The 114,168-nt window shown below is 52.6% G+C and carries 113 protein-coding genes, 1 tRNA gene, 1 rRNA gene and 1 riboswitch (1 of these 116 only partly in view); of the genes, 77 read left to right on the forward strand and 38 right to left on the reverse strand.

The annotated features are described in order from the left end of the window. The first annotated feature begins 13 nt into the window (after window positions 1-13). The 3 genes from GTPT_RS04210 (at window position 14) to metA (ending at window position 1,509) form a co-directional block, all read left to right on the forward strand. Window positions 14-89 (forward strand) — tRNA-Thr (locus GTPT_RS04210). A gap of 26 nt (window positions 90-115) precedes the next feature. Next, a 5S ribosomal RNA gene (rrf, locus tag GTPT_RS04215) occupies window positions 116-231 on the forward strand. Window positions 232-579: 348 nt separating this feature from the next. Beyond that, on the forward strand, window positions 580-1,509 hold the full coding sequence (gene metA / locus GTPT_RS04220) for a homoserine O-acetyltransferase MetA (protein WP_025900930.1): 930 nt from the start codon (window positions 580-582) through the stop codon (window positions 1,507-1,509). Between the two features lie 188 nt (window positions 1,510-1,697). Here the strand turns inward: metA and citG are convergent, their stop codons facing one another. From citG to GTPT_RS04260, 8 genes are read right to left on the reverse strand one after another with little or no spacing between them, the layout of a single operon-like run. Next, a complete protein-coding gene (gene citG, locus GTPT_RS04225; RefSeq protein WP_025900931.1) occupies window positions 1,698-2,585 on the reverse strand; it encodes a triphosphoribosyl-dephospho-CoA synthase CitG in 888 nt (295 codons plus the stop codon). After that, on the reverse strand, window positions 2,563-3,102 hold the full coding sequence (gene citX / locus GTPT_RS04230; RefSeq protein WP_025900932.1) for a citrate lyase holo-[acyl-carrier protein] synthase: 540 nt from the start codon (window positions 3,100-3,102) through the stop codon (window positions 2,563-2,565). Before citX ends, citG begins: the two co-directional genes overlap by 23 nt. A gap of 2 nt (window positions 3,103-3,104) precedes the next feature. After that, window positions 3,105-4,616, reverse strand: coding sequence for a citrate lyase subunit alpha (citF, locus tag GTPT_RS04235; RefSeq protein ID WP_029989675.1), 1,512 nt, complete (start codon window positions 4,614-4,616; stop codon window positions 3,105-3,107). 10 nt (window positions 4,617-4,626) lie between these two features. Continuing rightward, window positions 4,627-5,502 carry a citrate (pro-3S)-lyase subunit beta gene (citE, locus tag GTPT_RS04240; RefSeq protein WP_025900934.1) on the reverse strand — a complete coding sequence of 292 codons (876 nt, stop codon included), beginning with the start codon at window positions 5,500-5,502 and terminating at the stop codon, window positions 4,627-4,629. After that, window positions 5,499-5,792 (reverse strand): citrate lyase acyl carrier protein, encoded by a 294-nt coding sequence (gene citD, locus GTPT_RS04245; protein ID WP_025900935.1) that lies wholly within the window; start codon window positions 5,790-5,792, stop codon window positions 5,499-5,501. The genes citE and citD overlap by 4 nt, the downstream gene beginning before the upstream one ends. 18 nt (window positions 5,793-5,810) lie before the next feature. Further along, a complete protein-coding gene (citC, locus tag GTPT_RS04250) occupies window positions 5,811-6,839 on the reverse strand; it encodes a [citrate (pro-3S)-lyase] ligase (protein WP_025900936.1) in 1,029 nt (342 codons plus the stop codon). Between the two features lie 5 nt (window positions 6,840-6,844). Further along, the gene (locus GTPT_RS04255) at window positions 6,845-7,720 is read right to left on the reverse strand and encodes a fumarylacetoacetate hydrolase family protein (RefSeq protein WP_025900937.1); all 876 of its coding nucleotides are present in this window, start codon (window positions 7,718-7,720) and stop codon (window positions 6,845-6,847) included. A 21-nt stretch (window positions 7,721-7,741) separates the two neighbouring features. Continuing rightward, window positions 7,742-9,100: a 2-hydroxycarboxylate transporter family protein gene (locus GTPT_RS04260; protein WP_051170701.1), complete on the reverse strand. Its 1,359-nt coding sequence runs from the start codon at window positions 9,098-9,100 to the stop codon at window positions 7,742-7,744. 355 nt (window positions 9,101-9,455) lie between these two features. Between GTPT_RS04260 and GTPT_RS04265 the strand changes: the two genes are divergently transcribed. Together GTPT_RS04265 and GTPT_RS04270 are read left to right on the forward strand one after the other, a co-directional pair. Then, window positions 9,456-11,063, forward strand: a complete 1,608-nt coding sequence (locus GTPT_RS04265; RefSeq protein ID WP_025900939.1) for an ATP-binding protein — start codon at window positions 9,456-9,458, stop codon at window positions 11,061-11,063. Between the two features lie 34 nt (window positions 11,064-11,097). Further along, complete coding sequence (locus tag GTPT_RS04270) at window positions 11,098-11,796, forward strand: response regulator (protein WP_025900940.1); 699 nt, start codon at window positions 11,098-11,100, stop codon at window positions 11,794-11,796. Window positions 11,797-11,820: 24 nt separating this feature from the next. Here GTPT_RS04270 and GTPT_RS04275 read toward each other — a convergent pair whose 3' ends face one another. Next, window positions 11,821-12,498 (reverse strand): UTRA domain-containing protein, encoded by a 678-nt coding sequence (locus tag GTPT_RS04275; RefSeq protein ID WP_029989681.1) that lies wholly within the window; start codon window positions 12,496-12,498, stop codon window positions 11,821-11,823. Between the two features lie 250 nt (window positions 12,499-12,748). On the opposite strand from GTPT_RS04275, the gene GTPT_RS04280 reads away from it, so the two are divergent. From GTPT_RS04280 to GTPT_RS04305, 6 genes are all read left to right on the forward strand, one after another. After that, window positions 12,749-13,810: an ABC transporter substrate-binding protein gene (locus tag GTPT_RS04280; RefSeq protein WP_029989683.1), complete on the forward strand. Its 1,062-nt coding sequence runs from the start codon at window positions 12,749-12,751 to the stop codon at window positions 13,808-13,810. Window positions 13,811-13,831: 21 nt separating this feature from the next. Beyond that, the gene (locus tag GTPT_RS04285) at window positions 13,832-14,653 is read left to right on the forward strand and encodes an alkaline phosphatase family protein (RefSeq protein ID WP_029989685.1); all 822 of its coding nucleotides are present in this window, start codon (window positions 13,832-13,834) and stop codon (window positions 14,651-14,653) included. Further along, window positions 14,650-15,495, forward strand: a complete 846-nt coding sequence (locus tag GTPT_RS04290; protein WP_025900944.1) for an ABC transporter permease — start codon at window positions 14,650-14,652, stop codon at window positions 15,493-15,495. Before GTPT_RS04285 ends, GTPT_RS04290 begins: the two co-directional genes overlap by 4 nt. An 11-nt stretch (window positions 15,496-15,506) precedes the next feature. Next, complete coding sequence (locus GTPT_RS04295) at window positions 15,507-16,286, forward strand: ABC transporter permease (protein ID WP_029989686.1); 780 nt, start codon at window positions 15,507-15,509, stop codon at window positions 16,284-16,286. Between the two features lie 8 nt (window positions 16,287-16,294). Next, window positions 16,295-17,287 (forward strand): ABC transporter ATP-binding protein, encoded by a 993-nt coding sequence (locus GTPT_RS04300; RefSeq protein ID WP_029989688.1) that lies wholly within the window; start codon window positions 16,295-16,297, stop codon window positions 17,285-17,287. Between the two features lie 126 nt (window positions 17,288-17,413). Beyond that, window positions 17,414-19,039 (forward strand): Na/Pi cotransporter family protein, encoded by a 1,626-nt coding sequence (locus GTPT_RS04305; RefSeq protein ID WP_025900947.1) that lies wholly within the window; start codon window positions 17,414-17,416, stop codon window positions 19,037-19,039. 32 nt (window positions 19,040-19,071) lie between these two features. Here the strand turns inward: GTPT_RS04305 and panS are convergent, their stop codons facing one another. From panS to GTPT_RS04320, 3 genes are all read right to left on the reverse strand, one after another. Then, the gene (panS, locus tag GTPT_RS04310; RefSeq protein ID WP_025900948.1) at window positions 19,072-19,992 is read right to left on the reverse strand and encodes a ketopantoate/pantoate/pantothenate transporter PanS; all 921 of its coding nucleotides are present in this window, start codon (window positions 19,990-19,992) and stop codon (window positions 19,072-19,074) included. 264 nt (window positions 19,993-20,256) lie between these two features. Continuing rightward, a complete protein-coding gene (lysC, locus tag GTPT_RS04315; protein WP_025900949.1) occupies window positions 20,257-21,612 on the reverse strand; it encodes a lysine-sensitive aspartokinase 3 in 1,356 nt (451 codons plus the stop codon). A gap of 89 nt (window positions 21,613-21,701) precedes the next feature. After that, window positions 21,702-21,899: riboswitch (Lysine riboswitch) on the reverse strand. Between the two features lie 51 nt (window positions 21,900-21,950). Next, window positions 21,951-23,762, reverse strand: a complete 1,812-nt coding sequence (locus GTPT_RS04320) for a cation:proton antiporter (protein ID WP_025900950.1) — start codon at window positions 23,760-23,762, stop codon at window positions 21,951-21,953. 199 nt (window positions 23,763-23,961) lie between these two features. On the opposite strand from GTPT_RS04320, the gene pgi reads away from it, so the two are divergent. From pgi to ubiA, 4 genes are all read left to right on the forward strand, one after another. Then, window positions 23,962-25,608, forward strand: coding sequence for a glucose-6-phosphate isomerase (gene pgi, locus GTPT_RS04325; protein WP_025900951.1), 1,647 nt, complete (start codon window positions 23,962-23,964; stop codon window positions 25,606-25,608). Between the two features lie 139 nt (window positions 25,609-25,747). Continuing rightward, window positions 25,748-26,173: a phosphate-starvation-inducible protein PsiE gene (psiE, locus tag GTPT_RS04330; RefSeq protein WP_025900953.1), complete on the forward strand. Its 426-nt coding sequence runs from the start codon at window positions 25,748-25,750 to the stop codon at window positions 26,171-26,173. A 157-nt stretch (window positions 26,174-26,330) separates the two neighbouring features. After that, the gene (ubiC, locus tag GTPT_RS04335; RefSeq protein ID WP_025900954.1) at window positions 26,331-26,858 is read left to right on the forward strand and encodes a chorismate lyase; all 528 of its coding nucleotides are present in this window, start codon (window positions 26,331-26,333) and stop codon (window positions 26,856-26,858) included. 8 nt (window positions 26,859-26,866) lie between these two features. Then, window positions 26,867-27,751, forward strand: coding sequence for a 4-hydroxybenzoate octaprenyltransferase (gene ubiA, locus GTPT_RS04340; RefSeq protein WP_025900955.1), 885 nt, complete (start codon window positions 26,867-26,869; stop codon window positions 27,749-27,751). A gap of 65 nt (window positions 27,752-27,816) precedes the next feature. Here the strand turns inward: ubiA and plsB are convergent, their stop codons facing one another. Next, the gene (gene plsB, locus GTPT_RS04345; protein ID WP_029989690.1) at window positions 27,817-30,255 is read right to left on the reverse strand and encodes a glycerol-3-phosphate 1-O-acyltransferase PlsB; all 2,439 of its coding nucleotides are present in this window, start codon (window positions 30,253-30,255) and stop codon (window positions 27,817-27,819) included. A gap of 109 nt (window positions 30,256-30,364) precedes the next feature. Between plsB and GTPT_RS04350 the strand changes: the two genes are divergently transcribed. From GTPT_RS04350 to dinF, 3 genes are all read left to right on the forward strand, one after another. Continuing rightward, on the forward strand, window positions 30,365-30,742 hold the full coding sequence (locus GTPT_RS04350; protein WP_025900957.1) for a diacylglycerol kinase: 378 nt from the start codon (window positions 30,365-30,367) through the stop codon (window positions 30,740-30,742). 96 nt (window positions 30,743-30,838) lie between these two features. Then, window positions 30,839-31,453 (forward strand): transcriptional repressor LexA, encoded by a 615-nt coding sequence (gene lexA, locus GTPT_RS04355; protein ID WP_025900958.1) that lies wholly within the window; start codon window positions 30,839-30,841, stop codon window positions 31,451-31,453. A 171-nt stretch (window positions 31,454-31,624) separates the two neighbouring features. Further along, window positions 31,625-32,947: an MATE family efflux transporter DinF gene (dinF, locus tag GTPT_RS04360; RefSeq protein WP_025900959.1), complete on the forward strand. Its 1,323-nt coding sequence runs from the start codon at window positions 31,625-31,627 to the stop codon at window positions 32,945-32,947. 23 nt (window positions 32,948-32,970) lie between these two features. On the opposite strand, the gene zur is transcribed toward dinF, so the two are convergent. After that, window positions 32,971-33,489 carry a zinc uptake transcriptional repressor Zur gene (gene zur / locus GTPT_RS04365; RefSeq protein WP_029989692.1) on the reverse strand — a complete coding sequence of 173 codons (519 nt, stop codon included), beginning with the start codon at window positions 33,487-33,489 and terminating at the stop codon, window positions 32,971-32,973. Between the two features lie 46 nt (window positions 33,490-33,535). Here zur and GTPT_RS04370 point away from each other — a divergent pair, with 46 nt between their 5' ends. The 3 genes from GTPT_RS04370 (at window position 33,536) to pspG (ending at window position 35,265) form a co-directional block, all read left to right on the forward strand. Beyond that, entirely contained in the window at window positions 33,536-33,772 is a 237-nt protein-coding gene (locus GTPT_RS04370) for a hypothetical protein (RefSeq protein ID WP_156022677.1), read from the forward strand. Next, window positions 33,759-34,793 (forward strand): tRNA dihydrouridine(20/20a) synthase DusA, encoded by a 1,035-nt coding sequence (dusA, locus tag GTPT_RS04375; protein WP_029989694.1) that lies wholly within the window; start codon window positions 33,759-33,761, stop codon window positions 34,791-34,793. The genes GTPT_RS04370 and dusA overlap by 14 nt, the downstream gene beginning before the upstream one ends. Before the next feature lie 199 nt (window positions 34,794-34,992). Beyond that, the gene (pspG, locus tag GTPT_RS04380) at window positions 34,993-35,265 is read left to right on the forward strand and encodes an envelope stress response protein PspG (RefSeq protein WP_025900963.1); all 273 of its coding nucleotides are present in this window, start codon (window positions 34,993-34,995) and stop codon (window positions 35,263-35,265) included. A 195-nt stretch (window positions 35,266-35,460) separates the two neighbouring features. On the opposite strand, the gene GTPT_RS04385 is transcribed toward pspG, so the two are convergent. Beyond that, window positions 35,461-36,444 carry a quinone oxidoreductase gene (locus tag GTPT_RS04385; protein WP_025900964.1) on the reverse strand — a complete coding sequence of 328 codons (984 nt, stop codon included), beginning with the start codon at window positions 36,442-36,444 and terminating at the stop codon, window positions 35,461-35,463. Between the two features lie 105 nt (window positions 36,445-36,549). Here GTPT_RS04385 and dnaB point away from each other — a divergent pair, with 105 nt between their 5' ends. The 6 genes from dnaB (at window position 36,550) to GTPT_RS04415 (ending at window position 42,252) form a co-directional block, all read left to right on the forward strand. After that, window positions 36,550-37,956, forward strand: coding sequence for a replicative DNA helicase (gene dnaB, locus GTPT_RS04390; RefSeq protein WP_025900965.1), 1,407 nt, complete (start codon window positions 36,550-36,552; stop codon window positions 37,954-37,956). Between the two features lie 83 nt (window positions 37,957-38,039). After that, window positions 38,040-38,519, forward strand: coding sequence for an Lrp/AsnC family transcriptional regulator (locus GTPT_RS04395; protein WP_029989696.1), 480 nt, complete (start codon window positions 38,040-38,042; stop codon window positions 38,517-38,519). A 229-nt stretch (window positions 38,520-38,748) separates the two neighbouring features. Continuing rightward, entirely contained in the window at window positions 38,749-39,360 is a 612-nt protein-coding gene (locus tag GTPT_RS04400) for a YitT family protein (RefSeq protein WP_025900967.1), read from the forward strand. A 46-nt stretch (window positions 39,361-39,406) separates the two neighbouring features. After that, complete coding sequence (locus GTPT_RS04405) at window positions 39,407-40,597, forward strand: amino acid aminotransferase (RefSeq protein ID WP_029989698.1); 1,191 nt, start codon at window positions 39,407-39,409, stop codon at window positions 40,595-40,597. A 200-nt stretch (window positions 40,598-40,797) separates the two neighbouring features. Beyond that, complete coding sequence (locus GTPT_RS04410; RefSeq protein ID WP_029990497.1) at window positions 40,798-41,922, forward strand: alkene reductase; 1,125 nt, start codon at window positions 40,798-40,800, stop codon at window positions 41,920-41,922. A gap of 15 nt (window positions 41,923-41,937) precedes the next feature. Next, the gene (locus GTPT_RS04415; RefSeq protein WP_025900970.1) at window positions 41,938-42,252 is read left to right on the forward strand and encodes an ArsR/SmtB family transcription factor; all 315 of its coding nucleotides are present in this window, start codon (window positions 41,938-41,940) and stop codon (window positions 42,250-42,252) included. A 39-nt stretch (window positions 42,253-42,291) separates the two neighbouring features. Here the strand turns inward: GTPT_RS04415 and GTPT_RS04420 are convergent, their stop codons facing one another. Next, on the reverse strand, window positions 42,292-42,681 hold the full coding sequence (locus GTPT_RS04420) for a tautomerase family protein (RefSeq protein ID WP_025900971.1): 390 nt from the start codon (window positions 42,679-42,681) through the stop codon (window positions 42,292-42,294). A gap of 102 nt (window positions 42,682-42,783) precedes the next feature. On the opposite strand from GTPT_RS04420, the gene GTPT_RS04425 reads away from it, so the two are divergent. Continuing rightward, a complete protein-coding gene (locus GTPT_RS04425) occupies window positions 42,784-43,719 on the forward strand; it encodes a LysR family transcriptional regulator (RefSeq protein WP_029990500.1) in 936 nt (311 codons plus the stop codon). Window positions 43,720-43,882: 163 nt separating this feature from the next. After that, entirely contained in the window at window positions 43,883-44,701 is an 819-nt protein-coding gene (locus tag GTPT_RS04430) for a DUF4225 domain-containing protein (protein WP_029990501.1), read from the forward strand. Here GTPT_RS04430 and GTPT_RS04435 read toward each other — a convergent pair. The 4 genes from GTPT_RS04435 to uvrA all read right to left on the reverse strand — a co-directional run bounded on the left by GTPT_RS04435 (window position 44,698) and on the right by uvrA (window position 49,934). After that, window positions 44,698-45,012, reverse strand: coding sequence for a hypothetical protein (locus GTPT_RS04435; protein ID WP_029990503.1), 315 nt, complete (start codon window positions 45,010-45,012; stop codon window positions 44,698-44,700). The genes GTPT_RS04430 and GTPT_RS04435 overlap by 4 nt on opposite strands. A 334-nt stretch (window positions 45,013-45,346) precedes the next feature. After that, complete coding sequence (locus tag GTPT_RS04440) at window positions 45,347-45,625, reverse strand: hypothetical protein (protein ID WP_241964857.1); 279 nt, start codon at window positions 45,623-45,625, stop codon at window positions 45,347-45,349. A 234-nt stretch (window positions 45,626-45,859) separates the two neighbouring features. After that, window positions 45,860-46,924: an NAD(P)-dependent alcohol dehydrogenase gene (locus tag GTPT_RS04445; protein WP_029990505.1), complete on the reverse strand. Its 1,065-nt coding sequence runs from the start codon at window positions 46,922-46,924 to the stop codon at window positions 45,860-45,862. A 178-nt stretch (window positions 46,925-47,102) separates the two neighbouring features. Next, the gene (uvrA, locus tag GTPT_RS04450; protein ID WP_025900976.1) at window positions 47,103-49,934 is read right to left on the reverse strand and encodes an excinuclease ABC subunit UvrA; all 2,832 of its coding nucleotides are present in this window, start codon (window positions 49,932-49,934) and stop codon (window positions 47,103-47,105) included. 452 nt (window positions 49,935-50,386) lie between these two features. On the opposite strand from uvrA, the gene ssb1 reads away from it, so the two are divergent. Both ssb1 and GTPT_RS04460 read left to right on the forward strand, forming a co-directional pair. After that, complete coding sequence (ssb1, locus tag GTPT_RS04455) at window positions 50,387-50,932, forward strand: single-stranded DNA-binding protein SSB1 (RefSeq protein WP_029990506.1); 546 nt, start codon at window positions 50,387-50,389, stop codon at window positions 50,930-50,932. Window positions 50,933-51,104: 172 nt separating this feature from the next. Next, window positions 51,105-51,464 (forward strand): ASCH domain-containing protein, encoded by a 360-nt coding sequence (locus GTPT_RS04460; protein WP_029990508.1) that lies wholly within the window; start codon window positions 51,105-51,107, stop codon window positions 51,462-51,464. A 134-nt stretch (window positions 51,465-51,598) separates the two neighbouring features. Here the strand turns inward: GTPT_RS04460 and GTPT_RS04465 are convergent, their stop codons facing one another. Genes GTPT_RS04465 through GTPT_RS04495 form a run of 7 tightly spaced genes read right to left on the reverse strand, consistent with a single transcriptional unit; the run spans window position 51,599 to window position 57,825 of the window. After that, window positions 51,599-53,671, reverse strand: coding sequence for a flagellar biosynthesis protein FlhA (locus GTPT_RS04465; protein WP_051170781.1), 2,073 nt, complete (start codon window positions 53,669-53,671; stop codon window positions 51,599-51,601). A gap of 1 nt (window position 53,672) precedes the next feature. Then, window positions 53,673-54,797 (reverse strand): flagellar type III secretion system protein FlhB, encoded by a 1,125-nt coding sequence (flhB, locus tag GTPT_RS04470; protein ID WP_025900984.1) that lies wholly within the window; start codon window positions 54,795-54,797, stop codon window positions 53,673-53,675. Further along, window positions 54,781-55,563 (reverse strand): flagellar biosynthetic protein FliR, encoded by a 783-nt coding sequence (fliR, locus tag GTPT_RS04475; protein ID WP_029990511.1) that lies wholly within the window; start codon window positions 55,561-55,563, stop codon window positions 54,781-54,783. Before fliR ends, flhB begins: the two co-directional genes overlap by 17 nt. Window positions 55,564-55,568: 5 nt before the next feature. After that, the gene (fliQ, locus tag GTPT_RS04480) at window positions 55,569-55,841 is read right to left on the reverse strand and encodes a flagellar biosynthesis protein FliQ (RefSeq protein ID WP_025900986.1); all 273 of its coding nucleotides are present in this window, start codon (window positions 55,839-55,841) and stop codon (window positions 55,569-55,571) included. Window positions 55,842-55,843: 2 nt separating this feature from the next. Further along, on the reverse strand, window positions 55,844-56,593 hold the full coding sequence (gene fliP / locus GTPT_RS04485; RefSeq protein WP_029990513.1) for a flagellar type III secretion system pore protein FliP: 750 nt from the start codon (window positions 56,591-56,593) through the stop codon (window positions 55,844-55,846). Next, window positions 56,590-56,970 (reverse strand): FliM/FliN family flagellar motor switch protein, encoded by a 381-nt coding sequence (locus tag GTPT_RS04490; protein WP_025900988.1) that lies wholly within the window; start codon window positions 56,968-56,970, stop codon window positions 56,590-56,592. The genes fliP and GTPT_RS04490 overlap by 4 nt, the downstream gene beginning before the upstream one ends. Window positions 56,971-56,973: 3 nt before the next feature. Beyond that, the gene (locus GTPT_RS04495) at window positions 56,974-57,825 is read right to left on the reverse strand and encodes a FliM/FliN family flagellar motor switch protein (RefSeq protein WP_029990516.1); all 852 of its coding nucleotides are present in this window, start codon (window positions 57,823-57,825) and stop codon (window positions 56,974-56,976) included. 351 nt (window positions 57,826-58,176) lie between these two features. Between GTPT_RS04495 and GTPT_RS04500 the strand changes: the two genes are divergently transcribed. From GTPT_RS04500 to GTPT_RS04530, 7 genes are read left to right on the forward strand one after another with little or no spacing between them, the layout of a single operon-like run. Continuing rightward, a complete protein-coding gene (locus tag GTPT_RS04500; RefSeq protein ID WP_051170771.1) occupies window positions 58,177-59,166 on the forward strand; it encodes a sigma-54 interaction domain-containing protein in 990 nt (329 codons plus the stop codon). A gap of 20 nt (window positions 59,167-59,186) precedes the next feature. After that, complete coding sequence (gene fliE / locus GTPT_RS04505) at window positions 59,187-59,522, forward strand: flagellar hook-basal body complex protein FliE (protein WP_025900991.1); 336 nt, start codon at window positions 59,187-59,189, stop codon at window positions 59,520-59,522. Window positions 59,523-59,534: 12 nt separating this feature from the next. Next, window positions 59,535-61,109: a flagellar basal-body MS-ring/collar protein FliF gene (gene fliF / locus GTPT_RS04510; protein WP_029990519.1), complete on the forward strand. Its 1,575-nt coding sequence runs from the start codon at window positions 59,535-59,537 to the stop codon at window positions 61,107-61,109. Next, the gene (locus tag GTPT_RS04515; RefSeq protein ID WP_025900993.1) at window positions 61,084-62,115 is read left to right on the forward strand and encodes a FliG C-terminal domain-containing protein; all 1,032 of its coding nucleotides are present in this window, start codon (window positions 61,084-61,086) and stop codon (window positions 62,113-62,115) included. Before fliF ends, GTPT_RS04515 begins: the two co-directional genes overlap by 26 nt. 12 nt (window positions 62,116-62,127) lie before the next feature. Continuing rightward, window positions 62,128-62,805 (forward strand): FliH/SctL family protein, encoded by a 678-nt coding sequence (locus GTPT_RS04520; RefSeq protein WP_051170774.1) that lies wholly within the window; start codon window positions 62,128-62,130, stop codon window positions 62,803-62,805. Then, window positions 62,802-64,124, forward strand: coding sequence for a FliI/YscN family ATPase (locus GTPT_RS04525; RefSeq protein WP_029990521.1), 1,323 nt, complete (start codon window positions 62,802-62,804; stop codon window positions 64,122-64,124). The genes GTPT_RS04520 and GTPT_RS04525 overlap by 4 nt, the downstream gene beginning before the upstream one ends. Next, window positions 64,121-64,540 (forward strand): flagellar FliJ family protein, encoded by a 420-nt coding sequence (locus GTPT_RS04530; protein ID WP_025900996.1) that lies wholly within the window; start codon window positions 64,121-64,123, stop codon window positions 64,538-64,540. Before GTPT_RS04525 ends, GTPT_RS04530 begins: the two co-directional genes overlap by 4 nt. Here GTPT_RS04530 and GTPT_RS04535 read toward each other — a convergent pair. From GTPT_RS04535 to flgA, 3 genes are all read right to left on the reverse strand, one after another. After that, the gene (locus tag GTPT_RS04535) at window positions 64,537-64,983 is read right to left on the reverse strand and encodes a flagellar protein FlgN (protein WP_029990522.1); all 447 of its coding nucleotides are present in this window, start codon (window positions 64,981-64,983) and stop codon (window positions 64,537-64,539) included. The genes GTPT_RS04530 and GTPT_RS04535 overlap by 4 nt on opposite strands. Next, a complete protein-coding gene (flgM, locus tag GTPT_RS04540) occupies window positions 64,980-65,258 on the reverse strand; it encodes a flagellar biosynthesis anti-sigma factor FlgM (protein WP_025900998.1) in 279 nt (92 codons plus the stop codon). Before flgM ends, GTPT_RS04535 begins: the two co-directional genes overlap by 4 nt. A gap of 65 nt (window positions 65,259-65,323) precedes the next feature. After that, window positions 65,324-66,019, reverse strand: a complete 696-nt coding sequence (gene flgA / locus GTPT_RS04545) for a flagellar basal body P-ring formation chaperone FlgA (protein ID WP_029990523.1) — start codon at window positions 66,017-66,019, stop codon at window positions 65,324-65,326. 166 nt (window positions 66,020-66,185) lie between these two features. On the opposite strand from flgA, the gene flgB reads away from it, so the two are divergent. The 24 genes from flgB to GTPT_RS04665 all read left to right on the forward strand — a co-directional run bounded on the left by flgB (window position 66,186) and on the right by GTPT_RS04665 (window position 86,986). Beyond that, window positions 66,186-66,533, forward strand: a complete 348-nt coding sequence (flgB, locus tag GTPT_RS04550; RefSeq protein WP_025901000.1) for a flagellar basal body rod protein FlgB — start codon at window positions 66,186-66,188, stop codon at window positions 66,531-66,533. Between the two features lie 18 nt (window positions 66,534-66,551). Next, window positions 66,552-66,974, forward strand: coding sequence for a flagellar basal body rod protein FlgC (gene flgC / locus GTPT_RS04555; protein WP_025901001.1), 423 nt, complete (start codon window positions 66,552-66,554; stop codon window positions 66,972-66,974). Further along, window positions 66,971-67,627 carry a flagellar hook capping FlgD N-terminal domain-containing protein gene (locus GTPT_RS04560; protein WP_025901002.1) on the forward strand — a complete coding sequence of 219 codons (657 nt, stop codon included), beginning with the start codon at window positions 66,971-66,973 and terminating at the stop codon, window positions 67,625-67,627. The genes flgC and GTPT_RS04560 overlap by 4 nt, the downstream gene beginning before the upstream one ends. A 33-nt stretch (window positions 67,628-67,660) precedes the next feature. Then, window positions 67,661-68,431, forward strand: a complete 771-nt coding sequence (locus tag GTPT_RS04565) for a flagellar hook basal-body protein (RefSeq protein WP_029990524.1) — start codon at window positions 67,661-67,663, stop codon at window positions 68,429-68,431. After that, window positions 68,431-69,162 carry a flagellar basal-body rod protein FlgF gene (gene flgF, locus GTPT_RS04570; RefSeq protein ID WP_025901004.1) on the forward strand — a complete coding sequence of 244 codons (732 nt, stop codon included), beginning with the start codon at window positions 68,431-68,433 and terminating at the stop codon, window positions 69,160-69,162. Before GTPT_RS04565 ends, flgF begins: the two co-directional genes overlap by 1 nt. Window positions 69,163-69,189: 27 nt before the next feature. Continuing rightward, the gene (gene flgG, locus GTPT_RS04575; protein ID WP_025901005.1) at window positions 69,190-69,975 is read left to right on the forward strand and encodes a flagellar basal-body rod protein FlgG; all 786 of its coding nucleotides are present in this window, start codon (window positions 69,190-69,192) and stop codon (window positions 69,973-69,975) included. A 9-nt stretch (window positions 69,976-69,984) separates the two neighbouring features. Next, complete coding sequence (gene flgH / locus GTPT_RS04580; RefSeq protein ID WP_025901006.1) at window positions 69,985-70,653, forward strand: flagellar basal body L-ring protein FlgH; 669 nt, start codon at window positions 69,985-69,987, stop codon at window positions 70,651-70,653. Between the two features lie 30 nt (window positions 70,654-70,683). Next, window positions 70,684-71,757 (forward strand): flagellar basal body P-ring protein FlgI, encoded by a 1,074-nt coding sequence (locus GTPT_RS04585; RefSeq protein WP_029990526.1) that lies wholly within the window; start codon window positions 70,684-70,686, stop codon window positions 71,755-71,757. Next, window positions 71,754-72,128 carry a rod-binding protein gene (locus tag GTPT_RS04590; protein ID WP_071780116.1) on the forward strand — a complete coding sequence of 125 codons (375 nt, stop codon included), beginning with the start codon at window positions 71,754-71,756 and terminating at the stop codon, window positions 72,126-72,128. The genes GTPT_RS04585 and GTPT_RS04590 overlap by 4 nt, the downstream gene beginning before the upstream one ends. After that, window positions 72,128-73,477 (forward strand): flagellar hook-associated protein FlgK, encoded by a 1,350-nt coding sequence (flgK, locus tag GTPT_RS04595; protein ID WP_029990528.1) that lies wholly within the window; start codon window positions 72,128-72,130, stop codon window positions 73,475-73,477. The genes GTPT_RS04590 and flgK overlap by 1 nt, the downstream gene beginning before the upstream one ends. A gap of 14 nt (window positions 73,478-73,491) precedes the next feature. Further along, a complete protein-coding gene (locus GTPT_RS04600; RefSeq protein WP_029990529.1) occupies window positions 73,492-74,403 on the forward strand; it encodes a flagellin N-terminal helical domain-containing protein in 912 nt (303 codons plus the stop codon). 2 nt (window positions 74,404-74,405) lie between these two features. Next, on the forward strand, window positions 74,406-75,428 hold the full coding sequence (locus GTPT_RS04605) for a hypothetical protein (protein WP_025901011.1): 1,023 nt from the start codon (window positions 74,406-74,408) through the stop codon (window positions 75,426-75,428). Between the two features lie 93 nt (window positions 75,429-75,521). After that, entirely contained in the window at window positions 75,522-76,385 is an 864-nt protein-coding gene (locus GTPT_RS04610; protein WP_025901012.1) for a flagellin N-terminal helical domain-containing protein, read from the forward strand. A gap of 180 nt (window positions 76,386-76,565) precedes the next feature. After that, window positions 76,566-77,840, forward strand: coding sequence for a flagellar filament capping protein FliD (fliD, locus tag GTPT_RS04615; protein WP_029990530.1), 1,275 nt, complete (start codon window positions 76,566-76,568; stop codon window positions 77,838-77,840). 12 nt (window positions 77,841-77,852) lie between these two features. Further along, on the forward strand, window positions 77,853-78,239 hold the full coding sequence (gene fliS / locus GTPT_RS04620; protein ID WP_025901014.1) for a flagellar export chaperone FliS: 387 nt from the start codon (window positions 77,853-77,855) through the stop codon (window positions 78,237-78,239). Between the two features lies 1 nt (window position 78,240). Beyond that, window positions 78,241-78,543, forward strand: coding sequence for a hypothetical protein (locus GTPT_RS04625; RefSeq protein ID WP_029990531.1), 303 nt, complete (start codon window positions 78,241-78,243; stop codon window positions 78,541-78,543). 4 nt (window positions 78,544-78,547) lie between these two features. Beyond that, window positions 78,548-79,804: a flagellar hook-length control protein FliK gene (locus GTPT_RS04630; protein WP_029990532.1), complete on the forward strand. Its 1,257-nt coding sequence runs from the start codon at window positions 78,548-78,550 to the stop codon at window positions 79,802-79,804. A 22-nt stretch (window positions 79,805-79,826) separates the two neighbouring features. After that, complete coding sequence (locus GTPT_RS04635; protein ID WP_160318950.1) at window positions 79,827-80,270, forward strand: flagellar basal body-associated FliL family protein; 444 nt, start codon at window positions 79,827-79,829, stop codon at window positions 80,268-80,270. A 9-nt stretch (window positions 80,271-80,279) separates the two neighbouring features. Continuing rightward, window positions 80,280-80,999 carry a FliA/WhiG family RNA polymerase sigma factor gene (locus GTPT_RS04640; RefSeq protein ID WP_025901018.1) on the forward strand — a complete coding sequence of 240 codons (720 nt, stop codon included), beginning with the start codon at window positions 80,280-80,282 and terminating at the stop codon, window positions 80,997-80,999. Beyond that, window positions 80,993-81,862, forward strand: coding sequence for a flagellar motor stator protein MotA (gene motA / locus GTPT_RS04645; protein WP_025901019.1), 870 nt, complete (start codon window positions 80,993-80,995; stop codon window positions 81,860-81,862). Before GTPT_RS04640 ends, motA begins: the two co-directional genes overlap by 7 nt. Next, on the forward strand, window positions 81,859-82,779 hold the full coding sequence (locus GTPT_RS04650) for a flagellar motor protein MotB (protein WP_051170776.1): 921 nt from the start codon (window positions 81,859-81,861) through the stop codon (window positions 82,777-82,779). Before motA ends, GTPT_RS04650 begins: the two co-directional genes overlap by 4 nt. Then, window positions 82,779-83,525 (forward strand): C40 family peptidase, encoded by a 747-nt coding sequence (locus tag GTPT_RS04655; RefSeq protein ID WP_029990536.1) that lies wholly within the window; start codon window positions 82,779-82,781, stop codon window positions 83,523-83,525. The genes GTPT_RS04650 and GTPT_RS04655 overlap by 1 nt, the downstream gene beginning before the upstream one ends. A 601-nt stretch (window positions 83,526-84,126) precedes the next feature. Continuing rightward, on the forward strand, window positions 84,127-86,508 hold the full coding sequence (locus tag GTPT_RS04660) for a glucose/quinate/shikimate family membrane-bound PQQ-dependent dehydrogenase (RefSeq protein ID WP_029990537.1): 2,382 nt from the start codon (window positions 84,127-84,129) through the stop codon (window positions 86,506-86,508). Between the two features lie 148 nt (window positions 86,509-86,656). Then, on the forward strand, window positions 86,657-86,986 hold the full coding sequence (locus tag GTPT_RS04665) for a hypothetical protein (protein ID WP_029990539.1): 330 nt from the start codon (window positions 86,657-86,659) through the stop codon (window positions 86,984-86,986). 24 nt (window positions 86,987-87,010) lie between these two features. Here GTPT_RS04665 and soxS read toward each other — a convergent pair whose 3' ends face one another. Next, on the reverse strand, window positions 87,011-87,421 hold the full coding sequence (soxS, locus tag GTPT_RS04670; RefSeq protein ID WP_081671465.1) for a superoxide response transcriptional regulator SoxS: 411 nt from the start codon (window positions 87,419-87,421) through the stop codon (window positions 87,011-87,013). Between the two features lie 100 nt (window positions 87,422-87,521). On the opposite strand from soxS, the gene soxR reads away from it, so the two are divergent. The 3 genes from soxR (at window position 87,522) to GTPT_RS04685 (ending at window position 91,361) form a co-directional block, all read left to right on the forward strand. Next, a complete protein-coding gene (gene soxR, locus GTPT_RS04675) occupies window positions 87,522-88,052 on the forward strand; it encodes a redox-sensitive transcriptional activator SoxR (protein ID WP_025901025.1) in 531 nt (176 codons plus the stop codon). A gap of 155 nt (window positions 88,053-88,207) precedes the next feature. Continuing rightward, window positions 88,208-89,557 carry an NCS2 family permease gene (locus tag GTPT_RS04680; protein ID WP_029990543.1) on the forward strand — a complete coding sequence of 450 codons (1,350 nt, stop codon included), beginning with the start codon at window positions 88,208-88,210 and terminating at the stop codon, window positions 89,555-89,557. A gap of 154 nt (window positions 89,558-89,711) precedes the next feature. Then, a complete protein-coding gene (locus GTPT_RS04685; protein WP_025901027.1) occupies window positions 89,712-91,361 on the forward strand; it encodes a Na+/H+ antiporter in 1,650 nt (549 codons plus the stop codon). A gap of 37 nt (window positions 91,362-91,398) precedes the next feature. Here the strand turns inward: GTPT_RS04685 and GTPT_RS04690 are convergent, their stop codons facing one another. Next, window positions 91,399-92,301: a LysR family transcriptional regulator gene (locus GTPT_RS04690; RefSeq protein WP_025901028.1), complete on the reverse strand. Its 903-nt coding sequence runs from the start codon at window positions 92,299-92,301 to the stop codon at window positions 91,399-91,401. Window positions 92,302-92,403: 102 nt separating this feature from the next. On the opposite strand from GTPT_RS04690, the gene GTPT_RS04695 reads away from it, so the two are divergent. The 3 genes from GTPT_RS04695 (at window position 92,404) to GTPT_RS04705 (ending at window position 94,187) form a co-directional block, all read left to right on the forward strand. After that, the gene (locus tag GTPT_RS04695) at window positions 92,404-92,832 is read left to right on the forward strand and encodes a CidA/LrgA family protein (RefSeq protein ID WP_025901029.1); all 429 of its coding nucleotides are present in this window, start codon (window positions 92,404-92,406) and stop codon (window positions 92,830-92,832) included. Beyond that, complete coding sequence (locus GTPT_RS04700) at window positions 92,825-93,526, forward strand: LrgB family protein (RefSeq protein WP_025901030.1); 702 nt, start codon at window positions 92,825-92,827, stop codon at window positions 93,524-93,526. Before GTPT_RS04695 ends, GTPT_RS04700 begins: the two co-directional genes overlap by 8 nt. Window positions 93,527-93,644: 118 nt before the next feature. After that, complete coding sequence (locus tag GTPT_RS04705; RefSeq protein WP_025901031.1) at window positions 93,645-94,187, forward strand: YfaZ family outer membrane protein; 543 nt, start codon at window positions 93,645-93,647, stop codon at window positions 94,185-94,187. A gap of 67 nt (window positions 94,188-94,254) precedes the next feature. Here the strand turns inward: GTPT_RS04705 and acs are convergent, their stop codons facing one another. Continuing rightward, on the reverse strand, window positions 94,255-96,219 hold the full coding sequence (gene acs, locus GTPT_RS04710; RefSeq protein WP_029990545.1) for an acetate--CoA ligase: 1,965 nt from the start codon (window positions 96,217-96,219) through the stop codon (window positions 94,255-94,257). Window positions 96,220-96,729: 510 nt separating this feature from the next. On the opposite strand from acs, the gene gltP reads away from it, so the two are divergent. From gltP to yncE, 3 genes are all read left to right on the forward strand, one after another. Continuing rightward, window positions 96,730-98,040 carry a glutamate/aspartate:proton symporter GltP gene (gene gltP, locus GTPT_RS04715; RefSeq protein WP_025901033.1) on the forward strand — a complete coding sequence of 437 codons (1,311 nt, stop codon included), beginning with the start codon at window positions 96,730-96,732 and terminating at the stop codon, window positions 98,038-98,040. 159 nt (window positions 98,041-98,199) lie between these two features. Continuing rightward, the gene (gene murQ, locus GTPT_RS04720; protein WP_029990547.1) at window positions 98,200-99,114 is read left to right on the forward strand and encodes an N-acetylmuramic acid 6-phosphate etherase; all 915 of its coding nucleotides are present in this window, start codon (window positions 98,200-98,202) and stop codon (window positions 99,112-99,114) included. A 238-nt stretch (window positions 99,115-99,352) separates the two neighbouring features. Continuing rightward, window positions 99,353-100,396, forward strand: coding sequence for a 7-bladed beta-propeller protein YncE (yncE, locus tag GTPT_RS04725; RefSeq protein ID WP_029990550.1), 1,044 nt, complete (start codon window positions 99,353-99,355; stop codon window positions 100,394-100,396). A gap of 37 nt (window positions 100,397-100,433) precedes the next feature. Here yncE and GTPT_RS04730 read toward each other — a convergent pair whose 3' ends face one another. Beyond that, window positions 100,434-101,345: a ParB/Srx family N-terminal domain-containing protein gene (locus GTPT_RS04730; protein ID WP_038010979.1), complete on the reverse strand. Its 912-nt coding sequence runs from the start codon at window positions 101,343-101,345 to the stop codon at window positions 100,434-100,436. 222 nt (window positions 101,346-101,567) lie between these two features. Next, window positions 101,568-102,803, reverse strand: coding sequence for a peptide antibiotic transporter SbmA (gene sbmA, locus GTPT_RS04735; protein ID WP_025901037.1), 1,236 nt, complete (start codon window positions 102,801-102,803; stop codon window positions 101,568-101,570). A 302-nt stretch (window positions 102,804-103,105) separates the two neighbouring features. On the opposite strand from sbmA, the gene GTPT_RS04740 reads away from it, so the two are divergent. The 3 genes from GTPT_RS04740 to GTPT_RS04750 are packed head-to-tail and all read left to right on the forward strand — an operon-like array spanning window position 103,106 to window position 106,965. Further along, on the forward strand, window positions 103,106-103,843 hold the full coding sequence (locus GTPT_RS04740) for a gluconate 2-dehydrogenase subunit 3 family protein (protein ID WP_025901038.1): 738 nt from the start codon (window positions 103,106-103,108) through the stop codon (window positions 103,841-103,843). A 2-nt stretch (window positions 103,844-103,845) separates the two neighbouring features. Beyond that, entirely contained in the window at window positions 103,846-105,630 is a 1,785-nt protein-coding gene (locus GTPT_RS04745) for a GMC family oxidoreductase (protein WP_025901039.1), read from the forward strand. Window positions 105,631-105,642: 12 nt separating this feature from the next. Further along, window positions 105,643-106,965, forward strand: coding sequence for a c-type cytochrome (locus GTPT_RS04750; RefSeq protein WP_025901040.1), 1,323 nt, complete (start codon window positions 105,643-105,645; stop codon window positions 106,963-106,965). A 68-nt stretch (window positions 106,966-107,033) separates the two neighbouring features. On the opposite strand, the gene GTPT_RS04755 is transcribed toward GTPT_RS04750, so the two are convergent. Next, window positions 107,034-108,443 (reverse strand): MFS transporter, encoded by a 1,410-nt coding sequence (locus GTPT_RS04755; RefSeq protein WP_029990553.1) that lies wholly within the window; start codon window positions 108,441-108,443, stop codon window positions 107,034-107,036. 222 nt (window positions 108,444-108,665) lie between these two features. After that, window positions 108,666-109,538, reverse strand: a complete 873-nt coding sequence (locus tag GTPT_RS04760) for a nucleoside-specific channel-forming protein Tsx (protein ID WP_029990555.1) — start codon at window positions 109,536-109,538, stop codon at window positions 108,666-108,668. Window positions 109,539-109,978: 440 nt separating this feature from the next. On the opposite strand from GTPT_RS04760, the gene GTPT_RS04765 reads away from it, so the two are divergent. The 3 genes from GTPT_RS04765 (at window position 109,979) to GTPT_RS04775 (ending at window position 112,707) form a co-directional block, all read left to right on the forward strand. Then, window positions 109,979-110,452 carry an OsmC family protein gene (locus tag GTPT_RS04765; protein WP_029990557.1) on the forward strand — a complete coding sequence of 158 codons (474 nt, stop codon included), beginning with the start codon at window positions 109,979-109,981 and terminating at the stop codon, window positions 110,450-110,452. A gap of 38 nt (window positions 110,453-110,490) precedes the next feature. Next, a complete protein-coding gene (locus GTPT_RS04770; protein ID WP_029990559.1) occupies window positions 110,491-111,387 on the forward strand; it encodes a LysR family transcriptional regulator in 897 nt (298 codons plus the stop codon). A gap of 114 nt (window positions 111,388-111,501) precedes the next feature. Beyond that, window positions 111,502-112,707 (forward strand): MFS transporter, encoded by a 1,206-nt coding sequence (locus GTPT_RS04775; RefSeq protein WP_029990560.1) that lies wholly within the window; start codon window positions 111,502-111,504, stop codon window positions 112,705-112,707. A gap of 35 nt (window positions 112,708-112,742) precedes the next feature. Here GTPT_RS04775 and GTPT_RS04780 read toward each other — a convergent pair whose 3' ends face one another. Continuing rightward, window positions 112,743-114,168: the 3' portion of a peptide MFS transporter gene (locus GTPT_RS04780; RefSeq protein ID WP_029990561.1), read on the reverse strand. The gene runs 44 nt beyond the window's last position; only the last 1,426 of its 1,470 coding nucleotides appear in the window; the start codon falls outside the window, past its right edge; the stop codon is at window positions 112,743-112,745.

Consider the following 114,168-nt stretch of genomic DNA (forward strand, 5'->3'; position numbering starts at 1 on the left):
TCCAATTTAAAGTGCTGATATGGCTCAGTTGGTAGAGCGCACCCTTGGTAAGGGTGAGGTCCCCAGTTCGACTCTGGGTATCAGCACCAGTTATACAATTAAGTAAAAGAATTTGCCTGGCGGCAAGAGCGCGATGGTCCCACCTGAACCCATGCCGAACTCAGAAGTGAAACGTTGTAGCGCCGATGGTAGTGTGGGGTCTCCCCATGCGAGAGTAGGGAACTGCCAGGCACCAAATCAAGTAAAAGGCCCTGTCTGATGACAGGGCCTTTTATTTTTCGGGATATAAAGTAGAAAATGGCCGAAACCGCCGGATTTTCTCTCCTGAATGTCAAAAGGCCACCCGAAAGGGTGGCCTTTTTGCGTTTAATCCTCTCCCAAACTGCCGATAAAACCGGCCACAGGTTGTTTTTACGCCTTTTTTCCCGCGCAACCCACCGTCTTTTGCGGAGAGTTGCTAAACTAAGCTGAAACATTTTCATTATCGGCGAATCATTCTCGACTTTTCTGCAGTCCCACGTTAACCTTGGCTGTCTGGATGTCTAAACGTTTATATGGTTAAATAAAAGGTGTCAGGTAATGCCAATCAGAGTGCCGGATGAACTCCCTGCAGTAAATTTTTTGCGTAATGAAAATGTCTTTGTGATGACCTCATCCCGTGCGCTGGTGCAGAATATCCGGCCGCTAAAAATTCTGATCCTCAACCTGATGCCAAAAAAGATAGAAACTGAAAATCAGTTTCTGCGCCTGCTTTCTAACTCGCCACTGCAACTGGATATTCAGTTATTGCGGATTGATAACCGTGAATCCAGAAACACGCCGACAGAGCATCTGGACACTTTTTACCGTAATTTCGCCGATATTCGCGATGAAAACTATGATGGTCTGATTGTCACCGGTGCGCCGCTGGGTCTGGTTGACTTTGATGATGTGGCTTACTGGCCACAGATACAGCAGGTATTACACTGGGCGAAAGATCACGTCACTTCCACGCTGTTTGTCTGCTGGGCTGTTCAGGCGGCACTGAATATTCTTTATGGGTTACCTAAAATTACCCGTGAGCAAAAGTTATCGGGCGTATACCAGCATAGTCTGGTACAGCCGCATGCATTACTGACCCGGGGGTTTGATGATCAGTTTCTGGCCCCGCATTCACGCTATGCAGATTTTCCGACGGATATTATCCGTGAACATACGGATCTTGACCTGTTTGCTGTCTCAGAAGAGACCGGGGCCTATCTGATGGCGAGCCGGGATAAACGTCTGGTCTTTGTGACCGGCCATCCGGAATATGATTCACATACATTGGCCGACGAATATTTGCGGGATATCGGTGCCGGTATTGATTCGCCGCTGCCTTATAATTACTTTCCGGGCAATAATTGTCGCCTGACACCACAAGCCAGCTGGCGTAGTCATGGTCATCTGCTGTTCTCAAACTGGCTGAATTATTATGTTTACCAGATAACACCGTATGATCTTAAACATATGACGCCGACCCTGGATTAACCCCTCCTTTCACAGGAAACCGCAGTCAGACACGATTCAGCCTTATGAAACTTCCGGTCCGATAAAATATTTATCGTCGACCCGGATTGTCTCCCGATATTCTGAGATCCGGGTAGCCCCGCCGTGACGTCCGGCAACAGGTTACGGCCTCAGCCATTTATCATGCTGTCTGCCCGGGTCCGTTTCCCTCACCGGCAGCTCACCGTCTGGCATGGAATTTTATAGAATGCTGATTCCGGAGGAGACGGTAAAAAGTCCGCCAGTACCATGGCGACGGCCAGTAAATCTGCACTTCCGCCAGGGCTCAGTCTTCGCAGAATAAAGTGACGATCCATTTCTTCCAGCTCAGTCGTTCCCCAGGGAGCCATCAGTGCTCTCTGCGCAGAATGGCGTACGAACTGCAGACCCTCTATCCCGCCGCGGGAAACCAGGTTACTGTCTGCGTTGACGGCCATTAGTCTTAACAAAGCATTATGATGCTGCCGGTCACCGCTTTCCTGGTGCCAGTAAGGCAGTACATACCGGCGGACGGTAAGAAACCCGCTTTCTGCTTCTCCTCTGGCACCGGTCAGGGAATACTGCTGATAGAGCCTGGCGCCCGCAGATGACGGTGCCTGACCAGAGGCCAGTTCACGGGCCACCATTCCCTGACAGATAGCGCTGATTTCCAGGCACAATGCCGTGGTGCTGAGGGGCTCTTTTCGCCCGGCTAAACGACCGGCAGCACAGCACAGCAGTCCCAGAGAAAATATCCCTCCCTGATGAGTATTCACCTGCCCGGTGGCAGAAAACATCGCTTTTTCACATGCCAGCCCTGCGGGCCGTAGCAAAGACAACTGATTTTCCGCCGGCAGGAAAGCGTGTCTGTACCCCAGTTGCTCAAATACCGTAAACCACGGGGTGATTGCACGGATACTCTGCATAAACAGAGCGTGATCCATATCATGGTGGGCACCGTTATTATTACGGTCAACCAGTCCCGGCTTGGGGGTCAGGTCCAGCTCACGTTGTAGTGCGGCGATCACTTTTTCCGGCAGCGTGGTGACCGGAGCACTAATTACGGGTAAACCAGTCATTGATGATCTTCTCTACGCTTGCCAGGACCTCTGTCTGAGAATGGCATTGTGAACGGGAACAACAGGCTGCTGGTTCATTGCATACCAGGCATCTGCGGCTATGCCGGTTCAGTGATTGCCTGCCGACGGGGCCGGCGACCGGACAGATAACATCAAAGTCCCAGAGCCTGCCCAGCGGATGGGTTTGTTCAGTGTCAATCAGATGTGCTTTTACCTCCGGGGCCGGGTGATCGACACACCATAAGGCTTCCGGCCCTGTCGGCAGCCAGTTTACTTCCCTGGCGATGACTGGCCAGCCATTATTCCTCAGCCGCTGGTCACACACCCGGAGCGCAACCCCCATGATATTTTCATAGCGGGCACTGGTTTTCACCGGGCCCGGCGTGACCAGAGTCAGAGAAATGAGCGGCCGGGAATAACGGCCTGACCATTCCGCCTGACGTTTCGCGCGTTCTTCTTTAGCCAGTAACAACGCCTCCAGGCTGACAGAAGTCCGGGTATGCCCCCGAATCACCATAATTATTCCTCCTTCAGTATCTGGCGGACCACATCAATGACACTGCCGTCACGGTAGTGGATGATACCGACGACTTTATCGGTAAATTTTATCGGCTGTGGCTCACCACAAATCAGTAATGCGCGCTGCCAGAGATCATCAATGGACAGGATGGCCATCCCCGCATCAATAAGACGCTGGCGGAGCTCCGGGCGGGAAGGGTTGACGGCAATCCCATGGTCAGTGACCAGAATATCGATGCTTTCTCCGGGGGTGACCCGCGTAGTGACGCGTTTGACCACTGTCGGAATACGGGTGCGGATTAAAGGGGCGACCACAATGGTCAGATTCGCGGCTGCAGCGACGTCACAATGCCCTCCGGATGCGCCCCGCATCACACCATCTGACCCGGTGATCACATTGACGTTAAAATCGAGATCGATCTCCAGTGCACTGAGGATCACCACATCCAGTTGGTCACAGCTGGCACCTTTACTGGCAGGGTTTGCGTAGACATTAGTGGAGATTTCAATGTGCTGAGGATTACGGGCCAGCGATCCGGCGGCCTGACTGTCAAAGCACTGTGTATCGAGCAGCGTTTCGATCAATCCTTTTTCATGAAGATCCACCAGGCTCCCGGTGATCCCGCCGAGAGCAAAACGGGCGTGGATCCCCTGCGCGGCCATTTTGTCGCCCAGGAACCGGGTACAGGCGGTTGCTGCGGCTCCGGAGCCGGTCTGCATAGAAAAACCTGGTGTGAAATAGCCTGAATGTTCAATAACATCAGCGGCACGGCGGGCAATCAGTAACTCACGGGGGTTGCCCGTCATCCTCGCTGCGCCAACACCGATCTTTGCAGGATCGCCCACGCATGCTGTACGAACAACATAATCCACCTGATCCTGCAAAATACTGGCCGGTAAATTCGGGTAGGGCAGCAGATCTTCGGTCAGCAGTATCACTGTGCGGGCATAACGGGCATCAGTCATTGCATAGCCGAGTGAGCCACAGGCCGAATGGCTGCCTGTGCCACGGGCATTGCCGAACTCATCGCAACCGGGGACGGCCAGGAAGGCAACATCGATCGTGATTTCACCGTCCTGCAGTAGTTTCACCCGTCCGCCGTGTGAATGGATATGAACGGGGTTTTCCATCAATCCGTTGGAGATGGCTTCTGCCAGCTTACCTCGCATTCCGGACGTATAAATGGAGGTGATGACCCCCTGACGGATCGGTTCAATCAGGGGAGAGTTGCAGCTCATTAACGAACTGGATGCTAACGTCAGATCCTTAAAGCCCAGAGAGGCCAGCACGGCCACCACATCATTAATGACCTTATCCCCTTCGCGGAAGGCGTGATGAAAAGAGATGGTCATCCCGTCTTTTAACCCGCTACGGCGTATTGCCTCCTCCAGTGAGTGACAGAGTTTACGGGTGCGTTTTTCCCGCGGGTCAGCAAGCCAGGGAGTGGCGTCATTCGCACCGCCGAAAGGTACAGAAGGGGTAGTGCCGGACAGGCTATCGATAGCGTTCATTCTCTCATCCTTAGTGATATAAACCGGAGGCAGCAGCACGTTCAAGGACGGTCTGCGCATGGTTGATAATGGGGGCATCGATCATTTTTCCGTTCAGTGAGACCACGCCCAGACCTTGTTTTTCCCCTTCACTGGCCGCTTCAATCACCTGTTTTGCATGTTCTACTTCCTGCGGAGTCGGGGAAAAGGCATGGTGCAACAGCGCTATCTGACGGGGATTGATCAGTGATTTCCCGTTAAATCCCATCCGGCGGATCAGGTCGGTTTCTTTCAGGAAACCTTGCTCATCATTGATATCGGACCAGACCACATCAAACGCATCAATACCGGCGGCCCGGGCAGCGTGGAGCACTGCACAACGCGCATAAAACAATTCGGTACCGTCACCCCGCTCGGTCTGCATATCCATGACATAATCGAAAGCGGCCAGTGCTATCCCTATCAGGCGTGGTGAACTGCGGGCGATGGCCACGGCATTAATGACTCCGGTCGCGGACTCTATCGCGGCCATCAGGCGTGTCGAGCCTGTCTGGCGTCCGCAGGCTTTTTCAATGGCTTCGAGATGCGTTTCCAGTACGTAAATATCTTCCGGTGAGTCTGTTTTTGGAAGGCGGATCACATCGGCACCGGCGTATACGGCAGCATGAAGATCCTTTAGTCCGAAAGGGGTGGTTAATGCATTGATACGGACAACTTTTTCAATATCCCGGTACATCGGATGCTGTAATGCGTGAAATACCAGCAGTCGTCCTGCATCTTTTTCATGTACCGACACAGCATCTTCCAGATCGAACATAATGGAATCCGGCCGATAGATAAATGCAGTGGAAAGCATGGCCGCACTGGTCCCGGGCACAAACAGCATACTGCGACGAAGTTTTTTCATACCAGCTTCTCCGGGTCCAGTGAAGTGACTTCTGCGGCACGTAAAACGGCGCACTGTATCCGTGCGCGAAGCACGCAATCGAGAGCGCCTTTATCTTCGATAATGACTAATCCGCTGTTAACGCCCAGAGTTGCCAGTGTTTGTACGGCGACCGCATGGATTTGCTGTCCGAACTGCTGCATGACCTCACTGCGGATCACTATTTCTGTTATGCCGTCCGCAGGGATCACTTTGATCTTTGCATCTCCGGATTCCAGAGTGCCTGCTAACGCCTCTCTGAGAATATTCATGATATTTTTCCTTTTTATTCAGTGTGATACCAGTTGCGCGCTATGCTGCGCCTCCAGATACGAATAGGTGGTCCGCGGAACCTTGTTACGTAGCTGGTCATAATGCCGGCCAGCCAGTAACCGGCGAACTTCTGAGGCTGAAACTGCCGTTCCGTCAGGGCTGGAAATTCGGGGTATTTCTTTCACCGTTATCTTTCCGGCCAGCAGGGTATGCATCGTTTCGTTATAACGACGGGTGGTCGGACAAAAGGGCTCAGAGCCGATATAGCGGTGGGTGATCCCCAGTGCCGGTGCGATGTGATCGCGAAAAAGGAGAAGATCGATAGCGCACCAGGCCTGATCGACGACGGGAGTTTCTTTCAGGAAATAGGCCGGGAAGGTCGCTCGTGAAATAATGTAGGGAGACCCGCCATGCACCGTGACATTGGGCAGATGTGCCACCCCCCGGGTGACCAGAGTAAGCCTGTCGGCATAAGAAAAGAACGAACCTTCTTCACCGACTAAAAACAGGTGTAACCAGTCACACTGACGTGCCGCCTGCTCTGCGAGGAACTGATGGCCAAGGGTGAATGGATTAGCATTCATCACAATTGCTGCAATTTTCCCCCCGGGTTGACGCCATTGCGCTAACTGCCGGCAGTAATGCTGCAGACCCACGGGATTATTTTCCATCAGAACTGCACGATCCCCCTCCTGTGCCAGGGGCCAGAAACCACACTGGCGGAACTGCCCGATATTCTCCGGACGGGTACAGAGGAACAGTGTGGAGATCCGGTTCCTCAGAGCGAAACCTTCCAGTTCAGACAGTAACCGGGCGGTCAGATTCATGCCGCGCCAGGGAAGGTCAGTCACCACACATTTGATGATATTGCCGGCGAGACCGGCACAGCCCGCCAGCCGGTGGCCGATAAAGGCTTCGGCAAAAAATTCGATATCGGCATCGGGTTGTATATTGTACTGCTGAAGAAACGTGTTAATGCGTTCAACGCGCTGAGCGTGTCCGGCGACGCGGGTGAGACGCAGTTGAAATGCGGGCAGTCTGTCCATGGCATTCAGGCGCTCCTTTTTCTCGCAGGCAATGTCGTCACCACGGGATCATCGGCGACGGTGTTGATCAGATGGCCGATCTGTTCAATTTCCACTTCGACCCGATCCCCGGCGTACATAAAAAGAGGAGGATGGCGCTTTTTCCCGACCCCGCCGGGGGACCCGGTAATGATGACATCGCCGGGGCTGAGCCGGGTGAACGTGCTGATATATTCAATCAGCCCGGGAATTTTATGGATCATATGGCAGGTATTATCCTGCTGAACGACGTTGCCGTTCAGCCAGGTTCTGATCATCAGGTTATGGGGATCGTCGATTTCATCGCTGGTGGTCAGGCAGGGCCCGAAGCTGCCGGTATTACGCCAGTTTTTCCCTGCGGTAAACCAGCTGTGCTGCCAGTCTCGTGCTGAGCCATCCATATAACAGCTGTAACCGGCAATATGGTTAAGCGCCTGGCTGCGGGGAATATGGCTGCCCCCGATACCGATAATGACCGCCAGCTCACCTTCATAGTCAAATTCATTGGAATAATAAGGTTTAAGCAGCGGTGTGTTATGGCCGGTCTGTGAATCCGGAAAACGAATAAATAAGGTCGGTGCAGGATCCGTTTGCTCAAATTCCTGACGTTTTTCAGCGTAATTCATCCCGACACACAGTATTTTATTCGGATGCTCAATGACCGGTAAGTAATGAACTTCCTGCCCGGTAAAGTCTGCCTCCTCTCCGAGATACTGCTGTACGGAAGCGAGTTGCCCCGCCTCCAGTAATGATTTCAGGTCAGGAAACCGGAGGCTCAGGCGACTGCCTAAATCGATAATCCCCTCAGGTGTCACTATCCCGTAACTGCGGGTTCCCTGGTGCAGATAACTGGCAATTTTCATTTTACGTCCTGCAAAATACGGTTAAATAAGGAAGTTACCCAGAATAAGTAACGACACTGAAACGTTAATGGCCCCCCCGATACGGGTCGCAATCTGTGCGAATGGCATTAACACCATCCGGTTGCCTGCGGTAAGAATGGCGACATCCCCGGTGCCGCCTTGCCCGCTCTGACAGCAGGAAATGATGGCGACATCAATGGGGTGCATGCCCAGTTTTTTACCCACGAAGAAGCCGGTGACGACCAGTGAGAAGACGGTGCTGATAATGATCAGCAGATTACTCAGCGTGAAGGCATTCACCAGTTCCTGCCACGGTGTGATAGCGACGCCGACAGCAAACAGAATCGGGTAGGTGACGGCGGTCTGAAAGAATTTGTACACCACCTGAGAGCCCGCCAGCAGACGGGGAGATACGCCGTTGACGAGTTTGATAAACACCGCGACGAAGAGCATGCCGACCGGAGCGGGTAAGCCGATGTATTTATGGCCCAGCATACCGACCATATAGAGCAGAACGGCCAGCAGCACTCCGGAGGCAAAGGTGGTGACATCCGGTGCAGCACTGACCGGCTGAGGGGGCTCTTCAGGTTTACCGGAAAGACCGGCGTTAGCTGAAGATGCCGGCATAAGCTGACCTTCTCCGGTTAAGTGCGGGTAACGTTTACCGAGCTGATTTAAGCAGCCGGAAATCACGATGGCGGTCAGACTACCGAGCATGACCATTGGCAGCACCCGGCCGAGTGCCACGCCCTGTTCCATGTGAAGTAACGTGGCATAGCCAATCGACAGAGGGATGGCCCCCTCACCGACACCGCCGGCCATAATGGGTAAGATGATAAAGAAGAAAATCTGGAAAGGTTCCAGCCCGAGTGCGATCCCGACCCCCATACCGACCAGCATCCCCACGATTTCACCGCACAGCATCGGGAAAAAGATACGCAGGAACCCCTGAATTAACGTGGTCCGGTTCATACTCATAATACTGCCGACAATAATGCAGCAGATATAAAGATAAAGAATGTTAGTGGATTTATAGAACGTCTTCGTGGACTGAATGACGACGTCCGGTAGTAAACCATAATAAACCAGTGCCGAGGGAATAAAGGTCGCACAGATAGCCGCGGCACCAATTTTACCGACAATCGGCAGCCGCTTACCAAATTCACCACAGGCGAAACCGAAAAAGGCAAGGGTTGCGACCATGACGACAATATCACTGGCAAGCTGACCTGCCAGACAATCAATAGTGATAAGAACACCGCAGAGTATAAATAAAGGCAGCGGAATAATTCCTATTTTCCAGGTATCCAGGATATGCCACCACTTTTCTTTTAGCGATTTTTTTTCCGTCGTGGGTACTGAGATATGTTTTATCATCATTGCTCTCCTTATTGTTACGCTAAAGTGTGCAGGTGCCGGGCTATTGATGTTGTGATAAGGCATTTAATTATTGAGGAGATTTTATGGCGATTATGGTTTTTATGGATTTTAAGGCGTTAATGGATTTAAACAGCAGAAGTCAGCTCAGGGATATTAATTTTAATTTAGTAATATGTTTTATTTTTGTTTTCTTTTTTTGAATTTATGTTTTTCGGATTGAAGAAGCGCAACTGAAATGAATCCTTCGCAGACAAATAAGCTGTGCAAAGGATCACAAGTTCTTTTGAAAATAAAATAGGATGAAATGAATAATGTTATATTACCAATAGTGTCAGCATACTCTGGCGGACGGGATATGAAACTCTCTTTTCAGATAAAGTTATTTATCTCACTGATGGTGATGTTTTTATTATTATTTTCGGTTTTTGCACTCTATTACTATCTCGAGGCAGGGCGACGGGTTTCTCAGGAAATGGGCGTACGGACACGGGTGCAGGCGGATTTGATCTCTGCTATGCCGGAATTACGTTCTGCGGTAATCCAAAGAGATCTTCAGAAAATAAAACACGTTATGAGTAATATCGTTCCGCTGAGTGACGCCAGTTTTATTGTTATCGGAGATAATAAAATAAATCACTTATATCATTCGGTGAGCCAGGAAAAAGTCGGCACTCCGCTGGTGGGCGGGGATAACGATGAAGTCCTGCGGGGTAAAACGGTGATCACCTGCCGTCGGGGCGGGTTAGGGATCTCTTTACGGAGTAAAGCCCCGGTATTTGATAACCTGGGAAATGTGGTCGGGATTGTTTCTGTCGGATATCTGAAAAGCGATATTGATAATATTACGTTAAGCAAAGCAGTTAATGCGTTCATTATTCTTTCCCTTCTGCTGGTAAGTTTATTTATATATTCCTGGTTTTTTACACGAAGTATAAAAAAACAGATGTTTTCTCTGGAACCCGGGGAGATAGGGCTGCTGGTCCGGCAGCAAAAAGCGATGCTTGAATCCATTTTTGAAGGCGTGATTGCTATCGATGACCAGTTAAGCGTTATTGTGGTGAATAAAGCGGCTCAGCTCCTGCTCGGGATTAATGGTACAGAAAAAGCGCTTACGGAAAAAAAGATCCATCAGCTGATAAAGCCGGTGACATTCTTTGATCTGCCGGTCATGCTGGAAAACGATACCCATGATGAAATTTGTCATTTTAATCAGCGGACCGTTATCGCCAGCCGTGTCCGTATATGGCAGGAAGATAAATTACAGGGATGGGTGATTACGTTTCGTGATCGACAGGAAATAGAGAGTCTGACCGCTCGCTTAAGCCAGGTGAAGTGTTATCTGGAAAATTTACGGATAATGCATCATGAGCAGTTAAACCAGACCACCGTGATCTCCGGATTATTACAATCCGGCCGATATCAGGAAGCCATCAACTTTATTCAGTTACAGTCTGAACATGCACAAAGTGTTCTGGATTTTATCTCAGCGCATTTTGCTTCGCCAATGTTATGCGGCTTGCTGCTGGGGAAAGTCTCACGTGCCAGGGAGAAAGGGGTCGAACTGATTTTTGACCCGACCAGTGAGCTGTTACAGCCTTTTCACGGGCTACCGGAATCGGAACTGATCTCTGTGATCGGTAATTTGCTGGATAATGCGATTGAAGCGACGCAACAGGTTGATCCTTTACACCGAAGGATCGAGGTGTTGATTGCCGGGGGGAATGGGGAGCTGATCATTGAAGTCGCTGATAACGGTGTCGGGATCCCGCCAGAGCTGAAAGATCATCTGTTTGAGCGCGGAATAACCTCAAAGGATAGTGAAGGCCACGGTATCGGACTGTATCTGGTTCACAGCTTTGTCACGCAGGCAGGGGGAGTGATTGAAGTGACTGAAAACCCCGGGGGAGGGACCCTTTTTTCTGTATTTATTCCTGAACGCCCGTCGGATCTGACTGATCCCTGAATGTCAGGATCAGCACTAACGAAAGATAACGCTTATGCCTGATGATCACATTGATGTACTGATTGTTGAAGATGAAAGTGCCCTGGCACAGTTACATGCCGGGCTTGTGAATAATTTTCCGTGTCTGCGGGTCATCGGGATTGCTTCCACCCTCCGGCAGGCCAAAGAGATGATTGAACAACGCAGTCCGCAACTGGTATTGCTGGATAACTATTTACCGGACGGACAGGGGATCACATTAATCAGCTCAGCCATGTTCAGTCGCGCTCAGTGTGCCGTTATTTTTATTACCGCCGCCAGTGATATGAATACCTGCAGCCAGGCCATCCGTGTGGGGGCCTTTGACTATATTCTTAAACCGGTATCGTTGAAGCGATTAAGCCAGTCGCTGGAAAACTTTATCCGTTTCAGCCGACAGCAACGGGAGTGGAAAATTGTAGACCAGAAAAATGTAGATTCCCTCTACCAGCTACAGGCTAAAAATTTTCGACAGCGGGAAACGGATAAAGGGATTGAGGAAAATACCCTGGCCCGGGTACGAAAGCTTTTTACGGATGACCAATCCTGTCTGAGTGTGGATGAGGTGATGACAGGCTCCGGCCTGAGTAAAACAACGGCCAGGCGCTATCTGGAATACTGTGTCAGAGCAAAGTTACTGGGCGTGGAACTGGTTTACGGCAAAATAGGCCACCCCCGACGTTTGTATCGTCACCGTAAAGCAGGTGAGCCGTGACGGGATCCCGGCGGAAAGTCGTGGTCAGGTTTCAACATTGATGCACAGGGCATCATATCGCCAGTATTCATGATCACAATCGATTACCTGCTGATGCTGGTTCTGATTAATCCGTGTGATACAAATTCCCGGGCTGCCCGAGGCGACATTCAGTGCCGGGGCGGCAAATACCGGCAGAGGGCCAGGCAGAACGGTAAAGCGCACCCCGCCATAACGAATGTTATAGAGTTTCTCATACAAATGGGTCAGGGAAAGGGTCAGGTCTTCCTGCAGCAGATTCGGGAAAAAAGCCGGATTCAGATAATGCTCTACATAGAGGACTGCCCGTCCATCAATACGTCTTCTCCGCCGGATACAAAACAGGGTATCGCCGGTCCCGACTTGTAATTGCTGTGCCAGTAGCGGGGTTGCGGAGATCTTGTCGGCACTGAGCACTTCGGTATTTGCCTGTCTGCCCTGACGGGCCGCCATTTCATGAAAATGGCTGCGTAACAGAGGGTTATAGACCAGTCTGGGAGGGGCGATAAACCATCCGCGTCGGAGTTCACGATAGATCTCGCCGCGCGATTCAAGTAAGGCTAATGCTTCACGCAGAGTAATTCGGGTGGTGGAGTATTCTTCTCTGAGTTGCCTTTCTGAAGGCAGGCGTCTGTTGATAAACTCATTATTCTTCAGTCTCTTAAATAAAGAGTCCGCAATCATATCTACCGTTTTAGTGTTTCCGGAGATCACGTGTCAGCCCTGTGTTGGTGCATACCTGCACTTACGGAGTTCATTTCCAGAAGAAAGTCAGATGTCAGTTCTGTCAGCGGCCACCGCTGCAGCTTGCAGAGTATTGTAAAAACACAGCTATCACAACGCTGTCATAAAATTTTCATACGCTGTCACTATATTGGCTTGGATTTTGCTGGACTAGACCAGTGAGCTTATCACTTATCCGCAGGAGCCCGATATGAAAGCCAGTATTGTAACTCTGTTATCAGCCGCTATTTTTCTTGCTCTTCCCGCGGCGCATGCTGCGGACAATAACTTTGCTGCGCTTGAGAAAGCCGCCCGTAGCGAAGGTCAGGTCAACAGTGTCGGTATGCCTGATAGCTGGGCAGACTGGAAAGATACCTGGAATGACATCAGCCGGACGTATGGTATTAAGCACAGCGACACGGATATGTCATCGGCACAGGAGCTGGCGAAATTTGCCGCCGAAAAACAGAATGCCACCGCAGATATCGGCGATGTCGGGGCAGCATTTGGTCCGATCGCAGTCGAAAGAGGTCTGGCGATGGCTTACAAGCCGGATCACTGGGATCAGATCCCTGACTGGGCGAAGGATCAAGGGGGCCACTGGATGCTGGCTTATACCGGTACCATCGCCTTCCTGGTGGATAAACAGCAGGTAAAAGATGTCCCTCACAGCTGGGCTGACCTGAAAAAAGGCAAATATGTTGTCACCATCGGGGATGTCGGGGTAGCGGCACAGGCGGCGAATGGTGTGCTGGCCGCTAACTATGCCCTGGGCGGTGATGAAAAGAACCTGAAACCGGCGCTGACCTTCTTTGGTGATTTAGCCAAACAAGGGCGTCTTGGCTTAACCGATCCGGTGATCGCGAATATCGAAAAAGGTGAGATCCAGGTGGCTGTCGTCTGGGATTTCAACGGACTTAACTACCGTGATCAGATCGATAAAAACCGTTATGAAGTGATCATCCCGTCAGACGGATCGGTCACTTCCGGCTATACCACTATCATCAACAAATACGCAAAACATCCGAATGCCGCCAAACTGGCGCGGGAATTTATTTTCTCCGATGCCGGACAAATTAACCTGGCACGCGGCTACGCCCGCCCTATCCGTGCGCAATATCTTAAATTACCTGCCGATGTTCAGGCCAAACTGCTGCCTGCCTCAGAATATAAAAATGCCCGTCCTGTCAGGGATCAGGCCGCCTGGGATAAGTCATCGAAAATGTTGCCGTCTCTGTGGCAGCAATACGTGATGATCAATATGCAGCAATAACCGATGACCCGGAGGTAAGTGATGAAAACAATACTGGTGGTACTGGATGGGCTGAGTGACAGCGTGGCCGGGCATGCCATGGGGTATTTACACGCTGAATGTGCTCAGGGTAATGGCCAGTATTATTCCATTACCTGTGAATTACCTTCACTGTCGAGACCGCTCTATGAATGTATCCTGACCGGCGTTCCGCCGGTCATCAGCGGGATCATTCATAACGGTGTCTCCCGTATGAGTCACCAGCGCAGTATTTTCCATTATGCCCGTGCGGCCGGGCAGGTGACGGCGGCGGCCGCTTACCACTGGGTCAGTGAGCTTTATAACCGCACGCCGTTTAATGCGGTCCGCGACCGCCATACCCTGGATCCTGAATTGCCCATTCAGTACGGGCATTTCTATTCCGATGACAGTTATCCGGACTCTCACCTGTTCGAGGATGCTGAAAGTTTGAGATTGCAGCACGACCCGGATTTTTTACTGATCCATCCGATGAATGTGGATGATGCCGGGCATAAGTTCGGGCTTGATTCCACCCAATACCGTAACCGGGCCCGCAGAGCTGATGGTTATCTGTCGCACTGGATGCCGCAATGGCTGGCACAGGGCTATCAGGTGATTGTGACCTCTGACCACGGTATGAATGAGGACCATTCGCACGGAGGAACACTCCCTGAAGAAACCGGGGTCCCGCTATTTGTGTTTGGTCAGGCATTCTCACTACAGAAGGTTCTCAGCCCACGACAGACCGAGCTTTGCGGCACGGTATGTGAAATTCTGGGTGTTCCTCACGATAAACCCGTTTGCCGGGGTTTGTTAGCTCGAGCCTTCAGGGAGGAGGAATGAAAGGAAAACGTGTAGCCCTGCTATGGCTGCTCCCTTTTGCTGTCTTTTATCTGGCTTTCCAGGTCGCTCCGCTGGCCTGGGTTGCCGGAAACAGTTTCTGGAGCGATGTTAACAGCCGCTGGGGGCTGGATAATTACCATGACATTCTGACCTCACCGTTCTATCTGCAGGCGATCCGTTTTTCGCTGGATATTTCGTTCTGGTCGAGTCTGTATGGCGTGTTGATCTCGCTGGTGGCAGGGTACTCCCTTAGTCAGCTGGCAGAAAGCAAACTGCATCGGTTCCTGCTGGCTTTCACTAATATGACCAGTAACTTTGCCGGTGTGCCGCTGGCCTTTGCCTTTATTATTCTGTTGGGGCTGAACGGGTGCCTGACACTCATCATGCGCCGCTATGGTATGGGCGGAGACTTCCGGCTGTTTTCCCGCGACGGCATGATAGTGGTCTATACCTGGTTTCAGATCCCGCTCGGGGTGATGTTACTGCTGCCTGCTTTTGATGGCCTGAAAAAGGAGTGGCGGGAATCTGCAGCGTTGCTCGGTGCCGGACGTCTTAGCTACTGGCGTCACGTTGCACTGCCCATTCTCTCACCGGCATTACTGGGTACATTTGTGATCCTTCTGGCAAATGCTCTCGGAGCGTATGCCACCATCTATGCATTGACCAGCGGTAATTTTAACGTCGTCCCCGTACGGATCGCAGCTCTGGTCTCCGGAGATATTTCACTCGACCCCTATATGGGGAGCGCGTTAGCGATGTTGCTGGTTGTGCTGCTGACAGTGATCACCGTCGTACAGCAGTACCTGGTGCGTCGCAGCTACTTAAATGTTAAACGCAGTTGAAGGGAGTCACTATGTCTCAGGCTGAAAAACTGTATCACCGGGTCGTTTGTGGCGTATTACTGGTCATCCTCGCACTTCCGTTACTGGCGACATTGCTCTATGCCCTGTCCCGGGAATGGAGTGACACTATTATGCCGCAGGGGGTGACGCTGTCATGGTTTATTGAGCTTTGGCAGGACCCGCGTTTTCTGGCCGCGCTGGGTCACTCATTAGTCATCTGTCTCGGGGCATTAGTTTTCTCGTTACTGCTGGTACTGCCAGCGATGTTTGTTATTGCTTACTATTACCCCAGGCTGGATAGCATCATGGGTGTGTTGATACTGATGCCCTTTGCTGTGCCCCCGGTGGTTTCTTCGGTCGGCTTGTTGCAACTCTATTCCTCAGAGCCACTAATGCTGACCGGTACCCCCTGGATCCTGATTGGCTGTTATTTCACTATCGCGTTGCCTTTTATGTATCGCGCTATCGCTAACAATATGCAGTCAGTCAACCTTAAAGAACTGATGGATGCGGCACATCTGTTAGGTGCAGGGACTTTCCGTGCCGCGCTGTTTGTTGTGTTACCCAATCTGCGTAAAGGCGTGATGGTCGCGGTGCTCCTGTCCTTCTCCTTTCTGATAGGTGAGTTTGTATTCGCTAACATGCTGACAGGCAACAGCTATGAAACTCTGCAGGTGTATCTCTACAACATGCGCAACGGCAGTGGTCATTTTACCAGTGCGTTAGTGATCTCCTATTTCACTGTTATTTTACTGGTCACCGGGGTGGCCAATCTGCTTAACCGTAAGTGAGGCTCTGTATGGCAACGCTGAATGTAAAAAAACTGAATAAGAGCTTTGGTACGACGTCTGTGTTCCGGGACATCAATTTTACGGCGAACGAAGGTGAATTTGTCACTTTACTGGGGCCGAGTGGTTGCGGGAAATCGACGTTATTACGTTGTCTGGCAGGGTTAACCCCGGTGGATAGCGGGGAGATTTTTTTAGCGAATAAAAATATCGTTAACCAGCCGGTTCAGCAGCGGGGAATTGGCATGGTGTTTCAGAGTTATGCGCTGTTTCCGAATATGACCGTCGAAAAAAACGTCGCTTTTGGACTGAAAATGCAAAAACTCCCCGCCACGGAGATCCGTCGGCGGGTTGCTGAGGCACTGGAAATGGTCGAACTGAATGAGTTTGCCAATCGCTATCCTCATCAGTTGTCCGGTGGCCAGTGTCAGCGTGTGGCGCTGGCCCGCTCGCTGGTGACCCGACCGGCATTATTGTTACTGGACGAGCCGCTTTCTGCCCTGGATGCCCGTATCCGCCGTCATTTACGTGATCAAATCCGCCTGATCCAGAAAGAACTTAATCTGACGACTATTTTTGTCACTCATGACCAGGAAGAAGCTCTGACGCTATCGGATCGTATCGTTTTGATGAATAAAGGTAATATTGTACAAAACGGTGGGGCTGAAGAACTGTATACTCAACCGGCAGATTTGTTTGCTGCCGGATTTATAGGCAACTACAATTTACTCACGCCGGAACAGGCAACACGGTTAACCGGGCAGGTCTACAGCGCTCATGTGGCTATCCGGCCGGAAACCTTGAGTTTCTGCCAGAGCGGTCAGGGGTTAGCCGCACGTATCCTGAGCAGCAGTTTGCTGGGAAATATCATCCGCTACCGGGTGGAGTGCCAGGGCATTGAATTATCAGTCGATATTCTCAATCGTCACGATGATGATCTCTATGCTGCCGGGCAGCGAATCGATTTACGGGTAGATGCTGGCGCATTACGGAATGTTGCCTGAGACAGACGTCAGGCGATGTGATTCAGTAAGACGGAGGTGAAGGGCCTGAATGCGATAGCCTGTCCGGAGGAGATTGGCTCATTTTCGTCACCGGCGGAAATAGACAGGAAAAGGAGCAACCTTAGCGTGTTAACACTATTAAATTTACTTTCAGCGGTCGCATTACTGGTATGGGGCACACATATTGTCCGTACCGGGATTATGCGGGTTTACGGGGCGGATCTACGCCGGGTCATCAGCCGTAGTGTGGAAAAAAAGCCTCTGGCTTTTCTTGCCGGCATCGGTGTCACCGCTCTGGTACAAAGCAGTAACGCCACCACGTTACTGGTCACCTCTTTCGTGTCGCAAAATCTGATGGCACTGACCCCTGCGCTGGTGGTGGTGCTGGGGGCCGATGTCGGGACCGCCATTATGGCCCGGATCCTGACCTATGATCTGTCCTGGCTATCCCCCTTATTTATCTTTATCGGTGTCATTTTCTTTCTTAGCCGTAAACAGACCCGGCTCGGGCAAATCGGCCGAACCAGTATTGGCCTCGGGCTGATCTTACTGGCGCTGCAACTGATTGTGCAGGCGTCTCATCCCATCACTCAGGCCGCCGGGGTACAGGTGCTTTTTTCTTCACTGACCGGGGATATTCTGCTGGATGCGCTGGTCGGTGCCGTCTTTGCGATTGTCAGTTACTCCAGTCTGGCTGCTGTGTTAATCACCGCGACCCTGACCGCGACCGATGTTATCTCGTTTAAGGTGGCGTTGTGCCTGGTGATTGGTGCGAACCTGGGGAGCGGGTTACTGGCCATGATCAATAACAGCGGCTCGACGACAGCAGGAAAGCGGGTAGCGCTGGGTAGTCTGTTGTTTAAGCTGATCGGCTGCGTCATCATCCTGCCGTTTGTGAATCTGATTGCAAACGGGCTGTCGACCGTGCCGATGAGTAATTCCGAACTGGTGATCTCCTTCCATGTTTTCTATAACGTCATCCGGTGTGTCGCTCTGGTACCGTTCAGCGGCATGATGGCCGCATTGTGCCGGCGACTGATTGCCGATGATGTTGAGCATGATCTGCGTTTGCGCCCGAAACACCTGGATTACAGTATGCTGGATACCCCGGCATTGGCACTGGTGAATGCGGCCCGGGAAACCCTGCGTATCGGCGATGTGGTTGAGCAGATGCTGGAAACGCTGAATAAGGTATTGCAGGGTGAAGTGCGTGAAGAGCGCAATATCCGGCGGCTGGATGATGACGTGGATGTATTGTATACCGCGATAAAACTCTATCTGGCACAGATGCCGAAAGAAGATCTGGCGGCGGAAGATTCCCGGCGCTGGGCGGAGATTATCGATCTGGCGCTGAATCTTGAGCAGGCTGGCGATATTATTGAACGGATGTCCGCAGAAATTGCGGCGAAATCTCTGGCTGCCCACCGTCCGTTTTCTTCTGAAGGGGTGCTGGAGCTGGAATCGATGCAGGAACAACTGCTGAAAAACCTGCATCTGAGTATGTCGGTCTTTATTTCACGGGACATCACCACGGCAAAAAGGTTACGCCGGGCGAAACACCGTTTCCGCATCCTGAACCAGCGTTATTCACTGGCCCACGTCAATCGTCTGCATCAGCAGAATGTGCAGAGTATCGAAACCAGTTCGCTGCATCTCGGATTGCTGGGGGATATGAAACGGCTGAACTCGCTTTTCTGTTCTGTGGCTTACAGTGTGCTGGAACAGCCGGAAGAAAATGACCTCCGCGACTGATCCGGATGCCGGACGTGCCGGCATCCCTGGTTTTAGTCTTTGCGTGTAATCGGTTTGCCTGACCAGTAACCCGACAGTAAAGAGCCGGAAAAGTTATGCCAGACGGAAAATAAAGCGCCGGGTAATGCGGCGACCGGGGTGAAATAGAGTTTGCCCAGGGTCGCCGCCAGTCCTGAATTCTGCATACCCACTTCCAGTGCCAGCGTCCTGCAGGTCGATTCATCAAATCCGAACAGCTTACCGCCGAAATATCCTCCCAGCAGACCAATGGCGTTATGCAGGATCACGGCGGCAATCACCACCAATCCCACAGAGCCGATAAACGCCCGGCTGCCTGCCACCACGGCACTGATGATCAGCAGAATACAGACCATCGAAAACGCGGGCAGATAAGGCTCTGCTTTCTTTACCAGGCGCGTCGCGCTGTGATGCACTATCAGGCCCAGGCCAATCGGGATCAGAACGATTTCTATAATGCTCCAGAGCATGCCGGCAATATCGACCTGAATATGTGTATCCACATACAGCCGGGTCAGCAGCGGAGTCGCTACGACACCGACCAGGGCGGAAACAGACGAAATGGTCACCGAGAGTGCCACATCGCCTTTGGCAAGATAAATCATGACATTAGACGCCGTACCACTGGCCACACTGCCGACCAGGATCATCCCTGCCGCCAGATCCGGGGGCATATGGAACAGCTTCGCCAGCCCCCAGGCCGCCAGTGGCATCACAAAATAGTGTAAAAATGTGCCGGCCAGTACGGGGGCCGGGCGGGTGATCACACGCTTAAAGTCATCAATACTCAGCGTCACACCCATGGCGAACATAATCAGCATCAGTAATTCACTGACCCAGGGACCGATAGGCAGAAACAGGCCGGGTGAAAAATAAGCCACCACAGAAAGCAGAATAGCCCAGAGGGGGAACAGACGGGTGATGTTGGCGAGCATAGCCGGGAGTCCTTATAATTTTAACGTTACTTTTTTATCATGAGCAGGATTGCCACAGAAAAATGCCTCCGGGTGCATTCAGGGAGGCAAAATTTATCATAACATTTCGATCTGAATGCAACAGGGACATCACAGAACTTCGCCGGATGTGCTTTGAAAAACAGGAAAACCAGAGGATTATCAGGCCATTCAGGGCAGGAATAGCCTGTCTTAAGGGAAGACGGACAGACTGCAGTGGATCATTGCTGTCCGTCCGTCGGCGGCTTAGCCGAAAAGATGTTTATGCAGGGTACGAACGACGTCTTCTGCTTCGTCCGACGGGATCAGGAAACACAAGTTATGGCTGCTGGCACCATAGCAAATCAGGCGCAGGCTGAACGGGTCCAGAACGCCGAATACCTCTTTACCCATTCCGGTGGCTTCTGCCAGGTGGTTGCCTATCAGGGCTACCAGAGACAGGTTTTCCTCGACTTCCACACGACAGAGTGATGAAAGCTCAGTGAGTAATCCCTGGGTCAGCAGACTGCCTTTAGACGAGGTAGAACCGGTCGTATCCAGCGTTAATGCCACACTGACTTCGGAAGTCGTGATCAGGTCGACCGAAATATTATGACGGGCCAGAATGGCAAACACCTCGGCGAGAAAACCCCGCGCATGCAGCATATTCAGGCTGTGAAGGGTTAACAGCGTCTGGCTGCGGCGTAACGTCACGGCCCGGAACTGAGGCTGATGCCGTGTCTGGTTATCGACCAGCGTTCCGCCGGCTTCCGGGGTTTTACTTGACCCGACGAAGACCGGAATATCATTGCGTACTGCCGGGATCAGCGTGGCCGGATGCAGCACTTTTGCGCCGAACGTCGCCATTTCAGCGGCTTCTTCAAAGGTAATTTCATCGATACGCACGGCCTCAGGCACGATGCGGGGGTCGGTGGTATAAATTCCGGGCACATCCGTCCAGATATCGATGCGGCGTGCCTGTAAGGCTTCACCGAGTAATGCGGCGGTATAATCACTGCCGCCCCGGCCGAGGGTCGTCGTCAGGCCGTTTTCTTCACAGCCAATAAAGCCCTGGGTTATCACCAGAGAATCATTGACCAGGGGCACGAGCAGGGACTGAGCAAGCTCCGCCAGTGTGGCAATATTGGGTTCGGCACGCCCGAAATGATTATTGGTTTTCATGACCTTGCGGACATCAAACCACTGCGCGGGCACATCGCGCTCGCGTAAAATTTCGGTAAACAGCAGGGTGGACAGTAACTCGCCGTGACTGACTATTTCATCGGTCAGTTCTGCACAAGGGGAGTGGGTGGCTTTTGCCGCCAGCAAAGCGACATTTTCAATGATACGTTCGATTTCAGTGTGGATCACTGCGGCCGATCGCAGGCGATTGGCAATGGCATACTGTATTTGACCGAGGTTTTTCAGTAAGTGCTGACGTTCGTCGTCAGGTTGGCCTTCGGCCAGAGAAACCAGCAGGTTAGTGACGCCGGCAGAAGCTGAAAGAACGACAACTTTTACGTCAGGCCGGGACAGGACAATATCAGCGCTACGATTCATTGCTTCATAATCAGCAACGCTGGTTCCGCCAAATTTAGCAACGATTAATGCGGATTGGGACATGCAAATACAACCTCGAGTCAGGGTCTTAATTCAGGCTTGACACAAGGGTGAGCGGATACAGGCAGACCGGTGCAGCATTAAACAACGAGTCAGCCAGAAGCGCCCCACCTTGTGAAACATTCATCACGAACGCTACGCTACGGTGACAACCCAGAGGATTCAGCCCCTGTGGTCGGCATAACAAACACTCCGCATGTTTGTTGCCTCGGCGCCGCTCCCCCTGATATGCCGTCACCGGATACGGATCCTCTGACATACTGCCTGGGCGGCGCGCCTCTTCTGGTCTACGCATCAATACGTAAGAACTTCTTTAGAAATATCGTGTAATGGGCTGACTGTCAACGGCTATCGGCCTGAATCTCCTCATTTTTTACCAATGCAATCAGCGTGCAAGGCAGCTCCGGCGGTTGACCCGTGCCTATCGGCGTCAGCTTTTTCTCTTCATTCAGGCTGAATAAGGGAATAACCCCATGATTTTTATTGAGATAATCCTCCCAGCCGAAGTTTTCATTCAATCGGGTCGCTTTTATCGTCGCTCCGGCAGAAATTAAGCGGCTGAGATGACCAAAGGTATACTCCGGACTGAACAGGGTTTCCTGTCGGCGGAAGCGACTGCTTTCCCTGTCATGCTTACCACGGACACTCTGGGTATTACCTGAGCGCACGGCAGAGACCTTGTCTTTACCGAGAATGTGACTGAAATGATAGACCGCCAGCGCATTCTGGTGCCGGTTTGACGACATGGCCAGTACCCGTGACGTCATGTTCAGGTCCAGATAGTTTTCCGCATGTTCTGACCAGGCATAGCCATAGTAAGCCGTCAGGCCATCCATCCGCGCCTGACGATAATTTTCCCAGCCATTATCGGTCAGTTGTACCGCTAACCCCTGTTTCTGTAACGCCTGTGCCAGAGCACGGGCAACACTGTTTGCCCCGATGATCAGCACGCCCCGCGGCTGTTTTTTCTGCACCTGTAGCCAGCGGGCGATCGGCAGACTGGTCAGACTCTGTAGCACCACGGTACCAATAATGATGGCAAAAACGACCGTGACTAAGCGATCTGCACCGGGATAGCCATTTTTGGCCAGGGTCAGCGCAAATAACGAACTGACGGCTGCGGCGACAATACCGCGGGGGGCAATCCAGCACAGCAATAACCGGTCGCGCCAGCTCAGAGAAGAACCGGTCGTTGAGGCGGTAATACAGAGTGGTCGTGCAACAAACTGTACTATCAGCAGCACACCGACTAACGGCCAGCCCATGCCGGTTAAGGCATGGATATCCAGACGAGCCGCCAGGATGATAAATAACCCGGAAATCAGCAGGGCAGAAAGCTGTTCTTTAAACTCAATAATGTCCGTCAGGTCGACATCACGCATATTGGCCAGCCAGATCCCCATCACGGTGACCGTGAGCAGGCCGGATTCATCCGCCAGGGCATTCGATAAACCAAAGGCACCCAGCATCATAGCCAGTACGGCAAAGTTCTGCAGGTAGCCAGGCAGCCAGACTTTACGCAGTGCCAGACCGACGATCCACCCGGCAACAATGCCGGCGATTAACCCGACACCTGCCGTTTTTCCGAGTGTCATGAACAGGTGTGAATAGGATCCAGCCTGCTGATGCAGCACAATAAATTCAAACACCAGCAGGGTAAAAATCGCCCCGACCGGGTCGATAATAATCCCCTCCCAGCGCAACACCTGATTGATGGTGTTCTTCGGCCGCACCACCCGCATTAACGGGGCGATAACGGTCGGACCGGTCACGACCGTAACGGCCCCGACCAGTGCAGACAATTCGGCCGAAAAGTGCAACAGCAGATGGCAGGCGATACTGATGACCAGAAAGGTAATCAGCATACCGACGGTCACCAGGTTGCGTACCACGCCGCCCAGCCCGCGAATTTCACTGAACCTCAGGGTTAGCGCACCTTCGAACAAAATGATGGCCACTGATAGTGATACTAAGGGAAATAACAAATTACCGAACAGTAAATCCGGTTGTAGTATATGAGTCGCAGGCCCGAGCAGGACCCCGAAAATCAGTAACGGCAGAATGGCGGGAAGTCGCAGTAACCATGCCAGCCATTGGGCTGCCAGTGAACTGAGACCTATAATAACCAATAATAGCGGGGGCGATAACGCCATAAACGTTTTCCTTTCAACAGCAAGAGTCGTCATACTGGGGGTAATCATCCGTCGTGCTGGCTGGTAAATGCAAGCGACGTCGGGGTTTCTGTTTAATCATAGCTTCACTTTGTGGCAATGTATGGCCAGGGTCAGCCTGGCACAAGTGAAGCGTTGTCAAAGCCAGATTCTGAATTCATTAATCAATAAGAGTGTTGTTATGAAAAATATCAATCCGACACAAACTGATGCATGGAAGGCGTTACAACAGCATTTCTCTGACATGAAAGCGGTGAGTATTGCTGATTTGTTTGCCCGTGACCCGCAACGTTTCTCAAAATTTTCCGCCACGTTCGATGATCAGCTGCTGGTGGACTATTCAAAAAACCGTATCACCGGCGAAACGCTGGACAAATTACTGGCGCTGGCAAAAGAAACTGATCTGGATGGCGCGATTGCCGCCATGTTTGCGGCCGAAAAAATTAACCGCACCGAAGATCGCGCCGTTCTGCACATCGCATTGCGTAATCGCAGTAATACGCCAATCCTGCTGGATGGCAAAGATGTGATGCCGGAAGTCAACGCGGTATTGGCAAAAATGAAAAGCTTCTCTGAACGCATTATCAGCGGAGAGTGGAAAGGTTACACCGGTAAGGCGATCACGGATGTGGTGAACATTGGTATCGGCGGGTCCGACCTGGGGCCACTGATGGTCACAGAGGCACTGCGTCCTTACAAAAACCATCTCAACATGCATTTTGTCTCCAATGTCGATGGTACGCACATTGCGGAGACCCTGAAAACGCTGAACCCTGAGACAACGTTATTCCTGGTGGCGTCAAAAACCTTTACCACTCAGGAAACCATGACCAACGCGCACAGTGCCCGTGACTGGTTCCTGGCCAGTGCCGGGGATGAAAAGCATGTCGCCAGCCACTTTGCAGCGCTGTCGACTAACGCCAAGTCGGTCGGTGAATTCGGTATCGATACCGCTAACATGTTTGAGTTCTGGGACTGGGTCGGCGGTCGTTATTCACTGTGGTCGGCGATTGGTCTGTCGATTGTCCTGTCTGTCGGCTATGACAACTTTGAAAAACTGCTGGCAGGTGCCCATGCGATGGATAAGCACTTTGCAGAAACCCCGGCAGAAAAGAATATCCCTGTGCTGCTGGCACTGATCGGTATCTGGTATAACAATTTCTTTGGTACCGAAACCGAAGCGATTCTGCCTTATGATCAGTATATGCACCGTTTTGCGGCCTACTTCCAGCAGGGGAATATGGAATCTAACGGTAAGTACGTTGACCGTGAAGGTCATGCGGTAGATTACCAGACAGGACCGATTATCTGGGGTGAACCAGGCACCAACGGCCAGCATGCGTTTTATCAGCTGATCCATCAGGGGACAAAGACTATCCCTTGTGACTTTATCGCCCCGGCGGTGAGCCATAATGCGTTAAGCGATCACCACCCGAAATTACTGTCTAACTTCTTTGCACAGACGGAAGCTCTGGCCTTCGGGAAATCCCGTGATGAGGTAGAAAAAGAGTTCGCCGATGCCGGTAAAGCGCCTCAGGACGTGGCCCATATCGTGCCGTTTAAAGTATTTGAAGGTAACCGCCCGACGAACTCCCTGCTGCTGCGTGAAATTACCCCGTATTCACTGGGAGCGCTGATTGCGCTGTATGAACATAAGATCTTCACTCAGGGCGCTATCCTGAACATTTTCAGTTTTGATCAGTGGGGTGTGGAACTTGGTAAGCAACTGGCGAACCGTATTCTGCCTGAACTGAGCGGAAACGAAGATGTCACCAGTCATGACAGTTCGACCAATGGCCTGATTAATCGTTATAAAAACTGGCGTTAAGTGACGCAGATGCGAAACAGGAAGCGGCCGCAGGGCCGCTTTTTTTGTTCCTGCGGCCGTGCCGCGGATTCATTATTGTGATATTAATCACACTATCGCATTATGCGCTCCCCGGAGTGTGTTGTATTCAGAGGACAGAATGGAAAGCACAAATAAGGTCGTTAAATCCACCGTTGCCAGCCTGATTGCTGCAGTATTGCAGTGGGTATTAAATATTGGTCTGATTATTCTGGCCGTTATTCTGGCGATTTTCTTAGGCAAAGAAACATTGCACCTGGCCAATGTGCTGTTTCATACGGGAGAAGAGTCATCCTCGTATCTGCTGATTGAAGGCATCGTGATTTACTTCCTGTACTTCGAGTTTATTGCGCTGATCGTGAAATATTTCCAGTCAGGCTTCCATTTTCCGCTGCGCTATTTTATTTATATCGGCATCACCGCCATCATTCGTTTAATCATTGTTGACCATAAAGATCCGCTGGATACGTTATTCTACTCCGGTTCGATCCTGATTCTGGTCGCTACCTTATGGCTGGCCAATACGAAACGGCTGAAGCGGGAATAAGCCGGTTCGTCCTGTCGCCCCGGCAGGCCGGACTTCCGGGGCTTTACACAGAACACCCTGCTTCATTCGCATGAGTCTGGTATAGTTCAGCCCTGACATGCGCTGTGTTTATTTCCGGCAGCGCAGAGGGTTATTAACCGGTTTTCTGAGAGTAACAATGTCTGCACAGGAATTGCGCAAGCTGTATCAGTTGCAGTGGCTACCGCTGTCTTCTCCGAAACTCACTCCTGAGTTATCTGACTGGCTGTCAGAAGAAACGTCGATGACAGTCCGTCTGGAACGTTATTGTCGCGAACTGACGGTGAAAGTGGTCAGAGAAGGTTTTGTCGGCAGGCAGGCGTTACTCGGACATGAATCCGGGTATTCCGGTTTTGATAACGAGACCCGATTCTGGTTACGCGAAGTGATTCTGTACGGAGATGGTCATCCCTGGCTGGCCGGGCGAACTATTTTACCGGAAGATACCCTGAGCGGGCCGGAAAAATCCCTGATGAGTCTTGGTGAGTCCCCGCTGGGACGTTACCTGTTTTCCTCTCCCTTACTGAGCCGGGATTTTATTGTCCCGGGGTACAGCGGCTCTCTCCGGGGACGGTATTCATTGTTACGGCTCTCAGGCAAACCTCTGATACTCACAGAAATGTTTTTACCACATTCACCACCGTATACACCCCGGGCGAAAGGATAACAAACCCCGTGCAGGACACCATAAAACTCACCAAATTCCAGGCCTATCAGCGCCTGATGCGTATCGATAAACCCATAGGAACACTGTTGCTGCTCTGGCCGACGCTCTGGGCTTTGTGGCTCTCGGGAAGGACATTGCCTCCTTTTAAGGTTCTGGTCGTCTTTGTGCTGGGCGTGATTGTGATGCGTGCCGCAGGTTGCGTGATCAATGATTATGCTGACCGGAAAGTCGATGGCCATGTAGAGCGTACGCGTCAGCGCCCGTTACCTGCCGGGCTTATCAGCGAACGTGAAGCGAAAGGTCTGTTTGTGGCACTGGTGCTGGTGGCATTTCTGTTGGTGCTTACCATGAGTGGTATGACCATTCTGCTTTCGGTGGGCGGCATCCTGCTGGCCAGTGCTTATCCTTTTATGAAACGCTACACCCATCTGCCGCAGGTGGTGCTGGGGGCGGCTTTTGGCTGGGCTATCCCGATGGCATGGATGGCAGTGAGTGGGGACTTACCTCTTTCCTGCTGGCTGGTATTCCTGGCGAATGTTTGCTGGACAGTGGCCTACGATACCTTTTATGCCATGGTGGATCGTGATGATGACCTTAAAATCGGGGTGAAGTCGACCGCGATCCTGTTCGGGAAATATGATTGCCTGATTATTGGCGGGCTGCAGGTGGCGACTCTGGCGCTGCTGGCCGTGACGGGTCGGTTATTGCACCTGAATGGCTGCTATTATCTGTCGTTACTGGTCGCCGCTGGCTTCTTTATCTATCAGCAACGTCTGGCTATCGGTCGGGAGCGTCAGGCCTGTTTCCGCGCCTTCCTGAATAACAATTATGTCGGACTGGTGATTTTTGTCGGTGTGGTACTCAGCACACTGCCTTTTATTAATCTGATGTAAGCGTCATCGTCTGGCGGTAAAAAAAAGGGCGTTCCTCAGGAACGCCCTTTTTTAGTGGACAGGGATCAGGCTGAAGGTTCCGCCTCAGACTCAATAGCATTCTCAATCGTCTGGCGAACATCGCGGGTCGTCAGATCCAGCAATATCTGACGCATTCCCCGGGTTTTCTCCGGTTCCGCATCATCTTTATCACTGATATAGCCTTCATCACGCAGAGTGAGTACTAACCCCGTGAATACTGCCTTGTCGAAGAACTCCGGCGCATTTATCCCGTGAAGTACGGATAAACGTTGTGCCAGGGTACGGCTTTCTTTCTCAAGCGTTCCGCGGTTAATCGTCGGTTTGGCATTGAGGATCGCAAAGGTGATCGCGTAGCGTTGCAGCGTCTCCCGTACCCCTGCGGCCAGTAAGCCGAGCACCCGATGGCGTGCCGGCTGAACAGAATAGTGTTCACCGTCCTGAGTGATCAGTGACTGGTTCACCAGCTCTCCGCACAGGCGGTCCAGCACTTCCGGTAACTGCTCTTTATCCCAGCGAAGGAATAATTCACTCCTGAGCATCGGATAAATCAGGGAGACCTGACGCAATAACTCTTCTTTATGCAGCGTGCCGTGTTGCTGAATAATGGCAGCAATCAGGGATGGCATCACCAGCAGGTGCAGAATGTTATTGCGGTAGTAGGTCATCAGCACCGCCTGCTCTTTCGGCAGAATAATAATGTCGCCAATATTATCCTGTTCGGTGGTGAACTTATTCATGCTCATCGCATGGTCAAGCAGGTCTTCAACGCTCATATCCGGCACAGTACTGCCTTCAGAGTACGGAACATTACGCAATAAACCGGTATAACACCTCAGTTGATCAAGCAATTGTTCGCGTGTCAGAGAACGCTGTGGTGACGCCAGTAATGCCGTCACACACAGGTTCATGGCATTGGCAGCACCGGCGTTATTGATACGGACCATAATCTGCTGTGCGACATCATTGACGACCGGGGTCATCCATGCCGGACGCTGTGATTCTATCGGGTCGATAGAATCACGCCATTCCGGGACATGGGTATTCAGGTAATTGACCAGCGGCAGTGGTTCGCCGAAGTTCACATAGCCCTGACCCAGGTTACGCAGCTTGCGTAGCCCGCGCAGCATCTGCAGCAGACTCTCTTTCTCTTTGGTCGCACCGCGCAGTTCTTTGGCGTAAGTGGCCACTTCCATCACATGCTCGTAACCAATATAGATAGGTACCAGTGTGATAGGACGATTCCCCCCGCGTAACATCGCCTGCAGTGTCATCGTCAGTGTGCCGGTTTTCGGGTCGAGCAGACGCCCGGTACGGGAACGGCCGCCTTCGACAAAATATTCTACCGAGTAGCCACGGCTGAACAGTTCACCCAGATATTCACGGAAAACGGTGGAATAGAGCTTATTGCCTTTAAACGTCCGTCGGATGAAGAACGCCCCCAGGTGACGGAAAATCGGACCGGCAGGCCAGAAGTTCAGGTTGATGCCGGCCGCGATATGCGGTGGTACCAGCCCCTGATGATAAAGGACATAAGAGAGCAGCAGATAATCCATATGACTGCGGTGGCAGGGCACATAGACCAGCTCGTGGCCGTCCTGCGCTAACTGACGGATACGTTCGCCACCACTGACATTGATCCCTTTATACAAGCGACTCCACAACCAGCCCATCACGCGGTCGGTGATACGGATAGCTTCGTAGGTGAAATCAGCCGCAATCTCTTCCATCATGGCTACTGCATTTTTCCGGGCCATCTCGATAGAGATTTTCTTACTGCGGGCCTCGTCTTCAACGGCTTTCGCAATCGCTTTGGATTGCAGCAGCTTGTTGAACAGATCCTGGCGGGCCGGCAGACGCGGACCGACAGCAGCCAGACGCTGGCGGGAAAAATGAATATGAGCTACCCGGGAAAGCTTCTGAGCAATCGACTGGTCGGTACCGTGTTCATCGGCCATCTGGCGTAAGGACATTTTCGGGGAGAAGCGGATAAAGCTATCCCGCCCCAGCCAGAGGATGGCACAGAATTTCTGTAATCCGTTGAGTTCACGCAGTAATGGTGTCTGCGTCCCCTGAGTTTCCTTGCCTGGCGCCCGGCCAAACATCACCGACACCGGCACCAGTTGAACATCCAGCGCCGGATTATTCCTGTGCAGATCCAGATAATCGTGGAAAATTTTCACGGTTTCCTGGTTCGGAGTGAAATAAGGCAATAACCGCGGGCCGTCATGAATAAAGACATGACGCGGTAGCAAACTGCCGTCGATTTCCAGAGGTTCTAAAGGGTCCGGCAGATCATGCTTCAGGCATTCGGTACGAAGTGCCAGCAGATCTGCTTTGGAATCATAGGGAAATACATAGATAATAGGGCGGGTAGGGTCCAGACCGAGTTCGGCCACAGGATCACCCGGGATCACCTTGCTCTTTACCAGCAAAGATAATGGAATACTTAGTAATTTATAATAAAGTTTACGCCAGCCTGACATAGATAAATCCGGAGCCTCTTTTGATAGCAAAGCGGCGCAATCATACCAGAAACTGCAAAGAAGATCTGTGACCAGGTGCAGTATTGAAAATTAACAGGAGAGCGGGCGAATGGCAGGAAGGACAACGGGATGGCGGCGTCTGGTGAAGGCGAGCGGCTATTCATGGCAGGGGTTGCGGGCTGCCTGGCAGCATGAGGCGGCCTTCCGGCAGGAAACCGTGGTGGCTATCGTGGCCATCGTCATTGCCGGCTGGCTGGATGTGGATACGGTTTCACGTATTCTGCTGATTGGCTCGGTGGTGCTGATTATGATCGTTGAAATTATCAACAGTGCGATAGAGGCCGTGGTCGATCGGCTGGGCCCGGAAATACACCCCTTATCCGGACGGGCGAAAGACCTGGGATCGGCCGCGGTATTACTGGCGATCCTGCTTGCGGTGTTTGTCTGGGGAAGTGTGCTCTGGCAATGGTGGTCACTGGCGGGATAATGACCGACAGTTGTTTGTTTTATGACGGTTTTTGGTTTTCATTTCCGAAAGACCTGTATATACTCACAGCGACTGTATAAACAACCAGGGGGCGGGATGAAAGCATTAACCAGCAGGCAGCAGCAGGTCTATGACCTGATTCGCGACCATATTCAACAGACGGGTATGCCGCCGACACGTGCGGAAATTGCTGCCCGCCTCGGTTTTCGCTCCCCGAATGCGGCAGAAGAACATCTGAAAGCCCTGGCACGTAAAGGTGTCATTGAGATTGTCTCCGGAGCCTCACGCGGTATCCGCCTGCTGATGGAAGAAGAAACGCCGGAAGGTCTGCCTCTGATTGGCCGGGTGGCTGCGGGCGAACCTCTGCTGGCCCAGCAACATATTGAAAGCCACTATCAGGTCGATCCCGGGCTGTTTAAGCCGGGGGCTGATTTTCTGCTACGTGTCAGCGGGATGTCGATGAAAGATATCGGTATCCTGGACGGAGACCTGCTGGCGGTTCATAAAACCCAGGATGTCCGTAACGGGCAGGTTGTGGTGGCCAGAATCGATGACGAAGTGACCGTGAAACGCTGGAAAAAACAGGGGAATACGGTACAGTTATTGCCTGAGAACAGCGAATTTTCTCCGATTGTGGTGGATGTCCGCGAACAGAACCTGACGGTGGAAGGGCTGGCCGTGGGTGTTATTCGTAACGGAGAATGGCTGTAACTGACGGGCGATTGTCCGTCAGCCGGTGACCGGCAGAGAGTCACTCCGGTCGCTAAGATTGACCCCGCACCCTAATACACTACGCTGAGTTGCTTCTGCGGCTATCAGCGTTCATCCGCCGGTCACCTTTTCCCCGTCCGGCGGAGACACTGTGCTCTGTCAGGAAAATCCATGTCCTTTTTGAATACCACCGACAAAAAACTCTGGCGACTGGCATTACCGATGGTGTTATCCAATATTACGGTTCCGTTACTGGGACTGGTGGATACCGCGGTGATCGGGCATCTGGACAGTGCTATCTACCTGGGCGGTGTTGCCATCGGTACTACGGTCACCAGCTTCCTGTTTATGCTGCTGCTTTTCCTGCGTATGAGTACGACGGGGATGACGGCTCAGGCATGGGGATCCGGAAATTCAGCCGCCCTTGCCAGGGCACTGGCTCAGCCACTGATCATCAGTCTGGTGGCCGGGCTCATCTTTATTGTGGTGCGTGACCCGGTCAGCCAGCTGGCCAGCGGAGTGATCGGCGGTGATGCGGATACGCTGGAACAGGCTCGTGTGTTTATCCGTATGCGCTGGCTCAGTGCGCCAGCGACCTTTGCGAATCTGGTGCTCCTTGGCTGGCTGCTGGGCGTTCAGTATGCCAGGGCTCCGGTGATCCTGCTGGTGGCCGGTAACCTGGTCAATATTCTGCTGGAAGTATGGTTTGTTCTGCACCTGCATCTGGGTGTCCGGGGGGCGGCAGCGGCCACAGTGATCTCTGAATATGTCTCGCTGCTGGTCGGTGTTCTGCTGGTGTTGCAGGTATTTCGTCGGCGCAAGATATCGGTACGTTTACTGCTGGAGGGCTGGCGTGGCGATATTAAACGTTTGCTGGGCCTGAACCGCGATATTCTCCTGCGGACGTTACTGTTGCAGGTCTGCTTTGCTTCCCTGACTCTTATCGGTGCCCGGATGGGAGCACAGGTCGTTGCGGTGAATGCACTGCTGATGATGTTTCTTACGTTTACCGCCTATGCACTGGATGGATTTGCCTATGCGGTGGAGGCGGTGTCCGGAGAAGCCTACGGGGCGCGTGAAGCCGGAAAACTGCATGAAGTCTGGCGCGCCTCCTGCCGTCAGGCAGGCATTGTCGCACTGCTCTTTTCGCTGGTGTATGCGCTGGCCGGGCAGTACATCATTGCGATGATGACCTCACTGCCTTCCCTTCGCCATCTGGCGGATCACTACCTGATCTGGCAGGTTATTCTGCCTCTGGCAGGCGTCGGCGGGTATTTACTGGATGGTTTGTTTATCGGTGCCACGCGCGGACGGGAAATGCGTAACAGTATGGCGATTGCCGCGGCAGGGTATGGCCTGACATTGTGCAGCGTTCCCTGGCTGGGTAATCACGGCCTCTGGCTGGCGCTCTGTGTCTTTATGCTATTGCGGGGGATCACGCTTTGGCACTGCTGGCAGCAACATCAGCGCAGGGGAACCTGGTTTGATCACTGACCCTTCACTGAACTCACGGGGAGTTAGCGGCCTGCCCGTTTTTTAACTTCGCTGCTGTGATCATGCTGGCACTGCTCCTGATTATCACAGGCCGCGATCTCTGCACATTTCACACACAAGCCATGGGCTTCAATCACACTGTGGCGCGGAACAAAACCCGCCTGCTTTGCCTGGGTGACAATCAGATGTTCCACCCCTTCAGCATGACGTTCGCTCACCGAAGCACAGTTATCGCAGACCAGCATCACAGAGGTATGAGACGGGTGTTCAAAGTGCGGACACACCACATAGCTGTTATTGGAAGCCACCCGGTGAATAAACCCCTGTTCCAGCAGAAAATCCAGCGCACGATAGACTGTCGGTGGCTTGGCCTGTGGCTCGCTGATCCGCAGTTTATCCAGCAGGTCATAGGCGCTGATCGCACCCTGTTCTTCGGCCATCAGACGTAACACTTCTGCGCGCTGGGGTGTCATACGTACCCCACGTTTCAGGCAGAGGCTCTGCGCCTCGGCAAGGATCTGAGCGGGAAGTTGCTGTTGCATGATGGCTTTCTCCAACGAATAATCTGCGGTAACGGGCTATCTTAGCATGGCTGGCGCGTTAATGCTGATCCTCTATGGCGGAGGGCGGCGGGCGACATTCGCTGCCTGCAGGTTGCCTTTACTTCGTGGCCCGGGGGGAAGCTTTGCGGTCACCCCCGAACTGCCGTTTTTCTATGCTATAGTAGCGCATGCTTTTGTCCCTTTTTTCAGTCCTTCCTGCCACTCCCGGGTGATGACGGGGGCTGTTTTACCTGATGATATGAAGAAAAATGCACGAAAATAAAGAAACCTCTTACCCGCACCCGACCTCTCAACCGCAGGCCGCAACGCCTGAATATCCGGCCGGACGTTTTTCCGTCGCGCCGATGCTCGACTGGACCGATCGTCATTGCCGTTATTTCCACCGTAAACTGACCGGTCAAACGTTGCTGTATACTGAAATGGTGACAACAGGTGCGATCATTCATGGTAAAGGTGATTACCTGGCGTATAACGACGCGGAACATCCGGTGGCGTTACAGCTGGGAGGCAGTGATCCTGCGGCTCTGGCACAATGCGCCAGGCTGGCTGAACAACGGGGCTATGATGAAATCAACCTGAACGTGGGCTGTCCGTCTGACAGGGTTCAGAATGGTCGTTTCGGAGCCTGTCTGATGGGGGAAGCGGCATTAGTCGCAGACTGTATTAAGGCGATGCGTGATGTGGTTTCGGTGCCGGTCACCGTGAAAACCCGTATCGGTATTGATGAGCAGGACAGCTACGCGTTCCTGTGCGACTTTATCCGTACCGTGGCGGAGAAGGGCGGATGCGAGTCTTTCACTCTCCATGCCCGTAAAGCCTGGTTGTCGGGCCTGAGTCCGAAAGAAAACCGTGAGGTTCCGCCGCTGGATTACCCGCGTGTTTATCAGTTAAAGCGTGATTTCCCGCACCTGACGATGGCGATTAACGGGGGAGTCAAAACCCTGGAAGAAGCCAAAGCTCACCTGCAACATGTGGACGGGGTGATGATGGGGCGTGAAGCCTACCAGAACCCGGGGATCCTCGCGCAGGTGGATAATGAGATTTTCGGCAGCACGTCGGCCAGCCCGGATCCGTTTGACGTCGTACGCTCAATGTACCCGTATATTGAAGCAGAACTGAGCCAGGGCACGTATCTTGGACACATTACCCGCCATATGCTGGGACTGTTTCAGGGGATCCCGGGGGCCCGTCAATGGCGCCGGCACCTGAGCGAAAATGCGCATAAAGCCGGAGCCGATGTCCGTGTGGTAGAGCAGGCCCTGTCACTGGTGGCCTCCCGCTAAGTCGTATGCCGGGGAGAGCCCCCGGCAATGCCATACCGCGAATTACGCCAATTCCTGGTTTTTTTCACCTCTTCCGGCAGCAACATTATTTTCAATATTTTGTTGTTATTCATTCGGTTAACAGGATGGCATGATCCTTGTATCTGTCATAGCAGACGCGTTAATCGCTAACGCATTATTCTGCGGTGAAAGAGGTCTCATGGAAGTCTTATTTGTTATCGGTTTTTTTGTGGTGTTGTTACTGACCGGCGTTTCAGTGATCGGAGTACTGGTCGCGTTATTTGCCGGTGCAGTGTTGCTGATGTTCTCCGGTTTCTTATTGCTGGCGATGAAGCTGCTGCCCTGGTTGCTGCTGGCGGTCGCGGTCGCCTGGATTTATCAGACAGTTATTGCGCCGAAATCATCACCTCCGGCCACGCGTCGCTTTGATAAGACCATGGCTAAAATTGACCGGATGAACCGGCGCGGCTAACCGGCGGTAAGGGGTGAGGCACAGTTTCTGACGTCAGAGTTCGGAAATGTGAATTACCCCGTATTTCCGGCAGACAAGTTCTGCGATGATAGCAGCGTATTTCGGCGAAAAGCTGACGCTCTGTCCCTACACCAGTGCGAAAAATAAAAAAACAGGGCTTCCTACGGGAAGCCCTTTTCTATGCACCAAACGACATCAGGGGATGAGCAGGCAGGAGCCTTGGGTGGCACGGCTTTCCAGTTGCTGATGGGCAAGAGCGGCGTCTTTCAGAGCAAACTTCTGGTGCTCCGGGACCTCCGTTTTAATGGCTCCGCTGGCCAGCAGAGTAAAGAGCTCGTGGCTTGCAGCATCCAGTTCCTCCGGCGTGGTAATGTAACCAAACAACGATGGACGGGTGACAAACAGGGAGCCTTTGCGGGTGAGGATCCCGAGGTCAACCCCGGTTACCGGGCCGGAGGCATTGCCGAAGCTGACCATCAGCCCGCGGCGTTGCAGACAATCCAGTGAGGCTTGCCAGGTGTCTTTACCGACCGAATCATAGACGACCGGCACTTTTTTACCGTCCGTCAGTTCGCTCAGGCGGGCGGCAATATCTTCCTCGCGGTAGTTAATCGTCGCCCAGGCCCCTGCCTGGCGTGCAGCGTCTGCTTTTTCTGCTGACCCGACAGTTCCTATCAGCTTCGCTCCCAGCGCTTTTGCCCACTGACAGGCAATCAGCCCGACGCCCCCGGCAGCGGCATGAAACAGAAAGGTTTCTCCGGCCTTAATCTGATAGGTCTGGCGCAACAGATACTGGACCGTCAGCCCTTTCAGGAAAGAGGCTGCGGCCTGCTCAAACGAAATGGCCTCCGGCAGGATCGCCAGCCTGTCTTCGTGAACAATATGGCTTTCACTGTAGGCTCCGGCCGCTGATAGCGCGTAGACGACCCGATCGCCCGGCGAAACCCGGCGGACGGCCCGGCCGGTGCGCACCACAATACCGGCGGCTTCGGTACCGAGACCTGCGGGCAGGGAAGGCGGAGGATAAAGTCCGCTACGAAAATAGGTATCGATGTAATTGATACCTATTGCCTTATTTTCCACCACGACCTCATGATCGCCTGGTTCCGGCGATGTAAATGAAGTCCACTCCAGAACTTCCGGCCCGCCGTGGCGGCGATACTGGATCCGGTTTGGCATAGCAGCTCCTTGAAATCATCTTGTTTGCCGGGGACAGGGCGACAATTCGGGTAAAAAAAAGTATACTGTGACGCCCCTTGTTTAACACTGGTAATGACATTCACTATGGCAGGAAATACACCCGCGAACAAATCCAACGAATCCCGTGATCGTCAGCTGGAAGGCGTGAAGATGCCGCCCCATTCTGTCGAGGCAGAGCAGTCCGTTCTGGGGGGATTAATGCTGGACAATGAGCGCTGGGACAATGTTTCCGAGCGTGTGGTTGCCGGCGATTTCTACAGCAGACCTCACCGGCTGATTTTCTCCGAGATGCAGCGTTTGCTGGAACTCGGTCAGCCCATCGATCTGATCACCCTGTCAGAATCCCTGGAAACCCGCGGAGAGCTGGAGCTTGTCGGGGGGTTCGCCTATCTGGCGGAGCTGGCTAAGAATACCCCGAGTGCGGCGAATATCGGTGCCTATGCGGATATCGTGCGCGAGCGTGCCGTCGTCCGTGAAATGATCTCAGTGGCGAATGAGATAGCGGATGCCGGGTACGATCCTCAGGGACGTAATAGTGAAGATCTGCTGGATCTGGCGGAATCCAGCGTGTTTAAAATCGCCGAAAAGCGGGCAAATAAAGAAGACGGTCCGCAAAATATTGAGCAGGTTCTGGAAGCGACCATCAACCGTATCGAATCACTGGTCGGCACACCCCATGACGGTGTGACCGGCATTGATACCGGTTATCAGGATCTGAATAAGAAAACCGCTGGCCTGCAGGGATCCGATCTGATCATTGTCGCCGCCCGTCCTTCGATGGGTAAGACGACGTTTGCCATGAACCTGTGTGAAAATGCGGCAATGATGCAGGATAAGCCGGTACTGATTTTCAGTCTGGAAATGCCCAGTGAGCAGCTGATGATGCGTATGCTGGCCTCTCTGTCCCGGGTCGACCAGACGCGTATCCGTACCGGCCAGCTGGATGATGAGGACTGGTCGCGTATTTCCGGCGCCATGGGCATTCTGCTGGAAAAGAAAAACATGTATATCGATGACTCTTCCGGCCTGACACCGACAGAGGTTCGTTCCCGTGCCCGACGAATTTTCCGTGAAAATGGCGGCCTGAGCATGATAATGATCGATTACCTGCAACTGATGCGGGTACCTTCATTGTCTGATAACCGTACCCTGGAAATCGCCGAAATCTCCCGATCACTGAAAGCGCTGGCAAAAGAGCTGAATGTGCCAGTGGTTGCTCTTTCTCAGTTAAACCGTTCACTGGAACAACGTGCCGATAAACGACCGGTCAACTCGGATTTGCGTGAATCCGGATCCATTGAGCAGGATGCGGACCTGATCATGTTTATCTACCGGGATGAGGTCTACCACGAAAACAGCGACCTGAAAGGGATTGCTGAAATCATTCTGGGTAAACAGCGTAATGGCCCGATCGGTACCGTCCGTCTGACATTTAATGGTCAATGGTCGCGGTTTGATAACTATGCCGGCCCGCAGTACGACGACGAATAACGGCCTGAGCAGCCTAACGACTCATTTTTACAACAATGCGGAGCCTCTCCGCTTTTTTGTCAGCCCGGGGAACGGAGCACAGTATGGATCGTATTGATGATCACGATATTCATATCCTGAGGTTATTACAGGGTAACGGGCGGTTGACCAATCAGGAACTCAGTGAGCTGGTCGGGCTGTCCGCGTCCCAGTGCTCCCGACGCCGTATACAGCTGGAACAGACCAGCAAGATCCTCGGCTACTATGCCAGGCTTTCGCCCGATGCGCTGGGGCCGGAAATTACCGGCCTGATTGAAGTCAGGCTGATGAACCATACCCCCGAGTATGTGGACGATTTCCATCACCGTATCATTAATGATCCTTCGGTTATCGATGCCTATAAGACGACCGGGGATGCCGATTATCTGTTAAAAGTGACCGTGACCGACCTCAATTCACTGAGCACACTGATAAGCCAGTTGGTGGCCGGCTACCAGAGTGTGGCGCATGTGAAGACCTCGGTGGTGCTTAACCGTATCAAAGAAGGCGGGCGGATACTGAAGACCCCCGCCGGATCCGCATAATTTTTTTCTGCACGACCCGTTCGGGATCGTGCATTTCCCCTCAAATAATGCATAAATAGTGCGTCGGAGTGGTTTACGATGCATGTTATGCCTTTTATTGCCGGTATGAGCGCATGCCTCTGTTACCGCACCGGTATTTTCATAAACACGGCAACGTGACTCTTCCGGACAGTAAGGAAGGGCTTTTTGTGCTGATTGACTGTTTTGTTACGGGGGGAATATGTCATTAATGAAAACGGCCGAAGCGGAGAAAATTCCGCACAGCCTGGCGGAAGATGCACTGGCCATACTGTTCGGTACCTTACTGGTGTCGTTCGGGATTGTGATGCTGAAACAGGCGGGCGCGCTGACCGGCAGTACCGCCGGTATCGCTTTTTTAATCAGTTATATTTCACCCTTATCCTTTGGTGGTGCTTTTTTCCTGATTAACCTGCCATTTTACTGGCTTGCCGTGAAACAAATGGGCTGGGAATTTACGCTGAAAACCTTCAGTGCGGTGGCACTGGTCTCGCTGTTTACGCATCTGCACCCACTATTTATTCACTTTTCGTTGCTTAACCCTTTCTATGCAGCCCTGTTTGGTAATATTGTGATGGGCATGGGGTTCATTGTGTTATTCCGTCATAAAGCCAGCCTGGGAGGCGTGAATATTCTCGCGCTCTGGCTTCAGCAACGGATCGGACTACGGGCAGGAAAATTACAGATGGCGGTGGATACCTGTGTGGTGCTGGCGTCTTTGTGGGTTGTGTCTTTGCCAATGTTGCTGGCGTCAGTCTGCGGTGCTGTGATACTGAATCTGATTATTGCGATGAACCACCGTCCCGGTCGCTACAGTGTATAAGCCTGCCTGCGACCCTTTACATTGATCAATGATGGAGAAGTCCACCGTGTTCCAACATGTCGATGCCTATGGCGGCGATCCTATCCTCACTTTGATGGAAAAATATAAAGAAGACCCTCGCGCAGAGAAAGTAAACCTGAGTATCGGTCTCTACTATAACGAACAGGGGATTATTCCACAGCTTCAGGCCGTGGCGGAGGCCGAAAAAAGGTTACAGGGCGCGTCCGAAGAGGCTTCGCTCTACCTGCCGATGGAAGGGATGACCACTTACCGCCAGGCTATCGTTGAGCTATTGTTTGGCACGCAGGCACCGGCCGATCACGATCGGATTGCCTGTATCCAGACACTGGGCGGCTCCGGCGCACTGAAAGTCGGGGCTGACTTCCTGAAGGCGTATTTTCCGCACTCTGACGTCTGGGTGAGTGACCCGACGTGGGAAAACCATATCGCGATTTTCTCCGGGGCGGGTTTCAATGTGCATCGTTATCCGTGGTATGACGCTGCGACCGGGGGAGTGAATTTCCCGGCCTTTATTGATGCCATCAGCGCACTCCCGGAACGCAGTATTGTGCTGCTGCATCCTTGCTGCCATAACCCGACCGGTGCCGACCTCACTCCGGCACAATGGGACCAGGCCCTCGACGTGCTGAAATCACGCCAGCTTATTCCGTTTATGGATATCGCTTATCAGGGCTTCGGTGCCGGGGCGGAAGAGGACTGTTATGCTATCCGCGCAGCGGCGAAAGCCGGGTTGCCGGCCCTGGTCAGTAATTCCTTCTCGAAAATATTTTCGCTGTATGGTGAGCGCGTCGGTGGCTTATCGGTGATCTGTGAAAGCAGTGATGAAGCAGGCTGTGTACTGGGTCAGTTAAAAGCCGCGGTGCGTCGTAACTATTCAAGCCCGCCGACTCACGGTGCAAAGCTTGTGATGACCGTGCTGAAAGACAGCGGATTACGTGCACAGTGGCTGGCTGAGCTTGAGGCAATGCGTTTACGTATTCTGGAGATGCGTCAGGCACTGGTTGAAACACTGAGCCAGGCGTTGCCGGGCCGGGATTTCAGCTATCTGGAGAAACAGCGGGGGATGTTCAGCTATACCGGACTCAGCGCACAACAGGTGGACAGATTACGTGACGAGTTTGGTATCTATCTGATAGCGAGTGGCCGTATGTGTGTCGCCGGGCTCAACCGCAGTAATATTCAGCGCGTTGCGGAAGCTTTTGCCGCAGTGATGTAAGCCTCTGTCAGGGTCACCGTATCCTCTGCCCAACCGGTGCGGTGACCTGACTGAACATTCTGTGCGACCTGTATTTCTATATTTTATTGATATTTAATGATTTTTATTTTATTTTTTCATTTTATTATATTTATACATTTAAATATTTAAATGTATAAATATAATGGCACTCCAGACTTATCAGATGAAGGAAGATTGTTGTGCAGAAACAGACCCTGTTCAGCCCGTTAAAGCTGTCCGGCTTTACCCTGCGAAACCGTATTGTCCTGCCCCCGCTCACCCGTTGCCGCAGCCAGCAACCGGGTAATATTGCAGGCGATTTAATGGTGGAATACTATCGCCAGCGCGCCAGCGCGGGCTTTATGATCACCGAGGGGACGCAAATTGAACCGCGAGGACAGGGCTACGCCTGGACCCCCGGGATCCATAGCGCGGAACAGATTGCGGGCTGGAAAAAAGTCACAGAGGCCGTTCATCAGGAAGGCGGAGTTATTTTCTGTCAGCTCTGGCATGTGGGGCGAGTTTCCCATACCGCGTTACAGCCAGACGGGCAGCCTCCGGTGGCTCCCTCTGCGATCCCGGCAACCAATGTCAGGGTCTTTATCGAAACAGGTCCGGGGACCGGGGAACTGACTCAGCCTTCGGCACCCCGCGCATTAACGACGGAAGAGGTCCGTGAGCTGGTGGAACTTTACCGCCAGGCAGCGCGGAATGCGAAAGAAGCCGGTTTTGATGGCGTTGAGTTACATGCGGCGAACGGCTACCTGATCAATCAGTTTATTTCTGAGCATACCAACGTCCGCACCGATGAATACGGCGGTTCACTGGAAAATCGTCTGCGTTTTCTGCAAGAGGTGACCCGGGCCGTCAGCGATGTCTTCGGCAGCCGCAACGTAGGTGTTCGTTTTGCACCTCTGTTCACCAGCACCGATGAAGACCGGGTGTATCTGGGGCTGGTTGAGCCGGATCCACAACTGACTTATCTGAGTGCGGCGCAGATGCTGAATGATATGCAGATTGGGTATTTATCGATTGCCGAGCCGGACTGGGATAATAGCCCTGATTTACCGGAAGCATTCCGCCAGAGCCTGCGTGAAACCTTTGACGCGCCGATCCTGTGTGCCGGGCGTTATACCCGCGAGAAAGCCATGCATATTCTGGAAAATGGCTGGGCAGACTTATTTGGTTTTGGCAGAACATTTATTGCCAACCCGGATCTGCCGTACCGTTTACAGAACAACCTGCCGCTGAACGATACCGATGTAACATCGCTGTATGGGGGGAACGCTGCAGGGTATACTGATTACCCCGTTTATCGTTCCTGAAGAATATGAGGCAGTATGACACCAGAAAACGCCATAAAGCTTCTGGCAAACCCGACCAGGATGTCAGTATTACAGTGGCTCAAAGATCCGCATACTTCATTTGCAGAGTACAGCCAGCTTTATGATTTCAGTACCTATGGTGTCTGTGCCAGCCTGATCAGTGAAAAAGCCGGGCTGTCTCAGCCAGCGACCTCATTATGCCTGAAAGCGTTATCTGAGGCCGGATTGCTTGATGCCAGCAAAGTCGGTAAGTGGACGTATTACCGTCGCAATGAGGCAAAGATGCATGATATGACGACCATGGTCGCCCGGCACCTGCAGGCGCTGTAACCGGTACTGTCCTTCGGGGCAGTACCGGGAACGGCAGGATTATAACGTGCCCGTCATATACTGCGCTTCGCCATAACCAAAGCTCCAGTCGCCTTTGTTATTGCTGATAAATGAGATCATCAGGTCATTCCCTTCAATACCACAGACGGTGCGGAGTTCTTCTGCCAGTCGTTTCATAAAGAACTGTTTTTGCTCGTCACTGCGCGGGCTGGTGAAGACCCGGAGCATCACAAACTTTTCACTGCGTTCAAAGCCGAGCCCGGTATCCTGGAAGACCATCTGCCATGCTTTATTTTCATGAACAATCTGATAGCGATCACGTTCAGGCACGCTGAAGGCTTCCAGCACGACCTTATGCGCCGTATCCAGCAGTGTTTTTACTTCCTCTTCGCTACGACCTTCAATAATATCAAACTGTAGTAATGGCATTTCTCTTCTCCTGAACGGTTGAGTCTGATTATTCTGGCCCGTAAATGCCGTAAGAAAAAGCGCTGTCAGTGAAATGATTGTTTAACAGGGTGAACAATAACGATGAAAAAAAGCCATGCCGACGCATTATGGGTACACCTGCACTGGCTGATTGTGCTGGCCGAACAGGAAAGTTTTACGCGTGCGGCTGAACAACTGGAAGTCAGTAAAGCGGCGGTCAGCCAGAAGATAAAACAACTGGAAACCCTGGCCGGTGTGGCGCTGGTACAGCGAACGACCCGCAGTGTGCGTCTTACGGAAGCGGGTAAAAAGCTGGTGGAGGATTTGCGCCAACCTTTTGAACAGATTGAACAGCATTTTAATGCTCTCCGTGACACCAGCGGGCCTCTGCGTGGCGTTATCCGCGTGACAGCGCCGGTGGCCTTTGCCAGGCAACAGTTACTGGAGCCTGTACGACAGTTTTTGCGTCAGTATCCGGAGGTTCGCATTCAGCTTGAAGTCTCTGACCAGCTATTATCGCTGGCCAGTGAAGGCTATGATCTGGCTATCCGCCATAGTCATCGGGTGCCGGACACCCATGTAGTGTTGCCCCTGTGCGATACCAAAACAGTGCTGGTGGCCGCCCCGGAGTACCTGATGCAGGCGGGCAGCCCGCAGCATCCGCAGGATCTGGCCCGTCACGATTGTCTTTACTACCCACGGGGGAATGAGCTTCCGCACTGGAAACTCAGCCACCCTCAGACCGCAGAGTCTTTTTCTGTGGCAGTCAAAGGCGGGTTTGCCACCAATAACAGCGAATCGATCCGTGATGCCGCGATCAGTGGCCTGGGGATTGCGATGTTACCCGATTTCAGCGCGCGTGCGGCGCTGGCCTGCGGCCAACTGTTACCGGTACTGGAAGACTGGCAGGTTGCCGGCGGATTTGCGGATAAAATCTGGCTGGTACGGCCTTATTCCGCCCGGGTTCCGCGGGCGGTTACTGTCTTCAGCCACTGGTTGCAGGAGTGTTTCCGGGCGCAGCGGCGCCCGGCAGGGTAATGGCGTATACCCTGGGGGGAAGGCGGCCGGTAGCGTTATCTGGCGGCCATTTTTTCGAACACTTCGGGATAGCGTGACCCGGCAATATTTTCCGGACGGAAAAATAGTTTATAGCTGATAGTACCGGAGCTTGGTTGGTGAATTAATATACAGGGAGAACAGAATGGACGCGGCATTCCCCGATATGATGCGCTCAGGCGGGAGAAATAAAGCCCGGGCTGAAACAATGATTAACCTTGAAGCCAGAAAGCTGGTTGATACTGCTAACAGACTTTCCGCCTGTTACCTTCAGGACGGTCTTACCCGAATTAATTTTATTCAGGAAATAAAATATGTTGCAGAGCAGCAATTTGCTGCAGCCCGGCGCGCGGAATCAGATGACGAGTGCATAGCGTGCATCAAAAATCTGAGAGCAGAGACCGAAAACCTCGAAGAACAGGGCCGGATGTTACGTATTAAGACGGCAAAACTTTATGCCAAAGTGGAGTTCGTCCGGGAAAATAACAAAATTGCAGGTTATGTGATTTCTGCTGTTCATATTATGGTATCAGGTGCAGCATTGTTTGGCGGAATGATCATGATGTCGACAATGACTCCTATTGGAGTGCTTGCCGGAGCAATACTTTTCGTTGACGGTATCAATGGGATCACAAAAGAGGCCAGCCATCTTCGTTATGGCGATCAGTTCAAGTCAGAGGGAATATTTGCAGACAGTTCTAAGGAAGCTGCTAAGTATATGGGTTTTAAACCTGAAGCAGGGCTGGCAATTTATAATGCAGTTACGTTAAGTGCCAGTGTCTATAGTATTTTGGGGCTGGCAAAACAGCCCGGAGCCTGGCGCTTATTCAGATGGCTTCCCCGGGATTATTACCGGAAAGTTGAAACTATAAGCAGAACAAAACTCACGATGAAAATTGTGGGTTATGGTGTAAAAGCAAAGGTCATTTTTGACCTTTTGACCACAGATAACCCCTGCACTTAACTTCGATGAATTCTTTGATAACGCCAACATTTATAGGCAAGCACTGGCGGTTGTACAAATATTGCCACCGCAATACCGCAAAGCAGCCCGACTGAGCCAGAGAAAAGGATTTCGGCTGAACCAAACAGAACCAGCAAAACGAATACGGTAAGGCAACCCGCGACTACAGACAGGGCTATGACAAAGCGATTCGCCAGATCCCGAAGGGTATCACCCATTGAACCCCCGTAATCTTCGGTATTGCTTTTAATTTTCAGGATATCGGTATGACTGAAGCCGGACTCCAGCAGTGTTTCTTCGCTCACTTTCATGAATTTTCATCCCTAAAATTCATCAGAACATCACCGGTCAGCTTACCCAAAATCGGGTAATAAATCACCACCTGAAAACCCGGTTTTGACACCGATGATTTTATAAACAGGATTATGCCGTTATCATGGTTTTTACGATTGGATATTAAACCCTTATCCGTCGTTATATTTTTCGCTATATACCCATAGATTATTACCGAAAAGTCAGTAGGTTAAGTCGTCCGAAGCTCACCATGAAAATAGCCGGATACGGCGTTAAGGCTAAAGTTATTTTCGATCTGATAACAATTACTGATTGCCCTCACTCCGGGTAGCATATTGATACCGCCAGGCTTTAAACGCGAGTCTGGTGGGCGTTAAATACCAGATAAGTGGCAATCCTGCCATTAACGCAAAAGCCAGAGAGAGTGTTATTTTTTGTCGATAAAAGAGAGGTCAGCGTCAGAATGACAAAGGTAACAAGGGTTATCCATTTAGCGACATTAAATCGTTTTGCTAAATCCTGAATTGCTTCATCGAGAGTACCCCCGAAATTTTCCACATTGCTTTTAATTTTCAGGATATCGGTATGACTGAAGCCGGACTTCAATAATGTTTCTTCGCTGACTTTCATGAATTTTTATCCTTAAAATTCATCAGAACATCACCGGTCAGCTTACCCAAAACCGGGTAATAAATCACCACCGAAAACCCGGTTTTGACATTATCCGTCACGCCAGCAGATGCGGCCGGTATGACGCGCGTTTATCGGTTTTTTTCTGCCATCAGCGCTGCTTCCGGCAGGGCTAAGCAGACGGCGGTGTAGCATGCTGGCAGCCTGGCTGCCAGCATAAGGGGCTCAGATAACTCAGGCCGCGGTGCTGTTTCTCAATGTATTGATATCAATAACAAAACGGTATTTTACGTCGCTTTTCAGCATCCGTTCATAGGCCTCATTGACCTGTGCAATATCGATTAGCTCAATATCGGAAATAATATTGTGCTGCCCGCAGAAATCGAGCATCTCCTGGGTTTCGGCGATCCCGCCGATCAGTGATCCTGAGACACTGCGACGTTTAAAAATCAGGCTGGCGATGTCGGGGGCCGGATGGTTATGCTCAGGGACACCCACCAGCGTCATATTCCCGTCCCGCTTCAGCAGATTAATAAAGGGCGTCAGATCATGGGTGGCCGCGACCGTATTAAGAATAAAATCAAAACTATTGGTGTGTGCTTCCATCTGTTGCGGATCTTTAGAGACGACGACTTCATCTGCCCCCAGGCGTTTACCGTCCGCAATTTTTGAGGCAGAGGTGGTAAACAGAACGACTTTTGCGCCCATGGCATGGGCAAGTTTGACTCCCATGTGTCCCAGCCCTCCCAGGCCGACGATCCCGACTTTCATGCCCGGACCGACTTTCCAGTGTTTCAGTGGGGAGTAGGTGGTGATCCCTGCGCATAACAAAGGAGCGACGCCTTTAAGATCCAGATGCTCCGGCACCTTCAGGACAAAATCTTCATGCACCACGACCCCGGTCGCATAGCCGCCGAAGGTTATTTGATTATCAACGCGGTCTCTGGCGTTATAGGTGGCGGTAAAGCCTTCTTCACAATACTGTTCCACCCCTTCTTCACAGCTTTCACAATGGCGGCAGGAATCGACCATACACCCAACACCGACCAGGTCACCGATGCTGAATTTATGGGTTTTTGCACCCACTGCCGTGACCCGGCCGACAATTTCATGGCCCGGTACCATGGGGAAAATACTGTTACGCCATTCATTGCGGGCCTGGTGCAGGTCGGAATGGCAGACGCCACAGAACTCAATTTCTATCTGAATATCGTGGTCACGTAGCTGTCGGGGTTCATAACTGAAGGGGGCAAGGGGAGAGTTTTCGTTCTGCGCGGCGTAAGCATGGATAATCTTCATCATTTCTCCTGTCAGACAGATCACAGTTAACCCCCGGCGATACACCCGGGAGTGAGGAACCTGAAATAAGGATAGTCAGAGATACGGCAGAGGGACACCGCCGATCGCGGCGAATACCCCCGGGCCTGATCCTTTTCAGGATCAGGCCCGTCACGGAAATTACTGCAACGTTATGATGTTAAACAGATTTTAGTAATGGTTTCAGGAAGCGAGCGGTATGTGATGCGTCACATTCTGCAATAGTTTCCGGGCTACCGGCAACCAGGATCTCGCCACCACCGCTGCCGCCTTCCGGCCCCAGGTCGACTATCCAGTCTGCGGTTTTAATCACATCGAGGTTATGTTCGATAACCACAATGGTATTCCCCTGGTCCCGTAACTGATGGAGTACGGCCAGCAGTTGCTGGATATCCGCGAAGTGGAGGCCGGTGGTCGGTTCGTCCAGAATATACAGCGTCTGACCCGTTCCGCGTTTAGAAAGCTCGCGCGCCAGTTTTACCCGCTGTGCTTCCCCGCCCGACAGCGTGGTCGCTGACTGACCCAGACGGATATAGGACAAGCCGACATCCATCAGGGTTTGCAGTTTACGCGCCAGTGCCGGTACCGCTTCGAAGAAGTCACGGGCTTCTTCGATAGTCATTTCCAGCACTTCGTGGATGCTCTTGCCCTTGTATTTTATCTCCAGTGTTTCGCGGTTATAACGTTTACCCTGGCACTGGTCACAAGGGACATAGATGTCCGGCAGAAAGTGCATTTCCACCTTAATCACCCCATCTCCCTGGCAGGCTTCGCAGCGTCCGCCACGCACGTTAAAACTGAAGCGGCCCGGCGTATATCCACGGCTGCGGGATTCCGGTACCCCGGCAAACAGTTCACGTACCGGGGTGAAAATACCGGTATAGGTCGCCGGGTTGGAACGCGGTGTCCGGCCGATCGGGCTTTGATCGATGTCGATCACCTTATCAAAATGCTCCAGTCCTTTAATATCACGGTACGGCGCCGGTTCGATGACGGTTGCCCCGTTTAACTGGCGCTGAGCCAGCGGGAACAAGGTGTCGTTGATCAGGGTAGATTTCCCGGAACCGGACACCCCGGTCACACAGGTAAACAGACCCACAGGCAGCGTCAGCGTCACATTCTTCAGGTTATTACCGCGTGCACCGGTCAGGGTTAATACCTTATCCGGCGACCCTTTTACCCGTTCTGCCGGGACTTCAATGCTGCGTTTGCCGCTGAGGAACTGCCCGGTCAGGGAGGCTTCATTGGCCATAATCGCATTAACATCCCCTTCCGCGACGACCTGACCGCCATGAACCCCGGCACCGGGGCCGATATCGATCACATGGTCAGCCGCCCGGATAGCATCTTCGTCATGCTCGACTACAATGACGGTATTCCCCAGGTCACGCAGGTGCACCAGGGTACTCAGCAGGCGTTCATTATCACGCTGATGTAAGCCGATTGAGGGTTCATCAAGCACATACATCACTCCGACCAGTCCGGCACCGATCTGGCTTGCCAGACGGATACGTTGTGCTTCACCCCCGGAGAGGGTATCCGCAGAGCGGGAGAGCGACAGGTAATTCAGACCGACATTGACCAGAAAGCTCAGACGTTCGCTGATCTCTTTTAAGACTTTTTCGGCAATTTTTGCCCGCTGGCCTTCCAGCTGCAGCTCATCAAAGAAAGTAGTCGCGTGACCGATACTCATCTCTGAAATTTCCGGCAACGTTGTTTCTGCGACAAAGACGTGACGTGCTTCTTCACGCAAACGGGTGCCATGACAACTGGTGCAGGAGCGGTTACTGATATATTTTGCCAGCTCGTCACGGACGGCATTGGATTCCGTCTCTTTGTAGCGGCGCTCCATATTATGCAGCACCCCTTCAAACGGGTGACGACGTACAGAGGTATCTCCGCGGTCGTTCACGTATTTGAATTCGATGTTTTCTTTACCGGATCCGTAAAGAATGACTTTTTTCACCTTATCACTCAGGGTGTTAAAAGGGGCTTCCACATCGAACTCATAATGTTCGCCCAGCGAACGCAGCATCTGGAAATAATAGAAGTTACGACGGTCCCAGCCACGGATAGCGCCGCCGGCCAGAGAGATATCTTCATTCTGTACCACGCGCTGCGGGTCAAAAAATTGCTGTACCCCCAGGCCGTCACAGGTCGGGCAGGCCCCGGCCGGGTTATTAAAGGAAAACAGACGCGGTTCCAGCTCACGCATGCTGTAGCCGCAGACCGGACAGGCAAAGTTCGCTGAGAACAGTAATTCCGCGACGCTGCTGTCATCCATATCGGCGACAATGGCTGTGCCGCCGGAGAGTTCGAGTGTCGTTTCGAAGGATTCCGCCAGCCGGGTGGCCAGATCATCACGCACTTTGAAACGGTCGACAACGACCTCAATGGTATGTTTCTTTTGCAGTTCCAGTTTTGGCGGATCAGACAGGTCACAGACTTCACCGTCGATCCTGGCACGGATATATCCCTGCGCGGCCAGGTTTTCCAGTGTCTTACTGTGCTCACCTTTACGGTCTTTGATGACCGGTGCGAGCAGCATCAACCGGGTGCCTTCCGGCTGCTGCAACACCTGGTCGACCATCTGGCTGACGGTCTGGGCCGCTAAAGGCACATTATGTTCAGGGCACCGCGGTTCACCGACTCTGGCAAATAACAGGCGCAGGTAGTCATGGATTTCGGTGATGGTACCGACCGTCGAACGCGGGTTGTGTGAGGTCGACTTCTGCTCAATAGAGATGGCCGGAGACAGCCCTTCAATATGGTCGACATCCGGCTTTTCCATCAGTGATAAAAACTGACGGGCATAGGCGGACAATGATTCCACATAACGGCGCTGACCTTCTGCATACAGTGTGTCGAATGCCAGCGAGGATTTGCCAGAACCTGATAACCCGGTGACAACGACCAGCTTGTCGCGAGGGATAATCAGATTGATGTTTTTCAGGTTATGGGTGCGGGCACCCCGTACTTCTATCTTATCCATTCACCTTTCCCGGAGTATCAGCGTCGTCCATGCCTGCTGAGGAGACATGGGGAGAATCAAACGAACCATTATGGCATAAAAAATAAACTGATTAAATATCCAGTAGTCTGACGAAAGAACCGGTCACCGGCAGAGGCAGGTCAGTCCCGGACGTGCGTATCTGTTTTTCGTCAGTGACTGCCTTTTACTATAGATGATTTATGTCAGGCTGCTGTGTCGTGGCGTGTGGCGCACGGCTGTCTGGCGGAATTTCCGGCAGAAAAAGGCCCGCCGGCTGTTTTTTTAATCATCCGCGGCAGGGGAGCATCGGGGTTTTCGGCCTCCGCCCGGGGCGCAGGGTGAGATGTGCGGCATGACTGCCGGAAAGCGGTTCGAAAGTATCACTATCGGTACGTGACGTGGTATGATTTACCGCTTAGACTTTGAGTAATTATTCTTCAGGAGAGACCTCTATGGCCAGTCGCGGCGTTAACAAAGTGATTCTTGTCGGGAATCTGGGACAGGACCCGGAAGTCCGTTATATGCCAAATGGTGGTGCGGTTACCAACATTACACTGGCCACCTCAGAAAGCTGGCGTGACAAGCAGACCGGTGAAAACAAAGAAATTACCGAATGGCACCGTGTGGTTCTGTTCGGCAAACTGGCTGAAGTTGCCGGTGAGTATCTGCGTAAAGGTTCTCAGGTTTACATCGAAGGTCAGTTACGTACCCGTAAATGGCAGGATCAGGGTGGTCAGGACCGTTACACGACCGAAGTGGTTGTTAACGTCGGTGGTACCATGCAGATGCTGGGTGGCCGTCAGGGCGGTAACGGCGGAGCACCTGCCGGCGGGCAGGGGAATAATAATGGCTGGGGTCAGCCACAGCAGCCGCAGCAGTCACAGGGCGGTAACCAGTTCAGCGGCGGCGGTTCAGCACCGGCAGCACGTCCGCAACAGAACAGCGCCCCGGCTAGCAGCGAACCACCGATGGATTTCGACGACGATATCCCGTTCTGAATGATATAAAACCATTACCGGTCCGTTTTATTTAACAGGCTGAGTTTACTGGCAATAAAATATAAAGCCCTTTAAATATATAAATATTTAGAGGGCTTTTTTCTCAGCTTTTTCAGGCCCGGCTTATCCGTACTGACGGGTCTTCGGTCTGAAAATCATACGGGTGAATGCTATGAAAAAAGGCAGTATAAAAGCATTATCAGTCGTTTCACCTGCGGGCCAACTGATTGCTGCTGGCAGGAAAACCATTGAAGTACGCAGGTGGTTACCCGAGCTTTCACCAGACGAAGACCTTCTGATCGTCGAGAACCCCAATTATTTAATGAAAGACGGCGATGAAGAAGCGGGCATAGCCGTTGCTGTGGTTAACATCCGTTCTGTTCGTCCCTTTACTTCTGACGATATTTCCGCGGCTTGTGCTTCCTGCTTTGAAGAGGGTTGGTTCGCCTGGGAGATCAGTCAGGTCAGACGACTCAGCCCGGTCAAAAGCGTCAAAGCTGCCAGGAAGATCTATTCTATTGAATGGGATTGAATATTTTCTTTCAGTTGTTCCATTCGTTCACCGGTAAAAAGAATATCCGTGAACTACCGTTCTGATTATCGTCTGATCAAAGCGGTTCTGTCCGGCCAGCCTTTTGCCGGAGATACGGCGGTCACCCGCCGGGTTTAAGACAGATGCCCGCGGATCACCACTTCCAGGTCTTCAGGGACCTCGTTATAAGAAAGCACAAACAGCTCACGTGAAAATGAACGGGCATAGCGCGCCAGCAGTGGCCGTAATGCCGGTGGGACGATCAGTACCGGAGGCAGGTTTTCGGCTTTCATCTGTTCGGTGATCAGCGGCATATTGGTTTGTAACTGCGTTAACAGATGCGGATCCAGCGGCACGTTATCCAGTTCTTTATTACCTGCCGCCTGCTGGGCGCGTAACAGCAGGTCCTCTAAGGCATCACTGAGGGTGAATACCGCAAACTGCCGGTGATCCTTATTGATCCCGTGGACTATCTGACGACGAAGAGCGTAGCGGACATCGGCGGATAACAGCAGCGGATCTTTGGTGATCTGGTGCCCGGCGAGCAGTGCCGTGGCAATGGTGACAATATCCTTCAGGCTGACATTGTCGGTCAGTAACTGACGGTAGATACGTAACTGTTGGGTGTAATTCAGTGCTGCATTTAAGTCTTCACTTAACCGGGGTGCGGGCTGGGCTAACCGGCGATGCAGTGCCGTAATATCATCGTACTGAAAAAGCTCCGGCAGATACTGCTTCACGACTTTATTTACATGCGTTGCAATTACGCTGGCGCAATCGACTACCTGATACCCGAAGCGTAGCGCCTGGCTTTTCTGTGCAGGATCAATCCAGATAGCAGACATACCATAGGCGGGATCGGTCCCGAGAATACCGTCCAGTTCGCCATAGACTTCACTGCTGGCGAGCGCCATCAGTTTATCGGCATGGACTTCCCCCAATGCGGCGCGGACACCATGGATCATAATACTGTACTGCATGGGCTTCAGACGGAAGTTTTCCCGTACCTGAATTTCGGGCAGCAGCACACCGCTACTCTCAGAAAGTACCTGCCTGACGCCGGTGATCCGCTGAGACAATAAACCGCCCTGATGTTTGTCGATCAGGCTGACCAGCCGGTAACCCAGGTTAAGGCCGACCGGTTCGGTGACGGAGAGGTTTTCCCAGTGCAGCTGAGGGACTTCCGGCTCCAGCGCATTCTCCACCACATCCGTCGCGGACTGGCTGGCTGCCAGAACACGTTTTGACTGACGCCATCCGGCAAAACTCAGCAAAAGCGCAAAGCTCAGGAAGGCAACATGTGGCATCCCGGGGACGAGCGCCATGGCGAGCATAATGCCGGCAACGGTATACAGAATGGCAGGCTGGGCCAGTAGCTGTTGACGAACTTCGTGACGGATATCCTGGCCATCACTGACCCGGGTCACAATGATCGCGGCCGCCGTTGACAGCAGCAGTGAAGGCAGTTGCGCGACCAGACCATCGCCGATCGTTAGCAGGGCATACTGCTGAAAGGCATGACCGGCATCCAGATGGTGTTTAAATATGCCGATAGCGACGCCACCGACCATATTGATCACCAGAATCAACATACCGGCGATCGCATCACCCCGCACAAACTTCGAGGCCCCATCCATCGACCCATAGAAGTCAGCTTCGCGGGTCACTTCAGAACGTCGTTCGCGGGCCTGGGCCTGAGTAATGATCCCGGCGTTAAGGTCGGCATCAATGGCCATTTGTTTGCCGGGCATGGCATCCAGCGTAAAGCGTGCTGAGACCTCAGAAATACGTTCCGCGCCTTTGGTGATCACCACGAAGTTAACGATCATCAGGATCACAAAAACGACAAACCCGACCAGGAAGTCTCCGCCAATCACGACCTGACCGAAGGCTTCTATCACTTTCCCTGCCGCCCCTTCGCCTTCCTGACCATGCAGCAGCACAACCCGCGTTGAGGCGACATTCATGGACAGTCTCAGCAGCGTGGTGATCAGCAGCAGTGTCGGAAAGATACTGAAATCCAGGGGTCGTTGTGCATTGACGGAGACCAGCAGGATCAATATTGCCAGCACAATATTGAAGGTGAACAGGCAATCCAGTATCAGTGGGTCCAGCGGCAAAATGATCATGGCCAGCACTGCCATAATCAGCAGTGGCAGGCCCAGCGGAAGCGCTTTGCCGCGCCGGAGCCAGTGAGTCAATGGCAATTTATTCACGGAATTGTCCTTCTGAAGGCATCGGGATTTTTCGATTGATGGTCGGTTTTAGCTGAGATTTATCCTGCCGCCAGCGTCGTAATTGCATGACGTAGGTCAGTACATGGGCGATGGCCTGATAAAGCTGATTCGGGATCTGCTGATTAACACGTGTCGAGGCATAGACGGCCCGGGCCAGCGGCGCGAACTCAACGATTTCTATCTGATGTTCTTCGCCAATCTGTCGGATATAAAGCGCCAGTTCATCGGCCCCTTTCGCGACCACATACGGTGCTGCCGCCGCCTGCGGATCATATTTCAGTGCCACCGCATAGTGGGTCGGGTTGGTGATAATCACATTGGCCTGCGGCACGGTTTTTCTGAGTTGCCCCTGGGCCAGCTGGCGTTGTAACTGGCGTAAACGTCCTTTGATCTGCGGGTTCCCTTCGCTGTGTTTAAATTCATCTTTGACTTCCTGTCGCGTCATTCGCATTTTACGCCGGAACTGATAGCGGCTGAGTGGCCATTCAATCAGGGCAAACCCCAGCATCAGCAGCACAAAATAGCCGAAAAGACGGGCGACCAGAGTCAGTCCTTTGCTCATCGCCACAGGCCAGCCGAGCTGCGATAACAACATGATTTCCTGTAGTGAGTGGCGTAATAACAGGCTTAGCATCAGTAAAATAAGCCCGGCTTTCAGTATCACTTTCGCTAATTCGATAAAATTATCGGCGGCAAACAAGCGGGTAAAACCGGTTAACGGATTCAGTCGTTTACCGTCCGGCACGATTTTTTTCAGGCTGAATATCCACCCGCCGCTGAACAGCGTAGCGATACCGGCGGCCAGCGGAACCGCACAAAAGCTGAGTGTGATGGTTAATAACAATCCCAGCGCTTTACCGGTCAGCAGAATTAAACGTGACCCCGGGTCAGGGGTATGCGCTATCTCAGACGCTTGCCGGAAAAAATCGCCAATCAGATGCCAGTACCAGGGAAGTAACCCGGTCAGGGTCATAAAGGCGACTGCCAGTGAAATTGCGGATGAAAACTCTTTGGCCCGCCCGGTATCGCCTTTTTCGCGGGCTTTTTTAAGTTTTGCCGGTGTTGCCTTCTCGCTTTTATCACTGGCCTGAGACATGGGCTGTCCTCAGCAGGTCAAACTGATGAATGACCTGATCCGTCAGTGAGAGATAGTGTCCCGACAGGGTCGGGATCAGTAAGGCAATACTGATTATCCCGGCCAGTGCCGCCAGCGGGAAACCCAGAGAGAATAAATTCAGTGTCGGTGATATTTTATTAAGTAGACCAAAGACGCCCTGAATTAATAACATGATCACCGTTGAGGGCAGGGCGATGATCACCGCCGCAGAGATTATCCAGCCAAAACTGATAATTAAGGTATTTACCGAAGGCCAGTTAAGTGCCGAGCCTACCGGCCAATAGACAAATCCCTGATACAACACCGTCACCAGTAATAAGTGGCCGTTGGCTGCAAAAAAGATCAGCACCATGGTTAAATTAAACAGTTGTGAGACCAGGGTATTACTGGTGCCATTGTTCGGGTCGTTCTGTACTGCCATCGACAGGCCCATATTCATGGCAATGATCTGGCCTGCTGTCTGTAATGCTGAGAAGGCGAGTTGCAGCAGTTGGCCGAAAATGAGTCCCCAGGCAATTTGTTCGGCAACCTGGGTGAGCAGGGCGACGGATAAAAATGCCGGGGGTGAGGTCACCGGCAGCAGGGGAGCAATTAACGCCGTCAGCACCAGTGAGAGGACGATCCTGACTTTTCGCGGAATCAATGTACTATCAGCCAGCGGGCTGAATTGCAGAAACGACACTATCCTGACCCAGGGTAATAGCAGGGCTAACAGATGGCTGTAAAATCCTGAGAGATCAAGCATGCCGGTTAACCTGAAATATTCCCGGCCTGATGAAAGAGCACCTGCGTAAAGTCGATGAGCTTAATCAGTATCCATTTTCCGGTCACAATCAGTACCAGCAGGGTCACGACCAGACGAGGGAGGAAGCTGAGGGTTTGTTCATTAATCTGTGTGGCCGCCTGGAAGATACTGACACAGAGACCGACCAGTAATCCGGGCAGAATAATAACGGCAGAAATCAGCAGGACTAACTGAATGGCACCGCCCATTTGGTCACTGATGCTATCTAACGTGAACATGATTAAAAACCCTGGATACTTTGGGTCAGCGTGCCGGTGATCAGTGACCAGCCATCACATAATACAAACAGCAGTAATTTGAACGGCAGCGACACCACCATCGGTGAAAGCATCATCATTCCCATGGCCATTAAAATGCTCGAGACAATTAAGTCGATGACCAGGAACGGCAAATAGATCATAAAGCCAATCTGAAACGCCGTCTTTAACTCACTCAGTAAATACGCAGGAGTAATAATGGTCAGATCCTGATCGGCAGGGTTGCCGGTCACATGCGCAATACTCATGATCTGGCTCATGGCTGTTTTACTGGTTTGGGCCAGCATAAATTTCTTCAAAGGCTGGCTGGCGTCAATCAGCGCTTCATTGAGCGAAATTTTCCCTGCCTGATAAGGGATCAGCGCTTCCTGATTGATCGTCGTCCATACCGGGCGCATCACCAGCAGTGTCAGACAAAGCGCGATACCGGTCAGTACCTTATTCGGTGGGGTTTGCTGTAATCCCAGCGCCTGACGCAGTATGGCTAAGACAATAATAAAGCGGGTGAAACTCGTCATCATCAGTACCATCACCGGCAGTAAACCGAGCAAGGTCATCAGGATCAGGATTTCAATATTCACGCTATAGCTCTGCCCGCCCGGGCCACTGCGGGTACTGAATAATGTCAGGCCCGGTTCCGCCGCCGTCAGACAAGGCGTCACTATCATCAGTAAACCGGCGCAGAATTGTCGCCAGTAACGGCAGACATTCATGAGGTCAGGTCACTTAACGGCTGGCCGGTGAATTCGATAATACGTAAACCATATTTATCATTTACCACGACAACTTCAGCTTTACCAAACAGCACGCCGTTAACTTTTAAATCCAGCGGCTCACCGGCCATTTTATTCAATTCAATGACCGTATTTTTATCCACCGCTAACAGGTCGGCCAGAGAGACACTGACAGAAGCCACTTCTAAGGTCAGTGTTAACGGAATACGGTTAAATAACTGGCGTTTCCGGTTTTCTTCCTGACGTTGTTGTGAGTTCACTGCGGCATTATCTTCCGTCGTGGTGGCGGATAACTCATCAAAATTAATATCATCCAGAGAAAAAGCTGACGGTGTTTGATTATCTTCGTAATTCATTATTTACCCGGTGTAATGATCAATAAATTCTGACAGGACGAGCTGCCCCTGATGTTCAGAGACTTTGGCATGAAATAACACTTCATCGCCTGATGTGACGGGAACGGACTCATTAAGAAAAACAGGTAAAACATCATCAACCTGCAGACGGAGTAATTTTTCCAGGGTGGTTTCCATACACACTAACTGTGCGTTGAGTGTGAAAGGAAGACGACGTAACTGTGATTCCAGGCAGGCTTCAGAAAACGTCGTTTGCTCCGCCTGCTCAGTGTCATTGCGTAATGTGCTCAGTATCTGATCAATCAGGGGATGGTCAAAACGTAAGGTAATGTCACCCTGCGGATAGCCGCGTAACCGGAAAGAAAGGCACCAGGCCCAATGACTGTGCTGCTGATTATGGACAGGCGTCATCGACAGAGGCTGGCCGGCGACTTCCGGTGTCAAAAATATTTTGCAGATCTCATCCCCGAGGCGTTCCTGTAACCGTTTTTCGGTCTGAGTAATCTCAGTGTTATTGTCTGCCTCAGGGGTATCACTGACGCCATAAAAGTCATGTAATAAATTCAGCAACAGGGCACGATCAATTTCAAAGGCTATTTTTCCCGCAGCGCAGGAATATATTTGATGGCATTTTTTATTCTCTTCAATAGTGAAGTTAATGTTAGCCAGCGAAGTATTTACCCTGAACTTATTCAGGAAATAACGGCTTAATGCAGCATCAAAATTATCATAATTTTTATTAATGTGTTCAGCCAGTTTGTGCCAGGGTTTTCCCAACTGACTTACCCCTAAAGGCAGAATAGTGTCATTCGGGCTGATGTTTAGTTTTTTTAAAATATTTTTGCAAAGAACCATGGGCTGCCCAGTGTCTGCATGCAGTATCTGATTAGTTATACTTAGCATTAGGCCGGAAATTTTTGGAATCTTATGAGATATTGGTTGCCAGTTGCAAGGGATTTGTTTAGATTTAAATGAGAATTATCCGTTTATTTCTTTAAGGGATGGGCAGTGCTGTTCTTTTAGTCACCTGTAACCTATAAACTATAAAAATATCAGGGGTTTCAGAATCTCTGCTGATAGGTTAGATTAAATAAAAACAAGATCTGTCTGAACCTATTTTATTAGCAATGTTAATGAAATAGGTGTCATTGCTTTGATTTTTCAAAAAATTTAAATAAAAATTCACATTACTTCCGGGAAATATCAATGAGTAGTTATTCTTCAGGGATAAATACTGCTGATGCTGATCTTATTTCATACTCTGCCAGGAGTATGGAAACTTTGCGCATGGCCGAAAAAATGGCCAGAGTCGCTGTGCCGGTATTAATTTATGGTGAATCAGGCACAGGAAAAGAGTGTATTGCGCGTTATATTCACCGCCAGCAATTCGGTACGCTTAGCTCTGCCCCCTATATCGGTGTTAACTGTGCAGCGATCCCTGACAGCCTGTTGGAGGCCACCTTATTCGGTTATGAAAAAGGGGCATTTACCGGTGCTGTGCAATCCATGCCCGGTAAATTTGAACAGGCAAATGGTGGCACATTATTACTGGATGAAATTGGCGATATGCCACTGTCATTGCAAGCCAAGTTATTAAGGGTATTGCAGGAGCAGGAAGTGGAACGTCTGGGCAGTACCCGCCGCATTAAATTATCTGTCAGGATCATTGCGGCCACGCATCAGCATTTACCCACGGCCGTGGCTGAAGGCCGCTTCAGGCAGGATCTGTTCTACCGGCTCGCGGTTTTACCACTGACCATTGCTCCTCTGCGTGAACGGCGTGAAGATATCCTGCCACTGGTCAGTTGTTTTTTAAAAAAATACCGCGCCTTTTCAGCCACGGAAGCCGAATTATCCCCTCAGGTATGTCAGGCGTTACTGGACTACGACTGGCCGGGAAATGTCCGTGAACTCGAAAATAAAATTCAGTGCGGGTTAATTCTGTGTCAGCAAGGCAAGTTAACGCTGGCTGACCTCGGATTACCGGCCCCCGCGGCTCCGTCAGAAAGATCATTACCTCAGCAGAATACCCCCTCTATCCGTCAGATGGGTAAACGGGTCGAGCAACAATATATTCTTGATCTTCTGGAACAATGCGAAGGCAATAAAACACTGACCGCTAAAAAACTGGGGATCACCCCGCGTGCATTACGTTATCGGCTGACATCAATGCGTCAGGCAGGATTGAGTATTTAAGTATCAGGAATAACAAGATCATGGTTTTAGATCCTTTAGTATCGTTATCGACAGCGGTACCCGCATCAAGCCTTAGTGATGTTTCGCCGGTAATTTCGGCAGATGAAGGCGCTTTTCTTCCTGCACTCTCTCAGGAAAGCAGTTTTCAGTCGGTATTGTCGCAATCTGTTTCTCAGGTGAATCAGCTGCAACTGGATGCCGCCTCCAGACAGCAGGCCTTAAATGCCGGGCAAAGCGATGACCTGGCCGGTGCGATGGTGGCCAGCCAGAAAGCGAATATCAGTTTTTCCGCACTCCTGCAGGTACGGAATAAGCTGACCAGTGCCCTGGATGACCTCCTTAATACCCCTCTTTAATTCGGAGCCATCGTGCTTAATTCGCTACAAAGCTGGTTCGCCCGGCAGCAGTTTCCCATCGATACCGTCAAAAAGCCCTGGGTGCTTGCGACCCTGGGTGCAGTATTCAGTCTGCTGATTGTTGCTATTCTCTGGCGTGGTCAGTCTCACTATGTCCCTTTATATGGCACTCATCAGAAAGTCTCTGCGGATGCGGTGGCGAACGCGTTAGCCACTGAACATATTGATTTCCGTGTTAACCCGGATAACGGCCAGATTCTGGTGGCCGATGATGTGCTGCCCCGTGCCCGGATGGTACTGGCCGGTAAAAATATTCAGCCCATGGTCGCCCCGGGTTTCGAACTGATGGATAAGGATGAAATCCTTGGCGCAAGCCAGTATATCCAGAATATCCGTTATCAGCGGGGGCTGGAAGGAGAGCTGGCTCGCAGTATTATGTCGATTCAGGGCGTTGAAGACGCCAGGGTGCATCTGGGCATTCAGGCTGAAAGCGGCTTTGTATTATCCAATCAACCCCCGAGCAGTGCCTCGGTGGTACTGACGCTTTCCGCCGGTGTCCGCTTAACACCGGCTCAGGTACGTGCGATCACCCAGCTTGTGGCGGGCAGTGTGCCCGGTTTACTGGCCACGAATGTCCACGTGGTCGATCAAACCGGGGCGTTGCTGGATGGGACCGTTGATGATCAGTCAGTGTCGGATGACTTGCTGCAGGCGGTCGCCCGGCCGGTGACCAGAAACCTGACGCAACTGCTCGACTCTGCGGTGGGCCATAACAATTATCGTGTGACCGTGATGCCGGCTCTGGATTTACGTAAATCGGAAGAGACGGATGAGGTATTACAAGGGGATCCCAGGGTTCTGGAAGAACAGATCAACAGTGATGATACAGTCCTGGCCCCGGCCTCCGGGGTCCCCGGGACGTTAAGTAACCGTCCGCCAGCCGAAAGTAAGCCTGAAAGTAATGCTAAAACGGCCCAAAATCACAGCCAGACGCAACGTAAATATGCGTATGACCGGCAAATCAGACACATTAAATACCCTGACCAGCAACTGGCTCGTTTACAGGTAGCCGTTGCACTGAATTCCTCCGCCGGAAACATCGCGAAGATGTCTGAGGAGCAGCTTGGTCAGTTAAAAAGCCTGTTAGAAAATGCCGCGGGTATTGATAGTTCACGCGGTGATACGTTATCGCTGGATAAGCTGAGTTTTGTGGCTCCGCCAGCGGTTTCCGTCCCTGTGATTGCCTGGTGGCAGCAACCGGATATTCAGTTCTGGGTCACCCGGGGAGGCATAGGCCTGTTAGCCTTGCTGATGATCGTGCTGGTGATCCGTCCGCGGATGATGGCACGGAAGCAGCAATTACAGACAAATGCTGACAGAACCGGGCCTGCGATGGGCGAGGGCGATGGCAATGCGTCGGCCAGCGGACATCAGTTTGATAATGAAGCTGAGCTGCCGCCACGCGCCTCAGGTATAGAAGATAAAGTGGCTTATTTACAGCAACTTGCTGAGAATGAGACCGACCGGATCGCTGAAGTGATTAAACAATGGATAAATAGTAATGACCGATCCCGCGACAACGTCTAACGTCTCTTTGCTGACACGGCAACGAAACAGTCTCGAGCAGGCGGCGATCCTTTTGCTGAGCATTGGTGAAAATGCCGCGTCAAAAGTGATGCAGAAGCTCTCCCGCGAAGAGGTGATTATTCTGAGTGAAACCATGGCACGCTTACAGGGTGTTAAAGTTTCGCAAGCACACCAGGCCTTTAATCACTTCTTTGATGATTATCGCCAGCAAAGCGGGATCCATGGCGGTTCCCGGATTTACCTGCAAAACATTTTGCAGAAGTCACTGGGGCCGGAAATTGCGATGAGCGTGATGAACCACATTTATGGCGATGCTATCCGTTACCGGATGGCGCGTCTGCAATGGGTGGATACATCGCAGTTATCTGCGCTGATCTGTCAGGAACATGTACAGCTTCAGGCTATCTTCCTGGCCTTTCTGCCGCCCGATGTGGCGGCCGGTGTGCTGGCGATGCAACCCGCGTCCCGCCAGGATGAAATCCTGTTAAGGATCGCCCGTCTGGATGACATTAACCGCGATGTGATTGATGAACTGGATAAGCTCATTGAGCGGGGCATTGCCATTATTTCGGAACATGGCTCCCGTATTACCGGCGCAAAACATGCTGCCAATATTATCAATCGCCTTCCTGAGCAGCAAAATCAGTTGCTGGAGCAACTGAAACAGCAGGATGCTTCGCTGGTGAAAGCCCTGGAAGATCAGATGTATGAGTTCTTTATTCTGAGTCGTCAGAGTGAAGAAACATTACAGCGTCTGTTTGATGAAATTCCGCTGGAAGAGTGGGCCATCGCGCTTAAAGGTGCCGAACCGGTATTACGTAATGCCGTCTTCAGCATTATGCCGAAACGGCAAATCGGTCAGCTGGAGCAGACCTCTGCGCGCCTGGGACCGGTGCCGGTAAGCCGTATTGAGCAGGTCCGCCGTGACATCATGGGCACCCTTCGTCAGCTGGCCGAAGAGGGTGAAATCAGGATCCAGATGTACGCTGAACGTACTGTCGAATAACAGGAGAACCTGATGGATCACTCTTTCAGCCGTTATCGTTTTCCGGCCCTGCGCTCTGAAGAGAGCAAGAGCACTGCCGTATCACCTGCGCCTGAAACGGTATCTCTGGCCGCCCGGGAAACGGCTTTCGAACAAGCGAAAGCCGACGGCTACCGCCAGGGGCTGGCAGAAGGCAAGACTGAGGGATTCTCTCTCGGCCTGAGCGAAGGGAAAGCACAGGGCCTTGCGGAAGGCAGGGCACAGGGACTGGCAGAAAGTCAGTCCCTTTTTCAGCAAGCCTGTGCCCCTCTGGATGCCGCCGCAGAACAGCTTACTGCCTGGTATGCACAAGCCGAAAAACAACAGAATGAAGCCACACTCGCGCTGGTCACCCGTATTGCCGGTCTGGTGATCCGCCATGAAATTACCAGTCGTCCCGAACTGTTACTTTCGCTGATTGAAGACAAGCTGGCCTCCGAGCAACTCAGTGAACACTCCTTTGCGGTTCGGGTGGCTGAAGCCGATTTTGACGCCATTGTTAAGCTTGCCCCTGAAAAACAAGCGGCATGGAATTTACAGTCAGTTCCGGATCTGGCCCGGGGGGAATGTATTATCGATACGGCGGAACAGGAAATTGACCTCGGTTGTCAGCAACGTCTGAACACCTGCCTGGCGACGCTGGAAAAAAGTCTGCAAGAGCCAAATACGTGAAGGGCCTGGATCACGCACTGGCCTCACTGGCGACGGTGCCTCTGAGCCTGGATGCCGGGAAACTTTGCCGGGTCACCGGGCCGCTGATGGAAGTCAGTGGCTGTCCGTTAGCCATTGGTCAGCGCTGTGAAATCGAAACCGCTCACCGGCAGAGAATTGTTGCGGAAGTGGTGGGTTTCAATCGTGAACTGACGTATCTGATGCCTTTGCAGAATCCTTCGGGTTTACACAGTGGTGCCCGCGTCTTCCCTGCCGGCAATTCAGCCGGTCTGGCCATCGGTGAAGAGTGGTTAGGCCGTATTTTCAATGGACTGGGTGAGCCGGTCGATGAGGCTGGCCCTGTCGGTGGCGCATTTGTTGTCCCGGATCAGCTTCCCGCCGTCCCTGCACTGAAACGCAGACCGGTCAGTGACCCGCTGGATGTCGGGATCCGTGCGATCAATGGTTTCCTGACCCTGGGACGTGGTCAGCGCGTCGGCCTGATGGCAGGCAGTGGCGTCGGGAAAAGTGTTTTACTGGGCATGATGGCACGGGCGACAGAAGCACAAATCGTGGTGGTCGGTCTGATCGGTGAGCGTGGCCGTGAAGTGAATGAATTCCTGAATCATAGCCTGGGGGAGCAGGGGCGGAAGAAGGCGATTGTGATTGTTGCGCCCGCGGATGAAAGCCCGCTAATGCGTTTAAAAGCGACCGAACTTTGCCATACCGTGGCGGCTTTTTTCCGTGACCAGGGCTTTCATGTGCTGCTGATGATCGACTCTTTAACCCGTTACGCCATGGCACAGCGTGAAATCGCCTTATCGCTGGGGGAAGCGCCAGCGACCAAAGGGTATCCGGCATCGGTATTTTCGTTGATCCCGCGACTGGTGGAAGCCGCAGGTAATGGCGAAGGCACAGGGAGCCTGACGGCGATTTATACCGTCCTCGCCGAAGGGGATGATCAGCAGGATCCGATAGTCGATGCGGCACGCGCCGTACTCGACGGACATATTGTGTTATCACGTACGCTGGCAGAAGCCGGTCATTTCCCCGCCATTGATATCAGTCAATCCGTCAGTCGCTGTATGAGTCTGGTCGCGTCTGATGATCACCGTCGTGCGGCCAGACAGCTCAGGCAGCAATATGCCCGTTTCAGGGAAATTAAGCCGATGATGGCCCTGGGAGGCTATGTGGCAGGGGCCGATCCTGAGGTGGATCTGGCGGTGGAGCAATCCCCGTCTCTCCATCGTTTTTTACAACAGGAAGATCAGCAACTGAGTTCATTTGCGGACAGCCGGCAGCAATTACTGGCGCTGGCACACGGGACGGCGGGTGAATGAGCCAGACAGATCCGCTGAAGACGCTTGAACGCCTTCGCCGTCAGCAGTTACAACAGTGTCAGCAGCGGGTCAATGAACAGCAGAAGGTCATTCGCGGTATGCAGTCCCGAATCCATACCTTGCAGGAATTTTTGCATGCGCCCGTCAGTCCGCTGACCCATGGCTTAGCCCTGCATAACCAGGAGAATTATGCCCGGGAACTGCGTCAATTGCTCCGCTGGCAGCAGCAGCAGCAGCTTACCGCTGAGCAGGAGTTAGTCCGGCGTCAATCGGCGTTACTGGAAAGTCATTTACAGTATAAGCGGCTGGAAAGTTATGGTCATGAAGTGGCGCGGACCGGATTGCAGCAGCAACACCGGCAGGAGCAAAAGAGTACGGATGCCTTAGCTGCCCTCCGTTTTGCCCGAAAATCCTAAGCGTGCGGGCCTGGCTGATAAAGCCAGGACAGTCCCTCACCCGTCGCAGGCAGGCTGTTCTGTAATATATCGTATTGCATTTCAATGAGTTGCTGGTTATGGCTATTGGCCTGCTGGCAATGCTGCAGTCGCTCTGTCATTTCCTGCCATGCGGATTGCAACGGCTGCCGGGCGCCTTCCGGTAGTTCTGCCAGCAATTGCGTCATGCCCTGCGGGGCTGCGGGTAATCCCAGTAGCTGTAAACCCGCTATGCGCTGTCGGGCATGCTGATGTAACTGCCGGTAGTGTTGCATCAATTGCTGATTCAGTTCGTCGAGTTCAGACTGTGCATACGTCAGGATGGCCTGACGCTGGGCCGATAATATCGCGTTGATCGCGTGCAGATGTTGCCTGTCTGCCAGCAGTTCCGTGCATAGCGTGCGAACCAGGTCAGCCTTACTCATTCAGACCTCTGGTAAAAACCGAGCATAGACCGGGCCAGTCCGTCGCTGTCCGCAGTGAGTTCACCAAGGCTTAAGGCGGCTTTCATTTCGGCGACCTTCGCGCTATCCACCTCCGGCATGGCGGCTAATGTTTGCCGGGCGTCCATCATGGTCTGCTCTGTGGAGGCAGACAAGACTTTCGGGGCAGACGTTTTAATCGCCGTTTCATTATTTTGCGAAGAAATAACGGGGGTATTTACCCTGTCGTTATGCGTCACAGATGTCAGCTTTATCATAAATAATCTCCGTTTCCTGCTTATAACGACGCTGTCTGGCTATAAATTAAGTGGCAGCCCCTGATTTATTCAATGGCTCTGACGCTGACCTGTTGTTCATTGATGACCTTGCCGATAAGCACCCGGCCGCTGCTGCTGTTTTTTACCTTAATGATCGCCCCTCTGACACCATTTTGCAAAGCAACCCCCGGCGCGGAAAGCTCCAGGCCCGGCTGCCGGATCAGTAAGGTGACCGGCTGCTCACGACGGATCAGTAAAGGCGCTTTTAACACACTGAGCGTCAACGGTTGCCCGGCGGGCAGTGAACGCTTCAGCGCCATCTGCATAATATCTTCTGCGCGTGTCAGGATCTCGGGCCGTTGTCCCGGCAGGATCTGTACCTTCGTCATTTTTGTATTATCAGGGCTAAGCACGGTGCCGGCAGGCAGGTCGTCTGCGGTGACAATCGCCTGCAGCGTAATACTGCTTATGGCTTCGGCCCGGGTCTTCCAGCTTCCCGCGGGGTCGGCACAGCTGATCAACAACGGGAAACGTGTCACCGGTGCATTTCGTGCCGGCGCACTGAAGGTAAGTCCGGAAGGGCAGGGTTGCAGCCGGTTCTCCCCGGTAAAAAAAGAGACCTTCGGCCGGACGGTGACCTGCTGCCAGCCTTGTTGCAGGGCATAAGCCCGTACCTGCTGTCCGACCCACTGCTCCGCCTGCGTTTCGACAGACGTCTCGCTACGGGCAGCCAGCGGGGAAAACATCAGCAGTATCGTCATCAACCGGCAGGAAATTCCCCGGACGTCCGGGCGGAAGTTTCTTTTCCTCATTGGCCGCGGCATTATTTTAACCTTATGAATTTATTATTTAAAATATTATTTTATTTCTGGCATGTAAATTGCATTCAGACTGCGAAAGTTTCTGAATAACACAGGCAAGATTCTGATGAGTATCTCTTTCGATCGGGCGTTGGGTAATAGCCCTCAGGCTATCGATCTACGGCTACAACGTGCCGAAATCCTCAGTGCAAACTTAGCGAATGCGGATACGCCCGGTTTCCAGGCTAAAGATATTGATTTTGCCGCTGAGATGCAACGGCAGCAAGGCAGTACCCTGCCGCAGGTGGCAGAAACGCTGTACCGGATACCGCAGCAGGCGAGCGCCGACGGGAACACCGTCGAATTACATAACGAGCAAACGGCTTTTGCCAGCAACAGTCAAAGCTTTCAGATGAGCCTCACCTTTTTAAATATGCAATTCGGCAACCTGCGGAGCGCAATTGAAGGCAAGTAACGGCCAGGAGACCTAATCATGGGATTTAATGCCATCTATCAGATTGCGGGCTCTGCCATGAATGCGCAGATGATCCGCCTTAACACGGTCGCCAGTAATCTGGCCAACGCCGATACCGCCGCGGGTTCCGCAGAGAGTGTTTATAAGGCACGGCAGCCGGTCTTCAGTGCGGTACTTGACCAGTCCATGGGGTCAGACGGAGCCTCTGCCAGTGTTGCCGTGACGGCCATTACCGAACAACCGGGGGCCATCGCCCGCTATGAACCTCATCATCCGCTGGCCGATGCGAAGGGATATGTCTATTACCCCGAGGTCAATACGGTGGATGAAATGGCCGATATGATGTCGGCGAGCCGGAGCTTTGAAACCAATGTGGATGTGCTGAGTAATATTAAAAGTATGCAGCAAAGCCTGCTCAGACTGGGGGAAGGTAACTCATGAATATCAGTACCAGTACAACGGCGACCGGCACGACCGGCAGCACCACGGCCTCAGCGTCCGGGGCCGGGAGTCAGATCAGCGATATGTTTTTGCAACTGCTGGTGGCTCAGATTCAGAACCAGGATCCGACCAATCCTACGGATGGTAAAGAATATGTCAGTCAGCTGGCACAACTGAGCCAGGTGCAATCGATGGACAGTATGACCAGCCTGATGACCGGTACGTCGCGGCAGGTCAGTTCTCTGCAAAAACAAAGCATTGGTGCGCTGACCGGGCAGTCTGTCATGGTGCAGGCCGACTCGCTGACAACGGACGGAACCACCGCCATCAGCGGACGGACCACCCTCAGCCATGCCGCTTCGCAGGTGACGCTGACCCTGACAGACAGCAGCGGTCACGCGTATCCGGTGTCTCTGGGATCTGCGGCGGCCGGTGATGTCAGCTTTACTCTGGATCCTGCGGCCGCGGGCTTACCTGCAGGCACCTATAGCCTGAGTGTCACTACGGATAACGACCAGAGCGGATTAACCGCTGAACTGGCAGGAACGGTCAAATCCGTCCGTTTCCCGTTATCCGGCAGCGATCCCATCCTGAATATTCAGGGGCTGGGAGATGTCAGCTACAGCGCAATTACACAATTCAGCATGGCTTAACGCGGTTTATCGACGACCAGAGGAAAACAGATCATGAGTTTTAATATCGCTATTCGTGGATTAAATGCGGTCAGCGCCCAGCTAAACACGATTTCCAACAATATTGCCAATGCCGATACTGTCGGCTTCAAATCAGGACGGGAGAACTTTTCCGCTCTGTATGTGAATGGCACCGGTAACGGTGTGCTGGACCAGGGCGCTCAGCAAAGTATCGATGCGAACGGGTCATTAGTGAGCAGCTCCAGCAGCCTGGATATGGCCATCAGCGGTAAGGGTTTCTTTGTATTACATGATTCCAATGGCAGCCAGAAATTCAGCCGCGCAGGTTACGTACAGGTCGATAAAGACGGGAAGCTGGTCAATAACACCGGCTTACAGTACGAGGGGTACCAAAACGGAGCGACAACGGGCGCCGTATCGCCGATTAAGGTGCCACAGACAAATGGTGAATATGATCTGAGCGGCGTCAGTCTGGATGAGCAGGGAAATGTTCAGGCGACTTATACGGATGGTTCAAAACTCACCGCAGGTCAGGTGGCACTGGCCAGTTTTCCGAATGAAGACCAACTACAGGCGGAAGACGGCACCACCTGGAGCGCGACCGGGGAGTCCGGCGCAGCACAGTTCGGTGTTGCACAAAGCGGTGTGCTGGGCAGCCTGCATAACGGTTCGTTAGAGTCCTCCAACGTTGATCTGACCGGCGAACTGGTCAACCTGATGAGTGCCCAGCGCAACTATCAGGCGAATACCAAAGTGATCAGTACCGATAGCAGCATGTTCACCGCCTTATTCCAGGCCATCTGATGGATCGCTTATTGTACACCGCGCTCAGCGGGGCCAGTGTGGCTCAGCAGGAGCAGCAGATCCATGCGAACAACCTGGCAAATGTCAATACAGAAGGCTTTCGTGCTGACCTGGCATTAGCGCAGCAGCAGGCTTTATCGGCTAATCCCGGAGAAACACGGGTGATGAACAGCGAAAGCCCTTCCGGGGTCGATCTGTCTGCCGGTGCCATTCAGGCCACCGGCCGGAACCTGGATGTGGCGATCCAGGGGCAGGGGTATCTGACCGTAGTGACGGGAAAAGGCGAAGCTTTTACCCGTGACGGCCAGCTGACCATTGATTCTCAGGGGCAAATGTATGCTCACGGGTATCCGGTCGCCGGGGATAACGGGCCGGTGATCCTGCCACCGTTTTCGTCGGTCAGTATCGGTCAGGACGGCATTATTTCTATTGTTCCGCAGGAAAGCGGTAACACGACGCCCGTCGACGTCGATCGCCTCAGGCTGGTTAACCCCCCGGCTTCGTCGTTATCTAAAAATGAGCAAGGGCTGCTGGTCAGCTCTCAGCGTAATAATCCCGCCGATGAAGGTGTCCGGGTCGTCTCCGGGCATCTTGAGAGCTCGAACGTGTCTGCCGTCGGGGAAATGCTCGCCAGTATGTCGGTTAACCGGCAGTTTGAAGCGCAAATTAAAATGATGAAAACCGCCGATGATTTAGCCTCAGCGGGTAATCAGCTGCTGAGAAACAGCTAATCTGCAGCGTTAACATGAGAAGCGATAATGAATCCTGCATTGTGGATCAGTAAAACCGGATTAAGTGCACAGGATGCACGTCTGACAACCATTTCCAATAACCTGGCAAACGTTAATACCACGGCGTTTAAAAAGGATCGCACGCTGTTTGCCGATCTTTTCTATCAGAATCAGCGATCTGCCGGCAGTCCGCTGGATCAGCAGAACACGACGCCCACCGGCACACAATACGGGACCGGGGTTAAAATTGTCGGCACGCAGAAAGAGTTCAGTGTGGGCAATATCCAGAACACCGGGCAGAAATTAGATGTGGCGATCACCGGGGACGGGTTCTTCCAGGTGCAGCTCGCCAACGGGGATACCGGGTATACCCGGGCGGGGAATTTCCAGCGTAATCAGGACGGCGTCCTGACCACGGCGGAAGGCTTACCGTTACAGCCGGAAATTACTATCCCCGCTAATACGACAGATATCCAGATAGGCAAAGACGGCACCGTCAGAGCCACGGTTGCCGGTGAGACCGATCCGCAGGAGCTGGGGCAACTGACACTGGTGAATTTTATGAACCCGGCCGGGCTTTCAGCCCAGGGGGATAACCTTTATCAGGCAACGGCAGCCAGTGGAGATGCGACGGAAGGAACCCCCGGTGAAGATGGTCTCGGTCAGCTTGAACAGGGCGCGCTGGAAGGCTCGAACGTGCAGGTCGTTGAAGAAATGGTGGATATGATCACGGTGCAACGAGCATATGAGATGAATGCCAAAATGGTCTCTGCGGCAGATGACATGCTGAAATTTGTGACCCAGACGCTATAGGGACGACGGATGCGCTATTCATTACTGATTTTCTGGGGACTGTGTTGCTTACTGACGGGCTGTGAAAGCTCACCTTATTTAGTGAGAAAAGATGACGCGGCCTATGCTCCGCCGGATGAAATTATGGCTCCGGAGCCGGCAGTTCACGGAGGCGGTTTATACAGTACCGGATTTAACTGGTCGCTGACCCAGGATCGCCGCGCCTATCGTGTCGGGGATATCCTGACGGTCAAACTGGATGAAGCGACACAGGCGAGTAAGCAGGCGAAAACCGGGTTTGATAAGAAGAATGATACCACTTTCGGGATCCCGAATATCTTCGGACATTCGGTGAACAGCCTGTCAGCCTCCGTCGACGGAGACCGGACGTTTAACGGTAACGGTAGTTCACAACAGCAGAACAGCCTGAAAGGCTATATTACGGTCGCGGTTTATCGTGTGCTGCCGAATGGCGTATTAGTGATCCGCGGTGAGAAATGGCTGACCCTGAATCAGGGCGATGAATATATTCGTGTCACCGGCCTGGTTCGGGCGGATGATATTGACCGCGATAATTCGGTAAATTCACAACGCATTGCCAACGCCCGTATTTCCTATGCGGGACGAGGTGCGCTGAGTGATGCTAACAGCGCCGGCTGGTTAACGCGTTTCTTTAACCATCCGCTCTTCCCGATGTAAGGAGTCAGGGTGCGTATCTTTCTGAGTATTATGTTTTTTTTTGCCGGGGTGAATGTGGCCAGCGCGGCACGGTTAGGTGATTTAGTGGATGTGGAAGGTATCCGCGGTAATCAGCTGATTGGTTATAGCTTAGTCGTGGGACTGGACGGTACCGGCGATAAAAATCAGGTGCGGTTCACCAGCCAGTCAGTGACGAATATGTTACGTCAGTTCGGGGTTCAGCTCCCGGCGAAGGTCGACCCTAAAGTTAAAAATGTGGCTGCTGTTGCTGTCAGTGCTGTACTGCCTCCAGGATATAGCCGGGGGCAGTCGATTGATGTCACGGTCTCTTCCATCGGGGATGCTAAAAGCCTGCGAGGCGGCACATTGCTTCTGGCGCAGCTACGGGGCGCTGATGGCGAAATTTATGCGCTGGCTCAGGGAAATGTCGTTGTTGGCGGAACCCAGGCACAGGGGAATAGCGGTTCAAGTATTACGGTGAATACCCCGACGGCGGGCCTGATCCCTAACGGAGCCACGGTCGAACGAGAGATACCGACTGACTTTCAAAGTAATGACAAGGTCTATCTGAGCCTTCATCTTCCGGAATTTAAGACGGCCAATAATATTGTGAATGCGCTGAACGGAACCTTTGGTGAGGGGACGGCCACGGCGGAAAGTGCGACCCGTATTGCTGTCAATGCGCCCCGCAGCCCCGGCGCGCGCGTGGCATTTATGTCTGCGCTGGAGGATGTTTCGGTCACGCCAGGCCGGATGTCACCCCGGGTGGTCTTTAATTCACGTACCGGAACGGTGGTTATCGGCGAAAATGTGGTGGTACATGCCGCTGCGGTTTCCCACGGAAACCTGACGGTGACTATCCGTGAGTCGGCGAATGTCAGCCAGCCATCGGCCCTCAGTGGCGGACGAACTGCCGTGACCCCGCAAAGCGAATTACGGGTCAGCCAGGGCAGTGGTCACAGTGTGGTGATCCCGACCGCGACCACACTGAGAAGTATTGTGAATGCCTTAAACGGGTTAGGTGCCTCCCCGGACGACATTATGTCAATTTTACAGGCGCTTCACGAAGCGGGTGCACTCGATGCCGAACTGGTGGTGATATGAAGTTAATGCCGACCTCCGGCCCCGGGCTGGCTGAGGCGCTGTTACCCGGCGATATCGGGACACAGCGTAAGCCTCAGAATCTGTCTCAGGCCGCAGAACAATTTGAGGATCAGTTTCTGCGGCAGATGATTAAAGAGATGCGGCAGGCGACGCAGGCGCTGGTCCCGGACTCCCCGCTGGACAGTAAGCAGCAGGGAATGTGGCGGGATTTTTATGATGATCAGCTCAGTGCACAGTTAGCGGCAACGCATTCGACCGGACTTGCCGAAATGATCGTAAAACAGCTATCACCTGCCGTCGCCCCTTCAGATAAGGCATCGCCGGGTCGTTCTGTTATTACAGGGACTACTACGGCGGATAAAGGCGCGTGATGAACTTATTCACTATTGCTTCTCAGGGAGCACAGGCAGCACAGAATCAACTGTCGGTTGCGGCAGGGAATATTGCCAACCAGCAAACGGCAGGGTATTCACGTCAGCAGGTAAGCCAGAGCGCGACGGTGGTTTCTCAGACCGGCAGCGGGGTGAAAACCAGTGATGCCGCGAGGGTCACGGACCAGCACATTAATCAGGCACTGTGGCAGAGCCAGACGGCGGCAGGATATTATCAGTCGATGAATAGCTGGGGGACATCCCTGGAGCAGGTGATCTCGACGGACAGTACACAACCCGGCACGCTGCTGACGACCTTTTTTAACTCATTGAGTGCCCTGACCAGTCAGCCCGATTCCACGGCGTATCGCCAGCAGCTATTGAGCAGTGCCTCCGGTGTGGCCTCCGGGTTGTCACAGACGGCAGAAACCCTGGCCGGGCAGCAAACCAGCATCACTGACCAGCAGAGTGCGGCAACGCAGCAAATTACACAGATTTCTGCCGGGATAGCCGCGCTTAATAAGCAAATTCAGCGGATTGGCCCCGGTGCAGAGAGTAATACTCTGCAGGACCAGCGGGATCAGCAAGTCAAATCACTCAGTAGCCTGATGTCAGTTTCCGTTGAGAAAACATCAGAAGGAAGTTATCACCTGACGGCGGCCAACGGAGCCACGCTGGTGGACGGGGATCAGGCGGCTACCGCGACTTCAGTTCAGAATGAACAGGGCGTCCGGGAACTCCGGCTCAGCCTCAACCAGCAGACCTCCACCGTGACGGAGAATGTCGGTGGACAACTGGGCGCACTCTATGACTACCAGCAACAGGTACTGTCTCCGTTGCAAACCCGGGTGTCGGGATTAATGCAGTCAGTCAGCGACCAGGTGAACAGTACCCTGGCAAAAGGCTATGACCTGAACGGGCAGTCCGGGGGCGCTCTGTTCTCGGTGGACACCAGTAGCAGCGGGGTGATGAGTTTAAAAACGACGGCGTTACAGGCCAGTGAACTCGGGCTGTCGGCAAGTAAAGACAGCCCGGCCAACGGCGATAATCTGCAGGCATTACTGGCTCTGCAGACCGCGAGCGGACAGACACAGAACAGCAGCTTAGCGGATCAGGCCAGCGGGATCACCAGTACTCTGGCGCTGGCCAACAGCCAGAGCAGCAGTCAGCTGACCGCCGCCACCGCCGTGAACGACCAGTGGCAGCAGCAACGGGACAATCTGAGCGGGGTGAATAAGGACGAAGAGGCAGTGAACCTGCAAACGTACTTACAATCTTACCAGGCCAATATGAAAGTGATGACGGTGGGTAATCAATTGTTCGCTGATTTACTGAACGCATTCAGTTAACGGAGAGATATCGCATGAGGATCAGTAGTCTCAGTCAGCCACAGTGGATGTTATCTGCCCTGGAAAACGGCAACAGCCAGATCCAGAAGCTGTCAGATCAGTTATCGACCCAGCAGAAGCAGTCATTGCCTTCAGAGGATCCGCTGAATGCATCACGCACCGCGGCCCTGCAACAGCAACAAGCAGTGACTGCCCAGTATCAGCAGAATATCACCGCCGTCACGGGCTCACTCACCAGCCAGGAAACACTGCTGACCAGCATCAATAACCAGGTACTGGCACTGCAGGATCAGTTCCGCAGCATGAACAATGCCTCTCATACAGGTGCTGAAAACCCGGGGTATGCGGCGCAGATTGGCAGTCTGACGGACGGGATTGTCAGTCTGTTAAACAGTCAGGATGCCAACGGACATTATCTGTTCGCAGGGACCAATAATACGCAGCCACCGGTGGTGAAGGTGGATGGCCAGTATCAGTGGCAGGGCAATAATCAGACACAGTCTGTGCAGGTGGGTCAGCAACAATGGATAGCCGGTAACACGGATGCCGGCACACTGTTTTCTTCCGGGGAGGATGCGATGGGCTTTCTTAATCAGCTCACGACCTTACAGACATCGCTGACGCAGACCGGCAGTAACGCCACCCCGGATAGCGGGACACTCGGCGAACTTATCCGGCAAAGCAGTGATATCTCGGACAGAGTCAGTAGTGCGGTGTCCTCCATTGGTTCACGGCAAAATCAGCTCACCCGGCTGACAAATGTCTATACCGATCTTACCACCGCCAATAGTGGAGTATTGAGTAGCTTACAGAGTACCGATACTGCGCAGACGACCTTACAACTGCAATCCTGGTTACAGACCGTGGAATACAGCAGTAAAGCGTACAGTCTGATGAATCAGTTCTCCTTATTTGACGAAATGTAATCATGTTATCCCCCATTATCTCCGGCGCCCCGGGGCGTCTTCGTACCGGTGATATCGGTGCCCGTCCGGGGGGTATCCCGGCCACACCGACAGCAGAAGTGATTGAACGACTGTCACCGTCGCACCGGGGACTTCGTTTCCCGGACGAACTGTTGATCAGTCGTGACCCGCAACGTTTTAATACCTTTCTGAACCAGCAAATTACGGCAGTACAGCGCGCCAGTGATTATCTCGGAGAAACGGAACTGGCTCTGCGTCAGCTGGCCAGGCCGCTGGAAAGTGAAAAACGGTACCGGCAATTACAGCGTGCCAGGCAGTGGGTGGCCCGTCGCGCTCTGCTGTCGGGTGGCACGATTGACCGGAATTTTCAGCCCTGCCTCGACAGACCCGCTCGGGTGATTTTCCAGTGCCCGCCATTGCAGGCGTTACTGTTTACGGAGCAGCGAGAGGTCATCACTTTTGCGCTGGGGGAAGGCACCTTCCGGCATTGGTCTTCGCTGGTGATTGAGCCGGAGATGCCGCTGACACAGCGTATTTTCACACTCAACAGAGCGCTGGGGCAATCACACATCTGGTGCCACTATGAACTGGCTGAACAGCGTCTGCTATTTACGGTACCGGAGGATCGCTGGGCGTCGTTAAGCCATTGGGCCGTCAGGGGAGGCGGCGTCTGTTTTCCGGCGGACAGCTTAACCTTACTGCAACCGCAGCCCCTGCTCAGTTTTGAACAGCAGTTACAGGACTTACTGACCGGCAACCCCGGGTCACTCCCTCTGACGGCAGAGCAGGCAGTACGCCACCTGCAGAGTGAACGACAGAAACTGCATGTTTCGCGGCAGCAGGTAGACAGTCAGCTGGCACAGCGACCGGCGCTACTGGATGCCTTAAAAGCACAATCACTGGCTGAACATTTACGTGTGCAGCTTGCAGGCTATCGCGGAGACTATCGCGGTTTAAATCAGGCACTGGCCTGTCAGGCAAACCTGCCGCTGGCGCTGGTCTGTCAGCTGGTGGATAGCCGGTAAAATATTTTTTTACCCGGCCCTTTATTTTATGGATCGGCGGGTCGTTTTTACTCAGTGTTATCAGGTTAATACCACTTTTAAAGGAGCCTTCAGATGGCCATTACACTGTTTACAAACTCATCCGCGATGTCAGCCAGTAATGCATTGCAAAAAGCCAACACCACGCTGTCCAGTGCTATGGAGCGTTTAGGCACCGGTAAGCGTATCAACTCTGCGTCTGATGATGCGGCAGGCCTGCAGGTCGCGACCCGTTTACAGGGCCAGACCAACGGGATGGCGGTCGCTCAGCGTAATATCTCTGATGCTTCCACCATGCTGCAAACCGGCGAAGGTTCAATGGATGAAGTCAGCAACATCATGTATCGCATGAAAGACCTGGCGACTCAGGGCGCGAGTGATACCAACACCGCAGAAAGCCGTAAAGCGATCGATGCCGAGATGACCAGCCTGAATACCGAACTGGGCAGCATTATGAGCAACACCTCATACGCGGGTGACAATCTGTTCACTGCTAAAGCCGATGGTACCAAGGCGAAAATGACTCAGGCGATGACCTTCCAGACCGGTTCTGAGCAAGGGGAAACCACCAGTGTCGATGTCAGCAGCCAGCTGAGCGCGGTCCAGACCAGCATCACCGGCTTAGCGTCAGCATCGGTTTCCGGCGACGATGGTACTAAAAATGCGAACGCCCTGATCGATACCCTGAACACCGCGCTGGATAACGTTTCCAGCTTACGCTCTGCATTCGGTGCCTCTATTAACGGGTTAAGCCACGCTTCTGCGAACCTGACCAATATGAAAGATAATACCGACCAGGCGTTGGGTAACATCCAGGATGCGGACTTTGCTTCTGAAGCCTCAACCATGACCCGCAGCCAGATGCTGGCACAGACCAGTACTTCCATGCTGAAACAATCTAACAGCATGTCCAGCCTGGTGATGAGTATCTTAGGCTAAGTGATCTCCGGTGAATCCCCCGGGTATTGACCGGGATCCTTCCTCCTGATTGTTAAAGCGGAAAGTCTCTTTCCGCTTTGTTCTTCTCTCATCGACCGGTACCGCGACTTTAATTATTGGCATGATTTTTGCTTAAACAGTTGCCTTGCGTTGATGAGTCTCTTTGCGGATGTAGCCATAATGACCGATATCAGTTCACTTGACCCGACAACACTGGCCACTCAGATGGCTGGTTATGATATCCAGGCGGCGAAGAATGCGGCGACGGCTCAACAGACGACGCTGACGACGCAGACCACGAACCTGAGTAAATTAAAGACAGCGTTAACCACGTTTCGCAGCAGCCTTGCCAGTCTGAACACGTCAACGCAGGGGATGCTGAACAATAGCGCGACACTCAGTCAGTCGTCAGTAGCCACCGTGACCACCACCTCACAGGCAAACCGGGGCACCTATAACCTGACCGTGAGTCAGCTGGCCTCGGCCCAGCAAACGGCTTATACCGGGCTTACCGATGACATGATGAAGCAGGCCACCGGAACACTGTCGCTGTCGGTACAGGGAAAAAGTATGTCAGTCGATATGAGCAGTGTCTCATCGCTGGCCGACTTTGCCGATGCGGTGAATCAGTCTTCCGATAATCCCGGCGTGACGGCATCGCTGATAAAAACTGACGGCAAAGTACAGTTGATGTTAAGCAGTGACGAAAGCGGTACTGCCAACGAGATCCTGCTGGATACTCAGCAACTGGATAGCCAGAGCGCCGGGGCATTCGCTCAGGGGACGCAGATCTCGGCGGCACAGGACGCCAAAGTGAGTATCGGATCGCTGGCGCTGACCAGCAGCTCGAATAAACTGGACTCCCTTATTCAGGGGGTCACGATTAATCTGCAGTCGGTCACCGCGGCAGATACCCCGCTGACGCTTACTGTAGGCACAGATACCAGCGGCACTCAGAGCAATTTGCAGAGTTTTGTGGATGCCTATAACACTCTGCGCAGCGTCTTAGATACTCAGGGATCCGCCAGTGGCGGTAATGACGGCTTAGTGTCGTCACTGACAACCACCCTGAATAGCCAGATCCGTACTCAGGTCAACGGACTCGATATGACCAGCTTCGGGATCACATCGGATAAAGACGGCAAGCTGACATTAAACAGTGACACCCTGAAAACGCAACTGGCGAAGAACCCGCAATCGATCAATACCTTTTTTAATAGTCAGGGGTTACTGAACACCCTTGATAAAACGATGAACAGCTACCTGAGCACCAGCCAGGGCGTATTACAGAGCCGGCAGGCGGTACTGGATCGTCAGCAATCGGATTTAACCGATCGGCAGGACAAAATTACGACACGCTATAACGATGCTTACAACCGCTATTTATCACAGTTCACCCGGCTGAAAAGTTCGATGCAGGAGATGAACAGTACGTTAAGTAGTCTTTTAAGCTGATGAGAATTCATTATGTACGATAACGACACCCACGGCAGTTACGATTATCAGTCTGCGGATTTAGAAAGGCAGGTCGCCACCGCGACGCCCCATCAACTGGTACTCATTATGTTTAACGGGCTGATGGATGAGTTAATCAGGGCTAAAAGCCATATCCAGGCAAAACGCTATGCGCAAAAGGCGCAGAGTATCAATCGTTGCATCGATATTCTTAATGCGTTAAGCAGCGCGTTAAATTACGAACAGGGCGGAGAGTTAGCAAAAACGCTCGCCAGTTTATATGACTACTGCGTGCGCTGTTTATACGAAGCCAGCCACCAGTTATCCGTGGATAAGGTCAGTGAAGTGGAACGCTTATTAGGCGAAATTGAAGCCGGATGGCGGGAAATGGCGCAGTAATATGGATAATCAGCACTTGCCAGACGCATCGCTGGACACACTGTTAGAGGCATTGTCCGGGGCTATCCGCCTGCAGGACTGGCAGGCGTTATCGCGTATTAATCGTCAGATTACGGTCAGCTTCCCGCGGGGGAGTCTTTCTGCCACTCAGCAGCAGCAGTTGCGGACAGTTTATCAGGCCGGGCTGGCCCAATGTCAGCGTGATGCCGACGACCTGTGGCACAAAATACAGCAAACGCTGGCAGAGCGTGAAGCGATGGCGGCCTATGCCTGCTTTGCGGATCAGGACAGTTTTGCAGGATGAATCCATGATGCCATTTCCTGTCAGCCGTCAGAATGTTACTGCAACACCGGGTACAGGGTCGGATATTTCCGCTCCTGCCGATCCCCGTCCCGGAAATACGACATTTTCGGCGGTGATGATACCGTCGTCCGGGGGGATAAAGAGCGGGGAGAAGGTTGCCGCAGCCAGTGATACCCCGGCCGGACCGGTACCGGTAACGCCGTCCGATCAGCAGTCCTTATTTAACAGTTTACAGGCGCAGGCTGACTATCCGGCACGCGGGCAGTCGGTGACAACCGCGGCCTGCGGAAAGGCTGTGGAAACAGCGGCTGAAGAAGGGCAAGCGCAGAATATACCGTCGGCTACCGCTCTGCCGGTGTGGCTGCCGGTCAATGGCGATAGCCGCGGGGAGAAAACCGGAAAGGTTCCCCCGGCAGAAGAACAACCGCAGGACAAGCCACAGGATCCTTCCGGTGTTGTGCCGATCTTCCTGTCACCTGTCCTGCCCTCCGGTATTCAGCGCCCCCGCGAGCACTCACCGGCAGCATCTTCGCCGTTATCAACCGGTGGCGCAGTCCCGTTTCCTGCTTCAGGCGCAACAACGGATCTGCCGTATCACAATGATCCGGCGCTCACGGCCTCTGATGGCAACCCCTTAGCGGCGCTAATGCCCTCCACCGTTTCCGATACCACAAAGCCTGCCCCGGTAAAAGGCGGTGAAGAGGCTATCACCCCGGCGACGGATAGCAGTCTGCTACCGGTGTATAGCGAAGGCCATGAAAATGTCACCCGGCCCGGGTCGTCATCCACGGTAACGGCGGAAGTACAGGCTCAGGCGACGGCATCGCCGGTCACTCAGTTGTTCAGTTTAACGGTCGGTCACGAAAGCCAGCAGCAGCGACTCACCAGCGCATTAGGTGAGCATTTACAGTGGCAGGCAACTCAGCAGATACAGAGCGCAGAAGTGCGTCTGCACCCGGCGGAGCTGGGATCCATTGCGATCACTTTACATCTGGAGTCAGGAAAAACCGTCGTTCATCTCAGTGCTGACATGCCGGACACCCTGCAACTTCTGCAGCAAACCGCCAGTGATCTGAAAGAAAAACTGGTCGTCACACAGGGCGGGCAGGTACAGGTTGATGTCTCCGCGCAGGGAGATCAACAACGTCGTCAGGCACAACGGGAGCAGCAGGAAAAGCGGGAAGTCAGTATGGCGAGAAAGTATCAGTTTTCTTCTGCGGCGGTAACATCGACCGATCAGTCTATTTTAATGACGTTATAAGAGCACCTTAATGAAAAAGTCCGTGGTTATTGTATCCCTTATTTTGCTACTGGTGCTGACAGGACTGGGTGGCTGGTGGTTTTTCGCTGCCAGGCAGAGTCCGGAGGCAGCAGGCGGGTTGAGTAAGTTGTTTGAAAGTGCCCCGCCGCAGGCAAGCTTTATTGATGTCAAAGATCTGATCATTACCCTGCAGGGAGAAAACGGCCGCGAACGTTATCTGTTACTCGACCTGGTGCTGGTGGTGAGAGGGGAGGAACAAGCTGCCCGGGCCATGGCCTTTGAGCCTGCCGTCCGGAGTGCAACGGTCGGGCTACTCAATAACCAGCCGTATGCTGCACTGCGCGCACGTCAGATCCCCGAATTACATGATCAGCTGCTTAAAAAGTACCGGGAAGACGCGGCACGACTGGGTGTCACCCCGCTGCCGTTTGAGGATGTGATGATCAGTAAAATGGTTTTCCAGTGAAGCGCTGCGATGTCAGTCACTGAATATTCTCTCGACGAGACCTTCAGTGCGGAACAGGAAGCAGCCTGTGTTCGCCAGTATTTACCGTTGGTCCATAAAATCCTGCGGCAAATTGCTCACCATGCGAGTGTGGTGATGGATTATCAGGATTTACAACAAATTGCGCTGATGGGGTTGCTGACCGCACTGAGACGCTACGGGGTCCCGGATGAGGCTTTCCCGGGCTATGCAAAATACCGGATCCGTGGGGCCATTCTGGATGAACTGCGCCAGGCGGACTGGCGGCCGCGCACGGTCAGACAACAGACCCATGATATTGCCAGACAAATCCGCCAGCTCGCAAAGCAGACAGGCCGTGAACCTGAGTGGCCGGAGATCCGGCAGGCACTGCAGATAGATGCTCAGACCTATCATGATTATCTGCAAAGTGAGTATCTGGCCAGCATTGAAAGTCTGGATGCGGTGATGGAAAGTGAGGGCGAAGGCCGGTTCGGGTCCGAACGGGACAATCCCGAACGTTACTACGCACGTCAGCAGCAGCTTTCACAGGCCATCGCGGTACTGGATAAGCGGGAACAGCTGATCCTGACCCTCTATTATCAGCACGATATGAACCTGAAAGAGATAGCGCTGGTGCTGGAAATCAGTGAAGCCCGGGTCTGTCAGTTGAACAAACGGTTGAACGATAAATTAGTCGCGCATTTAAAGCAAAGTGAGTCAGTATGTTAAAGATTGGTGGGATCCTGATTGTATTTATCTGTCTGATTTGGGGATATATGCATTCAGGCGGACGTTTAGCGGCTTTCTGGCAGCCCGGAGAGATTGTTATTATTCTCGGGTGCGGCATCGGGACATTGATTCTGGCCAACTCCTCCACGGTGCTGAAGCAGATCATTGCCCAGTTAAAAGGCGTTATGCGTAAAAATAGTTACTCGGCTGATTACTCACAACAGCTATTACTGCTGATGTATGAATTGCTGGATAGTGTACAGAATGGCGGACTCCGCAGCCTGGATAATCATATTGAGAACCCTACCGACAGTGAGGTGTTTCAGCGTTATCCGTTGATCGCCAGCGATTCAGAGCTGTGTACCTTTATTGCCGACAATTTTCGGATGATGGCGATGGGTAAAATCAATGAGCATGAACTGGAAGGGTTGCTGGAACAGGAACTCCATTCGGTTGAAGAAAATCTGTTACAGGCCTCCCGTTCTTTACAGCGTACCGGGGAAGCGATGCCCGGCTTCGGGATTTGTGCCGCCGTACTGGGTATTGTGATCACCATGCAGTCTATCGATGGCTCGATTGCCGTGATCGGTGTCAAAGTGGCTGCCGCACTGATCGGTACCTTTCTGGGGGTTTTTATCTGTTATTGCCTGATTGACCCGCTGGCGAATGCGATGGAGCAATTGGTTAAGAAAAAAATGACCGCTTTTGAATGTCTGCGGACCATTATGGTCAATCAGGTCGCAGGCAAACCGCCCTTACTGGCCGTGGATGCCGGCAGAAAAATGTTACCCGTGGAAATTAAACCCTCCTTTTCTCAGCTGGAAGCCTGGGTAGATAGCCGTCAGGAGCCTGATTCGCTATGAGCGGGCGTCAGAAGAATTCGACAACAATTATTAAACGGAATATCCGCCGGACTCATGCCGGCGGGCATGGTGGTGCATGGAAAGTCGCTTTTGCCGATTTTATGCTGGCTCTGATGTCACTGTTTATGGTGATGTGGATCATGGGGCAGGTGTCTGAAAAAGATCGTAAAGCGATCATGTATACCTTAAATAATCAGTCGGTTTTTGAAAGCCATTCTTTCAGCCCAATCTCCTTTTCAGGGCAGGATCCGGCGGCATCGGTTTCACCTGATATTTCACCTCATACCTCGTCGCAGGACGCTCACTCGCAGAGCCCGCAGAGCCAGGAGGGACAAACGGCAGAGACAGCTCCGGTTGCCGCTCAGGATAAAACAGCCCCGCAGCAGGATCCCCTGCAAACTGCCTTACAGGACTTTGTCGCGGGGCAGAAGGCGCAGAACAATATGCGTATTGAAAAACTGGCGATGGGGCTGCGGGTGGTGGTGAATGATGATCCCCATCGCGCCATGTTTGAACGCGGGAGTGCCAGGGTCACGCCTTATTTTCAGCAACTCCTGACCGGACTGGTACCGGTACTGGATAAAAGCCGTGATCATATGATCATTCTTGGCCATACGGATGCGACCCCCTATCCGCAGAACCCTTACTACGATAACTGGAGCTTGTCGGTAGACCGGGCACAGTCTGCGCGGCAGGTGATGCTCCATGCCGGCTTTCCCGGGGATAAAATCGTCCAGCTTTCCGGCGTGGCGGATCAAAAGCCCCTGGATAACCGTCAGCCGACGAATCCCATTAACCGGCGTATCGAGTTTATTATTTTATCTGAGCAAGGGCTGGCGCAGTGGGAAGAAACGTTTTCGTCTCAGGCCCGTTCGCTGTCGCCGCATGACCATAATTCGATGACCGATGTCCCCTGATGAGAATGCTGTCTGCCCGGGCGTGGCTGCTGATGGTGGTGCTCAGCGCCGTGTTACTGCCCCCGCAGGGAGAAGCCGCGAAGCCTGCTGATAGCGGAGCCAGAGCCGCGAAAATGGAACGTGAGCGTAATCGTCAACGCCTGTGGCGTCAGGCCGCGATGTCGGCAGGCATGGCCGCGACGTCCGCGTCCGGCCATTCTCTGGCATTGCGTCAGAAAAAACAGCGGCAAGCCACGCTGGCATTACTCCGGCGAGGTATTATTCCCGGCGATACCGGCCTTGGCTGGGCACCGTTAGCCACCGATGAATTACTGAGAGAAACCGGGTCTCCGCAATTACTTTCTGCACTGGAAAAAGTGCTGGATACGCTGGACACTCAGATTGGCCGTCCCTATCGCTGGGGAGGGCAGACGCCGGGGCAGGGGTTTGATTGCAGCGGACTCGTCTGGTTTGCGTTCCGTGACTACGTTAACTGGCCCATCCCGCGGACGGCCCGGGCGTTGTTTGCAGATACCCGTATGGCGGCGGTTTTTACGACGGAACTCCGGCGGGGTGACCTCGTCTTTTTCTATATTCACCGGCGTGATGTGCCCGACCATGTCGGTGTTTATCTCGGAAATCATCAGTTTATCGAAGCTCCCCGCACAGGACTGTCCATCCGTATCAGCCAGCTGGACCAGCCCTTCTGGCAACAGCATTATGCCGGTGCGCGACGTGTGCTTACAGAGCGTAACCTGCGCCACTGATCAGTAAGGTACAGAGGTCACGGACGTAAGCTTGCTGCGCAGCCTATACGGCCCGGTAACGTCACCACACAGGCACAGGCACAGGCGTTTCCCGGGGAGGCAGTGTACGGAGAGTTAAATAATACGTGCGGGGGCTCTATAGTTCCGGATAAGAGGGGGTATTTTCCCCGGCAAACCCGATACCAGAGTTATTGCTGCCACGGGCTGTGACGAGGATCAGTCTCGTAACGGCACCGGTATGCCAGCGGACAAATGACCGGGTAAGAGGATGTAACCGATACCATTTATTTGAGTCTGTTTTTTAAACAGTTTCGGGTGTTTTTTTTATTCCTATTTTTCATCTAAGCTTTGTTTTATTTAACTTTTTGCTATATATGGCCAATGGGTAAAATTCCTAATTTTGCAGCTAACGTTTAGTTTTTTTTCAGGAAATTGTTCAGATAAATGAGGATAATTGTTGGTGCATTGTCATGAGAAATATTAACAAATGTTATTGTCAATGTGCTCTGATCACAAAAAACGATACTAATAGACAGAAAAAAGGAATACCCTATTGCAACTTTTACGTATGTATACAGTTGTTAACTTAAAGGTTAATTGAATGTCACGGCAATCCAGAGGCTTACGCCTCATCACTCTACTTATATCGGTATTCTGTACCCTGTGGTTGATCATCGGCGGTGGCTGGTTGCTCTCCCTGGGTGGCAGTGCTTACTACCTGATCAGCGGCATCGCGATGGCGGTGTTTACTGTCCTGCTGTTAAAGAAAAGAAGCTGTGCTTTTTATCTTTACGCACTCATCCTGTTAGCGACCGCTATCTGGTCCTACTACGAAGCCGGTCTGGACTTCTGGGCATTGGCGCCACGTCTGGATATTTGGGTACTGTTCGGTATCTGGATGATCCTGCCGTTCGTCTACCGCCAGCTGGCAGCGCCTAACAAGAAATCTACCGCTCTGATGGTTATCGCAATTGTGATTAACCTGGCGATGGTAGTGACGGCGTTCTTCGGTAAGGATCCTCAGTCAGTCTACGGCACTCTGAACCTTCAGAATTCCGGCGTTGAGCAGCCAGGCGCGAATATGCCGGCAGCAAACTGGGAAGCTTATGGCCGTACTCAGGCCGGTGACCGCTATTCTCCGCTGAGCCAGATTAACGACACTAACGTTAAAAACCTGCAAGTGGCCTGGGTTTATCAGTCGGGCGACCTGAAGCGTGCGGATGATCCGGGTGAAATCACCAACGAAGCGACGCCACTGAAAGTCGGTAACCTGCTCTATACCTGTACTGCGCACCAGATCCTGGTCGCTATCGATGCAGCGACCGGTAAAGAAAAATGGCGTTTTGATCCTAAGATCAAATACAACCCGACCTTCCAGCACATGACTTGTCGTGGTGTTGCTTACCATGAAATTCAGCCAGCAGTGGCTCCGGGTAATGCCCCTGTGGCTCCGGCAATGTGTTCACGTCGTATTTACCTGCCGGTCAACGATGGTCGTCTGATTGCTGTTGATGCAGAAAGCGGACAACTGTGTAAAGACTTCGGTAACAACGGTACGCTGGATCTGCAACATCAGCAGCCTAACGCTTATCCGGGTGGCTATGAGCCAACTTCACCGCCGGTGATCACCAATAACGTGATTGTTGTTGCCGGTGCGGTGACTGATAACTACTCAACCCGTGAGCCTTCAGGTGTTATCCGTGGCTTCGATGTGAATACCGGTAAACTGGTATGGGCATTCGACCCGGGTGCGAAAGATCCTAACGCTATCCCGGCAGACGGTCAGCACTATACGCCTAACTCCCCTAACTCCTGGGCACCTGCAGCGTACGATGCCAAACTGGATTTAGTCTACCTGCCTATGGGTGTCACCACACCGGATATCTGGGGTGGCGATCGTACTCCTGATCAGGAACGTTATGCGAGTGGTATCCTGGCGTTACACGCCTCTACCGGTAAAGAAGCCTGGTTCTACCAGACTGTCCACCACGACCTGTGGGATATGGATATTCCGGCACAGCCTTCACTGGCTAATATCACCGATAAAGACGGTAAAACCATTCCGGTCATCTATGTTCCGACCAAAGTGGGTAACATCTTTGTCCTGAACCGTGAAACCGGCCAGCTGGTGGTTCCTGCCACTGAGCGTCCTGTACCACAGGGCCCTGCCAAAGGTGACCACCTGTCTCCGACTCAGCCATTCTCAGACCTGACTTTCCGTCCTGAGGCTAAGCTGACCGGTAAGCAGATGTGGGGCGGCACCATGTTCGACCAGATGGTGTGTCGTATTATGTTCCATCGCCTGCGTTACGAAGGGACTTTCACTCCTCCTTCAGAGCAGGGTACTCTGGTATTCCCGGGTAACCTGGGGATGTTCGAGTGGGGCGGTATTTCAGTGAACGGTCAGGATCAGTTCGCGATTGCTAACCCGATGCAGCTGCCATTCGTTTCTAAACTGATCCCTCGTGGTCCGAACAACCCGGAGGAACCTGGTGAAGGTGCAGCGGGTGGTTCAGGTTCAGAAGCCGGTCTGCAGCACATGTACGGTGTTCCTTATGGTGTTGAACTGAGTGCATTCCTGTCACCATTAGGTCTGCCTTGTATGGAACCATCATGGGGCTTCGTTTCAGCGATTGACCTGAAAACCAACAAAATTGTGTGGAAAAAACGTATCGGTACTATCCGTGACAGCGGCGGTCCGATCCCATTACCACCAATGACTGTCGGTACCCCAATGCTGGGCGCACCAATCACCACTGCCGGTAACGTATTCTTTATCGCTGCAACACTGGATAACTACATCCGTGCTTACAGCGTACGTGACGGTAAACTGCTGTGGCAGGCTCGTCTGCCAGCAGGGGGTCAGGCAACACCGATGACCTATGAAGTAAACGGTAAGCAGTATCTGGTGATTGTTGCCGGCGGCCACGGTTCGTTCGGTACCAAACTGGGTGACTACATCGTTGCTTATAAATTACCTTAAGTGTTAATGAGGCGGGCACCCCAGGGTGTCTGCTGTCAGAGACCAGGTAATCCATCCCCGCCGGCATGAAAATGTCAGCGGGGATTTTTTTTACCCTTTTTCAGCGGGCCAGGTCACCATTCGCTAAACGACAAGGGATCGTACCGGAGTGACATCTGATACCGGGACGACGCTAGGGCGTTACGGACACGTATCGGCGGGTCAGTGCCTGGTGTCCGGGGAGAAGATCTCACACCTGCTGAAACCCGGTGAGGCAACGATATTACTGCGGGCCGGTATTGGCAGTATTGAGTGGCAGTGCCGGGGGAGGCTGAGCCTGAAGGCTGCCGGGAGAAGCGTAACGGTGACGTTATTTCCGGCCGGGTCTGGCGGGCAGTCACGGGATGACACCGGGAAATCGCTATCAGGCCGGGGAGCACGGAAAAGGGGAGAGAAGACTAAAGAGGGAGGCAGGCTGGCGCATGCACTCCCGCAGTAGAGATAAGACAGGGAAACGACAGGATTATAAGATCCCGGAGGCTAACGGAGTATGTCGCTCGCCACGAGCGCTTTCATGACGGGGAGCGGAAGAGCCTCTCAGGATCTGACTACGCATGGCCTGACGGTATGCGGTCGGTGTCTGATCAAACTGCCGGCGAAATACGCGTGAAAAGGTCTGCTGCGAATCGTAGCCAAACTGCAAAGCGATATCGAAGACCGGCCGCCGTGTTTTACACAAGGCATCGGCCGCCATTTCCAGGCGTCTTTCACGAATATAGTCCCCGAGTGTCTGCTGTGTGACCGCACGGAACATACGTTGCAGGTGCCATTTCGAATATCCTGATTTGGCGGCGACTTCATCGATCGATAATTGTTTACCCAGATTCTGATTAATCCACTGGGTGAGCGAATGAATGATCTCTTCTTGCATCATAGTCCTGTCCTTACGGCGATATCTGTACCCGGGGCGGGAGTTCGAAATATTCAACGGTCTGAAGTATAATTCCTCAAGTTAACTTGAGGTAAAGCATGAAATGAAAAAAGAGAGAAATTATCCTAAGCCGGTACTGACCCCCGGAGAGGTGGCCAGGCGAAGCGGGGTTGCTGTCTCCGCGCTGCATTTCTACGAGAGTAAGGGGCTGATCTCCAGTAGCAGAAATAGCGGCAATCAGCGCCGTTATAGCCGTGATGTGCTGCGCCGTGTCGCCATTATTAAGGTGGCTCAGCGTATCGGCCTGCCGTTATCCGAGGTCAGCGATAACCTGGCCTTACTGCCTGCAGATAAACGGATGTCTGCCAGTGAGTGGGAAACGCTGACCGGTTACTGGCGGGCAGAACTGGATAAGCGGATAGAATCACTGACCCGCCTGCGGGATGATTTGAACGGCTGTATCGGTTGTGGCTGTTTATCCATGCGGGATTGTCCGTTACGTAATCCGGGGGATCATTTAGCTGACCGCGGGCAGGGGGCGGTCCTGCTGGAACAAGGACAGGAAGAGCACGCCGACGGCCATTCTGCTGCGCTGTCAGGCCGGCAAAAGAAGCAATTCCAAAACAAAGGTTGAAAGTCGCTCTTATAACCGGATAATCACCGACCTTTCAGGGGCGGTGACGCGTGTTTATCCTGCTCCGGCGGCATCCGCCGCCATCTCAAAAAAATGCTGCTCTGACGACAGACGCATCACTAATAAATAATAATATCTATACCAGAGGACTTTTTATGTCTTACGACCCGCGGCCATCTTCAGGACGGCTGGACAGGTGGTTTAAAATTTCTGAGCGGGGCAGCAGTCTGCGCCAGGAAGTGATTGCCGGGCTTACTACCTTTCTGGCCATGGTCTATTCAGTGATTGTTGTGCCGGAGATGCTGGGTTCTGCCGGGTTTTCGCCCCAGGCAACCTTTGTTGCGACCTGCCTGGTGGCCTGTTTTGGTTCTTTGCTGATGGGATTGTGGGCAAATCTGCCGCTGGCGATAGGTTGTGCGATATCACTGACGGCGTTTACGGCATTCAGCCTGGTGATTGGCAAACATATCTCTGTCCCTGTGGCGACCGGAGCGGTGTTTCTGATGGGCGTGCTGTTTACCCTGGTTTCTGTGACCGGCATCCGGGGCTGGATCTTACGTAACCTTCCTAAGGGCATCGCCCACGGAACCGGCGTCGGGATTGGCTTATTTCTGTTATTGATCGCCGCAAACGGTGTCGGGCTGGTGGTAAAAAATCCGGAAGCGGGTTTACCGGTTGCGCTGGGGCATTTTACGTCGCTTCAGGCACTGATGGCGCTGGGCGGACTGGCTGCCATTATCGGCCTCGAAAAACGTCGTGTCCCTGGCAGTATCGTCTGGGTGATCATTGCCATTTCTCTGGCAGGATTGTGGCTTGACCCGTCTATCCGCTATCAGGGCATTTTTGCTTTGCCTCACCTGCAGGATGCTCAGGGGCATTCGCAGTGGTTCAGCCTGGATATCGCCGGAGCATTACATCCGGCGGTCTTACCCGTGGTACTGGCACTGGTCATGACGGCGGTCTTCGATGCCAGCGGCACCATCCGTGCGGTGGCCGGTCAGGCCGATCTGCTGGATGACGACGGGCAAATTATCAACGGCGGAAAAGCACTGACCAGTGATTCGGTGACCAGCCTGTTTGCCGCAGTGGTCGGGGCTTCCCCGGCGGCAGTCTATATCGAGTCAGCGGCAGGAACGGCTGCAGGCGGGAAAACCGGGCTGACGGCCGTGGTGGTCGGGTTGCTGTTTTTAATGGTGTTGTTTATGTCGCCGCTGGCCGGTCTGGTTCCGGCGTATGCCACGGCACCGGCGCTGATGTATGTCGGCTTACTGATGTTAAAAAATGTCGCCAAAGTCGTTTCCGGCGATACTGTGGATGCCATGTCGGGACTGGTCACCGCCGTGTTTATTGTACTGACCTGTAATATCGTGACCGGGATTATGCTGGGGTTTGTGACCCTGGTCATCGGACGGTTGTTTGCGGCTGAGTGGCGGAAGCTGAACAGTGCCATCGTGATTATTGCTGCGGCGCTGGCGATATTTTACGCAGGAGGCTGGGCGCTTTAGCGCCTGTCCCCGGGGGATTACTCTGTAAACCTCTGACAATTATGGTCTGTCGCACATCAGGATGCACGTATTGTAATGGTTTTGTTTTACACTATGGGCATTCCGGAAATGTGCTATCACCATTAACTGTTGCAGAAGAGGCTAGAAAGTAAGCATGGAAATCTTCTTTACCATACTGATTATGACCCTGGTGGTCTCCCTGTCCGGGGTGGCCAGCCGGTTACTCCCTTTCCATATTCCACTGCCTCTGATGCAGATTATTGCCGGGGCCATTCTTGCATGGCCTTCTATCGGGTTACATGTTGATTTCGACCCGGAACTCTTCCTGGTATTGTTTATTCCGCCGTTGTTATTTGCCGATGGCTGGAAAACGCCGACCAGTGAGTTTCTGCATCATGGCCGTGAAATCATCGGGCTGGCACTGGTGCTGGTGTTGATCACGGTGGTGGGGATCGGTTATCTGATCTACTGGACGGTACCCGGTATCCCGTTGATCCCGGCCTTTGCGCTGGCGGCGGTGCTTTCCCCGACAGATGCGGTCGCACTGTCCGGGATTGTCGGTGAGGGCAGGATCCCTAAGAAAATCATGTCGATTGTCCAGGGGGAAGCGTTGATGAACGATGCCTCCGGCCTGGTGTCACTGAAATTTGCGGTCGCGGTCGCGATGGGAACCATGGTGTTTACCTGGTCAGGTGCCACTATTGAGTTTCTGAAAGTGGCTGTGGGCGGGCTGCTGGCCGGTGTTGCCATTTGCTGGCTGTACGGTAAATCATTACGTTTGCTGAGCCGCTGGAGCGGTGATGATCCGGCCACACAGACCGTCCTGCTGCTGTTACTGCCTTTTGCCTCTTACCTGATTGCTGAACATTTCGGTTTCTCAGGTATCCTGGCGGCTGTCGCGGCCGGGATGACCATCACCCGTTCCGGCATTATCCGTCAGGCCCCGCTGGCGATGCGCTTACGTGCAAACAGTGTCTGGCAGATGCTGGAATTTGTCTTTAACGGCATGGTGTTCCTGATGCTCGGGTTACAATTACCGAGCATCCTGGAAACATCGATTGTTCAGGCCAATGCCGATCAGAATGTCAGTATCTGGATCCTGTTGATGGATGTTGGCATGATTTACATCGCGCTACTGGCCGTGCGGTTTGGCTGGTTGTATGTGATGCAACGTTTCAGTCTGCGCTTACTGAAGAAGAGTCCGCTGGAATTCAGCAACTATTCCTTGCGTGAATTGTTCGTTGCCACCTTCGCCGGGGTTCGCGGGGCGGTGACGCTGGCCGGTGTGTTATCTATTCCGCTGTTCATGGTCAATGGTGATGCTTTCCCTGCCCGTTACGAACTGGTTTTTCTGGCCACCGGCGTTATCATGTTCTCGCTGATTGCCGGGGTGGTTATCTTACCGTTGCTGCTACGGGGAATGCCGGGAATGGATCACAGTGAGAATGCCCGTGAGCTGCGGACGGCCAGGGCGGTGATGGCAAAAGTCGCTATCGACAGTCTCTATAAAATGGAAGAGCGTCTGGCCAAAGACAGTGAAGAAAACATCGACCCGGATCTTCTGAAGGAGGTCAGTTCCCGGGTGAGCGGTAATCTGCGTCGCAGGATTGACGGTAAGGACGATCCTGAACGGGTACTGTTTGCAGAGAACCTGGAACGGCGTTTCCGTCTGACCGCACTACGTTCTGAAAGGGCAGAGGTTTATCATATGCGCGCCACTCAGCAGATCAGCAATGAGTCGATGCAAAAACTGTTGCGTGACCTGGATTTGCTGGAAGCATTACTGATAGAAAAAGAAGAGTAAGGCGGATGGCCGGGGAACGCAGCTCCCCGGCCGGATATCAGAGTGTTAACAGCGCAGAACTGTCCGGCCAGTAGTCCCGACAGCATTGGATCCATGCCCGGGTACTGCTTGAGATGTAATTACCTTCCCGCCAGACCAGCCCCAGAGTCCAGGTCAGTTCCGATTCCAGAGGCAGCCAGAGCAGTGATGCCGGGTCAAGGCGCTGACAAATAGGCTCCGGTAAAATCGCCACCCCCATCCCTGCCTGTACCATGGTTGCCAGAAAATCCCATTGTCCGCTCTGGATAGCAATATCCGGGGTCAGCCCCTGGCGCTGGAAAGATTTACTGATTTGGCGATTAAGCGAAAATTCTTCGTTGAAAACCAGCAGAGGATAACGGGCAACCTCTTCCAGCGTCAGACGCTCGCGGGCCTGCCACTCTTCGGTGCGCGGTACCAGCACACATAACCGGTGTTCTAACAGAGGCAGAACCTGGAGAGGGAATTCATTTTCTGCCGGCAGCGCTGTCATGGCGATATCCAGCCGTCCCTGCAGTACGGCCTGTTGGGCGGCCAGTCCGCCGAATTCGGAAATTTTAAGTTCCACACCCGGATAACGTTTATGGAAAGCAGAAATAGAGCCGACAATCTGCATACCGACCATGGGCGGAATACCCAGCCTGAGTTCGCCGGTTTTTAACTGGTTGATATCGCCGATTTCGGCTTCCAGCTGGCGGAATTCCTGCAGTATCGTCAGTCCGCGCTGATAAACCGCTTTACCGCTGTCGGTCAGGTAGAGCTTACGCCCTTCTCTTAGTAACAGCGTGCATCCCAGCTCTTCTTCCAGCTGACGCAGCATTTTGCTGATGGTCGGCTGGGTGACGTATAACTTTTCTGCCGCACGGGTAAAACTCTGCTGACGGACTACTTCAGTAAAGTAGCGAATCGCCTTTACATCCATAACTATTCCTAAATGGCATGGTTAAGATAATTTTAGTTCATTTTATTCACCCGGTAACCAGGTTGTATACTTCCTGTATCAATTATTCGTGAGGAGTTCACCATGCTTGCAGCCCTTCGTTCACAGCGGCTGACAAAATTACCCCATTTGTTGCAGTTGCCTGTGCAGGTACTGATTTATATTGGTCTGTTTTTATTTTCTGAACAATTGGTGGTCTGGCTGCATATTCCCCTGCCGGCGAATATTGTAGGCATGGTACTTCTGCTGTTTCTGATTGTGAGCCGCGTCCTGCCATTAAAATGGGTAAAAGCAGGGTCCAACTGGCTGCTGGCCGAGATGTTACTGTTTTTTATCCCTGCGGTGGTGGCGGTCATTAATTACGGCCCGTTGTTACGCCAGGATGGCGTGCGTATCTGCCTGGTGATCGCTATCAGTACCATGCTGGTACTTGTTGCAACCTCGCTGGTGGTGCAACGTATCTACCAGTTTGAGATCGCTCGTGCAGAGCGTAAGCTGGTCCGTCATGAGTGATTTTCTTGTCAGTGTTCTTTGTTTTGTACTGACGCTACTGGTGTATTACGTGAATAAGCGGCTGTATACCCGCTGGCGTAAGCTGATCCTGATGCCACTGGTGATGACCCCGATGGTACTGGTGGTCATGCTGCTTATTACGCATATTACCTGGAAAGATTATATTGCCGACAGCCACTGGCTGATCTGGTTGCTGGGGCCTGCCACACTGGCGTTTGCGGTTCCGGTGTATGAGAACATTGCCATTATCAAACGCCACTGGATGTCACTGACCGCGGGTGTGATCACGGCAACCCTGGTTGCCGTCTGTAGTTCTGTGTGGCTGGCCCGGTTATTTACCCTGCCGGTGGAGATCCAGCGGAGTCTGGCGGTTCGCTCGATTACCACGCCTTTTGCGCTGGCAGCCGCTAAGCCGGTAGGAGGACAGCCGGATCTTGTCGCATTGTTTGTGGTGCTGACCGGGGTATTTGGTATGGCAATGGGAGATTTTCTGTTTCTGCGTATTGCCATCAAACAGGGCATGGCGAAGGGCGCAGGTCTGGGTGCTGCGTCACACGGTGCCGGCACGGCCAGAGCCTATCAGATAGGCCCTCAGGAGGGGGTGGTCTCCAGCCTGGTGATGATGCTGGCTGGCGTGGTGACGGTGCTGGCTGCGCCTATTATTGGTCATGTTATGTGGACGTTGAAAAACTAAAGCATTTCAGAATACGACGAAAGTTACTTCCGTTTACTTAGAAACCTGTTGCCGGTTGTTTTCCTTGCTGTTCAAATACCCGCGCAGCACGTCTTTTAATTTTTCGGGAGTAAATATAATGAAAAAAACCATCCTGGCCCTCGGGCTGGCCGGTCTGGTCACCAGCGGTATGGCGCAGGCCGTTGAAGGAAGTGTGGATGTCGGGGAACACAGCACTAACCTGAGTGTGGGGCTTGGCAGTCAGTCTCCGGGCCTGTTCCTGAAAGGAAACTGGTTACGCAGCAATGATGATGGCAGCGTGAGTGGTGCCACACTGGGCTATAACCTCTCTGTGGGGCCGTTTAACGTCTCTCCGGCCGCTAAAGCCCTGTTTACCCATCCGGCAGACGGTAAAGACGGCTTTACCGTAGCGGTCGGCTCCGGTGCAAGCTACCAGCTTAACAGCATGTGGGGCCTGTACGGTGAGTATTACTATGCACCAAAATCCTTCTCTGACCACCTGGAGCGCTATCAGGAAGTCGCTGGCGGGATAAGCTTCAGCCCGATTTCACTGGTAAGCTTACGTGCCGGCTATCAGTATGTGGGCCTGAAGAACACCAACAATAATAAGGATAACGTGCTGGTTGACGGTCCTTATATCAGTGCTTCAGTCAGCTTCTGATCATGATATAGTCCCGCGGAAGGTGATCCCGCGGGACACCGCAGGGACGCAAACTGCGTCCCTGGTTTCAGCCCTTGCCGGGCAGGTTAATCGTCTGTTGTTCTTCCAGTAATCTCTCAACGACCCCCGGGTCTGCCAGCGTGGATGTGTCGCCAAGCCCTGAGGTTTCTCCGGCCGCAATCTTACGCAGGATCCTGCGCATAATTTTCCCTGACCGGGTTTTCGGTAACATCTCCGCCCAGTGTAAAACATCCGGAGTCGCTAGCGGGCCGATTTCTTTACGTACCCACTGGCGGACGTCTGTATAGAGTTCCGGTGTCGGCTCTTCGCCGGCATTGAGCGTAACATACGCATAGATGGCCTGGCCCTTGATGGCATGAGGGATCCCGACAACGGCGGCCTCGGCAATTTTAGGATGTGACACCAGGGCAGATTCGATCTCTGCCGTGCCCAGACGGTGGCCGGAAACATTTAACACATCATCCACCCGCCCGGTGATCCAGTAGTCCCCGTCGGCATCACGGCGTGCACCGTCACCACTGAAGTAACAATTTCTGAAGGCCGAGAAATAGGTTTGTTCAAAGCGGGCATGGTCGCCGAACAGCGTCCGGGCCTGGCCTGGCCAGGAATCAGTGATCACCAGATTCCCTTCACAGGCGCCTTCCAGCGGAACCCCGTCGTTATCCAGCAAGGCCGGCTGTACACCAAAGAACGGACGTGTGGCCGACCCGGCTTTGAGTTCGGTTGCCCCGGGTAGCGGGGTGATCATTAAGCCGCCGGTTTCTGTCTGCCACCAGGTGTCGACAATCGGGCAATGACTGTTACCGATGGCGCGGTAATACCATTCCCAGGCTTCCGGGTTAATCGGCTCACCGACGGAGCCCAGAATACGCAGACTGTCACGCCGGGTGCCGGCAATGGCACTTTCCCCTTCGGCCATCAGCGCACGGATAGCTGTGGGTGCGGTGTAGAGGATAGACACCTGATATTTGTCGACCACCTGGGCCATCCGGGCCGGTGTTGGCCAGTTAGGCACACCTTCAAACATCAGGGTGGTTGCACCACAGGCCAGCGGGCCGTAGACCAGATAGCTATGACCAGTGATCCAGCCGACATCTGCAGTACACCAGTAGATATCTTCCGGATGATAATCAAAGACATATTTAAAGGTCGTGGCTGCGTATACCAGATATCCGCCGGTCGTATGCAGAACGCCTTTGGGTTTCCCTGTAGAACCCGAGGTGTAGAGGATGAATAGCGGATCTTCGGCATTGACCGGCACCGGGGTGTGTTCTGCATCGGCAGACGCCATCAGCTCATGCCACCAGAGATCCCGCCCGGTCAGCCATTCGCCCGGGGCGCCGGTACGTTTGAAGACAATGACTTTTTCGGCGCTGGTGACCGTCGGGTTTTTCAGTGCTTCGTCGACGTTTTTCTTCAGCGGAATAGGACGTCCGGCACGGATACCTTCGTCTGCGGTGATCACTATTTTGGCGGCGCAGTCAGTGATACGTCCGGCAACGGCATCCGGCGAAAAACCGCCAAAAATGACGGTATGCACGGCACCGATACGGGCGCAGGCCAGCATTGCGATAGCGGCTTCAGGCACCATCGGCATATAAATGGCGACCACGTCCCCTTTTTGTACGTTCAGCGCCGTCAGCATATTCGCTGCGCGGCAAACCTGCTCATGCAGTTGACGGTAAGTCAGTTGCCGGCTCTGGCTGGCATCATCGCCTTCCCAGAGGATAGCGGTTTTATCCGGGTGAGTGGCCAGATGGCGGTCAATACAGTTAGCGGCAAGATTCAGTGTCCCGTCTTCATACCAACGGATACGTATATCACCCGGTGCAAAAGAGGTATTTTTTACTGTCTGATAAGGTGTGATCCAGTCGAGGATGTGGCCCTGTCGACCCCAAAAAATATCCGGTTGTTCCACGGACTGCTGATACATCGCGGTATATTGCTCGGCATTAATCAACGCGTTGGCGGCAATTTCCGGGGATATCGGGTGCTTATCATGGTGGCTCATAGCAGGTTTCCACGTCTGTTTGTTGGTTTTATGGTTATACAATTTTGTTTAGATGGTGTTAAAAAAATGTGTTGTATTTGAGTTGCTGATCACGCAGCGGAGAAAAGTCGGATTATCAGGCGGTAACTCCCTGAACTATAAAGTAACGATTGAAAGTAACAGTTATTACCTTTTCCTATGAATCACTCTGTAAATCTATAAGATTTATGAAATTTATTGTCGTGATGATCGGACAATGAGACGGGGATTTGCAGTGGATTATCTCTTTTTATAACAGTTAGTTATATAAAAACTGAAGATCCTGAATGACCTTTTCGGGTTAAGTTAACTTTTTACAGATTTCGGAATAAGGTTGCCAGAACCGGGGTGAAAATGGTACTTATCTCACTCTTATGCAGGGTGTTATGTGTTTTTTCCCACGGAAAAGAGCTGTTTTACCCGGTGTTTGTTCACTTCACTGAGTAGTTTTTTGCTGAAAAGCGAAAAGGAAGTCTGACTAAGGAATTAAAAATGAAAAAAGGCATAAAGATTAGTCTTGCCTGGCAAATACTGATTGCACTGATTTTAGGTATTGTAGCGGGTACCGTTTTGCATAATCAGCCTGAATACCGTGACTGGTTAATCCTCAATATTCTGAAACCGGCCGGTGATATTTTTATTCATCTGATTAAGATGATTGTTGTTCCTATTGTGGTTTCTTCACTGATTATCGGTATTGCCGGTGTCGGTGATGCTAAAAAGCTGGGGCGGATCGGCGTTAAAACGATCCTCTATTTTGAGATAATCACCACAGTTGCCATTATCCTTGGGATCACGCTGGCTAATGTGTTCCATCCGGGCGCGGGCATCGATATGTCAACGCTGACCACGACGGATATCTCTAAATACGAGGCGACCACCCAACAGGTAGAAAGTGGTGCGCACAGCCTGGTCAGCACTATCTTATCCATTATCCCGCAGAACATTTTTGTGTCGCTGGTGAATGGCGATATGCTGGCCATTATTTTCTTCTCTGTACTGTTTGGCATGGGGCTGTCTGCGCTGCCTGCGGAACAACGTGACCCTCTGGTCTCTGTGTTCCGTGGCGTGTCTGAAACCATGTTCAAAGTGACGAATATGATCATGCGCTATGCACCGGTGGGTGTTTTTGCCCTGATCACCGTCACACTGGCGAATTTTGGTTTTGCCTCACTGCTGCCGCTGGCAAAGCTGGTCGGTCTGGTGTACGTGGCCATTTTACTGTTCGCCTTTGTGGTTCTGGGGATCGTCGCCAGGATTTGCGGACTGCGCATTATGACGATTATGCGCATCCTTAAAGATGAACTGATCCTCGCTTATTCCACCTCGAGTTCAGAGACGGTACTGCCACGGATCATGGAAAAGATGGAGGCCTATGGTGCGCCAAAGTCAATTACCAGCTTTGTGGTGCCGACGGGTTATTCTTTTAACCTGGATGGTTCGACGCTGTATCAGAGTATTGCTGCCATCTTTATCGCGCAGTTGTATGGTATCGATTTATCGCTGACCAGCGAAATTGTCCTGGTGCTGACCCTGATGGTGACCTCGAAAGGTATTGCCGGTGTGCCGGGCGTATCCTTTGTGGTACTGCTGGCGACCCTGGGCAGTGTGGGTATCCCGCTCGAAGGGCTGGCCTTTATTGCCGGGGTTGACCGTATTATGGATATGGCGCGTACCGCCCTCAATGTCGTGGGTAATGCACTGGCAGTATTAGTGATTTCCCGCTGGGAAGGGCAGTTCGATACTGAAAAAGCCTTAGCCTATGAGCAAAAAATGAAGGCGCATCAGCTGGCTAACGACTAAGCACTGTTTGTTTGTCCCGGCTCTCTGCCCGGTCCTGCCGGTGCAGAGAGCCGCTTTCCTGAATATCCCCGGTATGACCTCCCTGTGCTGAACGGCACTTTTCCCTCTGCGATGCATGTTTTATGATGCGGGCTGTCCTGACCTCATTCCGGAGTCATTATGACCCTCAATCTGAACGCCCTGATTACGGAAAGCCGTAATCCTGCCAGTGAAAATATTGACCAGTTGTCGACAGAAGAGATGCTGGCAGTGATCAACCAGGAAGATAAGAAAGTGGCCCTGGCCGTGGAAGCGATATTGCCGCAGATTGCCCGGGCCGTTGATGCTATTACACAGGCATTTTCCCGCGGTGGCCGGTTAATTTATTGCGGTGCCGGTACCTCAGGCAGGTTAGGGATCCTTGATGCAAGTGAGTGCCCGCCAACCTTCGGTACCCCGCACGAGCAGGTGGTGGGCCTGATTGCGGGCGGGAAACCGGCTATCCTGAAAGCGGTAGAGAATGCAGAAGATAACGACAGCCAGGGTCGCGCAGATTTAGAGGCCATCGGTTTTACTGCCAGCGATATTCTGGTGGGTATTGCGGCCAGCGGCAGGACGCCCTATGTTCTCGGGGCAATGGCTTATGCGGCCCGTTGTGGCGCGAAAACCGTGGCCCTGAGCTGTAATCCTGACAGCGAAATGGCAGAGCGGGCAGATATCGCCCTGACGCCGGTGGTCGGGCCGGAAGTCGTTACCGGGTCGTCGCGAATGAAAGCAGGAACCGCACAAAAACTGGTCCTGAATATGCTGACCACCGGGGCGATGATCCGCCGGGGAAAAGTCTTCGGTAATCTGATGGTGGATGTCGAGGCAACCAATGCCAAACTGGTCAAACGGCAGGTCAACATTGTGATGCAGGCTACCGATTGCACAGGCTCTGAAGCGGAGCAGGCACTCACTGACTGCAATGGCCACTGCAAAACCGCTATCCTGATGATCCTGGCGGGCCTGACAGCAACACAGGCCGCAGAACTGCTGACAGCACATCAGGGATTTATACGCCCCGCACTGACGGCGGCGGCAGAAAAACACTGATTTTCACTCCCATACCTACCGGCAGAAGGTTCTGTCGGTAAGTGACCATTCACTCTCTTATCTTCTCTTTCGCTGTATTCTGACGGTCTCCTGGTAGCGGATAAAAAGCTGTTCATTTAAAGTGTAAATGATTATCCTTATCATAAAGAAAATCATTTATTACCCCTGGCAGCGGAAAAGGATAGCCTCCGCAGAAGTCCGGTCATACGTCGTTTATTACTCTGGAGATACTTACAACATGATGGCTCATCAGACGTTTTTCCGCCCTCTGGTGCTGGTAGCAGCACTGTTTTCCGCAGGCAGCTTTGCAGCCCAACCGGTTTCCACCCTCCATCAGCCGGTCGGAAAGGGACTCTATGAACTTGCCTACAGTCAGACGGGGAATGCGCTTTATGTTTCAGGCGCTCAGGGACGTGACGAACAGGGCGGAGTTGTCTACCGGCTGGACCCGCAGGACTTAAAAACAACTCAAACCCTGAAAAGCCAGTATAAGCCTTTTGGGATGGCACTGGATGCGCGTACCGGTATCCTCTACCTCGGTAACAGCCGCGAAAGTTCGCTGACCTCCATTGATACCCGCAGTGGCGAACAACTGAAACACCTGGTGCTGGATAGCCGTCAGCGCAGTGAGACGGTCAGACCGCTGCAGATCCGTGAAATCGCGATTGATACGGAAAACGACCGTCTTTATATCCCGGGGGTCGGTGCGGACAGTGTGGTCTGGGTGGTTGATGCGAAGAACCTGACGCTGCTGAATACCATCGAACATACCGGCAAACTGGGGGCCGGTGTTGCGCTGGATAGCGCCCGTCATCGGCTGTACATCTCTAACGCCGACGGCGAGCTGGTCGTGATCAACACAACGACTCAGCGTATTGAAAAGAAAGAGAAACTCATCGAGAAAGGCGACAGTGCGCTGCTGAATATTGCATCAGACCCGGCGGGCCATCGTCTGTTTATTGCTGATTATAAGCAACCCGGGGTACTGGTGGTGGATACCCGTACCGATAAAGTGATCGAGAAAATTACTGTCCCGGAATCCCTGTCTGTGCTGTATAACCCGCAGCGCCATCAGCTGTATGTGACCCACCGGCAGGCCGGTACGGTCAGCATTATTAATACCCAAAATTACCAGCCGGAACAGACCGTGAAAACCCCGGGGCTGCCTAACAGTCTGGCGCTGTCCGCCGACGGTAAGAGCCTGTTTGTTACCGTGAAACAGCCGGCTTCCCGTGAGAAACCGGCAACGGCACCGGATGAAGTGATGCGTATTACTCTGTAATCGCCTGAACAGGGGGCGGGTCCCCCTGTTTTTCCTCTCAGGATGTCGCCCGCTCCCCGAATAACACCGACAGTTTCCCGCCTTTCTCACTCAGCTTATCGAGTTTTTTCACATTAACTTTATCCAGCTTACCTGACTGACCGAGCGTCGGTGAGTCCGGGGATGCCGTCGTGTGTTCCGACCCGCTGGCATTCACTAATGCATTGGCGGCACGGGCAAGGTATGCGGCATAGCCGGCTTTGGTTTTCAGCTCTCCGGGTCTCACCGGCTGATGATGGCGTAGCCAGTCACCTAAGTAAAACTCCAGGAACGGCGGGGCATTTTTCGGTTTCTTATACGCCACAGAGCGGAGAAAATAGATCACCGAGCGGTACGTATCGTCCGCCATAAATTGCATGCCGACCTGTGCCGGTAAATCTGCTGGCTTAACACGCTTTCCTGCCGGATCGTTCAGCCAGGCCTGATTATGCTGTTCCATCCATTGCCAGAAGGCCGCCATATCCGGCAACTGACTGAGATCGTTAGTAATACGGACACTGAAGGTAAAGTTCTGATCACCGGCAATGTCACGGAAAATACTGATCGTATGATGTCCGTCGGTCAGATAGACCTGATGATCCGGGGCTATGACCGCACTCTTTACCGCGTCAGGGTAAGTGCCATACGGCGACTGACAGGTGAAACTGCCGGGTCGGGTGATCGCAGAGTGGGTGTTATATTGCCTGACTTTGCCTGCGCCGTTATTCTCACAAAATTCTGTGAATAATTTGGCAGGGTCGGCCTTATCAAGGGCAATTTTGTAGTTTATTTCATCATACCCCACGGCAGACTGGGTGGGATGGATAGCGTTGACCGGAAGTTGTTTTATCGTGGTTTCTGCCGCCATACTTTGTACGGACAGGACGCTGGTCAGCAGGCCCGACAGACAGACGAATAGGGCTCGATTCATTCGGTGATCCTCGGTAAAAAGGCGGGATGATAAACAGGTAACCGCGGGTGGATGTCCGCGGTATCATTCAGGCTTTCTGCGGTCACTCTGACGCATTCTGCGGCCTGACCCCCGGGGATCCTCATACCCTTGTTACCGTGCTTTTTATTATAAAATGGCGACAACGGGCCGGGAAGCGATAAGCCGCGTACCCGACCCTGGGGGCGGGTACGCGGTCTGCCGTTATTCTGCGGCGTCGTTCATCATTTCATCATGCGGTTTGTTCTGCAGGATCTGTTCGAAACTCCGCAGACGTTTATAGATAGACATCAGCTCTACCAGGGTTGACCAGGAATTGATCAGATACTGGAATGAAGATCGCACCTGGTCAAAGACATTAGAGACCTGGTTCATGATCCCCAGCGTAATGGTCCCGGCAACAATGGACGGGAACAGCACAAACAGCCCGAACACATTATCGACCTGCAGATACAGAATACGGGTGATATTAAAGTACAGGTAGTGGAAGTAGAGCCGGAAGTAATTGTAGCGGACCTGACTGAACAGCTCATGGACGGTAGGCGGTGTCGCCCGGTCGGCATGGTCTTCCCCGTAAATCAGTTCCTTACGGTAGGCCGCTTCAACCCGCTGATTACGGAATTCCAGACCCGGTAATTTAACGCCTACCACCGCCAGTAAACCGGTGCCAAACAGTGCCCACAGCAGAGCAATGATCACCAGCGCATACGGGATATTCCCCAATAGCGGAATATCTTTGACGTAGTGTGACAGCCCTACCAGCACCGGCAGGAAGGCGATAAGCGTCATAATGGCCTGAATAAAGCTCACGCCCCAACTCTCAAGCGTACCGGCAAAACGCATGGTATCTTCCTGCACACGCTGGGCGGCACCTTCGACATGACGCAGATGCTGCCAGTTAGCAATGTAATAGTTATTCATTGCTGTACGCCAGCGGAATACCCAGTGACTGATAAAGAAGGAGTTCATCACACCAATGACCACGGCCACCAGGGCGATCCCCAGGAAGGCAATGATCTCATCATAAAACACGGTGATCGGCACCGATCCCGCCTTGGTCAGTGCTTTCTGGATCAAATCACCAAAAGGACCGTACCAGGCATTGATAGCAACACCGACCTGAACGCCAAACCAGGTCGAAAAGATGATCAGGGCCGATCCCCAGACCGACCAGAGCTGCCACGGGTGGTTATCAATGGCGCGCCAGACCAGCGCAAAGAGTGCAGTGGCTATCCAGAAATAGAGATAGAACCAGAGCTGACTGAGATGTACGAAGCGGAAAACAGTATTCGGGAGCGGGCTGGCCGCCGCCTTTGCCAGTGCGGGAAAATGCATCGGCGCAGTTTCACCGAAACAGAACCAGCAGACGATGGTGATCAGACTCCATATTGCTGCACTGGTGAAAAAGGGACCCGGTCTGGGAAAGAAACATTTAAACATAACCACTCCATTATTAGTCTCATCCTGTTATAGCGCTAAACCCTGTTAACTGTCTGTTGGGGGATGTTTCTGACAGTGACAGACAGGATTGCATATCACTGTTTATGTAAAACATACCCGCCCGTTATGTTAATAAAATAGTAAATTAATGTTTTTATCTACTGAACCTTATGAATAACAGGTGTAGAATGTCGTAACTTGTTACCGGTAACACTGATTCGTTACGGTTATAGGTAACTCAAAAACATCACTAAAAACTTTAACATTTCATGCTGCATTATATGCGGTACTGAGGCAATGTCATGTCAGAACATAAGAATGGCCAATCGCGCAGGGACTTTTTATTAAGAACCATTACGCTTGCACCGGCAATGGCAGTGGGAAGCACCGCCATTGGTTCATTTGCATTAAGTCCTGCCGCGCAGGCAGCTGATAGTACCGCAAACGGGCAGTCGCTGCCCCGCGACTATCAGCCCACCTGGTTTACCGCAGAAGAATATGCGTTTATTAAAGCAGCGGTCGCTCACCTGATCCCGGCGGATGAACGTGGCCCCGGAGCCATCGAAGCGGGTGTACCCGAGTATATCGACCGTCAGATGAATACGCCGTATGCCACCGGGTCCAACTGGTATATGCAGGGCCCGTTTGCGCCGGATGCGCCAAAAGAACTGGGCTATCAGTTACCTCTGGTCCCGCGCCAGATTTACCGCCTGGGGCTGGCCGATGCGGACGCCTATAGTCAGCAACAGCACCAGAAAGTTTTTGCCGAATTAACCGCGGAACAGCAGGTAAGCCTGCTGAAAGCGTTTGAAAGTGGTGAGGCAGAGTTCAGCCACCTGCCGAGTAAGCTCTTTTTCTCCTACCTGTTACAGAATACCCGTGAAGGATTCTTCAGCGACCCTATCCATGGCGGTAATCAGGGCATGTCGGGCTGGAAACTGATTGGTTTCCCGGGCGCCCGTGCTGATTTTATGGACTGGGTAGAGCGCGGTGAGCATTACCCCTTCCCGCCGGTATCAATTCGTGGAGAAAGAGCGTAATCATGGCGAATGAAATGAAAAAAACAGATGTCGTTATTGTCGGTTTCGGCTGGGCCGGTGCGATTATGGCGAAAGAACTGACAGAAGCCGGACTCAACGTGGTTGCGCTGGAACGTGGCCCCCATCGGGATACCTATCCGGACGGTGCGTATCCGCAGTCCATTGATGAACTGACGTACAACGTGCGTAAGAAACTGTTCCAGGACCTGTCGAAGAGTACCGTCACTGTCCGGCATAATGCCTCGCAGACGGCGTTGCCTTATCGCCAGTTAAATGCGTTCCTGCCTGGAACCGGTACCGGAGGCGCCGGGCTGCACTGGTCAGGTTGTCACTTCCGTGTCGATCCGGTGGAATTACGCCTTCGCAGCCATTATGAAGAGCGTTATGGCAAAGACTTTATCCCTGAAGGAATGACAATTCAGGATTTCGGTGTCAGCTATGATGAGCTGGAGCCATTTTTTGATAAAGCCGAAAAGGTATTCGGTACTTCCGGTACCGCCTGGACCGTTAACGGCAAAGTGGTGGGTAAAGGGAAAGGCGGAAACCCGTACGCTGCTGACCGTTCGGATAACTTTCCGCTGAAGGCACAGGAACGGACCTACTCAGCCCAGTTGTTCGCGGCAGCGTCGGAGTCTGTGGGGTATCATCCTTATGATATGCCTTCGGCGAATACCTCTGGTCCGTACACCAATACCTATGGCGCGCAGATGGGGCCATGTAACTTCTGTGGTTACTGCAGCGGTTACGCCTGCTACATGTATTCGAAAGCCTCGCCTAACGTCAATATCTTACCGGCCCTGCGTCAGGAGCCTAAGTTTGAGCTGCGTAATGACTCTTATGTTCTGCGCGTCAATCTGACTGACGATAAGAAAAAAGCGACCGGCGTGACTTATCTGGATGCCAGCGGGCGTGAACAAGTCCAGCCAGCGGATCTGGTGATCCTGTCAGCTTTCCAGTTCCATAACGTTCACCTGATGCTCTTGTCAGGGATCGGCAAGCCGTATAACCCGATCACCAATGAAGGGGTGGTTGGCCGTAACTTTGCCTATCAGAATATTTCTACCCTGAAAGCGTTGTTTGATAAAAACACCACCACTAACCCGTTTATCGGCGCGGGCGGTGCGGGCGTGGCTATTGATGATTTTAACGCGGATAACTTTGACCATGGCCCGTACGGTTTTGTCGGTGGCTCCCCGATGTGGGTAAACCAGGCGGGCACCAAGCCGGTTTCCGGATTACCTACCCCTCCGGGGACGCCTGCCTGGGGAAGTGAGTGGAAAGCGGCCGTTGCGGAGACTTACACGCACCACGTTTCGATGGATGCTCATGGTGCACACCAGTCGTACCGGGTGAACTACCTGGATCTGGACCCGAATTATAAAGATGCCTACGGACAACCCTTGCTACGCATGACGTTCGACTGGCAGGACAATGACATCAAAATGTCAGAGTTTATGGTCTCTAAAATGCACAACATCGCCAAAGCCATGAACCCGAAACTGATTATGGGCGGTCCGAAAACCCCGGGAACGCACTTTGATACCACGGTGTATCAGACCACCCACATGAATGGCGGGGCCATTATGGGTGAAGATCCGAAAACCAGTGCTATCAACCGTTATCTGCAGAGCTGGGATGTGCCGAATGTCTTTGTACCGGGGGCCTCAGCCTTTCCTCAGGGGCTGGGTTATAACCCGACAGGACTGGTTGCTGCACTGACCTACTGGTCGGCAAAAACGATCCGTGAGGTGTATCTGAAAAATCCGGGTCCGTTGGTACAGGCATAAGAGGCACAGACGATGAAAAAAAGACTATTAGCACTGGTGCTGAGCTCGCTGGCCTTTTCTGCCATGGCTGCTGATGAAAGCGGGCAGGATCTGGTGAAGCGCGGGGAATATCTGGCACGGGCCGGGGACTGTACGGCATGCCATACCAGCGAAGGCGGTCAGCCTTTTGCCGGCGGTCTGCCGATGAAGACACCGATCGGCACGATTTATTCCAGCAATATTACGCCGGATAAGACGTACGGTATCGGTAACTACACCTATGATGATTTCCAGAAAGCTGTGCGTCAGGGGATTGCGAAAAACGGTGAAACGCTCTATCCCGCGATGCCTTACCCGTCCTATGCGGTGGTGAGCGATGATGATATGCATGCTCTGTACGCCTATTTTATGCAGGGTGTCCAGCCGGTGAGTGAACCGGATAAGGCGAGTGATATTCCATGGCCACTTTCTATGCGCTGGCCACTGGCCATCTGGCGGCATATGTTTGCTCCTGACGTCAAACCTGCCGTCGCAGCACCAGGTGAAGACCCTGAACTGGCCCGCGGGCGTTATCTGGTGGAAGGGCTGGGGCACTGTGGTGCCTGCCATACGCCACGGGCCATCACCATGCAGGAAAAAGCGCTCAATAACAGTGAGGGTGACCTCTTCCTGTCGGGCAGCAGTTCCCCGATAGATGGCTGGAATGCCAGCGATTTACGCGGGGATAACCGTGAAGGTCTGGGCCGCTGGAGTACCGACGATATTGCACAATTCCTGCGTTATGGCCGCAATGATCATACCGCTGCTTTTGGCGGGATGACCGACGTGGTACAGCACAGTCTGCAATATATGAGTCAGGACGATATTCAGGCGATTGCCCGTTATCTGAAGTCACTCAGCCCGCAGGATCCTAAGCAGCCGGCATTCACTGCGGATGATTCGGTGGCTCAGGCGCTGCTGAAAGGGGATGACTCTATGACCGGCGCCGCGTCCTATGTTGACAGTTGTGCTGCCTGCCATAAAACAGACGGTACAGGCTACCAGCGTTTCTTCCCGGCCCTGAAAGGGAATCCGGTGGTATTAGCGAAGGATCCGACATCGCTTATTCATATCATTCTTACCGGAGATACGCTGCCGGGTGTGCAAGGCGCACCTTCTGCCATCACCATGCCAGCGTTTGGCTGGCGTCTGAATGATCAGAAAGTCGCTGATGTGGTTAACTTTATCCGCAGCAGCTGGGGGAATAACGCTTCTTCCGGCGTGACCGCAAGCCAGGTGGCTGATATCAGGAACTCGGAATTTGTTCGGGGCCATCAGGGCGGGGCGACGATAAAAGACCTGGAAAAACAGCAGTAACCTCGTGGTAAGTGAGTGAGGAATAAAACGGGTGGCAGTGATGCCGCCCGTTTTTTATGGCGTACAGATCAGATATTTTCTAAATCCAGCCCACGGGTTTTCGGCCCGAAAATGCCGACAGAGAGCATGACCATCAGCATACTGAGGATAATGAAGATGATCACTCCCTGGCTTCCGGCGTAGGCCAGAATAGAGCCTATCATGACACTACTGAACACCGTCGATAAGCGGCTGAACGAGTAGCAGAACCCGACCGCACGTGCGCGGATATGGGTAGGGAATATCTCGGTCTGGTAAGAGTGGTAACTGAAGGTCAGCCAGGCGTTTGAGTAAGTGATCATAAATCCGCAAAGGATCAGCAGCACAGGTTGCGTCACCAACGCAAACAGTGTGCCGAAGACAACCGTCATCAGCGAGGAGAGGACAATCTGCCATTTGTTTTCTATTTTATCGGCATAGCGACTGCACAGTAACGACCCCAGCGGGTAAGCCAGAGTGATAAAGAAAGAGTAAAGCAGGCTATGGGTCAGGGTTGTGCCTTTGCCGGAAAGCAGGGCCGGTAACCAGTTTCCGAAGCCAAAAAATCCAATCGACTGGAAAAAGTTCATCACGACCAGCATCAGTGTTCTTTTACGCCATTGCGGAGCCCAGATCTCACGGAATTTTCCCTGTACCGGGGGTTTGATACCTGCGGTGTCCGCGCGGAAGTCAGTGACCGGAGTCATACCGCAACGTTTTTCCATGTCACTGAGCACCTGATGTGCTTCCTGATGGCGTCCCTGCTGTGCCAGCCAGCGGGCAGACTCCGGCAGATTACGCCGGATACTCCAGATAATCAGCGAACAGACGGCTCCGGCAATAATTACCCATCGCCATCCTTCCAGAGTCAGAAACGTTTGCGGGATAAGCCACCAGGACATGATGGCCACAACAGGAACGGAAAGAAACTGGATAAAGAAGGAGAAAGCGAAAGCCCGGCTACGTAAATGTGCAGGCATCCATTCCGAGAGATAGGTATCAATAGTCACAAGTTCGACCCCCAGCCCAACACCGACCAGCAAACGACAAAGAATGATCCCTTCAGCACTGTGCTGGAAGGCCATGAGCAGAGAAAATACCCCGTACCAGGCCAGTGCACACATAAAGGTCAGCCGGCGGCCAAATTTGTCTGCATATTTGGCCAGTAAACTGGCACCCAAAAATAAGCCGAGGAAGGTGACAGAAGCAAAGGCCGCCTGATCAGATATTCCAAAAACACCTTCATGACCCGTATGAAATATCTTTTCTGCCAGTAAACCTGAACTAATATACCCTGTTTCAAATAAATCGTAGAGTTCAAAGAATCCGCCGAGGGCTAAAAGCGAAATAAAACACCAGAGGCTTTTGCTTGCCGGCAATGCATCAATGCGTCCGGCGATTGTCGTATTATTGCTATCGGGGGTGGCAGATAAATCTGCTTTACTCAAAGACGATGACATAAATCATTTAACCTCGGGCTTACTGTATTTGCAATTCTGCTTATCAACTATTTTTATAGGGAAGAAAGGATAAGCAGTGAACGAAAATCCAGAATAGACGAAGGAAATAAAAAAGACGAGGGTAATTTTTTAGTGATTAACCGTAATAATAGCGGGGAGATGTTCCGCGAAATATTTTCGCGGAACAATACCGTTATCAATAATAACGGAGGACGGGATTAATCAGAAACTATATCCGACGACTGCATAGTATCCCCAACCGGTATTCCGTGTTGAGAAGTCACCCTGACCAAAGTTAAGCGTTGAACCATCGGCCCATTGCCCGCCGTTATGGAAATAACGGGCCACCAGAGAGTAATGCAGGTGGTTATAGGACAGTGACAAGATATGGCTGGAAGCAACGGAGTTACCGGTACGCACAGGGCCAGCCTTCTCACCCAGATCAGAGTCCCAGTCGACATTAGTAAAACCAATGTAGGAGAGGTTTCCGCCCCACAGAGTGGTCAGTGGTAACATGTATTTAATTTTAAAACGGTAGCCATCCCAGCTATTTTCATTCGCCGCACCGTAGTTCTGCCATTGATATTTCGCGTAAACGTTCATGGATAATGCCAGCTTAGTGCCGGTATCAATATCGGTACCCAGACCCATATACCAGGTATTCTGGCGATTGGCATTATTCGGGCCCATATCGTAAATATAGTTATTAGCGAAATACCATTCTTTAAACGGACCAAATGCCAGGCTGGTGCCGGTCAGTTTATCAATAGAAAAGCGAGGTTCAATTTCCATAAACATCGGTGAACCCTTGCGTCTGTCCCAGATGCCGTTGTCATTGCCATTTCCGGTGCCGAAAAATTTTGGCAAATCAACATACCCATAAAAATCAAACCAGTCTTTATGAGCAAAGGCTTCATATTCCAGGTAGAGATCATTATTTAACTGAGGTCCGAAACGGGTGTGATAACTGCCAACGACATTGACACTCTGATGCCACCAGTCAGACACATAGGTCGGTGAGGTGTCTGCAGCATACGTATGGCCAGTCACAGAGCCAGCCAGAAGTGTTGCTGCCATCATTATTTTATATTTCATTTTATCGTCACCATTTGCTGAATACTGAAAGAGCGCATCTGAATACAGACGCAAAAAATGGAGTCAAACCAGATGCATAAGGCTGATAAACCGTGTTAACCCGGAATGATCATGCCGGATATCATACGTTAGTAAATGGAGAATCTTCATAGTTGTTATAATTTGTTTCATTTTTTAGCAAATATAATGTGACCTGAGTCACATTATTGTCCTCTTTCCGGGGAGGAAGGGGATAACTCCACGGAGCCGCTTTACAAAAAAATGCGATATTTCCGGCCTGTCGGGGTGGGAAGCAGGGCCGGGCAGGGATCCTGCAGCATGTCATCAGGATGACTCCGGATAAATCACTTTCCGGAAAATCGCATAAGAAAGTATGATGTTTTAATACGGATGGCCGGGGTCAGAGGCTGTCGCCTGAAGCAAAGCTAACGGGGATCATTATGGCAGCAAGACAGCATCATTACCGTGTGACAGTTCGCTGGACCGGGAATCGTGGCGAGGGGACATCATCTTATAAAGCCTATGGACGTGACGGGGAGTTACAGGCTGAAGGGCGGGAGCCGATTGCGTTAAGTGCCGACCCTGCTTTCCGGGGGGATAATAGCCGCTGGAATCCCGAACAACTTCTGCTGGCGTCGGTTTCTGCCTGCCATAAATTGTGGTATCTGCACTTATGTGCAGATGCCGGTATCGTCGTGGAAGAGTATCAGGATGAGGCTGAAGGAACGATGGTGGAAGGGGTAAAAGGCCATTTTACCGGCATTATTCTGAAGCCGCGTATCCGCTTGCAGAATGATCAGGACAGGGATCGGGCGGCTCAACTCCACCACGCCGCGCATGATGCCTGCTTTATCGCAAACTCGGTGAACTTTCCGGTCGGGTGTCAGCCGGAATTTGTGGCCAGCGGCAGGTAATACCCTATATCCCCGCACGACGGATAACAGGATAACGTATGCAACAGGGTGAAAACCTGCAGGCGATGTATATTTTTGCCCGCGTAGTGGAACAACAAAGTTTCAGTCTGGCGGCGGGGGTATTGGGCATATCAACAGCCACAGTCAGCCGCGAAATCGCCGCACTGGAAAACCGTCTGGCGATGAAATTATTACACCGCACCACCCGCAAGGTGAGCGTCACGGAATGCGGGCTGCTTTATTATCGCTATTGCGAAAGCCTTAGCAGGCAGGTATCAGCGGCAGATGATTTCATTCACCGCATGCACAGTCAGCCTGCGGGACAGGTCAGGCTGGTCGCGCCGGTGACTTACGGGTGTCAGTGTATCGTCCCGGTGCTGCAACCCTTTATGCAGCAAAATATCCATGTGCGTGTCGATCTTGATCTGAACGACAGGGAACCGGACATGATCCACGACGATATTGACGTCGCGATCGTGGTTCGCCAGCGCCCACCGGATCAGGGGTTGTCACAGCCGCTCTCGGTGATCCCCTGGGGATTGTATGCGACGGAGGCCTATCTGGACAGGCATCCCGTACTGACGTCACCGGAGCAGCTTAGCCGTCACCAGTTACTGACCTTTCACGGGCCGGCCCATCAGGCTGCCCTCAGTTTCCGGAAAGAGAAAAAACGGATAGAAGTGAATGCGGTTAGCCGGTTCCGGGCCAATAACAGTATGGCATTATTAACCGCGGCCTGCGCCGGAGCGGGCATTGCCTGTCTGCCCTCCTACATGGTGCATCAGGCCCTGGCAGAAGGCACATTACGGCCGGTCCTGCCTGAATGGCAGTTGCCCGGGTACCATAGTTATCTGCTGCGAAAGGTCCAGGAGACGTTCTCTTCTCCGGTCACCCGGTTATGTGATTTACTGACTGAAAAGCTCAGAGACGCCTGATTATTGCAACAGTGCAATAATCAGGGGACAGCCGGTAAATATCTTCCGGCGGCTGTTCTTTCACTCTGCCTGACGTTACGCTTTCCTTTTCTATGAGCAAAGCAGGTTATTGAAATGGCAGACTATTCCGGCAATCTTTCAGAGGCAGATCCTCACTGGCAGCGTAATCTCTGGGTTTGTACCCTGGGATCTTTCAGCACACTGATTGCCATGACATTGCTGCTGCCTTTTCTTCCGCTGTATCTGCAGTCCTTAGGTGTTAAAGGTACGAGCAGTATCGCCCACTGGTCTGCGGTGGCCTATGGGGCAACCTTTCTCACGGCGGCATTGACGGCACCCTTATGGGGACGGCTGGCAGATAAATATGGCCGTAAACTGATGCTGATCAGGGCCAGCCTGGGGATGGCTGTTGCTATGTCACTGATGGGTATGGCAACAGCGCCCTGGCAACTGGTGGCTTTACGTTTACTGGCGGGTTTATTGGGGGGCTATGCTTCCGGTTCGATGATTCTGGTCGCAGCACAAACCCCGAAAGAGAAAACAGGTTATGCGATTGGCATCCTTTCCGGCGGGATCATGGCCGGAAATATCGTCGGTCCGCTGGCCGGAGGCATGCTTCCCGCCATTATCGGGATACGCGAAACCTTCCTGCTGACCGGGGGGATTATTTTTCTGGCCTTTCTGGGTACGCTGCTCTTGCTTAAAGAGGAACGCCAGCCGGCCAGGCATTCCCCGTCCCAGTCTGCGGTGCAGCAACCGGTACCTGTCACGGTGAAGGTAATGTGGGTGTCTGCGATGTTACTGATTTTCGCCACGATGTCTGTGGAACCGATCATTACCCTGTATGTTGCCAGCCTGATCTCTGATCTGACGCAGGCGACGTTGTTTACCGGGGTTATCATGGCGTCCACGGCCTTAGGCAGCATCATAGCGGCTCCGCGTATCGGCGCATTGGCTGACCGGACAGGGCACTGGCGTGTACTTTCCTGCGGTTTACTGATTTGCGGTGTTTTGCTGATCCCCCAGGCCTTTGTGACTGCGGTATGGCAACTGCTGGTGTTGCGTTTTCTGATGGGCCTGGCATTAGGGGGAATGCTGCCCTGTATCACTGCAATTATCCGCCATCATGCACCGGCCGGACAAACCGGTCGCTTACTCGGGTATTCCACGTCGGCACAATATATCGGTCAGGTCTGCGGGCCATTGTTTGGCGGTGTGGTCGCAGGTCAGGCAGGTATGCCGGCCGTTTTTTTGGGGACGGCGGTGATTATGCTGATAGCCTCAGGCATTAACACGGTCTGGTGTAAGAGAAGGGTATAAAAGACGACCCCGGCATTTGCCGGGGTCGGTCACACTCAGGCCTCTGTGCGGACCTGCGGGTTGATCATACGACGTAATAACGGGATAAGTACGGCGATCACCACGGCGGTGATCACTGAACCCCAGCCCAGCAGGTTAAAGACATGGCTGTAGCCCGGGTTGGTTGCCACAGGCGTGGTATTACTGTTATCCGGCATCATGCCGGAGAAATAGTCTGCCAGTACCGATGCCACACCGGTCACCATCATCCAGCTACCCATCATCAGCCCCTGATGCTGTTTCGGTGCCAGTTTTCCGATCATGGCATAGCCAATCGGGGAGATCAGCAGTTCGCCGATACTCTGCAGAATATAACTGATCACTATCCATTTGAACGCCATCAGACCATTACCGCCCGCCAGGGAGATCCCCACCGGTAAGACCAGCATACCCAGGCCGATAAACACCAGCGAAGAGGCAAACTGCAGTGGTATGTCAATCCGGTAACCTTTTTTACGCAGGCGGTTAAAGTACATCGCCATTAACGGACCACCGATCACAATAACGATGGTATTAATGTTCTGGATCCACTGCGGAGCGACTATCCAGCCATAGACATTCAGGTCAATATTATGTTCGGAGAACAGCATCAGTCCCATCGGCGCCAGCTGATACAGTGACCAGAAGACCAGAGAACCGAGCATCAGAATAAGGTAAGCCCCCATACGTGAACGCTCATCGGCCACCGGGTGTTTCAGTGTCATCAGGCACAGCAGGATAAAGATCAGACATCCGATAGCGATAACAAAATAGCTGCTGATAGCGGCATAGGTCAGCATCACACGAATAATCGGTAGCAGAACGACCAGGATAGCCACCCCGGCCAGCAGACGCTTCCGGTAGGTCGACGGGCTGACCTGCGTCAGCGGGGTGTTTTTGTCTTTCAGGTGAGGCCAGAACACCAGCGCTGCGATGATGGCGATAATGTTACCCAGCGAAGCAAACAGGAACAACGCTTTGTAATTTTCGCCCAGCTGATAATACCCTGCGACAGTAAACCCGATAAAAAAGCCCAGGTTCATCCCTGCATAGTTCCACAGGAAAGCGCTTTCCCGACGGTCATCTTCCGGCGCAAAACGCTGTGTCAGCATCATATTGAGGCAGGTCACATTCAGCCCGCTTCCGGTCAGGAACATGGCCAGTCCCCAATAAAGCCCGGTGACGCCGGCGCTGGCAATCAGATAACAGCCGATAACCTGCAACACCATCCCGAGGACAAACAGGTTACGGTTACTCAGATAGCGTCCCCCCAGGTATCCGCCAAACAGGTGAAGACCATAGTTAAACGCACCGAAAACGCCCATGATGGCATTCGCTGAGTCTTCGCTGAAGCCCAGTTTCTTTGTTGCGTACAGAACCAGTGTGGAATAGAGCACGGCAAAGCCGAGCGTAGAAAAAGTCTGGATGAAAAACAGAATGGCG

The organism is Tatumella ptyseos ATCC 33301 (assembly GCF_000735525.1).
In the GTDB taxonomy this organism is placed as follows: Bacteria; Pseudomonadota; Gammaproteobacteria; order Enterobacterales; family Enterobacteriaceae; genus Tatumella; species Tatumella ptyseos.

What these genes read in the sequence shown, in the direction of transcription:
- fliE (WP_025900991.1), top strand. Translation starts at nt 59,187, where the DNA reads ATGGTTTTAGATCCTTTAGTATCGTTATCGACAGCGGTACCCGCATCA.
- metA (WP_025900930.1), top strand. Translation starts at nt 580, where the DNA reads ATGCCAATCAGAGTGCCGGATGAACTCCCTGCAGTAAATTTTTTGCGT.
- GTPT_RS04275 (WP_029989681.1), bottom strand. Translation starts at nt 12,498, where the DNA reads ATGATTGCGGACTCTTTATTTAAGAGACTGAAGAATAATGAGTTTATC.
- zur (WP_029989692.1), bottom strand. Translation starts at nt 33,489, where the DNA reads ATGCAACAGCAACTTCCCGCTCAGATCCTTGCCGAGGCGCAGAGCCTC.
- GTPT_RS04490 (WP_025900988.1), bottom strand. Translation starts at nt 56,970, where the DNA reads ATGAATTACGAAGATAATCAAACACCGTCAGCTTTTTCTCTGGATGAT.
- GTPT_RS04565 (WP_029990524.1), top strand. Translation starts at nt 67,661, where the DNA reads ATGAGTTTTAATATCGCTATTCGTGGATTAAATGCGGTCAGCGCCCAG.
- GTPT_RS04460 (WP_029990508.1), top strand. Translation starts at nt 51,105, where the DNA reads ATGAAAAAAGGCAGTATAAAAGCATTATCAGTCGTTTCACCTGCGGGC.
- pgi (WP_025900951.1), top strand. Translation starts at nt 23,962, where the DNA reads ATGAAAAATATCAATCCGACACAAACTGATGCATGGAAGGCGTTACAA.
- soxS (WP_081671465.1), bottom strand. Translation starts at nt 87,421, where the DNA reads ATGATGCAAGAAGAGATCATTCATTCGCTCACCCAGTGGATTAATCAG.
- GTPT_RS04515 (WP_025900993.1), top strand. Translation starts at nt 61,084, where the DNA reads ATGACCGATCCCGCGACAACGTCTAACGTCTCTTTGCTGACACGGCAA.
- citC (WP_025900936.1), bottom strand. Translation starts at nt 6,839, where the DNA reads ATGGACAGACTGCCCGCATTTCAACTGCGTCTCACCCGCGTCGCCGGA.
- GTPT_RS04655 (WP_029990536.1), top strand. Translation starts at nt 82,779, where the DNA reads ATGAGAATGCTGTCTGCCCGGGCGTGGCTGCTGATGGTGGTGCTCAGC.
- yncE (WP_029990550.1), top strand. Translation starts at nt 99,353, where the DNA reads ATGATGGCTCATCAGACGTTTTTCCGCCCTCTGGTGCTGGTAGCAGCA.
- fliS (WP_025901014.1), top strand. Translation starts at nt 77,853, where the DNA reads ATGTACGATAACGACACCCACGGCAGTTACGATTATCAGTCTGCGGAT.
- GTPT_RS04585 (WP_029990526.1), top strand. Translation starts at nt 70,684, where the DNA reads ATGTTTTTTTTTGCCGGGGTGAATGTGGCCAGCGCGGCACGGTTAGGT.
- GTPT_RS04695 (WP_025901029.1), top strand. Translation starts at nt 92,404, where the DNA reads ATGCTTGCAGCCCTTCGTTCACAGCGGCTGACAAAATTACCCCATTTG.
- GTPT_RS04385 (WP_025900964.1), bottom strand. Translation starts at nt 36,444, where the DNA reads ATGCCAAACCGGATCCAGTATCGCCGCCACGGCGGGCCGGAAGTTCTG.
- GTPT_RS04705 (WP_025901031.1), top strand. Translation starts at nt 93,645, where the DNA reads ATGAAAAAAACCATCCTGGCCCTCGGGCTGGCCGGTCTGGTCACCAGC.
- GTPT_RS04425 (WP_029990500.1), top strand. Translation starts at nt 42,784, where the DNA reads ATGAAAAAAAGCCATGCCGACGCATTATGGGTACACCTGCACTGGCTG.
- GTPT_RS04740 (WP_025901038.1), top strand. Translation starts at nt 103,106, where the DNA reads ATGTCAGAACATAAGAATGGCCAATCGCGCAGGGACTTTTTATTAAGA.
- gltP (WP_025901033.1), top strand. Translation starts at nt 96,730, where the DNA reads ATGAAAAAAGGCATAAAGATTAGTCTTGCCTGGCAAATACTGATTGCA.
- flgK (WP_029990528.1), top strand. Translation starts at nt 72,128, where the DNA reads ATGAACTTATTCACTATTGCTTCTCAGGGAGCACAGGCAGCACAGAAT.
- GTPT_RS04530 (WP_025900996.1), top strand. Translation starts at nt 64,121, where the DNA reads ATGAGCCAGACAGATCCGCTGAAGACGCTTGAACGCCTTCGCCGTCAG.
- flgF (WP_025901004.1), top strand. Translation starts at nt 68,431, where the DNA reads ATGGATCGCTTATTGTACACCGCGCTCAGCGGGGCCAGTGTGGCTCAG.
- citF (WP_029989675.1), bottom strand. Translation starts at nt 4,616, where the DNA reads ATGAACGCTATCGATAGCCTGTCCGGCACTACCCCTTCTGTACCTTTC.
- GTPT_RS04520 (WP_051170774.1), top strand. Translation starts at nt 62,128, where the DNA reads ATGGATCACTCTTTCAGCCGTTATCGTTTTCCGGCCCTGCGCTCTGAA.
- GTPT_RS04760 (WP_029990555.1), bottom strand. Translation starts at nt 109,538, where the DNA reads ATGAAATATAAAATAATGATGGCAGCAACACTTCTGGCTGGCTCTGTG.
- flhB (WP_025900984.1), bottom strand. Translation starts at nt 54,797, where the DNA reads ATGTCTCAGGCCAGTGATAAAAGCGAGAAGGCAACACCGGCAAAACTT.
- GTPT_RS04560 (WP_025901002.1), top strand. Translation starts at nt 66,971, where the DNA reads ATGAATATCAGTACCAGTACAACGGCGACCGGCACGACCGGCAGCACC.
- GTPT_RS04420 (WP_025900971.1), bottom strand. Translation starts at nt 42,681, where the DNA reads ATGCCATTACTACAGTTTGATATTATTGAAGGTCGTAGCGAAGAGGAA.
- flgH (WP_025901006.1), top strand. Translation starts at nt 69,985, where the DNA reads ATGCGCTATTCATTACTGATTTTCTGGGGACTGTGTTGCTTACTGACG.
- GTPT_RS04750 (WP_025901040.1), top strand. Translation starts at nt 105,643, where the DNA reads ATGAAAAAAAGACTATTAGCACTGGTGCTGAGCTCGCTGGCCTTTTCT.
- dusA (WP_029989694.1), top strand. Translation starts at nt 33,759, where the DNA reads ATGCACGAAAATAAAGAAACCTCTTACCCGCACCCGACCTCTCAACCG.
- GTPT_RS04600 (WP_029990529.1), top strand. Translation starts at nt 73,492, where the DNA reads ATGAGGATCAGTAGTCTCAGTCAGCCACAGTGGATGTTATCTGCCCTG.
- citE (WP_025900934.1), bottom strand. Translation starts at nt 5,502, where the DNA reads ATGAAAAAACTTCGTCGCAGTATGCTGTTTGTGCCCGGGACCAGTGCG.
- fliR (WP_029990511.1), bottom strand. Translation starts at nt 55,563, where the DNA reads ATGCTTGATCTCTCAGGATTTTACAGCCATCTGTTAGCCCTGCTATTA.
- citD (WP_025900935.1), bottom strand. Translation starts at nt 5,792, where the DNA reads ATGAATATTCTCAGAGAGGCGTTAGCAGGCACTCTGGAATCCGGAGAT.
- GTPT_RS04435 (WP_029990503.1), bottom strand. Translation starts at nt 45,012, where the DNA reads ATGAAAGTGAGCGAAGAAACACTGCTGGAGTCCGGCTTCAGTCATACC.
- GTPT_RS04445 (WP_029990505.1), bottom strand. Translation starts at nt 46,924, where the DNA reads ATGAAGATTATCCATGCTTACGCCGCGCAGAACGAAAACTCTCCCCTT.
- GTPT_RS04400 (WP_025900967.1), top strand. Translation starts at nt 38,749, where the DNA reads ATGAAAACGGCCGAAGCGGAGAAAATTCCGCACAGCCTGGCGGAAGAT.
- ssb1 (WP_029990506.1), top strand. Translation starts at nt 50,387, where the DNA reads ATGGCCAGTCGCGGCGTTAACAAAGTGATTCTTGTCGGGAATCTGGGA.
- GTPT_RS04440 (WP_241964857.1), bottom strand. Translation starts at nt 45,625, where the DNA reads ATGAAAGTCAGCGAAGAAACATTATTGAAGTCCGGCTTCAGTCATACC.
- GTPT_RS04650 (WP_051170776.1), top strand. Translation starts at nt 81,859, where the DNA reads ATGAGCGGGCGTCAGAAGAATTCGACAACAATTATTAAACGGAATATC.
- GTPT_RS04300 (WP_029989688.1), top strand. Translation starts at nt 16,295, where the DNA reads ATGGCAACGCTGAATGTAAAAAAACTGAATAAGAGCTTTGGTACGACG.
- GTPT_RS04640 (WP_025901018.1), top strand. Translation starts at nt 80,280, where the DNA reads ATGTCAGTCACTGAATATTCTCTCGACGAGACCTTCAGTGCGGAACAG.
- GTPT_RS04770 (WP_029990559.1), top strand. Translation starts at nt 110,491, where the DNA reads ATGCAACAGGGTGAAAACCTGCAGGCGATGTATATTTTTGCCCGCGTA.
- soxR (WP_025901025.1), top strand. Translation starts at nt 87,522, where the DNA reads ATGAAAAAAGAGAGAAATTATCCTAAGCCGGTACTGACCCCCGGAGAG.
- GTPT_RS04700 (WP_025901030.1), top strand. Translation starts at nt 92,825, where the DNA reads ATGAGTGATTTTCTTGTCAGTGTTCTTTGTTTTGTACTGACGCTACTG.
- GTPT_RS04500 (WP_051170771.1), top strand. Translation starts at nt 58,177, where the DNA reads ATGAGTAGTTATTCTTCAGGGATAAATACTGCTGATGCTGATCTTATT.
- GTPT_RS04625 (WP_029990531.1), top strand. Translation starts at nt 78,241, where the DNA reads ATGGATAATCAGCACTTGCCAGACGCATCGCTGGACACACTGTTAGAG.
- GTPT_RS04535 (WP_029990522.1), bottom strand. Translation starts at nt 64,983, where the DNA reads ATGAGTAAGGCTGACCTGGTTCGCACGCTATGCACGGAACTGCTGGCA.
- dinF (WP_025900959.1), top strand. Translation starts at nt 31,625, where the DNA reads ATGTCCTTTTTGAATACCACCGACAAAAAACTCTGGCGACTGGCATTA.
- plsB (WP_029989690.1), bottom strand. Translation starts at nt 30,255, where the DNA reads ATGTCAGGCTGGCGTAAACTTTATTATAAATTACTAAGTATTCCATTA.
- flgM (WP_025900998.1), bottom strand. Translation starts at nt 65,258, where the DNA reads ATGATAAAGCTGACATCTGTGACGCATAACGACAGGGTAAATACCCCC.
- GTPT_RS04605 (WP_025901011.1), top strand. Translation starts at nt 74,406, where the DNA reads ATGTTATCCCCCATTATCTCCGGCGCCCCGGGGCGTCTTCGTACCGGT.
- GTPT_RS04395 (WP_029989696.1), top strand. Translation starts at nt 38,040, where the DNA reads ATGGATCGTATTGATGATCACGATATTCATATCCTGAGGTTATTACAG.
- flgA (WP_029990523.1), bottom strand. Translation starts at nt 66,019, where the DNA reads ATGACGATACTGCTGATGTTTTCCCCGCTGGCTGCCCGTAGCGAGACG.
- GTPT_RS04270 (WP_025900940.1), top strand. Translation starts at nt 11,098, where the DNA reads ATGCCTGATGATCACATTGATGTACTGATTGTTGAAGATGAAAGTGCC.
- GTPT_RS04610 (WP_025901012.1), top strand. Translation starts at nt 75,522, where the DNA reads ATGGCCATTACACTGTTTACAAACTCATCCGCGATGTCAGCCAGTAAT.
- panS (WP_025900948.1), bottom strand. Translation starts at nt 19,992, where the DNA reads ATGCTCGCCAACATCACCCGTCTGTTCCCCCTCTGGGCTATTCTGCTT.
- GTPT_RS04280 (WP_029989683.1), top strand. Translation starts at nt 12,749, where the DNA reads ATGAAAGCCAGTATTGTAACTCTGTTATCAGCCGCTATTTTTCTTGCT.
- motA (WP_025901019.1), top strand. Translation starts at nt 80,993, where the DNA reads ATGTTAAAGATTGGTGGGATCCTGATTGTATTTATCTGTCTGATTTGG.
- citG (WP_025900931.1), bottom strand. Translation starts at nt 2,585, where the DNA reads ATGACTGGTTTACCCGTAATTAGTGCTCCGGTCACCACGCTGCCGGAA.
- fliQ (WP_025900986.1), bottom strand. Translation starts at nt 55,841, where the DNA reads ATGTTCACGTTAGATAGCATCAGTGACCAAATGGGCGGTGCCATTCAG.
- fliP (WP_029990513.1), bottom strand. Translation starts at nt 56,593, where the DNA reads ATGAATGTCTGCCGTTACTGGCGACAATTCTGCGCCGGTTTACTGATG.
- GTPT_RS04730 (WP_038010979.1), bottom strand. Translation starts at nt 101,345, where the DNA reads ATGAATCGAGCCCTATTCGTCTGTCTGTCGGGCCTGCTGACCAGCGTC.
- GTPT_RS04690 (WP_025901028.1), bottom strand. Translation starts at nt 92,301, where the DNA reads ATGGATGTAAAGGCGATTCGCTACTTTACTGAAGTAGTCCGTCAGCAG.
- lysC (WP_025900949.1), bottom strand. Translation starts at nt 21,612, where the DNA reads ATGTCCCAATCCGCATTAATCGTTGCTAAATTTGGCGGAACCAGCGTT.
- murQ (WP_029990547.1), top strand. Translation starts at nt 98,200, where the DNA reads ATGACCCTCAATCTGAACGCCCTGATTACGGAAAGCCGTAATCCTGCC.
- GTPT_RS04265 (WP_025900939.1), top strand. Translation starts at nt 9,456, where the DNA reads ATGAAACTCTCTTTTCAGATAAAGTTATTTATCTCACTGATGGTGATG.
- fliD (WP_029990530.1), top strand. Translation starts at nt 76,566, where the DNA reads ATGACCGATATCAGTTCACTTGACCCGACAACACTGGCCACTCAGATG.
- GTPT_RS04350 (WP_025900957.1), top strand. Translation starts at nt 30,365, where the DNA reads ATGGCAGGAAGGACAACGGGATGGCGGCGTCTGGTGAAGGCGAGCGGC.
- psiE (WP_025900953.1), top strand. Translation starts at nt 25,748, where the DNA reads ATGGAAAGCACAAATAAGGTCGTTAAATCCACCGTTGCCAGCCTGATT.
- GTPT_RS04430 (WP_029990501.1), top strand. Translation starts at nt 43,883, where the DNA reads ATGGACGCGGCATTCCCCGATATGATGCGCTCAGGCGGGAGAAATAAA.
- sbmA (WP_025901037.1), bottom strand. Translation starts at nt 102,803, where the DNA reads ATGTTTAAATGTTTCTTTCCCAGACCGGGTCCCTTTTTCACCAGTGCA.
- GTPT_RS04775 (WP_029990560.1), top strand. Translation starts at nt 111,502, where the DNA reads ATGGCAGACTATTCCGGCAATCTTTCAGAGGCAGATCCTCACTGGCAG.
- GTPT_RS04660 (WP_029990537.1), top strand. Translation starts at nt 84,127, where the DNA reads ATGTCACGGCAATCCAGAGGCTTACGCCTCATCACTCTACTTATATCG.
- GTPT_RS04295 (WP_029989686.1), top strand. Translation starts at nt 15,507, where the DNA reads ATGTCTCAGGCTGAAAAACTGTATCACCGGGTCGTTTGTGGCGTATTA.
- dnaB (WP_025900965.1), top strand. Translation starts at nt 36,550, where the DNA reads ATGGCAGGAAATACACCCGCGAACAAATCCAACGAATCCCGTGATCGT.
- GTPT_RS04370 (WP_156022677.1), top strand. Translation starts at nt 33,536, where the DNA reads ATGGCTGGCGCGTTAATGCTGATCCTCTATGGCGGAGGGCGGCGGGCG.
- pspG (WP_025900963.1), top strand. Translation starts at nt 34,993, where the DNA reads ATGGAAGTCTTATTTGTTATCGGTTTTTTTGTGGTGTTGTTACTGACC.
- GTPT_RS04590 (WP_071780116.1), top strand. Translation starts at nt 71,754, where the DNA reads ATGAAGTTAATGCCGACCTCCGGCCCCGGGCTGGCTGAGGCGCTGTTA.
- GTPT_RS04680 (WP_029990543.1), top strand. Translation starts at nt 88,208, where the DNA reads ATGTCTTACGACCCGCGGCCATCTTCAGGACGGCTGGACAGGTGGTTT.
- GTPT_RS04255 (WP_025900937.1), bottom strand. Translation starts at nt 7,720, where the DNA reads ATGAAAATTGCCAGTTATCTGCACCAGGGAACCCGCAGTTACGGGATA.
- flgB (WP_025901000.1), top strand. Translation starts at nt 66,186, where the DNA reads ATGAGTATCTCTTTCGATCGGGCGTTGGGTAATAGCCCTCAGGCTATC.
- uvrA (WP_025900976.1), bottom strand. Translation starts at nt 49,934, where the DNA reads ATGGATAAGATAGAAGTACGGGGTGCCCGCACCCATAACCTGAAAAAC.
- GTPT_RS04630 (WP_029990532.1), top strand. Translation starts at nt 78,548, where the DNA reads ATGATGCCATTTCCTGTCAGCCGTCAGAATGTTACTGCAACACCGGGT.
- ubiC (WP_025900954.1), top strand. Translation starts at nt 26,331, where the DNA reads ATGTCTGCACAGGAATTGCGCAAGCTGTATCAGTTGCAGTGGCTACCG.
- GTPT_RS04745 (WP_025901039.1), top strand. Translation starts at nt 103,846, where the DNA reads ATGGCGAATGAAATGAAAAAAACAGATGTCGTTATTGTCGGTTTCGGC.
- GTPT_RS04755 (WP_029990553.1), bottom strand. Translation starts at nt 108,443, where the DNA reads ATGTCATCGTCTTTGAGTAAAGCAGATTTATCTGCCACCCCCGATAGC.
- GTPT_RS04320 (WP_025900950.1), bottom strand. Translation starts at nt 23,762, where the DNA reads ATGGCGTTATCGCCCCCGCTATTATTGGTTATTATAGGTCTCAGTTCA.
- acs (WP_029990545.1), bottom strand. Translation starts at nt 96,219, where the DNA reads ATGAGCCACCATGATAAGCACCCGATATCCCCGGAAATTGCCGCCAAC.
- GTPT_RS04765 (WP_029990557.1), top strand. Translation starts at nt 109,979, where the DNA reads ATGGCAGCAAGACAGCATCATTACCGTGTGACAGTTCGCTGGACCGGG.
- GTPT_RS04285 (WP_029989685.1), top strand. Translation starts at nt 13,832, where the DNA reads ATGAAAACAATACTGGTGGTACTGGATGGGCTGAGTGACAGCGTGGCC.
- flgC (WP_025901001.1), top strand. Translation starts at nt 66,552, where the DNA reads ATGGGATTTAATGCCATCTATCAGATTGCGGGCTCTGCCATGAATGCG.
- flgG (WP_025901005.1), top strand. Translation starts at nt 69,190, where the DNA reads ATGAATCCTGCATTGTGGATCAGTAAAACCGGATTAAGTGCACAGGAT.
- GTPT_RS04415 (WP_025900970.1), top strand. Translation starts at nt 41,938, where the DNA reads ATGACACCAGAAAACGCCATAAAGCTTCTGGCAAACCCGACCAGGATG.
- GTPT_RS04495 (WP_029990516.1), bottom strand. Translation starts at nt 57,825, where the DNA reads ATGGTTCTTTGCAAAAATATTTTAAAAAAACTAAACATCAGCCCGAAT.
- GTPT_RS04290 (WP_025900944.1), top strand. Translation starts at nt 14,650, where the DNA reads ATGAAAGGAAAACGTGTAGCCCTGCTATGGCTGCTCCCTTTTGCTGTC.
- citX (WP_025900932.1), bottom strand. Translation starts at nt 3,102, where the DNA reads ATGGTGATTCGGGGGCATACCCGGACTTCTGTCAGCCTGGAGGCGTTG.
- GTPT_RS04685 (WP_025901027.1), top strand. Translation starts at nt 89,712, where the DNA reads ATGGAAATCTTCTTTACCATACTGATTATGACCCTGGTGGTCTCCCTG.
- GTPT_RS04260 (WP_051170701.1), bottom strand. Translation starts at nt 9,100, where the DNA reads ATGATGATAAAACATATCTCAGTACCCACGACGGAAAAAAAATCGCTA.
- lexA (WP_025900958.1), top strand. Translation starts at nt 30,839, where the DNA reads ATGAAAGCATTAACCAGCAGGCAGCAGCAGGTCTATGACCTGATTCGC.